This window comes from Pseudomonas sp. KH_046_1 (assembly GCF_057839025.1).
Map to the genome: position 1 here is coordinate 6,016,793 of NZ_CM174481.1, position 113,035 is coordinate 6,129,827.

The 113,035-nt window shown below is 60.4% G+C and carries 102 protein-coding genes, 1 other RNA gene and 1 pseudogene (1 of these 104 only partly in view); 38 read left to right on the forward strand and 66 right to left on the reverse strand.

The window, feature by feature from the left end; all coding sequences use genetic code 11:
* Window positions 1-108: 108 nt before the first annotated feature.
* From AC3IT9_RS27625 to ilvD, 4 genes are all read left to right on the forward strand, one after another.
* The gene (locus AC3IT9_RS27625; RefSeq protein WP_046039197.1) at window positions 109-1,305 is read left to right on the forward strand and encodes a class I SAM-dependent rRNA methyltransferase; all 1,197 of its coding nucleotides are present in this window, start codon (window positions 109-111) and stop codon (window positions 1,303-1,305) included.
* Between the two features lie 235 nt (window positions 1,306-1,540).
* On the forward strand, window positions 1,541-2,737 hold the full coding sequence (locus AC3IT9_RS27630; RefSeq protein ID WP_150755076.1) for an MFS transporter: 1,197 nt from the start codon (window positions 1,541-1,543) through the stop codon (window positions 2,735-2,737).
* A 193-nt stretch (window positions 2,738-2,930) separates the two neighbouring features.
* Window positions 2,931-3,440 (forward strand): REP-associated tyrosine transposase, encoded by a 510-nt coding sequence (locus tag AC3IT9_RS27635; protein ID WP_489271441.1) that lies wholly within the window; start codon window positions 2,931-2,933, stop codon window positions 3,438-3,440.
* A 335-nt stretch (window positions 3,441-3,775) separates the two neighbouring features.
* On the forward strand, window positions 3,776-5,617 hold the full coding sequence (gene ilvD, locus AC3IT9_RS27640; protein WP_489271442.1) for a dihydroxy-acid dehydratase: 1,842 nt from the start codon (window positions 3,776-3,778) through the stop codon (window positions 5,615-5,617).
* Window positions 5,618-5,789: 172 nt separating this feature from the next.
* On the opposite strand, the gene AC3IT9_RS27645 is transcribed toward ilvD, so the two are convergent.
* The gene (locus tag AC3IT9_RS27645) at window positions 5,790-6,845 is read right to left on the reverse strand and encodes an HAD family hydrolase (RefSeq protein WP_489271443.1); all 1,056 of its coding nucleotides are present in this window, start codon (window positions 6,843-6,845) and stop codon (window positions 5,790-5,792) included.
* Between the two features lie 242 nt (window positions 6,846-7,087).
* On the opposite strand from AC3IT9_RS27645, the gene AC3IT9_RS27650 reads away from it, so the two are divergent.
* Window positions 7,088-8,479, forward strand: a complete 1,392-nt coding sequence (locus AC3IT9_RS27650) for an L-cystine transporter (protein WP_489271444.1) — start codon at window positions 7,088-7,090, stop codon at window positions 8,477-8,479.
* 120 nt (window positions 8,480-8,599) lie between these two features.
* Here the strand turns inward: AC3IT9_RS27650 and AC3IT9_RS27655 are convergent, their stop codons facing one another.
* A complete protein-coding gene (locus AC3IT9_RS27655) occupies window positions 8,600-9,112 on the reverse strand; it encodes a dihydrofolate reductase (protein WP_347909613.1) in 513 nt (170 codons plus the stop codon).
* An 85-nt stretch (window positions 9,113-9,197) separates the two neighbouring features.
* Here AC3IT9_RS27655 and AC3IT9_RS27660 point away from each other — a divergent pair, with 85 nt between their 5' ends.
* Together AC3IT9_RS27660 and AC3IT9_RS27665 are read left to right on the forward strand one after the other, a co-directional pair.
* The gene (locus tag AC3IT9_RS27660) at window positions 9,198-10,568 is read left to right on the forward strand and encodes a DUF2868 domain-containing protein (protein WP_489271445.1); all 1,371 of its coding nucleotides are present in this window, start codon (window positions 9,198-9,200) and stop codon (window positions 10,566-10,568) included.
* Window positions 10,561-11,925, forward strand: coding sequence for a GTPase/DUF3482 domain-containing protein (locus AC3IT9_RS27665; RefSeq protein WP_489271446.1), 1,365 nt, complete (start codon window positions 10,561-10,563; stop codon window positions 11,923-11,925). Before AC3IT9_RS27660 ends, AC3IT9_RS27665 begins: the two co-directional genes overlap by 8 nt.
* Window positions 11,926-12,057: 132 nt before the next feature.
* Here the strand turns inward: AC3IT9_RS27665 and AC3IT9_RS27670 are convergent, their stop codons facing one another.
* The 7 genes from AC3IT9_RS27670 to AC3IT9_RS27700 form a co-directional block, all read right to left on the reverse strand.
* A complete protein-coding gene (locus AC3IT9_RS27670) occupies window positions 12,058-12,615 on the reverse strand; it encodes a phosphonate degradation HD-domain oxygenase (protein ID WP_489271447.1) in 558 nt (185 codons plus the stop codon).
* Window positions 12,615-13,748, reverse strand: a complete 1,134-nt coding sequence (locus AC3IT9_RS27675; protein ID WP_489271448.1) for a TIGR03364 family FAD-dependent oxidoreductase — start codon at window positions 13,746-13,748, stop codon at window positions 12,615-12,617. The genes AC3IT9_RS27670 and AC3IT9_RS27675 overlap by 1 nt, the downstream gene beginning before the upstream one ends.
* Window positions 13,749-13,891: 143 nt before the next feature.
* On the reverse strand, window positions 13,892-14,917 hold the full coding sequence (locus AC3IT9_RS27680) for a putative 2-aminoethylphosphonate ABC transporter substrate-binding protein (RefSeq protein WP_489271449.1): 1,026 nt from the start codon (window positions 14,915-14,917) through the stop codon (window positions 13,892-13,894).
* A gap of 37 nt (window positions 14,918-14,954) precedes the next feature.
* Window positions 14,955-16,679: a putative 2-aminoethylphosphonate ABC transporter permease subunit gene (locus tag AC3IT9_RS27685; RefSeq protein WP_489271450.1), complete on the reverse strand. Its 1,725-nt coding sequence runs from the start codon at window positions 16,677-16,679 to the stop codon at window positions 14,955-14,957.
* Window positions 16,679-17,755, reverse strand: coding sequence for a putative 2-aminoethylphosphonate ABC transporter ATP-binding protein (locus AC3IT9_RS27690; protein ID WP_489271451.1), 1,077 nt, complete (start codon window positions 17,753-17,755; stop codon window positions 16,679-16,681). The genes AC3IT9_RS27685 and AC3IT9_RS27690 overlap by 1 nt, the downstream gene beginning before the upstream one ends.
* 228 nt (window positions 17,756-17,983) lie before the next feature.
* A complete protein-coding gene (locus tag AC3IT9_RS27695) occupies window positions 17,984-18,847 on the reverse strand; it encodes a LysR family transcriptional regulator (RefSeq protein WP_489273543.1) in 864 nt (287 codons plus the stop codon).
* A 16-nt stretch (window positions 18,848-18,863) separates the two neighbouring features.
* Entirely contained in the window at window positions 18,864-21,125 is a 2,262-nt protein-coding gene (locus AC3IT9_RS27700; RefSeq protein ID WP_489271452.1) for a heavy metal translocating P-type ATPase, read from the reverse strand.
* A 93-nt stretch (window positions 21,126-21,218) separates the two neighbouring features.
* Here AC3IT9_RS27700 and cadR point away from each other — a divergent pair, with 93 nt between their 5' ends.
* Window positions 21,219-21,668 (forward strand): Cd(II)/Pb(II)-responsive transcriptional regulator, encoded by a 450-nt coding sequence (cadR, locus tag AC3IT9_RS27705; protein WP_150725011.1) that lies wholly within the window; start codon window positions 21,219-21,221, stop codon window positions 21,666-21,668.
* A 134-nt stretch (window positions 21,669-21,802) separates the two neighbouring features.
* On the opposite strand, the gene AC3IT9_RS27710 is transcribed toward cadR, so the two are convergent.
* From AC3IT9_RS27710 to AC3IT9_RS27720, 3 genes are all read right to left on the reverse strand, one after another.
* Entirely contained in the window at window positions 21,803-22,774 is a 972-nt protein-coding gene (locus AC3IT9_RS27710; RefSeq protein WP_007995514.1) for a thymidylate synthase, read from the reverse strand.
* Window positions 22,775-22,823: 49 nt separating this feature from the next.
* The gene (gene lgt / locus AC3IT9_RS27715; protein WP_150755061.1) at window positions 22,824-23,630 is read right to left on the reverse strand and encodes a prolipoprotein diacylglyceryl transferase; all 807 of its coding nucleotides are present in this window, start codon (window positions 23,628-23,630) and stop codon (window positions 22,824-22,826) included.
* A 97-nt stretch (window positions 23,631-23,727) separates the two neighbouring features.
* Window positions 23,728-24,510 (reverse strand): sulfite exporter TauE/SafE family protein, encoded by a 783-nt coding sequence (locus AC3IT9_RS27720; RefSeq protein WP_150759079.1) that lies wholly within the window; start codon window positions 24,508-24,510, stop codon window positions 23,728-23,730.
* A gap of 133 nt (window positions 24,511-24,643) precedes the next feature.
* On the opposite strand from AC3IT9_RS27720, the gene AC3IT9_RS27725 reads away from it, so the two are divergent.
* Window positions 24,644-25,390 (forward strand): NRDE family protein, encoded by a 747-nt coding sequence (locus AC3IT9_RS27725; RefSeq protein WP_489271453.1) that lies wholly within the window; start codon window positions 24,644-24,646, stop codon window positions 25,388-25,390.
* Window positions 25,391-25,504: 114 nt separating this feature from the next.
* Here AC3IT9_RS27725 and ptsP read toward each other — a convergent pair whose 3' ends face one another.
* Window positions 25,505-27,784 (reverse strand): phosphoenolpyruvate--protein phosphotransferase, encoded by a 2,280-nt coding sequence (ptsP, locus tag AC3IT9_RS27730; protein ID WP_150759081.1) that lies wholly within the window; start codon window positions 27,782-27,784, stop codon window positions 25,505-25,507.
* Window positions 27,785-27,806: 22 nt separating this feature from the next.
* On the reverse strand, window positions 27,807-28,286 hold the full coding sequence (locus tag AC3IT9_RS27735; RefSeq protein WP_003229203.1) for an RNA pyrophosphohydrolase: 480 nt from the start codon (window positions 28,284-28,286) through the stop codon (window positions 27,807-27,809).
* 143 nt (window positions 28,287-28,429) lie between these two features.
* On the opposite strand from AC3IT9_RS27735, the gene AC3IT9_RS27740 reads away from it, so the two are divergent.
* On the forward strand, window positions 28,430-29,086 hold the full coding sequence (locus AC3IT9_RS27740) for a histidinol-phosphatase (RefSeq protein WP_150755058.1): 657 nt from the start codon (window positions 28,430-28,432) through the stop codon (window positions 29,084-29,086).
* Between the two features lie 104 nt (window positions 29,087-29,190).
* Here the strand turns inward: AC3IT9_RS27740 and AC3IT9_RS27745 are convergent, their stop codons facing one another.
* Together AC3IT9_RS27745 and ilvA are read right to left on the reverse strand one after the other, a co-directional pair.
* On the reverse strand, window positions 29,191-29,616 hold the full coding sequence (locus AC3IT9_RS27745) for a DUF2269 domain-containing protein (protein WP_489271454.1): 426 nt from the start codon (window positions 29,614-29,616) through the stop codon (window positions 29,191-29,193).
* A 40-nt stretch (window positions 29,617-29,656) separates the two neighbouring features.
* Complete coding sequence (ilvA, locus tag AC3IT9_RS27750; RefSeq protein ID WP_008048261.1) at window positions 29,657-31,171, reverse strand: threonine ammonia-lyase, biosynthetic; 1,515 nt, start codon at window positions 31,169-31,171, stop codon at window positions 29,657-29,659.
* A gap of 267 nt (window positions 31,172-31,438) precedes the next feature.
* Between ilvA and rpiA the strand changes: the two genes are divergently transcribed.
* On the forward strand, window positions 31,439-32,113 hold the full coding sequence (gene rpiA, locus AC3IT9_RS27755) for a ribose-5-phosphate isomerase RpiA (protein ID WP_046039153.1): 675 nt from the start codon (window positions 31,439-31,441) through the stop codon (window positions 32,111-32,113).
* Between the two features lie 146 nt (window positions 32,114-32,259).
* On the opposite strand, the gene AC3IT9_RS27760 is transcribed toward rpiA, so the two are convergent.
* The 4 genes from AC3IT9_RS27760 to AC3IT9_RS27775 form a co-directional block, all read right to left on the reverse strand.
* On the reverse strand, window positions 32,260-33,177 hold the full coding sequence (locus AC3IT9_RS27760) for an SdiA-regulated domain-containing protein (protein ID WP_489271455.1): 918 nt from the start codon (window positions 33,175-33,177) through the stop codon (window positions 32,260-32,262).
* 106 nt (window positions 33,178-33,283) lie between these two features.
* A complete protein-coding gene (locus AC3IT9_RS27765) occupies window positions 33,284-34,210 on the reverse strand; it encodes an SdiA-regulated domain-containing protein (protein WP_489271456.1) in 927 nt (308 codons plus the stop codon).
* Between the two features lie 257 nt (window positions 34,211-34,467).
* Window positions 34,468-35,133, reverse strand: coding sequence for a fumarylacetoacetate hydrolase family protein (locus AC3IT9_RS27770; RefSeq protein ID WP_046039147.1), 666 nt, complete (start codon window positions 35,131-35,133; stop codon window positions 34,468-34,470).
* Window positions 35,134-35,171: 38 nt separating this feature from the next.
* Window positions 35,172-36,566 carry an FAD-binding oxidoreductase gene (locus AC3IT9_RS27775; RefSeq protein WP_489271457.1) on the reverse strand — a complete coding sequence of 465 codons (1,395 nt, stop codon included), beginning with the start codon at window positions 36,564-36,566 and terminating at the stop codon, window positions 35,172-35,174.
* 204 nt (window positions 36,567-36,770) lie between these two features.
* Here AC3IT9_RS27775 and serA point away from each other — a divergent pair, with 204 nt between their 5' ends.
* A complete protein-coding gene (gene serA / locus AC3IT9_RS27780) occupies window positions 36,771-38,000 on the forward strand; it encodes a phosphoglycerate dehydrogenase (protein WP_150725000.1) in 1,230 nt (409 codons plus the stop codon).
* Window positions 38,001-38,062: 62 nt separating this feature from the next.
* Here serA and AC3IT9_RS27785 read toward each other — a convergent pair whose 3' ends face one another.
* The gene (locus AC3IT9_RS27785) at window positions 38,063-38,485 is read right to left on the reverse strand and encodes a DUF4399 domain-containing protein (protein WP_150724999.1); all 423 of its coding nucleotides are present in this window, start codon (window positions 38,483-38,485) and stop codon (window positions 38,063-38,065) included.
* A gap of 135 nt (window positions 38,486-38,620) precedes the next feature.
* Here AC3IT9_RS27785 and AC3IT9_RS27790 point away from each other — a divergent pair, with 135 nt between their 5' ends.
* A complete protein-coding gene (locus AC3IT9_RS27790) occupies window positions 38,621-39,205 on the forward strand; it encodes a transporter substrate-binding domain-containing protein (protein ID WP_150724998.1) in 585 nt (194 codons plus the stop codon).
* A gap of 140 nt (window positions 39,206-39,345) precedes the next feature.
* Here the strand turns inward: AC3IT9_RS27790 and AC3IT9_RS27795 are convergent, their stop codons facing one another.
* Window positions 39,346-39,831 (reverse strand): 2-thiouracil desulfurase family protein, encoded by a 486-nt coding sequence (locus tag AC3IT9_RS27795; protein ID WP_489271458.1) that lies wholly within the window; start codon window positions 39,829-39,831, stop codon window positions 39,346-39,348.
* A gap of 2 nt (window positions 39,832-39,833) precedes the next feature.
* A complete protein-coding gene (locus AC3IT9_RS27800) occupies window positions 39,834-40,466 on the reverse strand; it encodes a 2OG-Fe(II) oxygenase (RefSeq protein WP_489271459.1) in 633 nt (210 codons plus the stop codon).
* 108 nt (window positions 40,467-40,574) lie between these two features.
* Here AC3IT9_RS27800 and AC3IT9_RS27805 point away from each other — a divergent pair, with 108 nt between their 5' ends.
* Window positions 40,575-41,327, forward strand: coding sequence for a DUF2059 domain-containing protein (locus AC3IT9_RS27805; RefSeq protein ID WP_150724995.1), 753 nt, complete (start codon window positions 40,575-40,577; stop codon window positions 41,325-41,327).
* Between the two features lie 143 nt (window positions 41,328-41,470).
* On the opposite strand, the gene bipL is transcribed toward AC3IT9_RS27805, so the two are convergent.
* Window positions 41,471-42,418 (reverse strand): phospholipase BipL, encoded by a 948-nt coding sequence (bipL, locus tag AC3IT9_RS27810; protein WP_489271460.1) that lies wholly within the window; start codon window positions 42,416-42,418, stop codon window positions 41,471-41,473.
* Between the two features lie 96 nt (window positions 42,419-42,514).
* Between bipL and AC3IT9_RS27815 the strand changes: the two genes are divergently transcribed.
* On the forward strand, window positions 42,515-43,096 hold the full coding sequence (locus AC3IT9_RS27815; protein ID WP_489271461.1) for a DUF6436 domain-containing protein: 582 nt from the start codon (window positions 42,515-42,517) through the stop codon (window positions 43,094-43,096).
* A gap of 103 nt (window positions 43,097-43,199) precedes the next feature.
* A complete protein-coding gene (locus tag AC3IT9_RS27820) occupies window positions 43,200-45,599 on the forward strand; it encodes a penicillin acylase family protein (RefSeq protein WP_489271462.1) in 2,400 nt (799 codons plus the stop codon).
* 144 nt (window positions 45,600-45,743) lie between these two features.
* Here the strand turns inward: AC3IT9_RS27820 and AC3IT9_RS27825 are convergent, their stop codons facing one another.
* A complete protein-coding gene (locus AC3IT9_RS27825; protein ID WP_489271463.1) occupies window positions 45,744-46,709 on the reverse strand; it encodes a GlxA family transcriptional regulator in 966 nt (321 codons plus the stop codon).
* A 291-nt stretch (window positions 46,710-47,000) separates the two neighbouring features.
* Between AC3IT9_RS27825 and AC3IT9_RS27830 the strand changes: the two genes are divergently transcribed.
* Window positions 47,001-47,642: an HD domain-containing protein gene (locus AC3IT9_RS27830; protein ID WP_489271464.1), complete on the forward strand. Its 642-nt coding sequence runs from the start codon at window positions 47,001-47,003 to the stop codon at window positions 47,640-47,642.
* Window positions 47,643-47,792: 150 nt separating this feature from the next.
* On the opposite strand, the gene AC3IT9_RS27835 is transcribed toward AC3IT9_RS27830, so the two are convergent.
* The 7 genes from AC3IT9_RS27835 to AC3IT9_RS27865 form a co-directional block, all read right to left on the reverse strand.
* Window positions 47,793-48,683 carry an ABC transporter permease subunit gene (locus AC3IT9_RS27835; RefSeq protein WP_150724988.1) on the reverse strand — a complete coding sequence of 297 codons (891 nt, stop codon included), beginning with the start codon at window positions 48,681-48,683 and terminating at the stop codon, window positions 47,793-47,795.
* Entirely contained in the window at window positions 48,680-49,561 is an 882-nt protein-coding gene (locus tag AC3IT9_RS27840; protein ID WP_191624904.1) for an ABC transporter permease subunit, read from the reverse strand. Before AC3IT9_RS27840 ends, AC3IT9_RS27835 begins: the two co-directional genes overlap by 4 nt.
* 35 nt (window positions 49,562-49,596) lie before the next feature.
* Entirely contained in the window at window positions 49,597-50,739 is a 1,143-nt protein-coding gene (locus AC3IT9_RS27845) for an ABC transporter ATP-binding protein (RefSeq protein WP_150755042.1), read from the reverse strand.
* Between the two features lie 73 nt (window positions 50,740-50,812).
* Window positions 50,813-51,910, reverse strand: coding sequence for a polyamine ABC transporter substrate-binding protein (locus AC3IT9_RS27850; protein WP_150755041.1), 1,098 nt, complete (start codon window positions 51,908-51,910; stop codon window positions 50,813-50,815).
* 188 nt (window positions 51,911-52,098) lie between these two features.
* Window positions 52,099-53,211, reverse strand: coding sequence for a polyamine ABC transporter substrate-binding protein (locus AC3IT9_RS27855; protein WP_008048745.1), 1,113 nt, complete (start codon window positions 53,209-53,211; stop codon window positions 52,099-52,101).
* 188 nt (window positions 53,212-53,399) lie between these two features.
* Entirely contained in the window at window positions 53,400-54,764 is a 1,365-nt protein-coding gene (locus AC3IT9_RS27860; RefSeq protein ID WP_150755040.1) for an aspartate aminotransferase family protein, read from the reverse strand.
* Window positions 54,765-54,823: 59 nt separating this feature from the next.
* A complete protein-coding gene (locus tag AC3IT9_RS27865; protein WP_150755039.1) occupies window positions 54,824-56,182 on the reverse strand; it encodes a glutamine synthetase family protein in 1,359 nt (452 codons plus the stop codon).
* 667 nt (window positions 56,183-56,849) lie between these two features.
* On the opposite strand from AC3IT9_RS27865, the gene AC3IT9_RS27870 reads away from it, so the two are divergent.
* Together AC3IT9_RS27870 and AC3IT9_RS27875 are read left to right on the forward strand one after the other, a co-directional pair.
* The gene (locus AC3IT9_RS27870; protein WP_150716318.1) at window positions 56,850-58,226 is read left to right on the forward strand and encodes a glutamine synthetase family protein; all 1,377 of its coding nucleotides are present in this window, start codon (window positions 56,850-56,852) and stop codon (window positions 58,224-58,226) included.
* Between the two features lie 155 nt (window positions 58,227-58,381).
* Window positions 58,382-59,014, forward strand: coding sequence for a TetR/AcrR family transcriptional regulator (locus AC3IT9_RS27875; RefSeq protein ID WP_489271465.1), 633 nt, complete (start codon window positions 58,382-58,384; stop codon window positions 59,012-59,014).
* Window positions 59,015-59,206: 192 nt separating this feature from the next.
* Here the strand turns inward: AC3IT9_RS27875 and AC3IT9_RS27880 are convergent, their stop codons facing one another.
* The 9 genes from AC3IT9_RS27880 to AC3IT9_RS27920 all read right to left on the reverse strand — a co-directional run bounded on the left by AC3IT9_RS27880 (window position 59,207) and on the right by AC3IT9_RS27920 (window position 68,190).
* The gene (locus AC3IT9_RS27880) at window positions 59,207-59,422 is read right to left on the reverse strand and encodes a TOBE domain-containing protein (RefSeq protein ID WP_007967989.1); all 216 of its coding nucleotides are present in this window, start codon (window positions 59,420-59,422) and stop codon (window positions 59,207-59,209) included.
* Window positions 59,423-59,455: 33 nt separating this feature from the next.
* Window positions 59,456-60,262 carry an aliphatic sulfonates ABC transporter ATP-binding protein gene (gene ssuB / locus AC3IT9_RS27885; RefSeq protein ID WP_489271466.1) on the reverse strand — a complete coding sequence of 269 codons (807 nt, stop codon included), beginning with the start codon at window positions 60,260-60,262 and terminating at the stop codon, window positions 59,456-59,458.
* The gene (gene ssuC / locus AC3IT9_RS27890; protein WP_489271467.1) at window positions 60,259-61,041 is read right to left on the reverse strand and encodes an aliphatic sulfonate ABC transporter permease SsuC; all 783 of its coding nucleotides are present in this window, start codon (window positions 61,039-61,041) and stop codon (window positions 60,259-60,261) included. Before ssuC ends, ssuB begins: the two co-directional genes overlap by 4 nt.
* Before the next feature lie 9 nt (window positions 61,042-61,050).
* A complete protein-coding gene (gene ssuD, locus AC3IT9_RS27895) occupies window positions 61,051-62,199 on the reverse strand; it encodes an FMNH2-dependent alkanesulfonate monooxygenase (RefSeq protein ID WP_057712845.1) in 1,149 nt (382 codons plus the stop codon).
* A gap of 25 nt (window positions 62,200-62,224) precedes the next feature.
* Window positions 62,225-63,205 carry a sulfonate ABC transporter substrate-binding protein gene (locus tag AC3IT9_RS27900; RefSeq protein ID WP_489271468.1) on the reverse strand — a complete coding sequence of 327 codons (981 nt, stop codon included), beginning with the start codon at window positions 63,203-63,205 and terminating at the stop codon, window positions 62,225-62,227.
* Window positions 63,206-63,295: 90 nt separating this feature from the next.
* Window positions 63,296-63,889 (reverse strand): NADPH-dependent FMN reductase, encoded by a 594-nt coding sequence (gene ssuE, locus AC3IT9_RS27905; RefSeq protein WP_150755033.1) that lies wholly within the window; start codon window positions 63,887-63,889, stop codon window positions 63,296-63,298.
* A gap of 283 nt (window positions 63,890-64,172) precedes the next feature.
* Entirely contained in the window at window positions 64,173-64,811 is a 639-nt protein-coding gene (locus AC3IT9_RS27910) for a peroxiredoxin (protein WP_423503720.1), read from the reverse strand.
* A gap of 291 nt (window positions 64,812-65,102) precedes the next feature.
* Window positions 65,103-66,446, reverse strand: a complete 1,344-nt coding sequence (locus AC3IT9_RS27915; RefSeq protein ID WP_489271469.1) for an OprD family porin — start codon at window positions 66,444-66,446, stop codon at window positions 65,103-65,105.
* A 412-nt stretch (window positions 66,447-66,858) separates the two neighbouring features.
* Window positions 66,859-68,190, reverse strand: coding sequence for an OprD family porin (locus AC3IT9_RS27920; protein WP_150724977.1), 1,332 nt, complete (start codon window positions 68,188-68,190; stop codon window positions 66,859-66,861).
* 362 nt (window positions 68,191-68,552) lie between these two features.
* On the opposite strand from AC3IT9_RS27920, the gene tauA reads away from it, so the two are divergent.
* Window positions 68,553-69,542 carry a taurine ABC transporter substrate-binding protein gene (gene tauA, locus AC3IT9_RS27925; protein WP_423503724.1) on the forward strand — a complete coding sequence of 330 codons (990 nt, stop codon included), beginning with the start codon at window positions 68,553-68,555 and terminating at the stop codon, window positions 69,540-69,542.
* A gap of 100 nt (window positions 69,543-69,642) precedes the next feature.
* Here the strand turns inward: tauA and argA are convergent, their stop codons facing one another.
* Together argA and argE are read right to left on the reverse strand one after the other, a co-directional pair.
* Window positions 69,643-70,941, reverse strand: coding sequence for an amino-acid N-acetyltransferase (gene argA, locus AC3IT9_RS27930; protein WP_053163667.1), 1,299 nt, complete (start codon window positions 70,939-70,941; stop codon window positions 69,643-69,645).
* Window positions 70,942-71,211: 270 nt separating this feature from the next.
* Window positions 71,212-72,360, reverse strand: a complete 1,149-nt coding sequence (gene argE / locus AC3IT9_RS27935; RefSeq protein WP_489271470.1) for an acetylornithine deacetylase — start codon at window positions 72,358-72,360, stop codon at window positions 71,212-71,214.
* 157 nt (window positions 72,361-72,517) lie between these two features.
* Between argE and AC3IT9_RS27940 the strand changes: the two genes are divergently transcribed.
* Window positions 72,518-73,885, forward strand: coding sequence for a CYTH domain-containing protein (locus tag AC3IT9_RS27940; protein WP_150724973.1), 1,368 nt, complete (start codon window positions 72,518-72,520; stop codon window positions 73,883-73,885).
* A 123-nt stretch (window positions 73,886-74,008) separates the two neighbouring features.
* Here AC3IT9_RS27940 and AC3IT9_RS27945 read toward each other — a convergent pair whose 3' ends face one another.
* Window positions 74,009-74,473 carry an Lrp/AsnC family transcriptional regulator gene (locus AC3IT9_RS27945; RefSeq protein ID WP_008015415.1) on the reverse strand — a complete coding sequence of 155 codons (465 nt, stop codon included), beginning with the start codon at window positions 74,471-74,473 and terminating at the stop codon, window positions 74,009-74,011.
* A 126-nt stretch (window positions 74,474-74,599) separates the two neighbouring features.
* Here AC3IT9_RS27945 and AC3IT9_RS27950 point away from each other — a divergent pair, with 126 nt between their 5' ends.
* The 5 genes from AC3IT9_RS27950 (at window position 74,600) to AC3IT9_RS27970 (ending at window position 78,662) form a co-directional block, all read left to right on the forward strand.
* Window positions 74,600-74,938, forward strand: coding sequence for a hypothetical protein (locus AC3IT9_RS27950; protein ID WP_489271471.1), 339 nt, complete (start codon window positions 74,600-74,602; stop codon window positions 74,936-74,938).
* A 90-nt stretch (window positions 74,939-75,028) separates the two neighbouring features.
* Window positions 75,029-76,813, forward strand: coding sequence for a type IV pilus assembly ATPase TfpB (gene tfpB / locus AC3IT9_RS27955; RefSeq protein ID WP_489271472.1), 1,785 nt, complete (start codon window positions 75,029-75,031; stop codon window positions 76,811-76,813).
* Between the two features lie 84 nt (window positions 76,814-76,897).
* Complete coding sequence (locus AC3IT9_RS27960; protein ID WP_056726404.1) at window positions 76,898-77,818, forward strand: SPFH domain-containing protein; 921 nt, start codon at window positions 76,898-76,900, stop codon at window positions 77,816-77,818.
* Between the two features lie 8 nt (window positions 77,819-77,826).
* Window positions 77,827-78,276, forward strand: coding sequence for an NfeD family protein (locus AC3IT9_RS27965; protein ID WP_150757499.1), 450 nt, complete (start codon window positions 77,827-77,829; stop codon window positions 78,274-78,276).
* Window positions 78,277-78,344: 68 nt separating this feature from the next.
* Entirely contained in the window at window positions 78,345-78,662 is a 318-nt protein-coding gene (locus AC3IT9_RS27970) for a DUF2388 domain-containing protein (RefSeq protein ID WP_056726402.1), read from the forward strand.
* 194 nt (window positions 78,663-78,856) lie between these two features.
* Here AC3IT9_RS27970 and gcvP read toward each other — a convergent pair whose 3' ends face one another.
* The 11 genes and pseudogenes from gcvP to AC3IT9_RS28025 form a co-directional block, all read right to left on the reverse strand.
* Window positions 78,857-81,730, reverse strand: a complete 2,874-nt coding sequence (gcvP, locus tag AC3IT9_RS27975; RefSeq protein ID WP_150753893.1) for an aminomethyl-transferring glycine dehydrogenase — start codon at window positions 81,728-81,730, stop codon at window positions 78,857-78,859.
* 239 nt (window positions 81,731-81,969) lie between these two features.
* Window positions 81,970-83,391, reverse strand: a complete 1,422-nt coding sequence (gene ltrA, locus AC3IT9_RS27980) for a group II intron reverse transcriptase/maturase (RefSeq protein ID WP_489271473.1) — start codon at window positions 83,389-83,391, stop codon at window positions 81,970-81,972.
* Window positions 83,392-83,865: 474 nt separating this feature from the next.
* Entirely contained in the window at window positions 83,866-84,249 is a 384-nt protein-coding gene (gene gcvH, locus AC3IT9_RS27985; RefSeq protein WP_489271474.1) for a glycine cleavage system protein GcvH, read from the reverse strand.
* 48 nt (window positions 84,250-84,297) lie between these two features.
* Window positions 84,298-85,380, reverse strand: coding sequence for a glycine cleavage system aminomethyltransferase GcvT (gene gcvT / locus AC3IT9_RS27990; protein WP_489271475.1), 1,083 nt, complete (start codon window positions 85,378-85,380; stop codon window positions 84,298-84,300).
* A 156-nt stretch (window positions 85,381-85,536) separates the two neighbouring features.
* Window positions 85,537-87,153: an ABC transporter permease gene (locus AC3IT9_RS27995; protein WP_489271476.1), complete on the reverse strand. Its 1,617-nt coding sequence runs from the start codon at window positions 87,151-87,153 to the stop codon at window positions 85,537-85,539.
* 180 nt (window positions 87,154-87,333) lie between these two features.
* Entirely contained in the window at window positions 87,334-88,338 is a 1,005-nt protein-coding gene (locus AC3IT9_RS28000) for an extracellular solute-binding protein (RefSeq protein WP_150724963.1), read from the reverse strand.
* Window positions 88,339-88,586: 248 nt separating this feature from the next.
* A complete protein-coding gene (locus AC3IT9_RS28005) occupies window positions 88,587-89,804 on the reverse strand; it encodes a 2-octaprenyl-3-methyl-6-methoxy-1,4-benzoquinol hydroxylase (RefSeq protein ID WP_489273544.1) in 1,218 nt (405 codons plus the stop codon).
* A 9-nt stretch (window positions 89,805-89,813) separates the two neighbouring features.
* A pseudogene (locus AC3IT9_RS28010) lies at window positions 89,814-89,925 on the reverse strand (tetrameric acyl-CoA thioesterase); the annotation flags it as partial.
* A 38-nt stretch (window positions 89,926-89,963) separates the two neighbouring features.
* Window positions 89,964-91,151 (reverse strand): 2-octaprenyl-6-methoxyphenyl hydroxylase, encoded by a 1,188-nt coding sequence (gene ubiH / locus AC3IT9_RS28015; RefSeq protein ID WP_489271477.1) that lies wholly within the window; start codon window positions 91,149-91,151, stop codon window positions 89,964-89,966.
* A complete protein-coding gene (pepP, locus tag AC3IT9_RS28020; protein WP_150724960.1) occupies window positions 91,148-92,482 on the reverse strand; it encodes a Xaa-Pro aminopeptidase in 1,335 nt (444 codons plus the stop codon). Before pepP ends, ubiH begins: the two co-directional genes overlap by 4 nt.
* 27 nt (window positions 92,483-92,509) lie before the next feature.
* Window positions 92,510-93,067, reverse strand: a complete 558-nt coding sequence (locus tag AC3IT9_RS28025) for a YecA/YgfB family protein (RefSeq protein WP_150724959.1) — start codon at window positions 93,065-93,067, stop codon at window positions 92,510-92,512.
* A 195-nt stretch (window positions 93,068-93,262) separates the two neighbouring features.
* Here AC3IT9_RS28025 and AC3IT9_RS28030 point away from each other — a divergent pair, with 195 nt between their 5' ends.
* The 4 genes from AC3IT9_RS28030 (at window position 93,263) to AC3IT9_RS28045 (ending at window position 94,687) form a co-directional block, all read left to right on the forward strand.
* Entirely contained in the window at window positions 93,263-93,472 is a 210-nt protein-coding gene (locus tag AC3IT9_RS28030) for a TIGR02449 family protein (RefSeq protein ID WP_007982902.1), read from the forward strand.
* Window positions 93,469-93,786, forward strand: coding sequence for a cell division protein ZapA (locus AC3IT9_RS28035; RefSeq protein WP_007982900.1), 318 nt, complete (start codon window positions 93,469-93,471; stop codon window positions 93,784-93,786). Before AC3IT9_RS28030 ends, AC3IT9_RS28035 begins: the two co-directional genes overlap by 4 nt.
* Before the next feature lie 30 nt (window positions 93,787-93,816).
* Window positions 93,817-93,995: non-coding RNA, 6S RNA (gene ssrS / locus AC3IT9_RS28040), on the forward strand.
* An 86-nt stretch (window positions 93,996-94,081) separates the two neighbouring features.
* Window positions 94,082-94,687 (forward strand): 5-formyltetrahydrofolate cyclo-ligase, encoded by a 606-nt coding sequence (locus AC3IT9_RS28045; protein ID WP_150724958.1) that lies wholly within the window; start codon window positions 94,082-94,084, stop codon window positions 94,685-94,687.
* A 34-nt stretch (window positions 94,688-94,721) separates the two neighbouring features.
* Here AC3IT9_RS28045 and AC3IT9_RS28050 read toward each other — a convergent pair whose 3' ends face one another.
* A complete protein-coding gene (locus tag AC3IT9_RS28050; protein WP_007982896.1) occupies window positions 94,722-94,877 on the reverse strand; it encodes a hypothetical protein in 156 nt (51 codons plus the stop codon).
* A gap of 195 nt (window positions 94,878-95,072) precedes the next feature.
* Here AC3IT9_RS28050 and AC3IT9_RS28055 point away from each other — a divergent pair, with 195 nt between their 5' ends.
* Window positions 95,073-95,525 (forward strand): EVE domain-containing protein, encoded by a 453-nt coding sequence (locus tag AC3IT9_RS28055; protein ID WP_223443903.1) that lies wholly within the window; start codon window positions 95,073-95,075, stop codon window positions 95,523-95,525.
* A gap of 142 nt (window positions 95,526-95,667) precedes the next feature.
* Here the strand turns inward: AC3IT9_RS28055 and AC3IT9_RS28060 are convergent, their stop codons facing one another.
* Window positions 95,668-96,075 carry a flagellar basal body-associated protein FliL gene (locus AC3IT9_RS28060; protein WP_032829534.1) on the reverse strand — a complete coding sequence of 136 codons (408 nt, stop codon included), beginning with the start codon at window positions 96,073-96,075 and terminating at the stop codon, window positions 95,668-95,670.
* A gap of 150 nt (window positions 96,076-96,225) precedes the next feature.
* On the opposite strand from AC3IT9_RS28060, the gene AC3IT9_RS28065 reads away from it, so the two are divergent.
* Window positions 96,226-97,203, forward strand: coding sequence for an NADPH:quinone oxidoreductase family protein (locus tag AC3IT9_RS28065; protein ID WP_489271478.1), 978 nt, complete (start codon window positions 96,226-96,228; stop codon window positions 97,201-97,203).
* Here AC3IT9_RS28065 and AC3IT9_RS28070 read toward each other — a convergent pair.
* The gene (locus AC3IT9_RS28070) at window positions 97,135-97,458 is read right to left on the reverse strand and encodes an energy transducer TonB (RefSeq protein ID WP_489271479.1); all 324 of its coding nucleotides are present in this window, start codon (window positions 97,456-97,458) and stop codon (window positions 97,135-97,137) included. The two genes, AC3IT9_RS28065 and AC3IT9_RS28070, sit on opposite strands and share 69 nt — an antisense overlap.
* 326 nt (window positions 97,459-97,784) lie before the next feature.
* Between AC3IT9_RS28070 and glpT the strand changes: the two genes are divergently transcribed.
* Window positions 97,785-99,134: a glycerol-3-phosphate transporter gene (gene glpT / locus AC3IT9_RS28075; protein ID WP_223443899.1), complete on the forward strand. Its 1,350-nt coding sequence runs from the start codon at window positions 97,785-97,787 to the stop codon at window positions 99,132-99,134.
* Here glpT and AC3IT9_RS28080 read toward each other — a convergent pair.
* From AC3IT9_RS28080 to AC3IT9_RS28105, 6 genes are all read right to left on the reverse strand, one after another.
* Entirely contained in the window at window positions 99,110-99,778 is a 669-nt protein-coding gene (locus tag AC3IT9_RS28080) for a gamma-glutamylcyclotransferase (protein WP_489271480.1), read from the reverse strand. The genes glpT and AC3IT9_RS28080 overlap by 25 nt on opposite strands.
* 310 nt (window positions 99,779-100,088) lie before the next feature.
* Window positions 100,089-101,057 carry a CDP-6-deoxy-delta-3,4-glucoseen reductase gene (locus AC3IT9_RS28085; protein WP_489271481.1) on the reverse strand — a complete coding sequence of 323 codons (969 nt, stop codon included), beginning with the start codon at window positions 101,055-101,057 and terminating at the stop codon, window positions 100,089-100,091.
* Window positions 101,057-102,523 carry a 4-hydroxy-3-polyprenylbenzoate decarboxylase gene (gene ubiD, locus AC3IT9_RS28090; RefSeq protein WP_150753884.1) on the reverse strand — a complete coding sequence of 489 codons (1,467 nt, stop codon included), beginning with the start codon at window positions 102,521-102,523 and terminating at the stop codon, window positions 101,057-101,059. The genes AC3IT9_RS28085 and ubiD overlap by 1 nt, the downstream gene beginning before the upstream one ends.
* Window positions 102,524-102,663: 140 nt before the next feature.
* Window positions 102,664-103,923 carry a transcription termination factor Rho gene (rho, locus tag AC3IT9_RS28095; protein ID WP_046039047.1) on the reverse strand — a complete coding sequence of 420 codons (1,260 nt, stop codon included), beginning with the start codon at window positions 103,921-103,923 and terminating at the stop codon, window positions 102,664-102,666.
* A 247-nt stretch (window positions 103,924-104,170) separates the two neighbouring features.
* Window positions 104,171-104,500 carry a thioredoxin TrxA gene (gene trxA / locus AC3IT9_RS28100; protein WP_003177349.1) on the reverse strand — a complete coding sequence of 110 codons (330 nt, stop codon included), beginning with the start codon at window positions 104,498-104,500 and terminating at the stop codon, window positions 104,171-104,173.
* Between the two features lie 120 nt (window positions 104,501-104,620).
* On the reverse strand, window positions 104,621-105,328 hold the full coding sequence (locus AC3IT9_RS28105; RefSeq protein ID WP_150724950.1) for a FadR/GntR family transcriptional regulator: 708 nt from the start codon (window positions 105,326-105,328) through the stop codon (window positions 104,621-104,623).
* Window positions 105,329-105,584: 256 nt separating this feature from the next.
* Between AC3IT9_RS28105 and AC3IT9_RS28110 the strand changes: the two genes are divergently transcribed.
* From AC3IT9_RS28110 to ppx, 5 genes are all read left to right on the forward strand, one after another.
* Window positions 105,585-106,370 carry a transporter substrate-binding domain-containing protein gene (locus AC3IT9_RS28110; protein WP_489271482.1) on the forward strand — a complete coding sequence of 262 codons (786 nt, stop codon included), beginning with the start codon at window positions 105,585-105,587 and terminating at the stop codon, window positions 106,368-106,370.
* A 22-nt stretch (window positions 106,371-106,392) separates the two neighbouring features.
* Complete coding sequence (locus AC3IT9_RS28115) at window positions 106,393-107,061, forward strand: amino acid ABC transporter permease (protein ID WP_489271483.1); 669 nt, start codon at window positions 106,393-106,395, stop codon at window positions 107,059-107,061.
* Complete coding sequence (locus AC3IT9_RS28120; RefSeq protein ID WP_489271484.1) at window positions 107,058-107,708, forward strand: amino acid ABC transporter permease; 651 nt, start codon at window positions 107,058-107,060, stop codon at window positions 107,706-107,708. The genes AC3IT9_RS28115 and AC3IT9_RS28120 overlap by 4 nt, the downstream gene beginning before the upstream one ends.
* Window positions 107,695-108,432 (forward strand): amino acid ABC transporter ATP-binding protein, encoded by a 738-nt coding sequence (locus AC3IT9_RS28125; protein ID WP_150724947.1) that lies wholly within the window; start codon window positions 107,695-107,697, stop codon window positions 108,430-108,432. Before AC3IT9_RS28120 ends, AC3IT9_RS28125 begins: the two co-directional genes overlap by 14 nt.
* A gap of 256 nt (window positions 108,433-108,688) precedes the next feature.
* The gene (gene ppx / locus AC3IT9_RS28130; protein WP_489271485.1) at window positions 108,689-110,191 is read left to right on the forward strand and encodes an exopolyphosphatase; all 1,503 of its coding nucleotides are present in this window, start codon (window positions 108,689-108,691) and stop codon (window positions 110,189-110,191) included.
* A gap of 172 nt (window positions 110,192-110,363) precedes the next feature.
* Here the strand turns inward: ppx and ppk1 are convergent, their stop codons facing one another.
* Together ppk1 and hemB are read right to left on the reverse strand one after the other, a co-directional pair.
* The gene (ppk1, locus tag AC3IT9_RS28135) at window positions 110,364-112,592 is read right to left on the reverse strand and encodes a polyphosphate kinase 1 (protein WP_150757488.1); all 2,229 of its coding nucleotides are present in this window, start codon (window positions 112,590-112,592) and stop codon (window positions 110,364-110,366) included.
* A gap of 18 nt (window positions 112,593-112,610) precedes the next feature.
* On the reverse strand, window positions 112,611-113,035 hold the 3' end of the coding sequence (gene hemB / locus AC3IT9_RS28140) for a porphobilinogen synthase (RefSeq protein WP_046039035.1). Its footprint extends 589 nt past the window's final position; 425 of the gene's 1,014 nt are visible here — the last part of the coding sequence; its start codon lies beyond the right edge, outside the window; it ends in the stop codon at window positions 112,611-112,613.

Below are 113,035 nucleotides of genomic sequence, written 5' to 3' on the forward strand. Positions count from 1 at the left end.
TGGATCCGACATACCAAATCGCATGACAACCCTCGCCACATGTCCACTTGCAGGCCAATCCGGGGTCTCAACACGCTATACTCCCGCTCTTTTTTCCGGAGCGACGACATGTCCCTGCCTAGCCTGCGCCTCAAAGCCAACGCCGACCGTCGTCTGCGCAACGGTCACTTGTGGGTCTACAGCAACGAAATCGATGTAGCCGCTACGCCTTTGCACGGTTTCAAGGCCGGCGACCAGGCGATCCTCGAAGCCGCCGGCGGCAAGCCGCTGGGCATCGTTGCCATGAGCCCGAACAACCTGATCTGCGCCCGTGTGCTGTCGCGCGACATCAAGTTGCCGCTGGACAAGTCGCTGCTGGTGCATCGCCTGAACGTGGCCCTGTCCCTGCGCGATCGCCTGTTCGACAAGCCGTTCTATCGCCTGGTCTACGGCGACTCCGACCTGCTGCCAGGCCTGGTGGTCGACCGTTTCGGCGACATTCTGGTGGTACAGATCGCTTCGGCGACCATGGAAGCCCATAAAGACGACGTGATTGCAGCACTGACCCAAGTGCTCAAGCCGAGCGGCATCCTGTTCAAGAACGACTCCGCTGCCCGTGACGCCGAAGGCCTCACCCGCTACGTCGAAACCGTGTTCGGCCTGGTGCCGGAGTGGGTTGCCCTCGAAGAGAACGGCGTGAAATTCGAAGCACCGGTCATCCAGGGTCAGAAAACCGGCTGGTTCTACGACCACCGCATGAACCGCGCACGCCTGGCACCCTACGCCAAAGGCAAACGCGTGCTCGACCTGTACAGCTACATCGGCGGCTGGGGCGTGCAGGCTGCCGCGTTCGGCGCCAGTGAAGTGTTCTGCGTCGACGCTTCGGCCTTCGCCCTCGACGGCGTCGAGCGCAACGCCGCACTGAACGGCTTCGCCGAGAAAATGACCTGCATCGAAGGCGACGTGTTCGAAGCCCTCAAAGAACTGAAAGCCAGCGAAGAACGCTTCGACGTGATCGTGGCCGACCCGCCGGCGTTCATCAAACGCAAGAAAGACATGAAGAACGGCGAAGGCGCCTACCGCCGCCTGAACGAGCAAGCCATGCGCCTGCTCACCAAGGACGGCATCCTGGTCAGCGCCTCGTGCTCGATGCACCTGCCGGAAGACGACCTGCAGAACATCTTGCTAACCAGCGCCCGCCATCTGGACCGCAATATCCAGATCTTGGAACGTGGCGGTCAGGGTCCGGATCATCCTGTACACCCGGCTATCGCTGAAACCCGCTACATCAAGAGCATCACCTGCCGGTTGCTGCCTAACAGCTAAAACCCTGCCCTTGTAGGAGCGAGCTTGCTCGCGATGGACGTCAACGATAACGCTGGCAACCTGACGCCCCACGGCGCTCTCAGGCTCATCGCGAGCAAGCTCGCTCCTACAGAGGTTCCCGGCATCAAAACAGGAAGCCTCCTACAGCGCTTTTGATTGAACGCCCTGCGTCCCAGACTAGTATCGGTTTCTGGTTTCAAGCATGAACGCTTGATCACTCCGGAAAACAAAAACAATGTCTGAGTCCTCTTACCCAGCTCTAAGTGGCGACCTGAAACGCCAACGAGTCTCCCGCTTTATCCTGATTACCAATATCTCGCTAATCAGTTTTTTCCCACTGAACATCCTCCTGCCTTCTTTTCCTGCCTTGGCCGCGAAGTTCGACAGTTCAACCGCTGACATCGCCCTTTCCATCAGTCTGTTCACGCTGGTTTTTGCGTTTTCTCAATTAATAACCGGCCCGCTTTCAGATAAGTGGGGGCGCAAGGAAGTTCTTCTTGGTTGCATCGTTGTTTCTACTCTCGGCTCGATAGGCTGCGCGCTGGCGACGGACTTCCCAAGCTTCCTGGCGTTTCGTGCAGTCCAAGCCATCGGGTGTGGTTTTTTTGTGCTGGGTCATGCACTGGTGGAGGATTTGTTCGATGAACAAGATAGGGCCCGGGTGCGCATTTATTACATGACGCTGAGCGGCTCCTTTGTTGCACTGGCACCGCTGTTAGGCTCTTGGCTACAAACCACTTTCGATTGGCAGGGTAGTTTTTATGGTTTTGCGCTCATGGCGCTCGGCATGCTGATCCATGCCCAACTGATACTACCTTCCAAGGCAGCCCTCCCAGAAAAAACACCCGTTTCAGTCATCCGTACGCTGAAATCCATCGCTGGAAATCAAGACTTCATCCGCTATTGGTGGATAGCCGCGTTAGTGTTCGCTTGTTATTTCGCGTTGATCAGCGTGACACCGCTGATTTTCATGGATGAGTTGAAACTGTCCGAGTACCAGTACGCGTGGGTACTTATGGTGTATGGGGTCGCCTACTTCCTGGGTGGAGTCATTGCTACCGCCATGCAGAAACATATCTCCCTCTCTGTGCAAATCAACATCGGCCTTGGATTACTGGGTGCCGCCGGCCTGTTGTTGATGTTAATCATCCGCTATGAGGCGATGACAACCATCACCCTGCTCATACCGATGGTGATCAGTGCTCTGGCGGTCACCCTGGTACGGCCTGCCGCCATTTCCGCAGCCATGTTGCTGTTCTCAAACAGCGCAGGGACGGCAGCATCCGCAGGCAACAGCATCATGTTCATTACCGCCGCCGTCAGCAGCGCCGCCCTCGCACAAACCGGGGACAATTTGCTGATGACCATTGCTGTCAGCTACATCGTGTTCAGTCTTTGGGGTTTGCTGACGAACACCAGGATCGGGCGCTGACTGTAGGAGCGAGCTTGCTCGCGAAGAACCTCAACGATGACGCAGCGCATCTGGTAGCCAGCGTTGTCTATGGATTCATCGCGAGCAAGCTCGCTCCTACAGACATAAGACACATCTGGAACTACTGTCGAACCAGCTATCTCCCCCCTCCTCACCTACCGTTTCTCTTCCAATCACTGAAGAGGACCAAGGAATGTCCAACGCACCCCATGCCCATCACTTACGCACCGGCCGCTATTCGGAAACCGGCCGGATTTATTTGCTCACAGCTGTCACCCACCAGCGACAACCCATCTTCAAGGACTGGCATATGGGTCATATGGTGGTAAGCGAGTTCAGGAAGGCGTCTGAGGACGGCCAAGCCTCCTCTATTGCCTGGGTGGTCATGCCGGATCACTTTCACTGGCTGGTCGAGTTGCATAACGGTGATTTGCCGAAACTGATGCAAGCCACCAAATCTCGAAGCGCCCGCGCTATCAACAAGGCGAGAGGCTGTCACGAGACGCTATGGCAAAAAGGTTATTTTGACCGGGCGTTGCGTCGCGAGGACGATCTGAAAGCGATGGCCCGATATATCGTTGCCAACCCATTGCGAGCAGGGCTAGTCGACCATATCGGCGAATATCCGCTATGGGACGCCATCTGGCTCTTAAACGCAGCCAACTGTAGGAGCGAGCTCGCTCGCGATGGTCGTAAACGATAACGCGTTCATTCTGGATGAACGCGTTGCCCTCTGGTTCATCGCGAGCAAGCTCGCTCCTACAGAAAATCGTTCCATGTGAAGTTCCGCAGGCTTGCCCGCACGTCCAGTGAACGCTCTCTCCACGCTTGCAGCCATTCCCTCCAGCCGCCAGCCGTGTAGAATCGCGAACATTCATCGCCAGTCATCCCCGGCGGGTTTATGAGCTCAAGCTGAAGCGCGCGGCGATCCCGCAAAGTTATCGGCAACTTCCGGACACGCGGCCATTTCTGAGTGTTCCAGACGTCAATAGAAGCTCACTTCCCTTTTGATACCTGATTAGCCGCCCGGAGTGCTTCATGCCTGATTACCGCTCGAAAACATCCACCCACGGCCGCAACATGGCCGGTGCCCGCGCACTGTGGCGCGCCACGGGGATGAAAGATGACGACTTCAAGAAGCCGATCATCGCCATTGCCAACTCCTTCACTCAGTTCGTACCGGGCCACGTGCACCTCAAGGACCTGGGCCAGATGGTCGCCCGCGAGATCGAACGCGCTGGCGGCGTGGCAAAGGAATTCAACACCATCGCTGTCGATGACGGCATCGCCATGGGCCACGACGGCATGCTCTATTCGCTGCCGAGCCGCGAGATCATCGCCGACTCCGTCGAGTACATGGTCAACGCCCACTGCGCCGATGCGATCGTCTGCATTTCCAACTGCGACAAGATCACCCCTGGCATGCTGATGGCGTCCCTGCGCCTGAACATCCCGGTGATCTTCGTCTCCGGCGGTCCGATGGAAGCCGGCAAGACCAAACTCGCCTCCCACGGCCTCGACCTGGTCGACGCCATGGTGATCGCCGCCGACTCCAGCGCTTCTGACGAGAAAGTCGCCGAGTACGAGCGTAGCGCCTGCCCGACCTGCGGTTCGTGCTCCGGCATGTTCACCGCCAACTCGATGAACTGCCTGGTCGAAGCGCTGGGTCTGGCATTGCCGGGCAACGGTTCGACCCTGGCCACCCACAGTGACCGCGAGCAGTTGTTCCTGCAGGCCGGCCGCACCATCGTCGAGCTGTGCAAGCGTTACTACGGCGAGAACGACGAGTCAGTATTGCCGCGCAACATCGCCAACTTCCAGGCGTTCGAAAACGCCATGACCCTGGACATCGCCATGGGCGGTTCCACCAATACCATCCTGCACTTGCTGGCTGCTGCCCAGGAAGCCGAGATCGATTTCGACCTGCGCGACATCGACCGTCTGTCCCGTCACGTGCCGCAACTGTGCAAGGTCGCGCCGAACATCCAGAAGTACCACATGGAAGACGTGCACCGCGCCGGCGGGATCTTCAGCATCCTCGGTTCGCTGGCCCGTGGTGGTTTGCTGCACACCCAGCTGCCGACCGTGCACAGCCGCAGCATGGAAGAAGCCATCGCCAAGTGGGACATCACCCAGACCACCGACGAAGCCGTGCACCACTTCTTCAAGGCCGGTCCGGCAGGCATCCCGACACAAACTGCATTCAGTCAGTCGACCCGTTGGGAAACCCTGGACGACGACCGTGAAAACGGCTGCATCCGCAGTGTCGAGCACGCGTACTCGCAAGAAGGCGGCCTGGCCGTTCTCTACGGCAACATCGCGTTGGACGGTTGCGTGGTGAAAACCGCTGGCGTCGACGAGTCGATCCACGTGTTCGAAGGCAACGCGAAGATCTTCGAAAGCCAGGACAGCGCCGTTCGCGGCATCCTCGCTGACGAAGTGAAAGAAGGCGACATCGTCATCATTCGCTACGAAGGCCCGAAAGGCGGCCCGGGCATGCAGGAAATGCTCTATCCGACTTCGTACCTGAAATCCAAAGGCCTGGGCAAAGCCTGCGCCCTGCTCACCGACGGTCGTTTCTCCGGCGGCACCTCGGGCCTGTCCATCGGCCACGCTTCGCCTGAAGCCGCTGCCGGTGGCGCGATTGGTCTGGTGCAGGACGGCGACAAAGTGCTGATCGACATTCCGAACCGCTCGATCAACCTGTTGGTCAGCGATGAAGAACTGGCTGCACGCCGGGTCGAGCAGGACAAGAAAGGCTGGAAACCGGTGGAAGTGCGTCCACGTAAAGTGACCACCGCACTGAAAGCCTACGCCCTGCTGGCCACCAGTGCCGACAAGGGTGCGGTGCGTAACAAGGCGATGCTTGACGGGCTGTAAGCGTTAACCGTCGATATAAAAATGCCCCGCCAAGTGCGGGGCATTTTTATTATCAACTCGGTCAACTGTGGGAGCGGGCTTGCTCGCGAAGGCGTTGTGTCAGTCAATATCTATGCCTACTGACAGGCCGCTTTCGCGAGCAAGCCCGCTCCCACATTGGATCGGTGTCGTTTTACTGAATTTCTTCAGGCTTGACGATCACCCAGTTCTTGTCAGCCGTCACCGTCAACCCTTCCTTGGCCTGGGCCGCCGCGTTCTTGGCCATCATGCCGTTGATCTGGGTCATGTACTTGTCCTTGCGGTTGACCCACAGGTGAATGCCGCCCTTGGCCACGTCAACACTGTGGAACAGCATGTAACCGTCGCTGCTCGGGGTATCGCCGCCAACCAGCACCGGTTTTTTCCACTCGTCGATGTAGGTCAGGATCGCTGCCTGCTTGCCGGCCATCCAGGTTGCCGGGGTCCACAGGTACGGGGTCAGTTCGAGGCCGAGGTTGGCCTTCTCGTCATATTTGCCGGCGGTGACCTGCTTGCGCGCGGTGGTCAGTTCGCCAGTCTTCGGGTCCTTGAGCAGCAGCGACACGCCGATCACGTTCTGCGGCTTGACGTTGTAGCCGTACTTCGGATCGGCCGCGACCATGCGCACCAGTTCTTCGGAGGCGGCGGTCATCACATAGACCTCGATGCCGTTCTCCATCAACTTGTTGTACAGCTCTTGCTGGCCGGTGAAGATCTTCGGCGGGTTGACGTCAAGCTTCTTGACCACATCGCCTTCGTAATAGGTGGCCGGCACCGGCTTGCCGGACGCCATCATCTCGTCGACATAACCCTTGAGTTCCTTGAGCGTAAAGCCGGAGAACACCTGGGCGACCCATGGGTAGCAAACCATGTCGTCGAGTTCACAGAGACGGTAGTAGTAGCTGAACAGGCTTTCCTTGTGGTCGGCGGTGTCCTTGAACGGCATCAATTTCAGGGAGGGATCGAGCTTGTCGCGGGTGATCAGGCCCTTGTTCTCCATGAACGGCAGCAACGACTCTTCGAGGTCGTAGCGGTAACTGGTGTTGTCCATGTCGAACACAGCGTAGTTACCTTTGTTGGCGTTGGCGGCGATCATCGCGTCCAGCGCCTTGGCCTGATCGGCGGGCCAGTGTTTCAGATCCGTTGCAAGCACCTGGCCGGCGAGGCCCAGGCAAAGTGCTGCTGCCAGTAATTTCGGTGCGAACTTCATTGGCGTTTCTCCCTGAATGTGAAAGAGATCGACGCTAACAAATAAGTGTGACAGTCCTCGCCTGTCAGCGACCGCCTGCGTCCCTTTCGCGCCAGTTGCATTTCTGACAGCGACATCCGCTTATTCCAAAAACGACGGACACCATGCGTTTTCGATATTAATTCATTAGTTTTCAAGCTGTTAGGCTTGCCGGTTCGCAGCTGCCCCGGAAGGCAGTTGGCAAAAGTCTAATGGGAGTTCCAATGAATCTGCCGCTGATTCTCAATCTTCTGGTGTTCCTCGCACTGCTCCTGGGCCTGGCGCAAACCCGCCACACCACTTGGAGCCTGGCGAAAAAAGTCCTGCTCGCACTGGTGCTGGGCGTGGCGTTCGGCGTGGCCTTGCACACCGTTTACGGTGCCGGCAACCCGGTACTCAAAGCCTCGATCGGCTGGTTCGATCTGGTGGGCAACGGATATGTGCAACTGCTGCAAATGATCGTGATCCCGCTGGTGTTCGCCTCGATCCTCAGCGCCGTGGCCCGCCTGCACAACGCCTCGTCGCTGGGCAAGATCAGCTTCCTGACCATCGGCACGCTGCTGTTCACCACGGCCATCGCGGCGCTGATCGGCATCGGCCTGACCAACCTGTTCGGCCTGACCGCTGAAGGCCTGGTGGCCGGCACCCAGGAAATGGCGCGCCTGCAAACCATCCAGACCGACTATGCAGGCAAGGTCGCCGACCTGAATGTGCCGCAGCTGTTGCTGTCGTTCATTCCGCAAAACCCGTTCGCCGATCTGGCGCGGGCCAAGCCGACGTCGATCATCAGCGTGGTGATTTTCGCGGCGTTCCTGGGAGTCGCGGCCCTGCAATTGCTCAAGGATGATGCTGACAAAGGTCAGAAAGTGATCAACGACATCGACACCCTGCAAGCCTGGGTGATGCGCCTGGTGCGCCTGGTGATGAAGCTGACCCCGTACGGCGTGCTGGCGCTGATGACCAAAGTGGTCGCCGGGTCGAACCTGCAAGACATCATCAAGCTCGGCAGTTTCGTGGTGGTGTCCTACATCGGCCTGGGCCTGATGTTCGTGGTTCACGGTGTGCTGGTATCGGCGGCCGGGATCAATCCACTGCGCTTCTTCCGCAAGATCTGGCCGGTGTTGACGTTTGCTTTCACCAGCCGCTCCAGCGCAGCGACGATTCCGTTGAGCATCGAGGCGCAGACCAGTCGCCTGGGCATCCCGCAGTCGATCGCCAGTTTCGCTGCGTCGTTTGGCGCAACCATTGGCCAGAACGGTTGTGCCGGTCTGTACCCGGCGATGCTGGCGGTGATGGTTGCGCCGACTGTGGGCATCAATCCGCTGGACCCATTGTGGATCGCGACGCTGGTGGCGATTGTCACGCTGAGTTCGGCCGGTGTGGCCGGTGTCGGTGGCGGCGCGACGTTCGCCGCGTTGATCGTGTTGCCGGCGATGGGCTTGCCGGTTTCGCTGGTGGCGTTGCTGATTTCGGTCGAGCCGCTGATTGATATGGGGCGTACAGCGTTGAACGTCAGTGGGTCGATGACGGCTGGGGCGATTACCAGCCAGGTGATGCAGCAGACTGATAAGGCGCTGCTGGATGCGGATGAGCATTCGCAGTTGGCTCACGCATAAGTCTTTCAGCGACTTAGCGGGCCTCTTCGCGGGCAAGCCCGCTCCCACAGGAATTGCGGTGTAGCACATAGAGTGTGAACACAACAGAACCTTGTGGGAGCTGGCTTGCCCGCGATGCTTTTAAGCTTTTTCCCAGACTTCGAAGTTGTACGCCGGTTTGTCCCCTTCAGCCGGGTTCGGCACATTCGACACCAGTTTCCACTGGCTCAAATCAAACTCCGGAAACCACGCATCCCCTTCCGGGCTCAGCGCCACGCGGGTCAGGTACAACCGATCGGCTTGGGCCAGCCCTTGCGCATACAACTGCGCACCACCAATCAGCATCAGCTCATCGACGCCCTGTTCCTTCGCCCATGCTTCAGCGCGAACGACGGCGGCTTCCAGCGACGGATAAACCTCCGCGCCTTCCAGCACCAGATCCGCCTGACGGCTGACCACGATGTTCAAGCGGCCCGGCAGCGGGCGACCGAGGGAATCCCAGGTCTTGCGACCCATGATGATCGGCTTGCCGAGGGTGGTGGCCTTGAAATATTTGAAGTCCCCCGGCAAGTGCCAGGGCATGCTGTTGTCGACGCCGATCACACGGTTTTCACCGAGGGCTGCGATCAGGCTGAGGGGGAGTGATTTAGTCATGCCGGCGAGGATACCAGAGCCTCGCTTTCGCCGATAAGCGCCACAGCGGTTATGCTCACAGCTCAATTAAGCGACGGGATGCCGCGTGACTGAACTGAATAACCTCTGGCTGACAGAAACCATCCGCCTGCGTGAAGAGTACGCCGGCCCTCTGGAAGACCTTGAAGCCAACCGACTGGCCCGCAGCGCCGGGGGCGATTTGCCGTCGCGCATTCAACGCCGGGCCCTGTGGCTGGCCGAACGCGATGGACTGGCCGATGCTCTCAAACACTGGCTGCAAGGCGCGCGATTGGCGCTGATCGTCATGGCGGTGCTGGCGGTGATCAGCGGCGCCGGCCTGGCCTTTGCTGCAATGGGTGACGGCCTGCACCCAGTAAATGTGTTCTGGGCCTTGGGCAGTCTGCTCGGACTCAATCTGATCCTGCTGCTGAGTTGGACCCTGGGCCTGGTGTTTGCCGGCGAACACGGCGCCAGCCTCGGGCGACTGTGGTTGTGGCTAAGTGAAAAACTCGCCCGGGACGCCAAAGCCGCGCAACTGGCTCCGGCCCTGCTGCTGTTGCTGCAACGGCAGAAACTCAATCGCTGGGCAATCGGCGTGCTGGTCAACAGCCTGTGGTTGCTGGCGATGCTCAGCGCCTTGGTCATTCTGCTGACGCTGATGGCGACCCGACGCTATGGCTTCGTCTGGGAAACCACCATCCTCAGTGCCGACACCTTTATCGCCGTAACCCAGGCCCTCGGCGCACTGCCGGCCCTGCTCGGTTTCAGTGTGCCGACCGAGGAGATGATCCGCGCCAGTGGCGACACCGCACTGAACATCGAAAGTGCCCGTCAGGCCTGGGCCGCCTGGTTGGTAGGTGTGTTGCTGGTTTACGGCGTGGTGCCGCGCCTGCTGCTCGCGCTTTTTTGCCTGTGGCGATGGAGGACGGGGCAAACGGCGCTGCGTCTGGATTTGAACCTGCCCGGTTACGCACAACTGCGCGAACGCTTGATGCCCACCAGCGAGCGCCTCGGCATCAGCGATGCGGCGCCTGAGCAACTGCATCGTGTGGAAAGCGGTGTCACCGAACAACAAAGTGATGGCGCGCTGTTGGTCGCCATCGAGCTGGATGACGATCGCCCATGGCCACCGCAATTGCCGAAAAACGTCAGCAACGCGGGCATCCTCGACAGCCGTGAATCGCGGCACAAACTCCTCGAGCAACTCAGCCGTTTCCCTCCGGCGCGATTGGCGATTGCTTGCGATCCACGACGCTCGCCGGATCGCGGCAGCCTGGCCTTGATTGCCGAACTGGCCCGCAGCGCCAGCGCCACCCGCGTGTGGTTGTTGCAGGCGCCCCCCGGTGAAGCGCTGGACGCCGAACGCCTGGGCGACTGGCACGTGGCGCTGCAACAGCTTGAGCTACCTTTTGCCGATTGTGCGCCGATGAACTGGCTGGAGACGGGTCATGACTAACCCTCTGAAACTCGCCGTCGTCGGCCACACCAACGTCGGCAAAACCTCGCTGTTGCGTACCCTTACCCGTGACGTGGGTTTCGGTGAGGTGTCCCACCGTCCGAGCACCACACGGCATGTCGAAGGCGCGCGGTTGTCGGTGGACGGCGAGCCCTTGCTCGATCTCTACGACACCCCCGGCCTGGAAGACGCCATCGCCCTGCTCGACTACCTCGAACGCCTGGAGCGGCCTGGCGAACGCCTCGACGGCCCGGCGCGGCTGGCGCGTTTCCTGGATGGCAGCGAAGCCCGACAGCGTTTCGAACAGGAGGCCAAGGTGCTGCGCCAGTTGCTGGCGTCGGACGCCGGGCTCTACGTGATCGACGCCCGGGAGCCGGTGCTGGCCAAGTATCGCGACGAGCTGGAAGTGCTGGCCAGTTGCGGCAAACCCTTGCTGCCGGTGCTGAACTTCGTCAGCAGCGCCAACCACCGCGAACCGGCATGGCGGGAAGCGCTGGCGCGGCTGGGCCTGCATGCCTTGGTGCGTTTCGACAGTGTCGCGCCGCCGGAGCATGGCGAGCGTCGACTCTATGAAAGTCTCGCCCTGCTGCTGGAATCTGCCCGGCCGCAACTGGAACGCCTGATCGCCGATCAGCAAGCCCAACGTCTGGCTCGCCAACAAAGCGCAGAGCGATTGATTGCCGAATTGTTGATCGATTGCGCGGCTTGTCGGCGCAGCGTGGTCAGTGAAGCCGAGCAGGAACAACAGGCGATCAACGAACTGCGCAAAGCCGTACGCCAGCGTGAGCAGCGTTGCGTCGAGGCCCTGCTCAAGCTCTACGCCTTCCGCCCACAGGATGCCGCTGCCAGTGATTTGCCGCTGCTCGACGGCCGTTGGGGCGATGATCTGTTCAACCCGGAGACCCTGAAACAACTGGGCGTGCGCGTCGGTGGCGGTATCGCTGCCGGCGCGGCTGCCGGCGCCGGGGTCGATTTGCTGGTGGGTGGCATCACCCTGGGCGCAGCGGCATTGGCCGGAGCGATTGCCGGCGGCGCCCTGCAAACCGCACGTAGTTATGGCAGCCGCCTGCTCGGCAAGATCAAGGGCCAGCGCGAACTGACGGTGGATGACAACGTGCTGCGGCTGTTGGCGCTGCGCCAGCGGCAATTGCTGCAAGCGCTCAATGCCCGTGGGCACGCAGCGATGGACAGCATTCAAGTGGCCACGCCACAGGATAAGACCTGGCGCGAAGGCAAACTGCCCGAAGCGCTGAACAAGGCGCGGGCGCATCCGCAGTGGTCGTCGCTGAATCCGCATCCGAAGTTGAATCAGGGGGAGCGGCAGGAGCAGATCGAGGTATTGGCGCAGCAGCTCTAGTGGCCTGACCGGCCTCTTCGCGAGCAGGCTCGCTCCCACAGTTGTTTCGCAGTGGACACAGAATCTGTGGTCGACACAGCTCCTTTGTGGGAGCGAGCCTGCTCGCGATGGCCGCGCCTCGGTTCAAAGGCTTTATGCAGCCAACAGGCGCACCGCCTTGTCCTTCAAAACCGCCAGATCAATCACCGGCACATGCATCTCTTTCGCCATTTCATCCCACTGACGCATGCGCAAACTCACGGCACACAGCGGGTCCTGCTCGAACGCCCCAGCCTCTTCAGCGGTCATCACCCCGCCCTGATACTCCAGGGTTCGGCGACTGGCTTCACTCAAGCGCTCGTAGTACCCCGGCTCTTTCAGCGTCAGATAACGCTTGGCCTGCACGTGGTATTCGACCAGGCGCGCCATGCGTTCGCTGAATCCGGCGCGGCGCAGATAATCCGCGCCGAGGCGTTCATGGCTGACCACACCGAAGCCGCCCATGTTCTCCGCGCGCTCAGTGCAGATATGCCCGATATCATGAAAGAACGCCGCCAGCACCACTTCATCGTCGAAGCCTTCGGCCATGGCCAATTGCGCCGCCTGGGACATGTGCTCGATCTGCGACACCGGTTCGCCGATGTAATCGCTGTCGCCAAAACGCTCGTACAAACCGAACACCTCGGCAATCACTTGCTCATTGCGCTCCATCAGATTTCCTCCAACACAGCTGCGATGTTTCGCTCAGCCATAGCCGGTCCGACGCTCATGCCGACACCAGTGTGCATCAACGCCACGCTCAGGCCTTTTGCCGGGCGCAGGAACGAGAACGGTCCCGGCCCCCGTGAACCATAGACCCCCTGCCAGCGTTCGACCACTTGCACTTTGCAGCCCAGGGTCTGCTCGGCCAGCTCGAGCATCCAGTCGTCGACCTGCTCGGTATTGAAGGGTGACGGATCGCTGCCGTAATGGTGCGAATCACCAATGATCAATTCGCCATGGGGTGTCGGGCTGATCAGCAGATGGATGCCGTTTTCGTGCAGGTGCGGCGCGGACTGCAGAATTTCTGCCTGTACCGCCGCTGCCTCCGGCAAGTCGGCGAAGGCGCCGTAGTGCACGCAACTCAAACCGGTGAGCAACGCGTGTTGCAGGTTGAGGTTGATTTGCGGGCGGGCGCGGAGCATTTGCAGGTGGCAGATTTGCGGCTCGAGTTCGGCGATCTGCTCGGCCAGCAAGGTCTGATAATCGTGGCCGGAACAGACGATGATCTGCTCGGCACTGAAGCTGCCGGCAGTGCTGTGCAGGCGGCCCGGCTCGATATCGCGCACCAGGGTAGAGAAGTGAAACTGGACGCCCAGGTCGCGACGCAGAAAGTCGATCAGCGCCGGAATCGCTTCGCGGGAATACAACTGCTGGTCGTCCATGCCATGCAACGCAGCGCGGTGATGGCGGAACTGACCGCCGTACAAATCGCGTAACGCAGCGCCGCGCAACAAGTCGACACGGTAACCGTGCTCCACCGCGCGGCCATCGCAAAAGGCTTCCAGCAGTTGTTCTTCCGCTTCGGTGCGGGCGAACAGGTACGAGCCATTGCGCTTGAGTTGCAGGCCGGCGAGCTGCGCCCAGTCGCCCCAGATTCCGCGACTGGCGCGGGCCAGTTCCAGCATCGGGCCGGGTGGCTGGCCGCTGACCAGTGCCTGGCCGAAGTTGCGCACCGAAGCGCCGAGGGGCGTTTCGCTGCGCTCGAAAACCGTGACCTTCAGACCGCGTTTGGCGGCGGCATACGCGTGAGACAAGCCCAGGATGCCGGCGCCGACGATCAGCATGTCGTTGTGTTGTGTCATCTAGAAGTGTCCTGAATTCGAGGCCGCCTTCGCGGGCAAGCCCGCTCCCACAGTGATTGGTGGTCGACACAGATTTTGTGACCGCCACAGGACCTGTGGGAGCGAGCTTGCTCGCGATGAGGCCCTTACAGCCGATGAAGACCTTACTTGGCCGCCACTTTCTCGGACTTGCCGTCATAGCGCTTGCGCCATTCGGTCAGGATCTCGTCGCGGTTTTTCGAAGCCCAGGCAAAGTCGTTCTTGATCAGGCGCTGCTCGTAGTCAGCCGGCAGTTCGGTCTGCGGCTTGGCGATGCCTGGCTGGGCGAGCACGGCGAAGTTTTCTTTGTAGAGCTCCATCGCCTCGGGGCTGGCGGAGAAGTCAGCCAGTTTCTTCGCCGCTTCTTCGTGGGCAGTACCCTTGATCACGGCAGTCGCTTCGATCTCCCAACCCAAACCTTCCTTCGGCAGGATGATGTCCAGCGGTGCACCCTGGCGTTTGAGCTGAACGGCCGGGTACTCAAAGGAAATACCGATCGGGAACTCACCGGCGGCAGCCAGTTTGCAAGGCTTGGAGCCGGAGTGAACGTACTGGCCGATGTTCTGGTGCAGGCCGTCCATGTAGGCCCAACCCTGCTTCTCGCCGAAGGTTTGCAGCCAGGCGCTGACATCGAGGAAACCGGTGCCGGACGAGGCCGGGTTCGGCATGACGATCTTGCCCTTGTACTCAGGCTTGGTCAGGTCTTGCCAGCTCACTGGCTTGGTCAGTCCCTGCTTTTCGGCTTCGACGGTGTTGAAGCAAATGGTCGCGGCCCAGACGTCCATGCCGACCCAGGCTGGTGGGTTGGCCGCGTCGCGGTAGTTGGTGCCGATCTTGCCCAGGTCTTTCGGTGCGTAGCTTTGCAGCATGCCTTGCTGATCGAGAATCGCCAGGCTCGAAGCGGCCAGGCCCCATACGGCGTCAGCCTGCGGACGGGCTTTTTCGGCCAGCAGTTTGGCGGTGATGATGCCGGTGGAATCACGCACCCATTTGATTTCGACGTCCGGGTTGGCCTTTTCGAAAGCTTCTTTGTAGGTCTTCAGTTGTTCGGCTTCGAGGGCGGTGTACACCGTCAACTCGGTTTTCGCCGCAAAGGCGTTCAGGCTGAAAGCGGTAAGGACAGCAGCGGCCAGGGCCATAGGCTTGAACATGATCTTTTCCTGTTTTGAGTTGAGGGGTTGTGCAGATTCAATGACCGGGCGCGGTCTGCCGCCAGGCCTGGGACCGGCGCAGCAAACCGCGCGAGGCCCAGGCCAGCAGCAGGGACACGCTCGCCGAGGTAATCAGGATCAGGGTCGACATCGCTGCCGCACCGCCGACGTTGCCGGCGTCATCCATGTTCAGCACCGCCACCGCCGCGAGGATGGTGTCGGGGCTGTAGAGGAAGATCGCCGCCGAAACGGTGGTCATGGCCGAGACGAACAGGTAGCGCACGATGTCCAGCAGCGCCGGCAGGCAGATCGGCACGGTGACACGCAGGTAATGGCGGTACAGCGGCGCCTTGAGCGACAGCGCGGCGGCTTCGAACTCGGCGTCGAGTTGGCGCAGCGCGGTGGTGGCGGTCATTTGTGCGGTGGTCAAATAGTGAGCAATGGTGCAGACGATCAGCAGGGTCATGGTGCCGTAGAGCACGTGCAGCGGGTTGCCGGTGAGGTTGAAGAAGAAGACGTAACCCAAACCCAGCACCAGGCCCGGCACCGCCATCGGGACGAAACTGAGCATGCGCAAGGTCAGGTTCAGGCCGCGCTGGCCCTTGGTTTTTTCCATCAGATAGGCGCCGGTGAAAATCAGCAGGCTGCCAATCAACGCCGTGCCCAAGGCCATCTTCAAGCTGTTGCCGTAGGCCAGCCAGCCACCTCCGGCGGTTTCGTTGAACTGGTAATGGTTGAGCGACAGCGACAGGTTGTACGGCCAGAACTTCACCAGGGACGAGAACACCGCCATGCCGAACACCAGCAGCAACGCGGCGCAGATCAGCAGGACGATGGCCAGGTAGCAGCTGTCGCGCAGCTTCGACGGCGCGGGTTTGAACACCTGGGCGCGACCGCTCATGGAGTCACCGTGGCGCCGACGCAACCAGGCATCGACCCCGAAACTGAACAGCGCCGGCAGCAACAGCACCATGCCGATCAACGCGCCACGACCGAACTGTTGCTGGCCGACCACCGCCTTGTAGGCTTCCAACGCCAACACTTGATAGTCGCCACCGACCACCACCGGCACACCAAAGTCAGTGATGGTCAGGGTGAACACCAGACAGAACGCGGCGAACACGGCCTGACGGGTCGCCGGCCAGGTGATGCTGCGGAAGGCTTTGGCCGGGCTGGCGCCCATGCTGGAGGCGGCATCGAACAGTCGCGCATCCGCCAGAGACAGGGCCGACAGAAGAATCATCAAGGCGTGCGGGAAGGTGTAGATGACTTCGCCAAGCACAATGCCCCAGAAGCCGTAGATGTTGTCCGAGAGCAGGCCACGCAGCATGCCCTGGTTGCCGAACAGGTAAACCAGCGCGATGCCCGGCAGCATCGACGGCGCCATCAATGGCAGCAGCGAGATGCCTCGCCAGATACCTTTGGCCGGAATCAAGGTGCGTTGCAGCGCGTAGGCAAACAGGTAGGCCAGCGGTACGACAATCGCCGCGACGCTGAGGGAAACCTTCAGGCTGTTACCGAGCAACCAGTGGAAGTTCTCGCTGGTCACCAGCTCTTTCGCTGCAACCCAGCCACCGCCCTGCCCGGCCTCGGCGCTAAAACCGCGCCAGAATATCGCCAGCAACGGCATCAATACGGCAACGCCCAGCAACACCAGCATGAGGACCTTGCCGCCGACCACGAACAACCGGTCACCGACCTCGGCGCGGGTGGTTTGTCGAACCTGCTTGTGCGGCAGCGGCAGCGCGATGTTCGCGCTCATCAGGCAAACACCTGCAGGCTGCGCGGCGGCAAGGCGACCATGATCTGCTGGGCGCCAAGTCGCGGCATGGCTTCCGGCGCCAGTTCGGCCAGCAGCGCATGGCCCGGCAATTGATCGAGTTCAAAGCTCATGCGGCAGCGGTTGCCGAGGAAGGTGATTTCGCGAACCTTGGCCGGGAACAGGTTTTCCTCGTGCACCAGCGGGTTGATGTTGATCGCTTCCGGGCGGCAGAACAAACGGCCCGACGCGGTCTTGGCGCCGCCATCGGCCAGTCGCATGCTCATTCCGCCGACTTGGGCGTGGCTGTCGCTGCTGCGCTGGAACGGCAACCAGTTACCCTGGCCGACGAACTCCGCCACGAAGGGCGTGGCCGGGCGGTTGTAGATTTCCTGCGGCGTGGCGTACTGCTCGACCTTGCCGTTGTTCATCACGGCGATGCGGTCGGCCATCAGCATGGCCTCGTCCTGATTGTGGGTCACCATCAAGGTGGTGATGCCGAGGTTGCGTTGCAGTTGGCGCAATTCGGTGCACAGATGCTCGCGCACCCGGGCATCGAGGGCCGACATCGGTTCGTCCAACAGCAACAGCGAAGGTGCCGGGGCCAAGGCGCGAGCGAGTGCAACCCGCTGCTGCTGGCCGCCGGACAATTGACCGGGATACTTTTTCTCGCTGCCGCTCAGGCCGACCAGTTCCAGCATCTGGCCGACACGACGGCGCACCTCGTCGCGACCGCTGCCGGCGAGGCCGTAGGCAATGTTCGCTTCGACGGTGAGATTGGGAAACAACGCGTAGGACTGGAACAGAATGCCGTAGTCCCGCGCCTGGGGCGCCAGGTGGGAAACGTCGCGATCGCCCAGGTACAACTCGCCGCTGTCCTGTTTCTCCAGACCTGCGATGCAGCGCAGCAAGGTGGTTTTGCCACAGCCCGACGGCCCCAGCAGACACACCAGCTCACCGGCCGCTACGTCGAGGGAAACGTTGTCCAGCGCGGTGAAGGCGCCGAAGTGCTTCTGTACACCGCGCACCTTCATCGGTGCGCCGGGGTTGGTCAGGGCGGTTGCGATCGAGTTGTTCATGGACGGACCTCATCTAGCAGATGGGGCCATCCTAGAGTTGTAATGAGTCCGTCATGTGGCAGTAAGGCAAAAACTGCCGATAGTGGTATTCGGGATTTTTGGTTAAGCCTTCAAGCCCTGTTTTGTTTGATCTGGCGCCTTCGCGAGCAAGCCCGCTCCCACAGTTGATCGCGGTCCCCTGTGGGAGCGGGCTTGCTCGCGAAGAGGCCAGGACAGGCACTACAAATCTCAGGCCGGAGCCATTTCCTGCGCCAACCCCAGAAACGCCGCCGGTAGCCGAGCGCCTTTGCGCTCCTTGAGGCAGTACAGGTACTCGGGAATCTGCGGCGCATTCTCGATCGTAAGCACCCGCAGCTGCGGATCATGGGGCACTTCCTGCCGGGCAATAATGCTGATGCCGATGTTGCGCAGCACCGCTTCGCGGATCGATTCACGGCTGCCGATCTCCAGCAGCGGGCCGAAGCACACGCCGGCGCTGGCCAGCAACTCTTCGGTCAAACGACGGGTGGTCGAGCCCGGTTCGCGCATCAGCAGGGTGTGCCCGGCCAGCGCGCTGAGCGGAACGTGATCGTGAACCGCCAGTGGATGATTGCGATGCACCGCCAGTACCAGCGGATCACTGCCGAGCACCCGGCGAACCAGTCGCGCGTCATCGAGCAACTGCGACGACGCCGCGACATCGACCCGGTAATCCTCCAGCGCTTCGAGCACTTGCTGGGAGTTGCCGATTTCCACCGAAACCTCAACCTGCGGCAGGCGCTCACGGAACGTTTTCACCAGATCGAGGATGTAATACGGCGCCGTAGCGGCAATACGCAATGTGCCCTGGACCTGGCCGCAGTTACGCAGGAAAAACTCGATGTCGGCTTCCTGTTGCATCAACACCTTGACCATCGGCAGCAGCCGCGCGCCCTCCTCGCTGACGCTGAGACGCCGGCCGCCGCGGTAGAACAGCTCGACCGAGTACTGACTTTCGAGGTTGCGGATCTGCGTCGTCACCGTCGGCTGGCTCAGGCCGAGCTTTTTGGCAGCCTGGGTAATGCTGCCCAGGCGGGCCACCATGTAAAACGCCTTCAGCTCGGCACTCAGCACAACCATCCCTCATCCTTTACTTGCGCAGCAGGCGCAAACCGTTGAACACCACCAGCAGACTCACTCCCATATCGGCGAACACCGCCATCCACATGGTAGCGACCCCGGCGAAGGTTACCCCAAGAAAGATCGCCTTGATCACCAAAGCCAGGGCGATGTTCTGTTTGAGGATGCTCGATGTCTGCCGAGACAGGCGGATGAATGCCGGGATTTTGCGCAGATCGTCGTCCATCAGGGCAACATCGGCGGTTTCGATAGCGGTATCGGTGCCTGCGGCGGCCATGGCGAAGCCGATCTCGGAACGCGCCAGCGCCGGAGCGTCGTTGATGCCATCGCCGACCATGCCAACCCGATGCCCCTGGGCATAAAGAGCCTCGATGGCCTGCAATTTGTCGCCTGGCAACAGGTCCCCCTTGGCCTCGTCGATGCCGACTTGCGCGGCAATGGCCTGCGCGGTGTGGACGTTATCGCCGGTGAGCATCAGGGTTTTGATACCCAGGTCATGCAGCTGCAGGATGGCTTCACGGCTGGACACTTTTACCGTATCGGCGACGGCGAACAGCGCCAACGGGCCGGATGAATCAAGCAGCAGCACCACCGACTTGCCCTGCTTTTCCAGGGCAAACAGCTTTTCTTCCAGCGCTGGCGAACACAGGCCCAGATCCTCTACCAGTCGATGGTTGCCCAAATGGTAGAGCTGGCCGTTGATCTCGCCGCGCACACCACGACCGCCCAGCGCTTCGAAGTTATCCACAATCAACGTCGCGGTTTGGTTATCCACAGCCGCTTTGGCGATGGCCAGGGAAACCGGGTGATCCGAGCGCCCGGCCAGCGCGGCGGCAATGGCGGGCGCCGATGCGTCGGCGGTCGGGTCCAGCGACAGGTAATCGGTCTGCACCGGTTTGCCGTGGGTGATGGTGCCGGTCTTGTCCAGGGCCAGATAGTCGAGCTTGTAACCGCCCTCCAGATAAACGCCGCCCTTGACCAGAATGCCTTTGCGCGCCGCCGCCGCGAGGCCGCTGACGATGGTCACCGGCGTGGAAATCACCAACGCACACGGGCAGGCCACCACCAGCAGCACCAGCGCCCGGTAGATCCAGTCGAACCACAACGCACCCATGAACATTGGCGGGATCACCGCCACGGCCAAGGCCAGGATGAACACTGCCGGGGTGTAGATTTTCGAGAAGCTGTCGACGAAACGCTGGGTCGGCGCCCGCGCGCCTTGGGCCTGCTCGACGGCGTGGATGATGCGCGCCAGGGTCGAGTTGTCCGCCGCGGCGGTCACCGCGTACTCCAGGGAACCGGCCTGATTGATGGTCCCGGCGAAGACTTTGTCGCCGACGGTCTTTTCCACCGGCAGGCTTTCACCGGTGATTGGCGCTTGGTCGATGGTTGAGCGACCGGATAGCACTTCACCGTCCAGGCCAATACGCTCGCCGGGGCGCACCCGTACCCGCGCGCCGAGCCCAATGGTTTTGACATCCTGCTCAAGCCAGATCCCATCAGCCTGCAACACCGTGGCCGTGTCCGGGGTCATCTGCATCAGGCCGCCGATGGCATTGCGCGCACGATCAAGTGACTTGGCTTCGATCAACTCGGCCACGGTAAACAGGAACATCACCATCGCCGCTTCCGGCCACTGGCCGATCAGCACCGCGCCGGTCACGGCAATGCTCATCAGCGCGTTGATGTTCAGGTTGCGGTTTTTAAGGGCGATCCAGCCTTTTTTGTAAGTGCCGAGGCCACCACTGAGGATCGAGACCAGCGCGATAACCGCCACCACCCAGTTCGGCGCGAAACCGGTGAAGTGGATAACCTCTGCCAGCAATGCACCAACACCGGACAGCGCCAAGGGCCACCACGGTTTTTTCCGGGGCGCCGGCGTCGGGGTTTCAGCCCCCTGATCCATCGGCTCGGCCTGCATGCCCAAGGACTTGATAGCCTCGACGATCGGCTCGATACCGGGCAAATCGTGGGTCACGCCGAGCACCCGATTAATCAGATTGAACTCCAGCTGCTGCACCCCGGTCAGTTTACTTAGCTTGTTCTGAATAAGTGTCTGCTCGGTCGGGCAGTCCATTGCCTCGATACGGAAACTACTCAGCCTAGCGCCAATCGTCGGCGATTCGCTCAGTTTTACCAGCGCAGGCGCTGCCGCTTTAGATGAGCAGCAGGTGTCGCCGTGACCGCCATGGCCATGTTTTTGCACGGGTTTGAGCTTGTGGCTGTGCTCGTGCTCAGCCCCGGGTTTGCGGGAGTGCAGGGAATCGCTCATTGGTTGCGTCCATAAGAGTGCCTGTTGCCAAGTAAAGACCCTGTAGCCACTATAGGGTCAAGCACCCATTTTGGAGTTTTGGAGATTGGCGTCATGAAAATTGGAGAGTTGGCAAAACTCACGGACTGCGCCGTGGAAACGATCCGCTACTACGAGCGCGAGAACCTGCTGCCGGAACCGGCCCGCAGCGACGGCAATTATCGCGTCTATACCCAGGCCCACGCCGAGCGCCTGACCTTCATCCGCAACTGTCGCACCCTCGACATGACGCTTGAAGAAATCCGCAGCCTGCTGGCGTTTCGCGACAGTCCGCAGGACCAGTGCGAAAGCGTGAATGCGCTGATCGACGAGCACATCCACCATGTAAAGGCGCGGATCGACGGCTTGCTGGCCTTGCAGACACAACTGCTCGACCTGCGCCAACGCTGCGACGAGGGGCCGGGGGTCGATCAATGCGGGATTTTGCAGCGGCTGGAAGTGAGCGGCGGGGTGGTGGCGACGGAGGTTGAGCATTCCCATGTCGGCCGTAGTCACGGCCACTAAGAACACCACCTACCCCTGTAGGAGCGAGCTTGCTCGCGATGGACGTGAACGATGACGCGTATTGTCTGAAAAAACGCGTCGTCCTTGAGTTCATCGCGAGCAGGCTCGCTCCTACAGGGGGGCAGCGTTAGGCTTCAGACCGCCATCGGCGCGGTCATCGGCGCGTGGTGCTCGTAGCCTTCCAGCGAGAAATCGCCCGGCTCCACCAGCTCCAGCCATTCCGGCTGGTAAACACCCGTCTTGGCAAACTCCGGCACACGGTCGGAAATCACCAGTTTCGGCATCGGGAACGGCTCGCGCTTGAGCTGTTCGTTGAGCATGTCCAGGTGGTTTTCGTAGACGTGGGCATCACCGATGAAATAGGTGAACCAGCGCGGCGTGTAACCGGTCAGGCGACCGATCAGGCTCAGCAGCGCAGCACCTTCGGTGAGGTTGAACGGCGTGCCCAGGCCCAGGTCGTTGGAGCGGATGTAGAGGGTCAAGGAAATCTCCTTGGTCTCGACATTCGGATGGAACTGGTACAGCAAGTGGCACGGCGGCAGGGCCATTTCATCGAGCTGAGCGCAGTTCCAGCCGTGGAACAGGATGCGGCGGCTGCCCGGGTCCTTGATGATAGTGTCGACGCACTGGCGAACCTGGTCGATGGCCTTGTACAGCACCACGTAGGCCTGGCCGTCCTCCTCGCCTTCGGCAATCTGGCGATAGCCTTGCTTCAGGGTCTGCTCGATGGCAGCCGGGTTGCTGACCGGGATCTGCTTGTACGCCGGCCATTTGCGCCATTGCACACCGTAGATTTCGCCGAGGTCGTCTTCGCCCTGTCGGAACGGGTTGGCCAGCCACTGGGCGTTTTCGTTGGCGTTCTGGTCCCAGACCTTGCAGCCCAATGCGCGGAATTCGGCAGCGTTGTTCACGCCACGCAGGAATCCGCACATTTCGCCGATGGCCGATTTGAACGCCATCTTGCGCGTGGTGATCGCCGGGAAACCTTCCTGCAGGTCATAACGCAGCATCGCGCCGGGAAAGCTGATGGTGTTCACGCCAGTACGGTTGGCCTGTTTGGTGCCGTTCTTGATGACGTGGGCGACCAGTTCGAGATATTGCTTCATGAATTACCTGTGTCCTTGAACCCGCAACCATCGCTGCGGGGTTCGAATTTTATACGGCTGCCGCTGGAGTCGCCGGGGCGCGGTGATACGCCAGCCAGATCAGGAACAGCCCGCCGACGATCATCGGCACGCACAGCACCTGGCCCATGGTCAGCCAGTTCCAGGCCAGATAGCCCAGCTGGGCGTCCGGTACACGGACGAACTCGACGATGAAACGGAAGATGCCATAGAACAGCGCGAACATCCCCGATACCGCCATGGTCGGCCGCGGCTTGCGCGAGAACAGCCAGAGGATCAGGAACAGTGCCACGCCTTCGAGGGCGAACTGGTACAGCTGCGACGGGTGACGCGCCAGTTGCGCCGGATCGGTCGGAAATACCATCGCCCACGGCACATCGGTTGCCTTGCCCCACAACTCGGCGTTGATGAAGTTGCCGATACGCCCGGCGCCCAGGCCGATCGGCACCATCGGCGCAACGAAATCCATCAGCTGGAAGAACGACTTGTTGTTCTTCTTGCCGAACCACAACGCCGCCAGCATCACACCGATGAAACCGCCGTGGAACGACATGCCGCCCTTCCACACTTCGAAAATCAGCAGCGGGTTGGCCAGGTAGGCGCTCAGATCGTAGAACAGCACATAACCCAGACGTCCACCGAGGATCACGCCCATCGACATCCAGAACACCATGTCGGAGAGTTTCTCCTTGGTCCAGGTCGGGTCGAAGCGGCTCAAGCGGCGAGACGCCAGCAGCCAGGCGCCGCCGATGCCGATCAGGTACATCAGACCGTACCAGTGGATTTTCAGCGGACCGATGGCCAGGGCCACCGGGTCGATCTGCGGGTAAGGCAGCATTGCGACTCCTCGTTAGAGTTCAAATCTTAAAAATTCCCGGGCGACGCTGCCACCTCAGGATTAAGCCAGGATTGCGCTGTGCGTCAGAGCAGATGCTTCAGACTAGAAAGTTCAGACCAACGCAGAACAGCAAAGCGGCAAACAGCCGTTTCAGCAACTTTGGCGACAGGTTGTGGGCCAGTCGCGCACCGAAGCGAGCGAAGACCATGCTGGTCAAGGCAATGCCCAGCAACGCCGGCAAATAAATGAAACCGAGACTATGGGCCGGGAGCAATGGATCGTGCCAGCCCAGAATCATGAAACTTAATGCACTGGCCAGGGCAATCGGCAGACCGCAGGCCGATGAAGTGGCCACGGCTTGCTGCATCGGCACACTGCGCCAGGTCAGGAATGGCACTGTCAACGAACCGCCGCCAATGCCGAAAATCGCCGAAGCCCAGCCAATCACGCTGCCTGCCACGGTCAGACCGAGTTTGCCCGGCACGGTTCGACTGGCCTTGGGTTTGACCTCCAGCGCCAGCTGAGCGGCGATCACCAGGGCGAATACACCAATGAGCTTCTGCAGGTTGGGGCCGGAAATCGCTTCGGCCGTCAGCGCGCCGAACCCGGCACCGATCAGAATGCCGACGGTCATCCACATGAAGATCGGCCAACGCACGGCGCCCCGGCGGTGATGCTCGCGTACCGCGTTGACCGAGGTAAAGATGATCGTCGCCAGGGAGGTACCCACTGCCAGGTGCGTGAGGATCGACGGATCGAACCCTTGGGCCTTGAAGCTGAACACCAGCACCGGGACGATGATGATCCCGCCGCCCACGCCAAACAGCCCGGCGAGTACACCTGCACAAGCGCCGAGCGCCAGATAGAGCAGAAATTCCATGGTTGTCCCGCCCGCATCCCAAAACCGGAGCGGCATGGTAACGGATGCATGGCCTCAAGCTCCACTGCGCAAGGCGATGGATCGATGAGCGATGTCTGCGTAGAGTGAGCAAAAAACACACAAGGACAGCCTGATGTGCCTGATTGTTTTTGCCTGGCGACCGGGTCATGCCCTGCCACTGGTCGTGGCGGCCAATCGCGATGAATTCTACGCCCGCCCCAGCCTGCCGCTGGCGCCATGGCCCGAAGCGCCGCACGTGCATGCGGGACGCGACCTCGAGGCCGGTGGCACCTGGCTCGGTGTCGGTGCCAACGGACGCTTTGCGGCATTGACCAACATCCGCGACCCCCATCGACCGCCGGGGCGCAAGTCTCGTGGGGAGCTGGTGGCGCGATTCCTCGAGGGCGACTGCTCGATTGATGACTATTTGGCCGACGTTGTCAGACGTTCGCCTGAATATGGCGGTTTCAATCTACTGGTTGGCAACAGGAACGAGCTCTGGCACTTCAATGCCCGGGAGACGGAAGCCGTGATGCTGCAACCGGGAGTCTACGGCGTGTCGAACGCCGGGCTGGATACGCCGTGGCCGAAGCTGCTCAAGGCCAAGGCTGCATTGAGCGAGGTGCTGGATGATCCGCAGCCTCAGGCGCTTTTGGCATTATTGAGCGATGCGCAGACCGCGCCGTTTGCCGAGTTGCCGGATACCGGTGTCGGGCTGGCTACGGAAACGCTGCTGTCGAGCGTGTTCATTGCCAGCCAGAGTTATGGAACGCGGGCGAGTACGGCGTTGATTGTGCAGGCGGATGGGGCGCTGCATTTGGTCGAAAGGAGTTTCGGGCCGTATGGCGGGCATCTTGGGGAAGTGGAGATCAGGCTTTAGTTTTGTGTTGCCAGCACAGGCCTCATCGCGAGCAGGCTCGCTCCCACAGGGGATTTGCGTCGTTCACAGATCCAATGTAGGAGCGAGCCTGCTCGCGAATGGGGCGCCGCAGATCTAGTGGGGCTTGATCGCTGCCGGATTGATCATCCGCGCCAACCCGAGGTTCTTCAGCGCCAGCTGCAACGAGCTGTGAATCACTTGCGGGTTGTCGATGGTCATCAGCTCAGCCAGCAATTCCTTGGCCTTGCTCAGGTTGATCTGGCGCAGCATCCACTTCACTTTCGGCAAGTTGGTTGCGTTCATCGACAGGCTGTCGAAACCCATCGCCATCAACAGCACGGCCGCCGCCGGATCACCGGCCATTTCACCGCAGATACTCACCGGCTTGCCTTCGGCGTGGGCATCACGCACCACGTTCTGCAGCGCCTGAAGCACCGCCGGGTGCAGGTAATCGTAGAGATCGGCCACCCGCGGGTTGTTGCGGTCCACAGCCAACAGGTACTGGGTCAGGTCGTTGGAGCCGACCGACAGGAAGTCCACTTGCCGCGCCAGTTCCTTGGTCTGGTACACCGCCGCCGGAATCTCGATCATCACGCCAATCGGTGGCATCGGTACATCGCAGCCCTCGTCACGCACTTCGCCCCAGGCACGGTGGATCAGGTGCAGGGCTTCCTCCAGCTCGTGGGTGCCGGAAATCATCGGCAACAGAATGCGCAGGTTGTTCAAGCCTTCACTGGCCTTGAGCATGGCGCGGGTCTGCACCAGGAAAATTTCCGGGTGGTCAAGGGTGACGCGAATACCGCGCCAGCCGAGGAACGGGTTGTCTTCCTTGATCGGGAAGTACGACAGCGATTTGTCGCCGCCGATGTCCAGGGTTCGCATGGTCACCGGTTGCGGGTGGAACGCGGCCAACTGCTCGCGGTAGATCGCCAGTTGTTCCTTTTCGCTCGGGAAGCGCTGGTTGATCATGAACGGCACTTCGGTGCGGTACAGGCCCACGCCTTCGGCACCACGCTTCTGCGCACGCGCCACGTCCGCCAGCAGGCCGGTGTTGACCCACAACGGCATGCGGTAGCCATCGACCGTCACGCACGGCAGATCGCGCAGCGCATCCAGCCCCAGGGCCAGTTGTTTCTCTTCCTCGACCACTTCGGCGAACTGCTTGCGCAGCACTTCACTCGGGTTGGTGTAGACCTCGCCGTGGTAACCGTCGACGATCATCTGGATGCCGTCGACCTTGGAGTACGGCAGGTCGACCAGGCCCATCACCGTCGGGATGCCCATGGCGCGGGCGAGGATGGCGACGTGGGAGTTACCGGAACCGAGTACCGACACCAGGCCAGCCAGCTTGCCCTCCGGCACCTCGCCGAGCATCGCCGGCGTCAGCTCTTCGCTGACCAGAATAGTGTTGTCGGGGTAGACCAGGGTTTGCTGACGCTCTTCCTGCAAGTACGCCAGCAGACGCCGACCGAGGTCCTTGACGTCCGAGGCCCGCTCACGCAGGTAGGCGTCATCCATCAATTCGAAACGGTTAACGTGATCGGTGACCACCTGGCGCAACGCGCCTTGGGCCCACTGGCCGGTCTTGATCACGGTGGTGACTTCGCTGCCCAGCGCGGCATCGTCGAGCATCATCAGGTAGACGTCGAACAAGGCCCGCTCTTCCGGGCGCAACTGTGTGGCGAGCTTGGCGGACAAGGTGCGCATGTCGGCGCGTACGCCTTCGATGGCGGTCTTGAACAGCCCGAGTTCGGCGTCGATATCAGCGATGGCCTTGTCCGGCACCACGTCCAGATCGGCCGGCGGCAGCATGACCACCGCCGTACCGACTGCCGCACCCGGCGACCCCGGAACGCCGACGAACTTGGCTTCCTGGATGCCTTTGCCCTGACGACCGAGGCCACGGATCGAGCCGGTGGCTTCGGCGTGGGCGATAACGCCGGCGAGCTGCGCGCTCATGGTCACGAGGAAGGCTTCTTCCCCTTCATCGAACTGGCGACGCTCTTTTTGCTGGATGACCAACACGCCGACGACGCGGCGGTGGTGAATGATCGGCGCACCGAGGAACGAGGCGTAGCGCTCTTCACCGGTTTCGGCGAAGTAGCGGTAGCGCGGGTGGTCCGCGGCGTTTTCGAGGTTCAGGGGTTCTTCACGCGTGCCGACCAGACCCACCAGACCTTCGTTGGGGGCCATGCTGACCTTGCCGATCGAGCGCTTGTTCAAGCCCTCGGTGGCCATCAGCACGAACCGGTTGGTCTCCGGGTCAAGCAGGTAGACCGAGCAGACCTGGCTGCCCATGGCCTCTTTGACGCGCAACACAATAATCCCCAACGCCGCCTTGAGATCCTTGGCGGAGTTAACTTCCTGGACGATCTTGCGCAGCGTATTGAGCATGGCTCGGGGTCGAACTCCGTCGTCAGTCGCGCGCTAAAAGGCGCGGGGCAAGCTCTTTGAGAGCGCGTCGGTACACCTCGCGCTTGAATGTCACCACCTGGCCCAACGGATACCAATAGCTGACCCAGCGCCAACCATCGAATTCCGGTTTACCGGTCAAATCCATCCGCACCCGCTGCTCGTTGGAGATCAGGCGCAGGAGAAACCATTTCTGTTTCTGGCCGATGCACAGCGGTTGGCTGTGGGTACGTACCAGACGTTGCGGCAAACGATAGCGCAACCAGCCCCGGGTGCAGGCGAGAATTTCAACATCTTCGCGCTCAAGGCCCACTTCTTCGTTCAGCTCGCGGTACAAGGCGTCTTCCGGCGTCTCTTCGGGGTTGATTCCCCCCTGCGGAAACTGCCAGGCATCTTGATTGATTCGGCGAGCCCATAGCACCTGGCCGGCGTCATTCGTCAGAATGATCCCGACATTGGGGCGAAAACCATCGGGGTCGATCACGGCAACAACCTCGCAAACGCATGTCGCCGCATTGTTCCACAAAGGTTGTGAAGGCGGCAACGAAGGTTCCTACCTTATGTGCACTCTTGTGAAAAGACCGTATTCTTGTCGCCTTTTTACTGACTTTTCAGCGGGTAACTGCAATGCGCCTGGCTTTATTCGATTTGGACAACACCCTTCTGGGCGGTGACAGCGATCACGCCTGGGGCGATTACCTGTGCGAGCGCGGCTTTCTCGACGCCGTCGCCTACAAGGCACGCAACGATGAGTTCTATCAGGATTACCTGGCCGGCAAACTGGATAACGCTGCTTACCTGAACTTCTGCCTGGAAGTCCTCGGCCGCACCGAAATGGCCACGCTGGATCAGTGGCACAGTGATTACATGCGCGACTGCATCGAACCGATCATGCTACCCAAGGCTATAGAACTTTTGGCCAAGCACCGTGCGGCCGGCGACAAACTGGTCATCATCACCGCGACCAACCGTTTCGTCACCGGGCCGATTGCCGAGCGTCTGGGCGTCGAAACCCTGATCGCCACCGAATGCGAAATGCTCGACGGCCGCTACACCGGGCGCAGCACCGACGTGCCGTGCTTCCGTGAAGGCAAGGTGACGCGCTTGAATCGCTGGCTGGAGGAAACCGGGTTTACGCTGGAAGACAGCTATTTCTATAGCGACTCGATGAATGATTTTCCGTTGCTGGAGCAGGTGACCCATCCGGTGGCGGTCGATCCTGATCCGAATCTGCGGGCCGAGGCCAAGAAGCGGGGTTGGCCGGTAATCAGTCTGCGCGACTGATTACGCCTTCGCGAGCAGGCTCGCTCCCACAGGGGATTTGCGTCGTTCACAGATCCAATGTGGGAGCGAGCCTGCTCGCGATGAGGGCAACTCGGTTTCAAGCCTTAAACAGGCTTGGCCCCCATCAACCCGGCAATGGCCACAAGACAGACAAAACTGAACAACGCCAAGGCAAAGGTGAATTTCCCCACGCCACCCGGCGTCTTGCGCAGCTTGTTCAGCCGCACCAGCAGCCAGAACCACGCCAGTGCCGCCACCGTGTAAAGCACGCTGGAGGCCAGCAACCAGGTCTGCCCCAGCGGCCAGCCCATCAGGTGCACCATCCACCAGCCGGTAAACGGCATGCTCAGCAGCGCCAGACCCATCAGCAGCCAGATAAACACTCTTGGCCGCTGCAAGGTGCGACTACCCGCCGTCGCATCACCTTTGCGCCGCGCAAGCAAAACCCAGACTCCCAGCCCCAGCGCACAGGCCAGCAGTACAACAGTTGCCACCATGTGCGCCGCTTTCAGGGCAGTTAACGTTTCCATTGTCAGATTTCCTTATTGCCTTGCCCGTCAGCGTAGCCGCTCAGCCAAGAAACAGCTGATAGGCCGGGTTGTCGCTTTCGTCCCAGTATGGGTAACCGATTTCTTCCAGCGCCGCCGGCACCAGGTGGCGCTCGTCGTGAGGCACTTGCAGGCCCGCGACGACACGGCCATCGGCCGCGCCATGGTTGCGGTAGTGGAACATCGAGATGTTCCAGCGCCCGCCGAGCTTATTGAGGAAGTTGAACAGCGCCCCCGGACGTTCCGGGAATTCGAAACGCAGGATCACTTCGTCGACCACATGCGCCGCACGCCCGCCCACCATGTGGCGGATGTGCAGCTTGGCCAGCTCGTTGTCCGTCAGGTCCAGCACCGGGAAACCCTGCTCGCTCAGGCTGGCGATCAGCGCGCTGCGCGGGTCGTTTTCCGGGTGGGTCTGCACGCCGACAAAGATGTGCGCTTCGCTGCCGGTGTTGTAGCGGTAGTTGAATTCGGTGATCTGGCGCTTGCCGATAGCCTCGCAGAACGCCTTGAAGCTACCTGGCTTCTCGGGAATGGTCACGGCGATGATCGCTTCTCGACCTTCGCCCAGCTCCGCACGCTCGGCGACATGGCGCAGGCGGTCGAAGTTGACGTTGGCTCCGGAGTCGATGGCGACGAAGGTCTGGCCGCTGACGCCGCGCTGCTCGACATACTTCTTGATCCCGGCCACGCCCAAGGCGCCGGCAGGTTCGGTGATCGAGCGGGTATCGTCGTAGATATCCTTGATCGCCGCGCAGATTTCATCGGTGCTGACGGTGATCACTTCATCGACATGGTCTTTGCAGATGTCAAAGGTGTGCTGACCGATCTGGGCCACCGCAACGCCGTCGGCGAAAAGGCCCACGGTCGGCAACACCACGCGCTCGCCGGCCGCCATGGCGGCTTGCAGGCAATTGGAGTCATCCGGCTCGACGCCGATGACCTTGATGTCCGGGCGCAGGTATTTCACGTACGCCGCAATGCCGGCGATCAGACCGCCGCCGCCCACCGGGACGAAAATCGCATCCAGCGGCTGCGGGTGCTGGCGCAGAATCTCCATCGCCACGGTGCCCTGCCCGGCAATGGTGTGGGGATCGTCATACGGGTGAATGTAGACGTAGCCTTTTTCGTCGACCAGTTTCAGCGAGTAGGCCAGGGCTTCCGGGAACGAGTCGCCGTGCAGCACCACTTTGCCGCCACGGGAGCGCACGCCTTCGACCTTGATCTCCGGGGTGGTCTTGGGCATGACGATGGTCGCTTTCACGCCCAACACCTTCGCCGCCAGGGCCAGGCCCTGGGCATGGTTGCCCGCCGACGCGGTGACCACGCCGCGAGCGCGCTCTTCATCGCTCAACTGGGTCAACTTGTTGTAGGCGCCGCGAATCTTGAACGAGAACACCGGCTGCAAGTCTTCGCGCTTGAGCCAAATGCTGTTGCCCAGCCGCTCGGAGAGCTGGCGGGCAGTCTGCAGCGGGGTTTCTACGGCAACGTCATAAACGCGCGAGGTGAGGATCTTTTTGACGTACTGTTCAAGCATCGGAAAGCATCACTGAGCGGGTTGGGCAGGACCAAGGAGTCTAACCCGCATTTTGGCCGCACGACCACCTGTTGTAGGAGCGAGCTTGCTCGCGAAAAACGCAATGGCACCGCTGCACATCTATTTTCACGCGTTATCGTTCACGACCATCGCGAGCAAGCTCGCTCCTACAAGGAACGCTCGACCTGCCAATCGGGCAATGACCTTCCCCGCCCCGAAGCCTATAATGCCGGCCTTTCGTCCCCTCCTCGGCACCCCGGAGCCCGCATGAACCAGGATCAACTCAAACAGGCAGTGGCTCAGGCCGCCGTCGACTTCATCCTTCCGAAACTCGACGACAAGAGCATCGTCGGGGTCGGCACCGGCTCCACCGCCAACTGCTTCATCGACGCCTTGGCCAAGCACAAGGGCGCATTCGATGGCGCCGTCGCCAGTTCCGAAGCCACCGCCGCGCGCCTCAAAGGCCACGGGATTCCGGTGTACGAACTGAACACCGTCAGCGACCTGGAGTTCTATGTCGACGGCGCCGATGAAAGCGACGAGCACCTGAACCTGATCAAGGGCGGCGGCGCAGCCCTGACCCGCGAGAAGATTGTCGCGGCCGTGGCCAAGACCTTCATCTGCATCGCCGACGCCAGCAAGCTGGTACCGGTCCTCGGTACTTTCCCGTTGCCGGTGGAAGTGATCCCGATGGCCCGCAGCCACGTGGCCCGCGAGCTGGTGAAGCTCGGCGGCGACCCGGTTTACCGCGAAGGCGTGCTGACCGACAACGGCAACATCATCCTCGACGTGTTCAACATGCAGATCACCAATCCGGTGGAACTGGAAACGCAGATCAATGCGATCGTCGGCGTGGTCACCAACGGTTTGTTCGCGGCACGTCCGGCGGATCTGTTGTTGCTGGGTACGAGCGAAGGTGTGAAAACCCTGCGCGCCGAGTAACCAAGACCGCCCACATTTTTGTGGGCAGATGAAAAAACCTGTGGGAGCGAGCTTGCTCGCGATGAGGCCGTGTCAGTCGACTGAGATGTTGAATGACAGACCGCTATCGCGAGCAAGCTCGCTCCCACAGTGTTTTGTGGTGTTGGTTAGAGTTGCGTGGGCTTCTTGAACACGTAGAACAGGTTCGGCTCACTGACGAGGTACAGCGTACCGTCGTCGTCCACGGCGATCCCCTCCGCTTGCGGCACGGTTTTTTGCAGGCCATGGTGCCCCTTGCTCAATGACATTGTGCTCAGCGGACGCCCGTCCACATCCAGCTCCAGAATCAATCGCGACTCATCCGACAGCGCCAGCAAATGCCCGCTGCGCTCGTCGTATTGCAGGCTCGACAGATCCCGCACGAACATCCCGGCATCACGCTTGGGGTCGTTGATCACATGCACCGAGTAGGATTCTTCAGGATTGAAGCGCGGAAAACCGTGCACCTCGTAGATCAGCATCGGGTTGCGCTCCTTGGCGACGAACAGGCGCTTGCCCACAGAATCGTAAGCCAGCCCCTCGAAGCCCTTGTTGCCGCCCATGTGTACGCCAATGGTCATCTGCTCGGCGTCGGCCGCATCGACGAAAGTGGTGTCCTGCTCCAGACGAATCTTGATCAGCCGCTGCTGGCTTTCGTCAGTGACCACGTAGATGTCCTCACTGATGAACTCCACCGCCTCCGGATCACCGAAGCCAACCAGCGCCACACGACGCAGGATCCTGCCGTCGAGGGACAACTCGATCAGCTCGCTCCGCTTGTTGGTGACGGTGAACAGGCTTTTACGCACCGGGTCGTAGGTCAGCGCTGAAACGTCGTCGGCCAGGCCATCGATCACCTGCGCCTCGGCCACCACCTGATACTGGTCCAGGCTCATGGACAAGGAACTCACCGGCTGCCACAGCGTATGCAGATTGAACCAGGTGCGCTCGAACAGGCGCATGTACTGGGCGATCGCTATCAACGCGATCAGCAAGATCACCGACAGGATCAGAATCAGGAATTTGGGACGGGCAAATCGACGCATTCGGGCAGGCTCGGGTCAAAACAGGCGGATGAAATATCACGCCCGTCTGAACTGAAGCTTAATGGCCGCTGGCCTTTTACGTACAGGCAATCAGCGCAGGCGCTGGTTACTTCTGTTTTTCGAAGCGATAAAACAGGTTCGGCTCACTCACCATGTACAGCGTGCCCGCTTCATCCATGGTCACGCCTTCGGCACGGGGAATGGTATTTTTCAGGCCGTTGAAGCCACGCAGCAGGGTGATGAAACTGACCTGCTCACCCTTCTTGTCCAGTTCCAGCAACAGGTGCGAGTCGGCGGACAGCACCAGCATGTGGCCGGTCCGCGGGTCGACAGCCAGGGCAGACAGGTTGCGCATGTCCAGCGCATGGCTGGCCAGCTTCAACTTGTCGCCGGCCAGGACCTTGCCGTCACCTTTCCAGGCAAACAATGCTGGCGGGCGCTCTTCGCCCAGCAGCAGTTGCTGATTGCTCGGGTCCCAGGTGACACCCTCGAACGCCTTGTTCTGGTCTTTGGAAGGCCCGAGGTCGTATTTCGGGAAGTCGGCCATATTCAATTCGCGGGTATCGGCATCGACCTTGACGATAGCGATCAGATGCTCGCGCTCATCGACAATGGCCAGCCGGCCGTCACCCAGCACGGTGATGCCCTCAGGGTTGCTCCAGCCGACCAACGGCATTTTGCGCAGCACATCGCCCTGCAAGTTCAATTCGACCAGGAACGGGTTCTTGCCCATGACCGAAAACAGAGTCTTGGTCTGAGGGTCGTAGGCCACGTCCGATGCTTCGTCCCTCTCCATGCCCGGCAACGGCTTGGCATCGATCACCGCCCGGTAGTCCGGAAGCCAGATGCTCGCCTCGCGCTCGGCCGGGCTCTTGAATTGCTCTTTCACCCAGAGCACGCCCCGGGAATCCCAGTGCATGGCAAATGCGACGCCGTAGGCAACAACGGCCACCAACAGCAGCCAGGTGCGCCAACGCAGTGCGAAGCGCGAGCGGCGGACAGGTTCAAGCGTGGAAAGCGGAGGAGTGGCCATCGGGGAATGCGTTCCAGAAATTCAGGCTAGGGGTAATAGCACAGTTTGGGGCCGGCTCAGAGGCCAATAGTCCTGAAATTATCCAGAGAAGATGTGAAAAAAACGGGAAATGACAGGGTGAGCCTTTTACAGGCCACGGAAAAACCAATGTGGGAGCGAGCTTGCTCGCGATCGGGGCGTATCAGTCAACAGAGATGTTGAATGACAGACCGCTATCGCGAGCAAGCTCGCTCCCACAGGGTTTGGCGGTGTCTGGACTAGCGAACGCTGCTGGTGAAGCTGCTGGCGCCCGGCAATTCCAGAACGATCTCGTCACCGACATTCAGCGGGCCGACGCCCACTGGTGTGCCGGTGAGGATCACGTCCCCGGCCTGCAACGAGAAGCAGCCGGCCATGTGCTGGATCATCGGCACGATCGGGTTGAGCATTGCGCTGCTGTTGCCGTCCTGGCGCACTTCACCGTTGATGGTCAGGCGGATGCCGATGTCGGTCAGGTCGGCAAACGAGCTGCCAGACACGAACGGAGCCAGCACTGCCGCGCCGTCGAAGGACTTGGCGATTTCCCAGGGCAGGCCCTTGGATTTCAGCTCGGCCTGCTTGTCGCGCAGGGTCAGGTCCAGGGCTGGAGCGAAACCGGAGATGGCGTCGAGCACTTCTTCACGGCTCGGCTTGGTCGACAACGGCTTGCCGATCAACACCGCGATTTCCGCTTCGTAATGCACCGAACCGCGCTCGGTCGGAATGCTGAAACCGCCTTCCAGCGGCACCACGCAACTGCCCGGTTTGATGAACAGCAGTGGCTCGGTCGGCACCGGGTTGTCCAGTTCCTTGGCGTGTTCGGCGTAGTTACGGCCGATGCACACCACTTTCCCCAGCGGGAAGTGAATGCGCGTACCGTCGACATACTGGTGCTGATAGCTCATTACCGACTCCTGCTTCGTTGGCTCTTAAAGTTCGAAAATCAAACAGCGAAAATCTTGCCCGGGTTCATGATGCCGTTCGGGTCGAACACCGCCTTGACGGCTTTCATGTACTCGATCTCGACCGGTGAACGGCTGTAGGTCAGGTAGTCACGCTTGGTCATGCCCACGCCGTGCTCGGCGGAGATCGAACCGTTGTACTTCTCGACGGTTTCGAACACCCACTTGTTGACGGTGGCGCACTTGGCGAAGAACTCATCCTTGCTCAGGTCATCCGGCTTGAGGATGTTCAAGTGCAGGTTGCCGTCGCCGATGTGGCCAAACCAGACAATTTCGAAGTCCGGGTAGTGTTCGCCGACGATCGCGTCGATTTCCTTCAGGAATGCCGGGACTTTCGATACGGTGACCGAAATGTCGTTCTTGTACGGCGTCCAGTGGGAAATGGTTTCGGAGATGTATTCGCGCAGTTTCCACAGGTTCTGCAGCTGGGTTTCGCTCTGGCTCATCACGCCGTCCAGCACCCAGCCCTGCTCGACGCAGTGCTCGAAGGTTTCCAGGGCATGGTTGGCCACTTCTTCGGTGGTCGCTTCGAACTCCAGCAGCGCGTAGAACGGGCAATCGGTTTCGAACGGCGCCGGTACATCGCCACGGGCCATGACTTTGGCCAGGGCTTTGTCGGAGAAGAATTCGAAGGCGGTCAGGTCAAGCTTGCTCTGGAAGGCGTGCAGCACCGGCATGATCGAGTCGAAATCGGCGGTGCCGAGGACCATCGCGGTGAGGTTTTTCGGCGCGCGGTCCAGGCGCATGGTCGCTTCGACCACGAACCCCAGGGTGCCTTCGGCGCCGATGAACAGCTGACGCATGTCGTAGCCGGTGGCGTTCTTGATCAGGTCGCGGTTCAGTTCCAGCACGTCGCCCTTGCCGGTGACTACTTTCATGCCGGCCACCCAGTTACGGGTCATGCCGTAGCGAATCACCTTGATCCCGCCGGCATTGGTGCCGATATTGCCGCCAATCTGGCTCGAGCCGGACGATGCGAAGTCCACAGGGTAGTACAAGCCTTTTTCTTCAGCGACGTTCTGCAATTGCTTGGTGACCACGCCCGGCTGACAGACAGCGGTGCGGTCGGTCAGGTTCACGTCGAGGACCTGGTTCATGTAGTCGAAGGACACGACCACTTCGCCATTGGCTGCCACGGCAGCAGCAGACAAACCGGTACGACCGCCGGACGGCACCAGCGCCACCTTGTGCTTGTTGGCCCACAGGACAATGGCCTGGACCTGCTCGGTGGTCTTGGGGAACACGATGGCGGTCGGGGCCGGGGCGAAATGCTTGGTCCAATCCTTCCCGTAAGCATTCAGGGAGTCGGCATCGGTCAGCACCTTGCCAGGCTCAACCAGGGTCTTCAGCTCATCAATCAGGGCAGGATTGGTCATCGACAGAACTCTCGAACAATTCATGGTCATCCTGAGAACGCTTCACGTCGCAGGAATGAGTGTTTAGCGGGGTGCATATGCTAGCATAACGACCCCGCAGGATAGTGCCCAAGGGCTGTACTGCGGTGACGGTTTAGTTGCCGTTCGGGTCAGCATCTGTTGACCATTTCCTGCCATTTTTCTCCGGGATACAGGTTTACGCAGATGAGCAAGACTTCTCTCGATAAGAGCAAGATCAAGTTCCTTCTTCTCGAAGGCGTCCACCAATCGGCTGTCGACGTCCTCAAGGCGGCGGGCTACACCAGCATCGAGTACCTCACTGGTTCTCTGCCGGAAGCCCAGCTCAAGGAAAAGATCGCTGATGCTCACTTCATCGGCATTCGCTCCCGCACTCAACTGACCGAAGAGATCTTCGATCACGCGAAGAAGCTCGTGGCTGTAGGGTGTTTCTGCATCGGCACCAACCAGGTCGACCTGGACGCCGCCCGCGAACGCGGCATTGCGGTGTTCAACGCGCCGTACTCCAACACCCGTTCCGTAGCGGAGCTGGTGCTGGCCGAAGCGATCCTGCTGCTGCGCGGCATCCCCGAGAAGAACGCTTCCTGCCACCGTGGCGGCTGGATCAAGAGCGCGGCCAACTCCTTCGAGATCCGCGGCAAGAAGCTGGGCATCGTCGGCTACGGCTCGATCGGTACTCAACTGTCGGTCCTGGCGGAAGGCCTGGGGATGCAGGTGTACTTCTACGACACCATCACCAAGCTGCCACTGGGTAACGCCACTCAGGTAGGCAACCTGCACGAGCTGCTGGCGATGTCCGACATCGTTTCGCTGCACGTACCGGAAACCGCCGCCACCCAGTGGATGATGGGCGAGAAGGAAATCCGCGCCATCAAGAAAGGCGGCATCCTGATCAACGCCGCCCGCGGCACCGTGGTCGAACTGGACCACCTGGCGGACGCGATCAAGGACAAACACCTGATCGGCGCGGCCATCGACGTATTCCCGGTGGAGCCACGCTCCAACGAAGAAGAGTTCGAAAGCCCGCTGCGTGGCCTGGACAACGTGATCCTGACCCCGCACATCGGTGGTTCCACCGCTGAAGCCCAGGCCAACATCGGTCTGGAAGTGGCGGAAAAACTGGTCAAGTACAGCGACAACGGTACTTCGGTATCGTCCGTGAACTTCCCGGAAGTGGCCCTGCCGGCTCACCCTGGCAAGCACCGCCTGCTGCACATCCACGAGAACATCCCGGGCGTGCTCAGCGAGATCAACAAGGTCTTCGCCGAAAACGGCATCAACATCTCCGGTCAGTTCCTGCAGACCAACGAGAAAGTCGGCTACGTGGTAATCGACGTCGACGCCGAGTACTCGGACCTGGCGCAAGAGAAGCTGCAACACGTCAACGGCACCATCCGTAGCCGTGTGTTGTTCTGATCACGATCTGAGCAACAAACAAAGGGAGCCTTCGGGCTCCCTTTTTCATTCACGCACCAACCTTACTTGACGTTGACGGTGATCTTCTCGGAAACGATCGGCGGATCGAACGGCATGTGGTTGCTATCGCCCAGTTCCAGCTGCAAGGTGTGTTCGCCCGGCGTGAGCGTTACTTCAGCCTGGGTCTGCGCGTTGCCGAAATGCTGGTGGTTGGCATCTTTGGGAATCGGCGCACCGGCGGCTGGCAGTTCGTCGACGTCGATCAGCAAGTGGTGATGACCGGTGTTCTTGGTGGTATTGCCCGCCGGTGCCAAGGCAACGTTCTCGACCGCGAACTTGACCACGACTGTCTGTGGAACCGTCGCGCCATCCTTGGGAGACACGATGGACACTTCGGCGCCTTTCGGAGCCGGCGTTGCACTGGCCAGCACCGAAACACCCATCAACAGGCCAGCCAAAGCAGCACGTGACATAAAGGTTTTCATTCTCTTCTCCAGTTTTTCCGTAAAATTCGCGTGACCATGACAACTTCATGGCCATTCGTTGTCGAAGGCACTCGACAACCATAGCAAAGCGAGCCTGAATCAGAGGGTCGCGATAATAAATTCAAAGGAGTGACCATGCGCTTTCTGCCTGGCCTGATCTGCCTGCTACCCCTTCTGAGCCCTTTGGCTCACGCCGAACTGATTGATGACATCAACGACCGGGGCGAATTGCGCATTGCCGTTGAAGCCAACACCCCCCCATTCAACTTCAAGGATGACGACAAACTCACCGGTTTCGAAGTCGAGCTGGGCCAACTGCTGGCAAGTGAACTCGATGTCCGGGCCGACTTTGTCGTCACCGACGGCAGCGATCTGCTGACCGGTGTCGAAAGCGGCAAATACGACATCGCCATCAACCACATAGCAGCGACCCCGGATCTCCAGGATCGTTTCGACTTCAGCGAACCCTACATTCAAACCCATGCGCAATTGATCGCGCAGAAAGAAGAACCGCGTTCCATTCTGCTGGTGCAGTCGCTGACAGAAGAGAAGCCCAAAACCAACCCGGTCGTGAGCCTGGCGATTCCGTTTCAGAAGGGTAATCCGGCGTTCCATGCCAGCCTGGAGAACGCGTTGCAGCGGATCAAGGATGATGGGCGACTGCAAGCGCTGGAGCAGAAGTGGTTGGGGGTGGAAGCGGGTGTGGTACCCAAACCTTGAAGTTGTTGCAGGTCTGGAGTGAAAGCTGATCCTGTAGGAGCGAGCCTGCTCGCGATGGCGGCCTGACATTCAAACATCCATGTTTGCTGGACTGGCCTCATCGCGAGCAGGCTCGCTCCTACAGTGTCTTGTGTCGCTCGTTAATCGAGTGTTGCCAATGCCCGCGCCGCTTGCGGCAACTCCAACTCACTGAACACCTGCACCCCATGGCGCTTGAGTAGCGCCGCCGTCACGCCCTCGCCACTGACCTTCACGCCGCTGAACGTCCCGTCATAGGTCTGCAGATTGCCGCAGGACGGGCTGTTGGCCTTGAGGACGGCGATGCGGATGCCATGCTTTTGTACCAGCTCCAGCGCCTGATACGCCCCCGACAGAAACTGCGCACTGACGTCCTCGCCCTCGGTGGTGATCACCATCGCCTGGCCATCGAGGACTTGCGCGCCCTGCCCGCCAGGGATTTCCGCCGCCGCCCGAGGCGTTGGCAAGCCGCCGGCGACCTCCGGGCACAAGGGAACGACCCGACCGTCATCAAGCCACTGCTGAAGTTGATCGAACGGCCCGCTGGCCCCGCCGTCGTAACGAACCCGGTGGCCCAACAGGCAGCGGCTGACGAGAATTTTCTGCATGATCAGAACGGCTCGTTGCCACGACGACGGAACCAGCCGGTCAGCGACAGGCGATCGCGGGTCGCGGGCAGGACTTCGTGGGGAACCTCTCCGGAGAGAAACACCACCAGGCAGCCGCCGATAGGTTGCACGTCGTGGACGCGATCATTGTCGAGGTACATGCGCAACTGGCCGCCGTGCTCGGGAAGCCAGACGTCATTGAGGTAAACCACCGCTGAAACCATGCGCCGGTCGTCATCGCGAAAGCGGTCGACGTGCTTCAGGTAGAACGCCCCGGGCGGGTACATCGCAAAATGGCTTTCGAAATCCTCCAGGCCGAGAAACAGACCGCGATTGATCGCCTCGCGCAGGCTGTCCATCAAACTCAGGTAGCTGTCGCAAGCCTCGGCCTGGCCGGGGTCGATCCACTGGATATGGTCGCCACGAATCCCTTCGCGGATCTCCGATGACGGCCCACGGCCTACGGCGGCCGGAGCCAGCTCACCTTCGGCAGCACGTTTGCGACACTCGCCCGCCAGCGCTCGGGTCAGATCCAGAGGCAGGAAAATATTCTGCTGCGACCAGCCGTGCTCAGCCAGGTCATCGACGATTCGTAACAGCAGCGGGTGATCAGAGGATATTTGCATGCCGCGCATAGTATTCCTGTGTCCGAAAATCCGACAGAGCCGCGCAGCGGGTTGATACGAATTCTCGACAAGCAGGGATGCCGCACGGAGAATAGTCGCCTGCTGACTGGAGTCCCTATGCGCCGTTTGCTTTTATCACTGCTGATGTTCTGCGTTTTGCCCGCCTGGGCAGACGGCCACGACCAGTTGTACAAGGTCGCCGGCTGGCCGGAACAACGCGCGCATTTCAACGACGCCCTCTCGGCCGCTCAGCAACGCTACCAGGGCAGCCTGCCTCCGGCGGTGTTTCAGACACTGGTCAATAACAGCAATCAGCGTTTTTCTGCCCGAGCCGTGGACCAGCGCGCCGAAGCGCAATTGCGCAAGAACCTCGCCGACCCCAAACCCGCGCTGACGTTTTTCCAGTCGCCCCTGGGCAAGAAAATCGTTGCCGCCGAGCTGCTGGCGACCCGACGCGACCAACTGGCGAAAAACGCCAAGGGCCTGCCGAAGATGCAGGCCAGCGACAGCCGCATGCTGATCATCGGCCACTTGGCACAAGCCCTGCCCGCACGCGAGGCCGGCGCGGAAGTCAGCCTGGCGATTGCTGGCGTCGCCGCCGATAGCTTGAGTTCGATGATCCCGGGGTTGCTCGGTGCCGGTCAGGCCCAGGGCATGCTCAACGGCCAGCGCCAGCGCCTGATGGACCAGATCGGCAGCGACCTGAACAACACACTGCTGTATGTCTATCGCGACCTGTCGGACAACGAGCTGGAAGAATTCGCGACCTTTGCCGAATCTTCGGAAGGCCAGGCTTATTATCAAGCGGCGTTGGCGGCAATTCGGGCGGGGTTGGCGGTGGGGCAGAGCAACTCGAACCTGACCCAGTGATCTTCGGCACCTGAGAGATCGCTATCGTCGGAACGCCGCCCGGAGCAAGCTCGCTCCCACAGTGTTTTGAGTCACCCCACAATTTTGTGATCACCGCAAATCCTGTGGGAGCGGGCTTGCCCGCGAAGGGGCCGGAACAGTCGCTAAGAATTCCGGCCTTTTATCCGCCTGGTCAAAAACCCGAAATACTCCTCTCGCATCACCAACGTCTCATTCGCCAGATGATGCCGTGCCTCGGGAAGCATCAGCACCTGCGGCCGATCAAATTTGCCCCGCAACACTTCCAGGTTGTGCTCCCAATCCACCGTCATATCGGCCTGCCCCTGCACGATCAGCGGCCGGCGGGCACTCACGGGAGCGGCCTCGATGCGTTTGATCCAGCGCGCCAATGCACCCACCCAGGCTGTCGGCAGGCGCAGCGGCTGCAGCGGATCGGCCTGCAGGAACGGCAGAAAGTCCGGGTCGTTGGAGTTCTCGCTGAAGCGCCGGGCGATGGCTTTGACGAAAGGCTTGAGCAGGTAGTAACTCAGTTGCGACCAACCCCACGCCCGCGGCCGCACCAGCGGCGACAGCAGAATCACCTGACCCTGCGCCGGGCTGTCCGCCCCCGCATTCAACACATGATCGATCACGATCGCCCCGCCTGTACTCTGCCCGCACAGGTGCCACGGCTGCGGCAAGTCGAGAGATTGCGCCTCACTGAACAAGCCTTGCAACGCGTCCTGATACTCGGCGAAATCCTTGATGCTCGCCCGTTCGCCGCTGGATAGCCCATGCCCCGGCAAGTCACAGGCGATCACCGCAAAGCCCTGATCCAGCGCCCACTCGATCACATGCCGGTAAAGCCCGGTGTGGTCGTAGAAACCATGGATGACAAACAGCGTCGCCTTGGCTCGCTCAGGCCACCAGAACTGGCTGACCAGCTCATAACCATCGACCTCGAATCGCCCAAGGCCACTGCGCACCTGACGCGGGGCAAAATCCAGCCCGTAGAATCGCTGGTAAGCCTGCGCCTGCGCCGACAACGGCTGCCCGGCCGCCAGTGGCAGCAGGCTTGCGCGTAGAAGATCGGGGTCGAAAGTGGCCGGCATGAACGATTCCAAAGCGTGAAACGGACTTTATAGGCCTGCGATATTCATCTGTCGCGGCAAGCATGGCAAGCTAGCCGCCCTTCGAGGATTGAACCGATGCGCTCGCCCTTTCGCGCCACCCTGTTTGCCAGCCTGCTCGCCGTGGTGTGTGCCGGCATGCTGTGGGCAGCCTACGACTGGTTTCAGGGACGCTACCTGCGCGCATTCAGCGAACACACGGCCGTGTTCTCCGGCGATCCGCTACGCCTTCCCGAATCCATCGCCGGCCCTGGCGCCATCCGCCTGGTGCATTTCTGGGACCCGGCCTGCCCGTGCAATGTCGGCAATCAACAACACCTGACCGAACTGGTCGAACGCTACGCTCCCCATGGCGTGGAATTCTATTCCGTGCAAAAACCCGGTAGCCACGGCCAATTGCCGGGCACCTTGAGCAGCCTGAAAACCATCGACATCCTGCCCGGTTCCGAACAGATCCCCGCCAGCCCGGCCGTGGCGATCTGGGATCGCAGCGGCAAACTGGCGTACTTCGGCCCCTACAGCGAAGGCCTGACCTGCAACTCCAGCAACAGCTTTATCGAGCCGATCCTGCAAGCGCTGGATGAAGGCCGTGCGGTGAGTGCCACGCACACACTGGCCGTGGGGTGTTACTGCCCGTGGCCTGTCGATCCAGCGAAGTAGGCAAAGACCCGCCAATACGAATCCCTCCTACGGGCGATGCGCCAAATCGGCACGCCGTGTTACACAGTGGCGCCAGGAATCACAATAACAACAAGGAGTCTCCATGAAACGCAGCCTGACCGCTCTCGTGCTGTTGATCGTCGTGCTGGCCGCCGGGGCAGGCGGGTACCTCTACAGCAAGCAGCCGTCACGCCAGGGCATGGTAGAACTGCAACACCTGCAAGGCTCCGTCACCGTGCGCTACGACGAGCGCGGCGTCCCGCACATCCGCGCCGACAACGAAACCGACCTGTACCGCGCCCTCGGCTATGTGCATGCCCAGGACCGCCTGTTCCAGATGGAAGTCCTGCGTCGCCTGGCCCGTGGCGAACTGGCCGAAGTACTGGGGCCAAAACTGCTCGACACCGACAAACTGATGCGCAGCCTGCGCATTCGCGAACGCGCCGAAACCTACCTGGCGAACCTCGACAAGCAGTCGCCCTCCTTCATTGCCATGCAAGCCTATCTAGACGGCATCAACCAGTATCAGGACAGCCACGCCAAACCCGTGGAGTTCGACGTGCTGGGCATTCCAAAACGCCCGTTCACGGCCCAGGACACCATCAGCATCGCCGGCTACATGGCCTACAGTTTTGCTGCGGCATTTCGTACCGAACCCTTGCTGACATTCGTGCGCGATCAACTGGGGCCTGAATACCTGAACATCTTCGATCTCGACTGGCAGCCAAAAGGCGTGCTCAACGGGACCGGCACCCCCTTGGCCAGCGTCGACTGGAAAGACCTCAACGCCCTCGCCCGCCTGAGCGAACAAGCCCTGGCTGACAACGGCCTGCCACAGTTCGAGGGCAGCAACGCCTGGGTCGTCGCGGGCAGCCGGACCCAAAGCGGCAAGCCACTGCTGGCGGGTGATCCGCATATCCGTTTTTCCGCGCCGTCGGTGTGGTACGAAGCGCAGCTCTCGGCGCCCGGCTTTGAACTCTACGGCCACTATCAGGCCCTGATGCCGTTTGCGTCGCTGGGCATGAACCGCGACTTCGGCTGGAGCATCACCATGTTCCAGAACGACGACCTCGACCTGATCGCCGAGAAGGTCAACCCGGACAACCCCAATCAGGTCTGGTATCGCGGCAAGTGGGTGGACATGACGACCAGCGAACAGCAGATCGCGGTCAAGGGCCTGGCGCCAGTCACCCTGATATTGCGTCAATCGCCCCACGGCCCGATCGTCAACGATGCCTTGGGCAGCGGCACCGGCAAAACGCCGATTGCCATGTGGTGGGCATTTCTCGAAAGCCAGAACCCGATCCTGGAGGGTTTCTACCAGCTCAATCGCGCCGACACCCTGGCCAAGGCCCGCGGTGCCGCGGCAAAAATCCAGGCCCCGGGCCTGAACGTTGTCTGGGCCAATGCCAAGGGAGACATCGGCTGGTGGGCGGCGGCGCAATTGCCTAAACGCCCGGCGGGTGTACGCCCGTGGTTCATCCTCGACGGCAGCACCGCCGAGGCGGACAAGGATGGCTTCTACCCGTTCACGGCCAACCCCCAGGAAGAAAACCCGGCCCGGGGCTACATCGTCTCGGCCAACTTCCAGCCGGTGTCGCCGACCGGCATGGAGATTCCCGGCTACTACAACCTTGCCGATCGCGGCCAGCAACTCAATCGCCAGCTCAGCGAAAAGGCCGTCAAATGGGACCTGGAAAACAGCCAGAAACTGCAACTGGGCACCACCACTGCCTACGGCCCGCGCCTGTTGGCACCGCTGTTGCCGGTGTTACGCGAAGTGGTGAGCGATCCCGCCGAACTCAAGCTGGTGGAGCAACTGGCCCAGTGGAAAGGCGATTACCCGCTCGACTCGACCAGCGCCACGCTGTTCAACCAGTTCCTGTTCAACCTGGCTGACGCGACGATGCGCGATGAGCTGGGTAACGACTTCTTCGAAACGCTGCTCTCGACCCGGGTGATCGACGCCGCGCTACCCCGCCTGGCCGCCAGCACTGATTCACCGTGGTGGGACAACCGCAGCACCCTCGGCAAGGAAACCCGTGCCGACACGGTGAAGGCCGCCTGGCTAGCCAGCCTCGCGCACCTCAAGAGCACCCTCGGCGCAGACGCCTCGCAATGGCAGTGGGGCAGCGCACACACATTGACCCATGGCCATCCGCTGGGGCAGCAAAAGCCGCTGGACCGGGTCTTCAATGTCGGCCCCTTCGCCGCACCCGGCACCCATGAAGTACCGAACAACCTCTCGGCGAAAATTGGCCCGGCACCCTGGCCCGTCACCTACGGCCCCTCGACCCGACGCCTGATCGACTTCGCCGACCCGGCCCACAGCCTGACCGTCAACCCGGTTGGCCAGAGCGGCGTACTGTTCGACAGTCACTACGATGATCAGGCCGAGGCCTACATCGAGGGGATGTACTTCCAGGCGCATATCAATGATGAAGAAGTCACGGCCAATACCCGCAGCACCTTGAAGCTGTTGCCGGCGCGGGCGGCGCCTTAGATTTTTGCTGGCTGGACCGGCCTCATCGCGAGCAAGCTCGCTCCCACAGGTTTTCTGCTGTTCACAAAATTCGTGTTCAACAAAGATCCCTGTGGGAGCGAGCTTGCTCGCGATGGGGCCCTAAAAGGCACCCACAAATTCAGCTCAAACCATAGCCGCAAAATTCAGCCTGAACTGCTGAGGCGTCACCCCCAATCTACGATTGAACACACTGCGCATATGCTGGGCATCGCGAAAGCCGCACTGATAGGCCACGGTCTTGAGCGGCGCGCGGGTGCTTTCCAGCAGCGTCCTCGCCGCATCGACCCGCGCGCGCTCGACAAACTCGGCCGGGGTGATTTTCGCTTCCCTGGCAAACACCCGGGAGAAGTTGCGCGCGCTCATGTTGGCGGCATTGGCCAGGTCGGCGATGGTCAGGTCGCCCGTCAAATTGGCCAACACGTAATGCTGCACCATCGCCACCGGCGAATCCGCTTCGGCGTGGGGCGTGAGGAATGGGCTGAATTGCGATTGCCCGCCCGAACGCTGGGTGAACACCACCAGCCGCTTGGCGACATTCAGCGCCACTTCCGGCCCGTGATCCCGGCCCAGTAGATACAACGACAGATCGATCCCCGCGGTAACCCCTGCCGAGGTGAACAGCTCGCCGTCCTCAACATACAGTCGATCCGCGTCCACCCAGGACGAGGGGCACAGCGCCGCCAGATCCGATGCGTCCTGCCAATGCGTGGTGACCGTGCGCCCCTCCAGCAATCCGGCCCGGGCGAGCATGAACGCGCCGTTGCAGATAGAGCCAAAGCGCGTGGCCCGCGCACAGGCACCGCGCAACCAGCCGTCGAATGCCCTTCCGAAATCCATGAACGGCAACTGCGGCCCGCCGGCCACCAGCAACAGGTCATATGGCTCCAGCGCTTCGCTGAAATGCCGATGGGCATTGAGCGCCAAACCGTTGGAGCACGCCATCACACCGCGCTCGACGCCGATCACCTCAAGACGATAGCAATCCTCCGGGGCAAGGAAGCGATTGGCCTCGGAAAACACATCCATGGGACCGGTGACATCCAGCGACTGAACGCCGGCGAACACCACGATTGCAACGGTTTTACTCATGGTTCAAAACGTCTCTGATGGCATTGAATGGCAACGCACACTTGTAGGAGCGAGCTTGCTCGCGATGGACGTCAACGATGACGGGAGCTGCCTGGATGTACGCGGCGCCCTCACGTGCATCGCGAGCAGGCTCGCTCCTACAGGGTCTGCATGCACCCTAGCCAATCCACACCCAACAAGCGAGGTTGGCGCGATATGCACGTTCATTGGCCGGGATCGCAGCCATGGATCGATTGTCCGGTTTCGGGGGCCGGAACAGACTGAAACCCTCATCACGACGAGGAAAACTCCATGAGCACCACCATCGCCGGCATCAAGATCCCCGACAGCGCGCTGGCCAAGGCCACCACCGAATACATCCGCGACATCGAGTCCGACCTGCTCTACCACCACTCGCGCCGGGTCTTCCTGTTCGGCGCGCTGAGCGGTGATCGCAAGCAACTGGCCTACAACCCCGAGCTGTTATACGTCGGCGCGATGTTCCATGACCTGGGCCTGGTGCAAGGTCATCGCAGCGACAACGAACGCTTCGAAGTCGATGGCGCCAACGCGGCAGCCGCGTTCCTCAAGCCTTACGGACTGAGCGATGACGACATCGAACAGGTCTGGCTATCGATTGCCCTGCACACCACGCCGGGCGTGCCTCAGCACTTGCGACCCACCGTGGCACTGGTCACGGCTGGCGTCGAGATGGACGTGCTGGGCGTGGACTACGCGGCATTTTCCAGCGTGCAGCGCGAAGCGGTGGTGCATGCGCATCCACGGGGCGAGGGCTTCAAGGAGTGCATCATTTGCGCGTTTGCCGACGGCTTGCGCCATCGTCCGCAGACCACGTTCGGTAATGTGAAGACCGATGTGCTGGTGGATCAGGAGCCGGGGTTCAAGCCGATGAACTTCGTCGAGGTCATTCGCAAATCCCCTTGGATTTCCTGACTGCCAAAGAACCTGTGGGAGCGGGCTTGCTCGCGAATACGGTGTGTCAGGCGACCATGATGTCGACTGATACTCCCCCTTCGCGAGCAAGCCCGCTCCCACACTGGTTTTGAGTTGACCACATACTTCGTGATCAACCCTGCAAAGCAATTAAGCCGCTTCCGGCGCCTGTGCGCGACGCACGTCCGGTTGCTTCCACGAGTCGGCTGCCGCTTCTTCGATCGCCTGCTGGATCGCACGCTTGCGGCTTTCTTCGGCGCGACGGCTGAAGAACCAGACCATGAAGGTCACGATCGACACCGCCAACAGGATCAGGCTGGCCACGGCGTTGATCTCGGGTTTCACGCCCAGACGCACCGCCGAGAACACTTCCATCGGCAAGGTCGTTGAACCCGGGCCCGACACGAAGCTCGCCAGCACCAGGTCATCGAGGGACAACGCGAAGGACATCATGCCGCCCGCCGCCAGCGACGGCGCGATCATCGGGATGGTGATCAGGAAGAACACCTTCCACGGCCGTGCACCGAGGTCCATGGCCGCCTCTTCGATGGACAGGTCCAGCTCGCGCAAGCGCGCCGAGACCACCACCGCCACATAGGCCGCACAGAACGTGGTGTGGGCGATCCAGATGGTGACGATGCCGCGCTCCTGCGGCCAGCCGATCATCTGCGCCATGGCCACGAACAGCAGCAACAGCGACAGACCGGTGATCACCTCCGGCATGACCAGCGGTGCGGTGACCAGGCCACCGAACAGGGTGCGGCCCTTGAAACGCGTAATGCGCGTCAGGACGAACGCCGCCAGTGTCCCCAGTGCCACCGCCGCCACCGCCGTGTAGCAGGCGATTTCCAGCGAGCGCACCACCGAGCCCATCAACTGGCTGTTGTCGAGCAGGCCGACGTACCACTTGATCGACCAGCCGCCCCACACCGTTACCAGTTTGGAGGCGTTGAACGAGTAGATGACCAGAATCAGCATCGGCAGATAGATGAACAACAGACCCACGACCAGCATCAGGCTGGAGAAACGGAAGCGCTTCATTCTTTACCCTCCATTTCCTTGGCCTGACTGCGGTTGAACAGGATGATCGGCACAATCAGGATCGCCAGCATCACCACCGCCAGGGCAGACGCCACCGGCCAGTCACGGTTGTTGAAGAACTCTTGCCAGAGCACTTTACCGATCATCAGGGTTTCCGGACCGCCGAGCAGTTCCGGGATCACGAACTCGCCCACCACCGGGATGAACACCAGCATGCAGCCGGCGATGATGCCGTTTTTCGACAGCGGCACGGTGATTTTCCAGAAGCTGTTGAAGGTGCTCGAACCCAGGTCCGACGCAGCTTCCAGCAGGCTCTGGTCGTGCTTCACCAGGTTGGCGTACAGCGGCAGGATCATGAACGGCAGGTAGGAATAAACCACGCCGATGTAGACCGCCAGGTTGGTGTTGAGGATCTGCAGTGGTTCGTCGATCAAGCCCATGCTCATCAGGAAACCGTTGAGCAGGCCGTTGTTGCTGAGGATGCCCATCCACGCGTAAACGCGGATCAGGATCGCGGTCCAGGTCGGCATCATGATCAGCAGCACCAGCACCGTCTGCACTTCCTTGCGGGCAACGGAGATGCCGTAGGCCATCGGGTAGCCGATCAGCAGGCAGAGGATGGTGCTGAAAAGCGCCATCTTCAACGAGCCGAGGTAAGCGGCGATGTACAGCTCGTCACCGGCCAGCATCGCGTAGTTGCCCAGGTTAAGCAGCAACTGCAGCTTCTGCTCGGCGTAGCTGTAGATTTCGGTGTAGGGCGGAATGGCCACGTCCGCTTCGGCGAAGCTGATCTTCAGTACGATGAAGAACGGCAGCATGAAGAACAGGAACAACCAGATGAAGGGAACCCCGATGACCATCTGACGGCCACCGGGAATTATTCGATTGAGTCGACGCTTGAATTTGCGCATGTTCATGAGCGGAGCACCACGCCGCTGTCGTCTTCCCAGTACACGTAGACCTGATCACCCCAGGTCGGACGCGCGCCGCGACGCTCGGCGTTGGCCACGAACGACTGCACCAGCTTGCCGCTTGGCAGTTCGACGTAGAACACCGAGTGTCCGCCCAGGTAGGCGATGTCGTGCACCTTGCCGCTGGACCAGTTGTACTGGCAGGTCGGCATGTCGGCGGTGACCAGTAGTTTTTCCGGACGGATCGCGTAGGTGACCGACTTGTCCTGCACCGAGGTGCTGATGCCGTGGCCGACGTAGATCTGACGATCCAGGTCTTTGCAGGTAATGATCGCGTGGCCTTCGGCGTCGTCGATCACTTCGCCTTCGAAGATGTTCACGTTACCGATGAATTCGCAGACCAGACGGCTGGTCGGGGTTTCGTAGATGTCGATCGGGCTGCCGATCTGGGCGATCCAGCCCAGGTGCATGATCGCGATGCGCTCGGCCATGGTCATGGCCTCTTCCTGGTCGTGGGTCACCATGACGCAGGTCACGCCGACGCGCTCGATGATCTCCACCAGCTCCAGCTGCATTTGCGAACGCAGCTTCTTGTCCAGCGCGCCCATCGGTTCGTCGAGCAGCAACAGCTTCGGACGCTTGGCCAGGGAACGGGCCAGGGCCACGCGCTGACGCTGGCCGCCGGACAATTGATGCGGCTTGCGCTTGGCGTACTGGCTCATCTGCACCAGCTTGAGCATGTCGGCCACGCGGGCATCGACTTCAGCGGCCGGCAGCTTGTCCTGCTTGAGACCGAAGGCGATGTTTTGCGCCACGGTCATGTGCGGGAACAGGGCGTAGGACTGGAACATCATGTTGATCGGCCGTTCGTAGGGCGGCATGTCAGTGATGTCTACGCCATCGAGGAAAATGCGCCCCTCCGTGGGCCGTTCGAAACCTGCGAGCATGCGCAGCAAAGTGGATTTGCCCGATCCCGAACCACCGAGCAGGGCGAAGATCTCGCCTTTCTTGATTTCCAGGGACACATCGTCCACGGCAATCGTCTCGTCGAACTTCTTCGTGACCCGGTCGATTTTGACCAGCACCTGTTTAGGTTGCTGGTCGCCCTCGAGGGCTTTCTTATAGGCGCCGGAGGCAACTGCCATTTACGAAACTCCCAGAAAAAAAGAGTGCAGTTCGCTCAAGGTGAGCCAACCTTGGATAGTTTGAGCCTTGAAGCTATTTACCCGACTTGACCTTGGTCCAGCTGCGGGTCATCAAACGTTGAATGTTCGGCGGCAACTCGACCGACACGTAGGTCTTGTCGAGCACCGCTTGCGGTGGATAAACCGCTTCGTCGGTGCGAATGGACTGTTCCATCAGTTTGTCCGACCCGGGGTTAGGGTTGGCATAGCCGACGTAATCGCTGACCTGGGCAATCACCTCAGGCTTCAGTAAATAATTGATGAAAGCGTTGGCCTGCTTGACGTTGGCCGAGTCCTTCGGAATCGCCAGCATGTCGAACCAGAGTGCACCGCCCTCTTTCGGAATCGAGTAGGCGATGTTCACGCCTTTCTTGGCTTCTTCGGCGCGGTTCTTGGCCTGGAAGATGTCGCCGGAGAAACCGATCGCCACGCAGATGTCGCCGTTGGCCAGATCCGCGATGTACTTGGAGGAGTGGAAGTAGGTCACGTAAGGCCGCACTGCGAGCAACTTGGCGGTGGCCTTTTCGTAGTCCTTGGGATCGGTGCTGTTGGCGTTCAGGCCCATGTAGTTGAGCACTGTCGGCATCATCTCATCGGCGGAATCGAGGAACGCGACGCCACAGCTTTGCAGCTTCTTGATGTTCTCCGGCTCGAACAGCACGCCCCACGAATCAATCGTATCGACACCCAGCACAGCCTTGACCTTGTCGACGTTGTAACCGATGCCGTTGGTGCCCCACAGGTACGGCACGGCGTACAGGTTGCCCGGATCGTTCTGCTCCAGACGCTTGAGCAGCACCGGGTCGAGGTTCGAATAGTTCGGCAGCTGCGACTTGTCGAGCTTCTGGAATGCCCCGGCCTTGATCTGTTTGCCGAGGAAGTGGTTCGACGGCACGACCACGTCGTAGCCGGTACGTCCGGCCAGCAATTTACCTTCCAGGGTTTCGTTGGAATCGAAGACGTCATAAACCGGCTTGATACCGGTCTCTTTCTGGAAATCGGCCAGGGTGTTCTCGCCGATGTAGTCCGACCAGTTATAAATATGCACAGTACCGGCGGCCTGGACACTGACAGCCAGCGTCAATCCGGCGCCCACCAGCATGGCATTGCGCAACAAAGAAAAAATAGGCAAGTGGAGGTCCTCTGAAATTAGTTGGGCCCAAGTTGCCCCGCGCTACATGACAACCGTGGTTGCCCGGCAACAAAACCGGCGCGCAACTTACCCTCGAAAAACCGTTCCAGCAAAACTTTCTGTCATTTAATTCAACCTGTTGCCGCCACCGCGCGGGTGGTGGCAACAGGTTGTTGCATCAAACCGGCTTATTTACCGGATTTGATCTTGGTCCAGCTGCGGGTCATGATCCGCTGGGTCGCGGCCGGCAAGTCGGCAATCGCGTAAAGCTTGGCCAGCACGTCCGCCGGTGGGTAAACGCCCGGGTCGCTGGTGATGTCTTTATCGACCAACGCAGTTGCAGCCGCGTTACCGTTCGGGAAACGCACGGCGTTGGTGATTTCAGCCATGATTTCCGGCTTCTGCAGGAAGGTCATGAACTTGTAGGCGCCTTCGACGTTTTCGGCATCTTTAGGGATGGCGACCATGTCGTAGAAGCTGCCGGCACCTTCTTTGGGAATGTTGTAGCTGACTTTCACCTTGTCACCGGCTTCTTCCGCGCGGGACTTGGCCTGGTAAATGTCACCCGAGTAACCCACGGCCACGCAGATGTTGCCGTTGGCCAGGTCGGAGATGTACTTGGACGAGTGGAAGTAACCTACCGAAGGACGGATTTTCAGGAACAGCGCTTCGGCTTCGGCCAGTTGTTTCTTGTCCTGGCTGTCGGTTGGATAGCCCAGGTAGTGCAACGCCACCGGAATCATCTCGGTTGGCGAATCGAGGAAACTGATACCGCACGACTTCAACTTCGCGGCGTTTTCAGGTTTGAACAGCAGGTCCCAGGAGTTGGTCGGCGCATCGGCACCCAGCGCAGCCTTGACCTTCTCGGGGTTGAAGCCGATACCGATCGAACCCCACATGTACGGGAAGGCGTGCTCGTTGCCCGGGTCGCTCACGGAAACTGCCTTGAGCAGGTCGGTGTTCAGGTTCTTCCAGTTAGGCAGCTTGGACTTGTCCAGCTTCTGGTAGACGCCAGCCTTGATCTGCTTGGCCAGGAAGTTGTTCGACGGTACAACGATGTCGTAACCGGACTTGCCTGCCAGCAACTTGGCTTCCAGAGTTTCGTTGCTGTCGAAGACGTCATAGACAACCTTGATGCCCGACTCGTCTTCAAACTTCTTGACGGTGTCCGGTGCGATGTAGTCGGACCAGTTGTACACGTGCAGTACTTTGTCATCGGCCTGAACCGCGCCGGCCATCAAACCCATCACGGACATGGCAAGCAGAGTCTTGCCAGCGAGCTTTTTACCTAGTGCCTTCATGCGTAATGCTCCAAATTTTTCTTTTTTGAACCACTTGTTCAGCGGCCGAACCTGGGCAACTGGAACCGCGGCTAGTCTGGCAAGATCCACATCGGTCTTTCAAGGAAACGGCCACGCTTTCTGACAGTTCTGAGCGAAAGTTCCTACTTCATATGCAGAACTTTGGACTTCCGCTCAGAGCCTAGCACTTAGCCCTGCAATGCACTCAGGGTCAGGTCAAGACACTTGCGAGCCTTGGTCACCAACTCATCGATTTCCGCCGGTGTAATCACCAGTGGCGGAGCGATGATCATGGTGTCGCCGACGGCGCGCATGATCAGGCCGTTATCGAAGCAGAACTGACGGCAGATCATGCCGACGCCCTTGCCTTCGTAACGCTTGCGCGTGGCCTTGTCCTGGACCAGTTCGATGGCCCCCAACAGACCCACCCCACGAACTTCACCCACCAGCGGGTGATCGTTCAGTTCCCGCAGACGCTTTTGCAAATACGGTGCCGTTTCTGCATGAACGCGCTCGATAATCTTCTCGTCGCGCATGATGCGGATGTTTTCCAGCGCTACCGCAGCAGCTACCGGGTGACCGGAGTAAGTGAAGCCGTGGTTGAAGTCGCCGCCCTCGTTGAGCACGTCCACCACTTCATCACGCACGATCAGGCCGCCCATCGGGATGTAGCCCGAGGTCAGGCCCTTGGCGATGGTCATCATGTCTGGCTTGAGGTCGTAGAAATCGGCACCGAACCACTCACCGGTACGACCGAAACCGCAAATCACTTCGTCAGCCACGAACAGGATGTCGTACTTGGCGAGGATTTCCTTGATGCGCGGCCAGTAGGTCTCTGGCGGAATGATCACGCCACCGGCGCCCTGGATCGGCTCGGCAATAAAGGCACCGACGTTGTCGACGCCGACTTCCAGAATCTTTTCTTCCAGCTGGTTGGCCGCCCAGATACCGAACTCTTCCGGGGTCATGTCGCCGCCTTCGGCGAACCAGTACGGCTGGGCAATGTGAACGATGCCCGGGATCGGCAAGTCGCCCTGTTCGTGCATGTACGTCATGCCACCCAGGCTCGCGCCGGCCACGGTGGAACCGTGATAGCCGTTCTTGCGGCTGATGATGACTTTCTTTTTCGGCTGGCCCTTGATCGCCCAGTAGTGACGAACCATACGCAGCATGGTGTCGTTGCCTTCGGAGCCGGAACCGGTGAAGAACACATGGTTCATGCCTTCTGGCGCGATGTCGGCGATAGCCTTGGCCAGCTCCAGTACCGGCGGGTGCGCGGTCTGGAAGAACAGGTTGTAGTAAGGCAGTTCGCGCATCTGTTTGCTGGCGGCATCGGCCAGTTCATCGCGACCATAACCAATCGCTACACACCACAGGCCGGCCATGCCGTCGAGGATCTTGTTGCCTTCGCTGTCCCAGAGGTAAACACCCTTGGCGTTGGTGATGATCCGCGGGCCTTTCTCTTTCAGCTGCTTGAAGTCGCTGAACGGAGCCAGGTGGTGGTCATTGCTCAGGATTTGCCATTCACGGGTTTGCGGATTGTTGCTGGTCATACGAATCTCCTAAAAAAATCAGGTGAAAGCGCCACCAGACAGCGGTGGCGCCCGGCGTATCAGACGGCAAAGAGCAGGAATTCCCTTTCCCACGAACTGATCACGCGCTTGAAGTTTTCATGCTCGGCTCGCTTGACCGCAACGTAGCCAGTGATGAAATTTTTGCCCAGGTACCGCTCTATGGTCGCGCTGTGTTCCATACGCTCCAGCGCGTCTTCGATGGTCAGCGGCAGGCGCAGGTTGCGGCGTTCATAGCCACGCCCCACCACCGGCGCACTCGGGTTCAGGCCTTCGACCATGCCGATGTAACCGCAGAGCAGGCTCGCAGCAATTGCCAGGTAGGGGTTGGCATCGGCGCCCGGCAGGCGGTTTTCCACCCGACGGTTTTGCGGCCCCGCATCCGGCACCCGCAGGCCCACGGTGCGGTTCTCTTCGCCCCACTCCACGTTCACCGGCGCCGAGGTATCCGGCAGGAAGCGGCGGAACGAGTTGACGTTGGGTGCGAACAGCGGCAACAGCTCGGGAATGAGTTTCTGCAAGCCACCGATGTGGTGCAGGAACAACTGGCTCATGGTCCCGTCTTCATTAGAGAAGATGTTCTTGCCGGTCTCGATGTCGATGATGCTCTGGTGCAAGTGCATGGCGCTGCCCGGCTCGCCGGTCATCGGCTTGGCCATGAAGGTCGCGGCCACGTCGTGCTTGAGCGCGGCTTCGCGCATGGTGCGCTTGAACACCAGGATCTGGTCGGCCAGGGACAGGGCATCGCCGTGACGGAAGTTGATTTCCATCTGCGCCGTGCCGTCCTCGTGGATCAGCGTATCGAGGTCCAGGTCCTGCAGTTCGCACCAGTCGTAGACGTCTTCGAACAGCGGATCGAATTCGTTCGCCGCTTCAATGGAGAACGACTGGCGACCGGTTTCCGGGCGACCGGAGCGGCCGATCGGCGGCTGCAACGGGTAGTCAGGGTCGTCACTGCGCTTGGTCAGGTAAAACTCCATTTCTGGCGCCACGATCGGCTGCCAGCCTTTGTCGGTATAGAGTTTCAGGACTTTCTTGAGCACGTTGCGTGGCGACAGCTCGATCGGGTTGCCTTGCTTGTCGTAGGTATCGTGGATGACGATGGCGGTCGGCTCGATGGCCCACGGCACCAGGTACACCGCGCTCTGGTCGGGACGGCAGATCATGTCGATGTCGGCCGGGTCGAGCAGTTCGTAATAGATGTCGTCTTCGACGTAATCGCCGGTCACGGTCTGCAACAGCACGCTTTCTGGCAGGCGCATGCCTTTTTCGGCGATGAATTTGTTGGTCGGCGAAATCTTGCCCCGGGTAATCCCGGTCAAGTCGGCGATCATGCATTCGACTTCTGTGATCTTGTGGTTTTTCAACCAATCGGTGAGCTGGTCGAGGTTGTTACTCATAAATGCCTCTAGGCTTGAGTTGTCTGGCCTTTTTAAGGTCAGGCGTTGTTTGACGCATCGGCGTCGCGTTGTAGAGCGTTTGCGCGGCAAATTATCGTGCTTGCCGACACGGCTGCGGAGGCCGGGCGTGCAGAATCGCGAGCGGTGCCCTGAACGATGGTCAGGCCGCTATTGTGAATCGGTTCTATATTGAATGGAGTAACCGTAATGGGGGTGCCATCGCAACCGTCCAGAATATCGGACGGGGACGGTCGAACCGTCACGGATGGGAGGATCACCAGAACCGCTGAGGCCACGGAACGGACGGACGTGTCATCACTGATGTGATAAACATGCCGACCGACCTGTCTTGAGCAGTCGGTGACGCCGATTATCGGCAGGCGAGACATGAAGCACCCCGGTATTATTGCTGTTATGGGTTTGATTCGAGCTTAGCCTTGTTCATTTTTTTACACAACACCCCCGTAAAAAATACAACACGGCCCGCTCAAGCCTGCGGGCGCCATAGAGGCCAAAGGCATAAAAACGCCCCAAAGTGCCTCAAAAAAGCCACACGGGCGCTTTTTTAGGGCAAAAAAGGCCTCGCTTGACTTCGGCATGCCGTTCGGGTTGACTGGAATCTGAAAAGATCAATGATTGATATTTTTAACAACAAAGGTGTTGCATCATGTCGGTACCCCCGCGTGCCGTTCAGCTTAACGAAGCGAACGCGTTCCTTAAGGAACATCCTGAGGTTCTGTACGTTGACCTTCTGATTGCGGATATGAATGGTGTGGTGCGCGGCAAGCGCATTGAACGCACCAGCCTCCACAAGGTTTACGAGAAAGGCATCAACCTGCCGGCCTCTTTATTTGCTCTGGATATCAATGGCTCGACGGTGGAAAGCACCGGCCTGGGCCTGGACATCGGTGATGCTGACCGAATCTGCTATCCAATCCCCGATACCCTATGCAACGAGCCATGGCAGAAGCGCCCGACCGCGCAACTGCTGATGACCATGCACGAACTCGAAGGCGAGCCATTCTTCGCCGACCCGCGTGAAGTGCTGGCCAATGTGGTACGCAAGTTCGACGAAATGGGCCTGACTATCTGCGCCGCGTTCGAACTGGAGTTCTACCTGATCGACCAGGAGAACGTGAACGGTCGTCCGCAACCACCTCGCTCGCCGGTTTCCGGCAAACGTCCGCACTCGACTCAGGTCTACCTGATCGACGACCTCGACGAATACGTCGACTGCCTCCAGGACATTCTGGAAGGTGCCAAGGAGCAAGGCATTCCGGCCGACGCCATCGTCAAGGAAAGTGCCCCGGCGCAGTTCGAAGTGAACCTGCACCACGTGGCTGACCCGATCAAGGCCTGCGACTACGCGGTCCTGCTCAAGCGCCTGATCAAGAACATCGCCTACGACCATGAAATGGACACCACCTTCATGGCCAAGCCTTACCCAGGCCAGGCGGGTAATGGTCTGCACGTCCACATCTCGATTCTCGACAAAGACGGCAAGAATATTTTTGCCAGTGAGGATCCCGAGCAGAACGCCGCACTGCGTCACGCGATCGGCGGTGTGCTCGAGACCCTACCGGCGCAGATGGCTTTCCTCTGCCCGAACGTCAACTCGTATCGCCGTTTCGGCGCACAGTTCTACGTGCCGAACTCGCCGTGCTGGGGCCTGGATAACCGCACTGTGGCGATTCGCGTACCGACCGGTTCCTCCGACGCCGTGCGCATCGAGCATCGTGTAGCCGGCGCCGATGCCAACCCGTATCTACTGATGGCTTCGGTCCTGGCAGGCGTGCACCACGGCCTGGTCAACAAGATCGAGCCTGGCGACCCGGTTGAAGGCAACAGCTACGAGCAGAACGAGCAGAGTCTGCCGAACAACCTGCGTGATGCCCTGCGCGAACTGGACGACAGCGAAGTCATGGCCAAGTACATCGATCCGAAATACATCGATATCTTCGTGGCCTGTAAAGAGAGCGAACTGGAGGAGTTCGAACACTCCATCTCCGACCTCGAGTACAACTGGTACCTGCATACCGTGTAAGCGGTTGCAGTAGTGAAGAAACGCCGCCGGCCTCACAGCCTGCGGCGTTTTTTTATGGCCGCCTGCGGCGGATCGCGAGCAGGCTCGCGAAGGCGGCCGAGAAGACAACACACAACCCGGCTCGTACAATGCCCGCTGCCCCGCAGGAGACTCCAATGACACGCGTAGCCACCCCCCGCAAACCCCGCGCACGCAGCCAGGCCCGAATCGATTCGATACTCGATGCGGCCCGCACGCTGCTGGCTGCCGAGGGCGTGGCCAGCCTGTCGATCTACAGCGTCGCCGAGCGCGCAGAGATTCCGCCCTCCTCGGTCTACCACTTCTTCGCCAGCGTGCCGGCGTTGCTCGAAGCCTTGACCGCCGACGTCCATGCGGCCTTCCGCGCCTGCCTGCAAGCCCCCATCGATCACCTCGCCTTGAATGGCTGGCGCGACCTTTCGCGACTGGTGGAACAACGCATGCTCGACATCTACGCCGAGGACGCCGCCGCCCGCCAACTCATTCTGGCCCAGCACGGCCTGACCGAAGTCACCCAGGCCGACCGCCAGCACGACATCGAACTCGGCGACCTGATGCACAAGCTGTTCGACCATCACTTCGAGCTGCCGACATTGCCGAGTGATGTCGATGTGTTCGCCCTGGCCATGGAACTGGGCGACCGGGTGTATGCGCGCTCGGTGCAGCAACACGGGCAGATTACGCCGCGCATGGCCGAGGAAGGGATGCGGGTGTTTGATGCTTATGTGGGGTTGTATTTGCCACCGTATCTGCCCAAGCGGAAGCTCTAGCGCGCTCACTGGCCTCATCGCGGGCAAGCCCGCTCCCACAAGGATCTTCAGTGAAATCAGATTCCGTGAACGACAAATAACCCTGTGGGAGCGAGCTTGCTCGCGATGGCCGCACCGCTCAGTTCAAGACAAGCACACACAAAAAACCCCGAAGGGCTCAAACCCTTCGGGGTTGTTGTTTGCGCATGCGCCTTACAACTTGGCGATCGATACCTCGGTGGATTTCACAAACGCGATCACTTCACTGCCGACCGCCAGTTCCAGCTCTTTCACCGAGCGTGTGGTGATCACCGAAGTGACGATGCCGGAAGCGGTTTGCACGTCGATTTCCGAGAGCACGTCGCCGAGGACGATTTCCTTGATGGAGCCTTTGAACTGGTTGCGAACGTTGATGGCCTTGATCGTCATGATGTTGATTCCTGTCGTTGGGTAATACTTGAGTTATTGAGCCCAGCGCAATTGCGTAGGCAAGGGTGAAACAGGTTCCGGTTCCGGCGGTTGGCCGGGCAGCGCCAGCACGCGATTGAGCACTTCGGTTTCCAGCGCCGCCAGCCGATGGGAACCGCGTACCCGGGGGCGCGGCAGTTCCACGTGCAGGTCGAGGCCGACTTCGCCGTCTTCGATCAGGATCACCCGATCGGCAATCGCCACGGCCTCACTGACGTCATGGGTCACCAGCAACACCGTGAAGCCGTGCTGTTGCCAGAGCCGTTCGATCAGCTGCTGCATTTCAATTCGGGTCAGGGCATCCAGCGCGCCCAAGGGTTCGTCGAGCAACAGCAGGCGCGGTTGGTGAATCAACGCACGCGCCAAAGCCACGCGTTGCTTCTGTCCACCGGACAGCGCCGCTGGCCACTCGTTGGCACGATCCGCCAGACCCACCGCTTCCAGAGCTTCAAGTGCTTGCGGCCGCCAGCTGCCCCTGAGGCCCAGACCGACGTTGTCGATGATCTTTTTCCACGGCAGCAAACGCGCTTCCTGGAACATCAGCCGCGTGTCTTCCCGCGCGTCACTCAATGACGCGGCACCGGCGAGCAACTCACCGCCAGTTGGCTGATCGAGACCGGCGAGCAAGCGCAGCAAGGTACTTTTGCCACAGCCACTGCGACCGACCACGGCAACAAACTGGCCCGCCGGAATGTGCAGGTCGATCTCGCGCAGCACCTGCCGCGAGCCAAAGGTTTTTTGCAGCTTGCGCACCGCCAGCGGAATGCCGCGCAGCAGGCGTGGAGGTTGTTCCGCGATCATGCCGCACCTCCCTTGGCAACCTGATACGCCGGGTGCCAGCGCAGCCACACTCGCTCAAGCCCACGGGCCGCGAGGTCGGCCAGTTTGCCGAGCACCGCGTACAACAGAATCGCCAGCACCACCACGTCGGTCTGCAAGAACTCCCGGGCATTCATTGCCAGATAGCCGATGCCGGAACTCGCGGAAATGGTTTCCGCCACGATCAACGTCAGCCACATGAAGCCCAGGGCGAAGCGCACGCCGACCAGAATCGAAGGCAGTGCCCCCGGCAGAATCACCTGCCAGAACAGGCTGAAACCGCTCAGGCCATAGCTGCGCGCCATCTCCACCAGCGCCGGGTCGACGTTGCGGATGCCGTGATAGGTGTTGAGGTAAATCGGGAACAACGTGCCCAGCGCCACCAGGAAAATCTTCGCTGACTCGTCGATGCCGAACCACAGGATCACCAGTGGAATCAGCGCCAGGTGCGGCACGTTACGGACCATCTGCACCGAACTGTCGAGCAGGCGTTCGCCCCACTTCGACAGGCCGGTGATGAAGCCAAGCGTCAAGCCGATGCCACCACCGATGGTGAAGCCCAGCGCTGCACGCCAGCCACTGATTGCCAGGTGCGCCCAGATTTCGCCACTGCGTACCAGGCTCACGCCGGCCTCGATCACGGCGATGGGTGCCGGCAGGATCCGTGTCGACAGCCAACCCGCCGACACACTCAACTGCCACACCGCCAGCAACAACACCGGCAACGCCCAGGGCGCAAGGCTGTGGATGATTTTCTTCATGACCGCGCCTCAGCTCTGGGATGCGGCTTTGGGCAGAATGTCGTTGGCGACCATCTCACCGAACGGGCTGACATAACCGGCACTTTTCGGCAACTCGGGACGCTCGACATCGAGGTGCGGGAACAGCAACTCGGCCACCCGGTACGACTCTTCCAGGTGTGGATAACCGGAGAAGATGAAGGTATCGATGCCCAGGTCCGCGTACTCCTTCACGCGGGCGGCCACGGTCGGACCATCGCCCACCAGCGCCGTACCGGCACCGCCGCGCACCAGACCGACGCCGGCCCACAGGTTAGGGCTGACCTCCAGATTGTCGCGGTTGCCGCCATGCAATGCGGCCATGCGTTGCTGACCGACCGAATCGAAACGCGCCAGGGAAGCCTGGGCACGAGCGATAGTCTCATTGTCGAGATGGGAGATCAGCCGATCCGCGGCTTTCCATGCTTCATCGTTGGTTTCGCGCACGATCACATGCAGGCGAATGCCGAAGCGCACGGTGCGCCCGAGCTTCGCGGCCTTGGCTCGGACCTGCTCGATTTTTTCCGCGACCGCGGCCGGTGGCTCGCCCCAGGTCAGGACCATTTCCACCTGTTCGGCGGCCAGATCCTGTGCGGCTTCCGAGGAACCACCGAAGTACAGCGGCGGACGCGGTTGCTGGATCGGTGGATAGAGCAATTTCGCCCCCTTCACGCTGATGTGCTGACCGTCGTAATCGACGGTTTCACCTTCCAGCACCCGGCGCCAGATGCGGGTGAATTCCACCGAGGCCTGATAGCGTTCTTCGTGGCTGAGGAACAGACCATCGCCCGCCAACTCTTCCGGATCACCGCCCGTCACCAGGTTGAACAATGCACGCCCACCGGACAGTCGATCCAGGGTCGCGGCCTGACGCGCCGCCACCGTCGGGGAAATGATCCCGGGGCGCAGGGCGACAAGGAACTTCAAGCGCTGGGTCACCGGAATCAGCGATGCCGCCACCAGCCACGAGTCTTCGCAAGAGCGACCGGTGGGGATCAGCACCCCGCCAAAACCCAGGCGATCCGCTGCCTGTGCGACTTGCTGCAGGTAGCCGTGATCGACGGCGCGTGCGCCTTCGGCGGTACCAAGGTAATGGCCGTCGCCGTGGGTAGGCAGGAACCAGAAAATATTGAGGCTCATGGAGTGGTCTCCTTGGGGAGTCGATTTATTGGGCTTTGGTTACTGAGCTTTGGGCAACGGCAGCCGGCGGCGTCCAGATCACGTCTTTGATGCTCAACTGCTTGGGAATCAGCTTGAGCTGGTAGAAGCTGTCGGCGATTTTCTGCTGTGCGGCGACCACTGCCGGGGTGAGGAACAGCGCGCCATAGCCCTGGCGTTTCACCGAAGTCAGGGTGATGTCTGCTGGCAGGCCGAGCAGCGGTGAAACCTGTTGGGTCACCTCTTGCGGGTTAGCCCTGGACCACTCGCCCACCGCGCGCACTTCTTCCACCAGGGTCTTGATCACCTCGGGATTTTTCTGCGCATAAGGCTTGGTTGCCAGGTAGAACTGATGGTTGTCGACGATGCCCTGGCCATCGCGCAGGGTGCGCGCTTGCAGCTGTTGTTCGGCGGCGGCCTGGTACGGATCCCAGATCACCCAGGCGTCGACGCTGCCACGCTCGAACGCGGCGCGGGCATCGGCTGGCGGCAGGAATACGGTCTGGATGTCGGTGTATTTGAGGCCGGCGTCTTCCAGCGCACGCACCAGCAGGTAGTGCACGTTGGAGCCCTTGTTGAGCACGACTTTCTTGTCCTTGAGCTCTGCTACCGATTTGATCGCCGAGTCCTTCGGCACCAGGATCGCTTCGCTGTGCGGCGCTGGCGGTTCATAGGCGACGTAGAGCAAATCGGCACCCGCTGCCTGGGCAAACACCGGAGGCGTTTCGCCGGTGACGCCGAAGTCGATGGAGCCGACGTTCAGGCCTTCAAGCAGTTGCGGGCCACCGGGGAATTCAGTCCACTGCACGTCCACGCCTTGGGCGGCGAGGCGTTTTTCCAGAGTGCCTTTGGCTTTGAGCAGCACCAGGGTGCCGTATTTCTGATAGCCGATTCTTAACGTCTCGGCCTGAGCTTGAGTAATGGCGCCGAAGGTGACAGCCGCAGCAAACAGAGCGACCAGACCACGACGCAAAATGACAGGGCGCATGGCGCTCTCCTTTTTGCAGTTGGGTTTTGGCTGCACCTGCTTGCCCGTTGACGGGCGAGTAAGGCCAGTACTTCAATTTTTCGGTGAGGCTCAAATGCTCCAGCGAGCACTCAACAAGCGATCATTCAACAGGTTCGGGTCGAGCGGCTTGGGCCGTCGCGCCATGGCGCTGAAAAACAGCTCCAGCGATTCATTCAGTCGTTGTTCCAGCTCCGGCGCCAATTGCGCCAGGGCGCTGCCTTCGCCGTAGGCGATCTGGCTGTCGACGGCGAAAATCCCTTGCAGCATTTCCTGGGCCTTCAATGCCGACAGCACCGGCTTGAGCGCGTAATCCACCGCCAGCATGTGAGCGATGCTGCCGCCCGTGGCCATTGGCAAAACCACCTTGTGGCTCAAGGCGCGTTCGGGCAGCAGATCCAGCACGACTTTCAGTGCTCCGGAAAACGATGCCTTGTATACCGGTGTGGCGATCAGCAGGCCATCGGCGTTTTCAATCTGTTGCAACAGGTCGACCACCTTGGGGCTGTCGAAGCGTGCGTGCAGCAAGTCCTCGGCCGGGAAGTCCCGCACCTGATAACTCACCACTTCCACGCCCTGCCCTTGCAACCAACGCTGGGAGCGATCCAGCAGCACCCCGGAACGAGAGCGCTGACTGGGACTGCCACCGAGTGAGACAACCAACATTCAGACGATTCCTTGCACGGTGTTGGCGATTCGCGGCTTGCGATCTCGCTTCGATGGAGTGACCTTAACAGTTGATTTATATATCCATAAATCATATTTATTCATTTGGTTATGCACTAAAGAAATATGCAATCCGATTTCTTCCAGGCAAAAAAGCAGGCCGTCGAAACGGCCTGAAAATCCCCTGCTTTGTGGATTAACTATGACGTCTGTAGTGCCTGGACTATCGCCTTCGCGAGCCTGCTCGCGAAGGCTTTTCAGTCACACCACAAAAAAGACTGGCTCACCGGTTCGGCTGCGGCGTCAGGCGCAGGTAAGGCTTGACCGCCCGATAGCCCTTGGGAAAGCGCTGCTTGATTTCATCCTCATCCTTGAGCGACGGCACGATCACCACCTCATCACCGTCCTGCCAGTTGGCCGGTGTGGCCACCTTGTAGTTATCGGTGAGTTGCAGCGAGTCGATCACCCGCAGGATTTCATTGAAGTTGCGGCCGGTGCTCGCCGGGTAGGTAATCGTCAGCCGGACCTTTTTCTTCGGGTCGATCACGAACAGACTGCGCACGGTCAGGGTGTCGTTGGCGTTGGGATGGATCAGGTCGTAGAGGTCCGAGACCTTGCGGTCGGCGTCATCCAGGATCGGAAAGTTGACCACGGTGTCCTGGGTTTCGTTGATGTCCTCGATCCACCTATGGTGCGACTCCACCGGGTCTACCGACAAAGCGATGGCCTTGACGCCGCGCACTGCGAACTCATCCTTGAGCCTGGCGGTGAAGCCCAATTCCGTGGTGCACACCGGTGTGAAATCCGCGGGATGGGAAAACAGCACGCCCCAGCTATCGCCCAGCCACTGATGGAAACGGATGGTGCCGGCGCTGGAGTTCTGTTCGAAATCGGGGGCGATATCGCCAAGTCTGAGACCCATGGTGCTGCTCCTTCTGAGTGCTTGATGGGTTCAACTGTGCCTGTGTTTTTTATCTATTAAAAAGAATAAATATCGATTTATTTAGATCATAAAGAAATATTAAATATCTGTTCACTGGACGTGCTCGTACAACCAGCCGAACATCGCCCCCAAGGTTCGAGAAGGCCTTGAGTTGCTGCAAAGAGGGAAGTTCAAGGCGGGATTACGGGGGTGAACCCGTCTTGAAAGTGTAAAAGCCCCGCCCGGTGCAATACCGGGCGGGGCTTTTTTGTCTCGGTTACGCGAGCGCTATTACAGCAGCGGGATCGAGTAGCTGACGATCAGGCGGTTTTCGTCCTGCGAACGCGTGTTCGGCAGGTCGGTGCGCCAGGTCGCGTTTTTCCACGCCAGGCCCAGGTTTTTCAGCGGACCTTCCTGAACGACGTAAGCCAGGCTCAAATCGCGCTCCCACTCGGAAGCACCATTGGCCGCCTCGCCACCCTTAGCGTTAACGGTATCGATATTGTCGCCGTGCAGGTACACCAGACCCGCCGTCAGGCCAGGTACGCCAACCTTGGCGAAGTCATAGGAGTAGCGTGCTAGCCAGGTACGCTCGCCGGCACGGCCGAACTTCTGGATTTGCGAGTCGGTGATGGTGTAGTTCGACGAACCGTCGCCCTGGTTCAGCCAAGGGAAGTCACTGCTGCCGTTGCTGACCTGATAACCACCACCAAAGGTGTGACCGGCAACGGTGTACAGGAATAGGCCGCTGTACAGGTTGTTGTCGACCTTGCCTTTGCCATTGGCTGCACCACTGTAGTTGCCAGTGGTGAAGTACAGAGGGTCGTGACCGTTGGCACCGTCGTCGGAGCTGTTGAAGTAACGCAAGTCAGACTTCAACACGCCAGGGCCGATGGCCCAGTTGTGCACCAGACCCAGGAAGTGTTGCTTGTAGAACTCTTCCAGGTTGCCGTAGTAGTACTGGGCCGTCAGGTCCTTGGTGAGCTTGTAGTCACCGCCGGCATAAATGAATTTGTTGCTGTCGCGGCCTGTAGCGGATCGGCTGTTGGCGCCGGAGATAGACAACTGCTCGTTGTTGCTCGAGTTACGACCTTTTACCTGCTCGATCTGACCGCCGATCAAGGTCAGGTCCTTGATGTCGCTCGAGGCGAGCTGGCCGCCCTGCCAGGTTTGCGGCAACAGACGACCGTCATTGGTCACGATCACCGGCAACTTTGGCTGCAAGGTACCCAGCTTCAGCTCGGTCTGGGAGATCTTGGCTTTGGCAGTCAAACCCAGGCTGGAGAAGTCATCAACCGCTTCGCCGTTGGACTTGCTCGGGAACACGGTGCCGCCGTACGAGTTGTTGCTCGCGCCGTTGGTGCCGCCACCGGAATCCAGTTTGACGCCCAACAGGCCGATCGCATCGATACCGAAGCCGACGGTGCCTTGGGTGTAACCGGAGATGAAACGCAGATCGAAGCCTTGGCCCCATTCTTCGTTTTTGTTCGGACCAGTGCCGTCACGGTAATCAGTGTTGATGTAGAAGTTACGCAGCCCCAGTGTTGCCTTGCTGTCTTCGACAAAACCCGCGGCGCTTGCCTGCTGGGTCAAAACCCCGACGGCCACAGCGATGGCCAAGGTGGACTTGTTCATGTTTCGCTCCTCTCGTTTCTAATTCTGATGTTCCTGGTCCCGAATCGATTGCCCGGGATCCTGAATGCATAAATTCGCGGCAAACCGTCTGAGCCGGTCGTTTGGCGGGCCGCAGGATACATGGCCTTAAAGCCAAAAAGAATTTATTGATGCTTTTTAATATCGTCTCGGAATATGACTTCCCACGACAGATCCGAGGTATCGGCGGCTAGGCCAATTCCTGAACCTGATCGTTGGTCGAGGGACGAAACTGCCAAATCCGAGCTCTAGGATGAGTGTCGGACAGACGCACTTTAAGCGGGATATTTAAAAACTAAAAAGAATAATAAATAATCACTAAAGATCTTTATGGAATATTAAAAAACAGACAAAAAAAACCTCGCCAGCAGGCGAGGCTTTTTTACAAGGCTTGTTACAGGAAGCTGTAGGTGTAGTTGAAGATCAGACGAGTCTGGTCAACATCAGGGTTGTTGGAGACTTCACTGCCACGGTAGACGCCATTACGCAGTGTTACGCCGAAACCTTTGAGAGCACCCTGCTGGATGGTGTAGTCGATCCGCATATCGCGCTCCCACTCGGACCCATCAGGGCCGCTGCCGTTGGTAGCCTTGATGTTGTCGCCATGCAGGTAGGCGATCGAAGTTTTCAGGCCCGGCACGCCCAGTCCGGCGAAGTCATAGGAGTACTGACCGAAGGTGGTGTTTTCACCGGCACGAACAAAGCCGTTGATCATGGCGTCGGTGAACAGGTAGAAGCTGGCGCCGCCGTTCCCTTCCGGACGGCCATTGCTATCAACCACGTTGCCCTGGTTCAGGAAAACGAAACCGCCATCATCGTTGACGCGCTGATGGCCGACCAGGAAGGCGTTGCCACCCAGGGTGTAGGTGAACATGGCGCTCCAGGTCTTGTTATCGACCTCGCCCGGGGTCTTGGCGAAACCGTTGTTGTTGTTGAAACGGAAACCCGGATCACCGTTCTTGCCGTCGGAGCTGCTGTCGAAGTAGCGAATATCAGTCTTGAAGGACTGCTTGGCGTCGATCGGAAACACGTGGATCAAGCCAAGGAAGTCCTGCTTGTAGTAGTCCTTCAGATTCGAGTGGTAGTACTGCAGGGTCAGGTCCTTGGTGACCTTCCAGTCAGCACCACCGTAGTAGAACTTGTTGCTGTCCTCTGTACCGCCAGCCACGGCCAAGCCGGTGGAGTTCGAAGAGGCGCGACCTGCCGAGTGCTCCAACTGACCTGCGTTGAAGGTCACGTTGTCGATTTCTTTCGAGGTGATGGTGCCACCGTCAAAGGTCTGTGGCAGCAGACGACTGTCGTTCGCGACCAGAATCGGCAAGTTGGGTGCCAGAGCGCCACCCAGGTGGGCCTCGGTCTTCGAGAAGCGCGCCTTGACGTTGGCCGCCGCACGGCTCCATTCGTGTACGGCCGAACCATCGGTGTCGCTTGGGAAAAAGGTGTTGGCATCCGGATGGTGCCCCTTGCCGCCATCCAGGTGGATACCCAGCAGTGCCTGGGCGTCGATACCGAAGCCGACAGTACCTTGGGTGAAACCGGACAGATAATCGAATTTCAGGCCTTCCGCGGACTCTTTCTGATCCGCACCGCCTTCACGGTTATCGTTGTTGTAATACATGGTCCGGGAACTGATGGACGCCTTGCTGTCCTCCAGGAAACCTGCGGCGCCTGCCTGCTGCGCCAAAACCCCAACGGCCACGGCCAAAGCCAAGGTGGACTTGTTCATTGTGTAGCTCCTCTCGATTCTAATTCTTGTATTCCTGGTCTCGAGTCGTCGCCCGAAATCCTAAGATGCGCGATTAGCGCCAGACCGTGACCCACAAGTCAATCGTAACCATGTGTGTCTACGACCATAGTCTAACCCCCGATTTTTTGGTCCCTGCCGGGTCATGAATTCGTCATGAACCTGAAAAGAATTACCCGCTTCTTTTCTAATACCGTTTAGGAATTTAGCGCTCAATTTCCAGATCCCCCAGAACAGAGGGTTCGGCTCATAAGCTAATTCCTAAACGGTATTTATTTTTGCTTTTTTAGATCGATTAGTTTCTGACGCAATTCGGAAACAAATCCTTACCGAAAGGCAGCCCCATGACGACCAAACGCGCACTATCCGGAGCAATTGTTACAGTTTGTATATCTCTCGCATTTTCTTTCACCGCCCAGGCGGCGAACCTCACCGTCGGCTATCAAACCGGAATCGACCCCAGCAAAGTCCCCCAGGCCGATGGCCTTTATGAAAAAACCATCGGCCAGCCCATCGACTGGCGGCGCTTCAACAGCGGCCCGGAAGTGGTCACGGCGATTGCCTCCGGCGATGTGCAAATCGGCAATCTCGGCTCCAGTCCGCTGGCCGCTGCCGCCTCGCGCAACCTGCCGATTGTCGCGTTCATCGTCTCGGCCCAGATCAATGCCGCCGAAGCGCTGGTGGTGCGCAATGGCAGCGGCATCGAAAAACCGCAAGATCTGATCGGAAAGACCATCGCTACACCTTTCGTTTCAACCTCCCACTACAGCCTGCTTGGTGCGCTGAAGCACTGGGGCCTGGACAGTTCGAAAGTCAAAGTGGTGAACCTGCAGCCGGCGGAAATCGCGGCAGCCTGGAAGCGTGGTGATATTGATGGCGCGTTTGTCTGGTCGCCCGCCCTGGGGGAAATCCGCAAGACTGGCAAGACCCTGACCGACGCTGCGCAGGTGGGCCAATGGGGTGCGCCGACCTTTGAGGTATGGGTAGCGCGTAAGGATTACGCCGAAAAACATCCGGAGGTCGTGGCGAAATTCGCCAGGGTCACCCTGGACTCATTCGCTGACTACGCCGCCCATAAAGACCAATGGACCGTTGATTCGGTGCCTGTCCAGAAAATCGCCAAACTGACTGGTGCCAACGCCGTCGATGTACCGGAGCTATTGGCCGGTTCCGCCTTCCCGGATGCCAAGGCGCAACAGAGCACCGCGCTGCTGGATGGCGGCACGGCCAAGGCCATTGGTGAGACGGCGAAATTCTTGAAGGAGCAAGGGAAGGTGGAGACGGTGTTGCCGGATTATTCGCCGTATGTCAGCGCGAAGTTTGTCACTGAGTAATTGCTGAAGGCTGCTGTGCGCCCATCGCGAGCAGGCTCGCTCCCACAGGGATACTCGGTCAACTGTGGGAGCGAGCTCGCTCGCGATGAAAGCGACGCGGTCAGAGGGCTTTTTCGAAGATCTTCGAATTACGCTGATAGTTGTACAGCGACGCCCGCGCCGACGGCAGACGGTCAACGCTGCTTGGCACAAAACCACGCTCGCGGAACCAGTGAGCGGTGCGGGTGGTAAGGACGAATAAAGTCTTCAAACCCTGAGCCCGGGCGCGGGTCTCGATGCGCTCCAGCAATTCATCACCGCGACCGCCATGGCGATATTCCGGATTCACCGCCAGGCACGCCAGCTCACCGGTATCCGAATCGGCAATCTGATACAGCGCCGCGCAGGCGATGATCATGCCTTCGCGCTCAACCACACTGAACTGCTCAATCTCACGCTCCAGCACTTCGCGGGAACGGCGCACCAGGATGCCCTGCTCTTCCAGCGGGCTGATCAAATCCAGCAAACCACCGACGTCTTCAATGGCCGCTTCGCGCACCACTTCGAACTGCTCCTGCGCCACCAGCGTACCGCCACCGTCACGGGTGAACAGTTCGGTCAGCAGTGCACCGTTCTCGGCATAACTGACGATATGACTACGGGCCACACCGCCACGACAAGCTTCGGCAGCGGCATCCAACAGTTCCGCCTGATAGTTACTGCCCAGGCGCTGCAAATGCGCCGGCACCTGTTGCGGACGCAATTCGCGCACCAGCCGCCCGTTTTCGTCGATCAACCCCAGTTCGGCTCCAAACAGCAGCAGCTTGTCCGCCCCCAGCTCGATGGCCGCCCGCGTAGCGACGTCTTCACAGGCCAGATTGAAAATCTCCCCGGTCGGCGAGTAGCCCAACGGCGACAGCAACACAATGGAGCGCTCGTCCAGCAGACGGTTGATGCCCTTGCGGTCGACCCGACGCACTTCGCCGGTGTGGTGATAGTCGACGCCTTCAAGCACGCCGATCGGCCGGGCCGTCACCAGGTTACCGCTGGCTACCCGCAGGCGCGAGCCCTGCATCGGCGACGAAGCCATGTCCATCGACAGGCGAGCCTCAATGGCAATGCGCAACTGGCCAACCGCGTCGATCACGCACTCCAGGGTCGCGGCATCGGTGATGCGCATGCCGTGGTGGTAGTGCGGGGTCAGGCCACGGGCCGCGAGGCGCGCTTCGATTTGCGGGCGGGAACCGTGAACCAGCACTAGACGCACACCCAGGCTGTGCAACAGCACCAGGTCGTGGACGATATTGCCGAAATTCGGGTGTTCAACGCCGTCGCCGGGCAGCATGACGACAAAGGTGCAATCGCGGTGGGCGTTGATGTAAGGCGAAGCGTGACGAAGCCAATTGACGTATTCGGGCATGAACCTGGGCCTGTAATAAATAGCAGCCGAAAAAAGGGCGAAACTGAAAACGCACAGCGGGCTGATGGTTATCGTCGGAACAGGCTTGGCGACACGCGCGCTCTCCTCATGAATACGGGTTTGGGTACCGGCAATTTATACAGCTTGTCAGGCAAATCACAGACCCTGTGTAGGAGCTAGCTTGCTCGCGATGAACGCAAGGACGACGCGTCCATTCAGAAAGATCGCGTAATCGTTGACGCCCTTCGCGAGCAAGCTCGCTCCTACAGGTCAGCGGACTGTCAGGCAGTAATGTTCGATCAGTTGCCTTAATAGATGCACCGTAGGCTGCAAACGTGACATTTCGAGGTATTCCCCCGGCTGGTGGGCACAGGCGATATCACCCGGGCCAAGCACCAGCGTTTCACAGCCAAGGCGCTGAAGATAAGGTGCTTCGGTGCCGAACGCCACTGCTTCGGCGCTGTGACCGGTAAGCTTTTCGGCAAGGCGCACCAACTCGGCGTCCTCGGCCTGTTCGAAGGGCGGCACTTCGGGGAACAACGGCGCGTAGGTGATCTTCACCTGATGCCGCTCGGCAACCGGGTTGAGCTTCTGCAGGATCTCTGCACGCAAGACCTTGGGGTCCATGCCGGGCAACGGGCGCAGATCAAACTCCAGCGAACACTGGCCGCAGATGCGGTTGGGGTTGTCGCCGCCATGGATGCAGCCGAAATTCATCGTTGGTGTCGGCACGCCGAACTGTGGATTGCGGAATTCGCGCTGCCACAACAGGCGCAGGCCACGCAGTTCACCGATCGCATCGTGCATGGCTTCCAAGGCGCTGTGGCCCAGGCGCGGGTCCGAGGAATGCCCGCTCTGCCCGAGGATGTCGATGCGCTCCATCATGATGCCTTTGTGCATGCGGATCGGCTTGAGCCCGGTCGGCTCGCCGATCACCGCCGCCCGCCCCAGCGGTCGCCCCGCCTCGGCCAGCGCGCGGGCACCGGACATCGAACTTTCTTCATCGCAGGTGGCAAGAATCAGCAACGGCTGTTTGAACGGCTGATCGAGCAGCGGTTTGACCGCCTCGATGGCCAGGGCGAAAAAACCCTTCATATCGCAACTGCCCAGGCCGACCCAACGACCGTCGACTTCAGTCAGCTTCAGCGGGTCGGTTTGCCACAGCGCGCCGTCGAACGGCACGGTGTCGCTGTGCCCGGCCAGCACCAGGCCGCCAGGGCCGGAGCCGAAACTGGCCAGCAGGTTGAACTTGCCGGGGCTGACCTGTTGGATCTCGCAGGTAAAGCCCAGCTCACCGAGCCACGTCGCCAGCAGATCGATGACCGGGCGGTTGGATTGATCGAGACTGGGCTGTGTGCAACTGACCGACGGTGCGGCGATCAACGCTGCGAATTGTTCTTTCATCGACGGCAATGGCATCGCTGACTCCCGGCACCCGAATTGAGGTCCATCATAGAACCAACCGATGACAGGAATAAACCGTCTCGGCGCGTACTAACCTTGAGTCCTGTACACTGCACGACCTTGGCAGCCACACATTCCCCCGGCTGCGCTCCCGATCCTGGATTTTCCGGCCATGCAGAAAGAAACCGAAATCAAACTCCGCGTCAGCCGCGAAACCCTCGCCGCCCTGCGCGAGCACCCGTTACTGAAAAAACGCAACAAAAGTGGCTGGGAACGCCGTGAGTTGATGAATCAGTACTTCGACACGCCCGAGCGCGACCTGGCCCAGGCCAAAGTCGCCCTGCGCCTGCGCAAGGATGGCGACGAAGTGATTCAGACCCTCAAGACCCGTGGCCAGAGCGTCGCCGGCTTGTCCGAGCGTAATGAATTCAACTGGCCCCTGCCCAAGGCCAAGCTCGACCTGAAGAAACTCGACGGCGAATGCTGGCCCGAGGAACTGGCCGAGCTCGACAAGAAGACCCTGAAGCCGATCTTCACCACCGACTTCGTCCGCGAACGCGCGGAAATCGCCTGGGGTCGCGGCAAGACCAAAGTGGTCATCGAAGCCGCGCTGGACCTGGGTCATGTCGTGGTCGGCAAGCAGAAAGAAGAAATCTGCGAGCTGGAACTGGAACTGCGCGAAGGCGAGCCGGCAGCCCTGCTGGAACTGGCCGCCGAGCTGGCCGAGAAACTGGCCCTGATGCCCTGCGACATCAGCAAGGCCGAGCGCGGTTATCGCTTGTACGACGCCCACAGCTATTCGTTGAGCCTGCCGGCGCCGCAGATCACCGCCGAAACGCCGCTGGACGACGCGTTCGCCGCGCTGAGCTGGCATTTACTGGGCAGCAGCCAGCGTCTGGCCGAGCAGTATCGCTTCAACGGTCACTGGCGCCTGTTGCAGGACTGGGTCGAATGCCTCGCGGAAATGCGCGCGCTGATCAGCAGCCTGGGCCAGGCCGCACCACGTCAGTCGACCCACGATCTGCGTATCGCCCTCGATGCCTTGCTGGAAGACTGGCGCCCGCTGGTCCAGGCCGGCCTCGAAGATGAAGATGTGCGCAAAGCCGCGCCCGAGCAGTTCCTCGAAGAACTCGAAGACCCGCGCTGGGGCCTGTTCTCCCTGACCACCTCGCGCTGGCTGCTGGCCCGCACCTGGGCCGCCGACCGCAACACCCGTGGCAATCGCCAGGGCGCTGCGCAACTGGGCAGCTGGTTGCCGCGCCTGCTGGGCGAAGAAGCCACTTCGTTGCAACTGCAACGTTACCAGCAACAACCGGAAGACCTGGCCGAGCAACTGCCGCGCATCGAACGCATCCAGGTCTGGCTGCACCATGCGCGTAACGTGCTGGAGATCCCGGAAATGGATCGCCTCTACGGCGAGCTGAACAAGCTGGCGCAACTGGCCAACGAATCGATCACCGATGAAGTTCTGGATGCGCGCAAGCAGCAGGCAATCGCGGTTTATCAGAACCGTGCCTGGAAAATGTTGCTGCGTCTGTAATAGTGCCATCGCGAGCAAGCTCGCTCCCACAGGATCTGTGTCAGATCACGCATCGTGTTCCAACACAAAACACTGTGGGAGCGAGCTTGCTCGCGATGAGGCCAGCACATTCACCGCAAAATCTCAGACCGGCAAACTGGTAGTCGACTTGATCTCCGACAACGCCACGATCGAATTCACCTCCTGAATCCCCGGCACCATCGACAGCTTTTCGAAGAAAAAGCGCTCGTAGGCCTCGATGTCCGCCGTGACAATCCGCAGCAAGAAATCCACCGCCCCCATCAGCACGTAACACTCCAGCACCTCCGGAAAGCCGCGAATCGCCTCGGTGAATTCGGTGAAGTTCGAACGCCCGTGGGCATTGAGTTTCACCTCCGCGAAAATCTGCGTGTTCAGGCCGATTTTCTTGCGGTCGAGCAAGGTCACCTGGCCGCGAATGATGCCCTCCTCTTTCATCCGCTGAATCCGCCGCCAGCACGGCGATTGCGAGAGCCCCACCTGCTCGGCGATCTGCGCGCTGGAAAGCGAAGCATCCTCTTGCAGCAAGGCGAGGATCTTACGGTCGTAGCTGTCCAGTTCGCTTTGCATAAAAAAACCCTTAACCGAACAACAAGTGAATTGATTGATTCTTCATTTCCGTAATACAGCCAATCATAGAGAAGAAATACCCGGCACAGGATGTAAACATTTCTCCAATGATTTTGGAGCCAGACCATGCCGTATCTCGAAGCCGTGAACACCCCACCCGCCCGCGCCGATGTCTGGAATGTCGGCAACACCCATTGCCGGGTTCGCTATCAAATGCTGGCCGAGGCAGAACCGGACCTGCTGTGTCGCGCCCTCAATCTGTTCGCCCTGCAATTGCTCACACCGGTGCAGGTCAACGCGCAGCGCCAGGACGACTGGTTGACCATCGAGATCGTCATCGACGGTTTGAGCTGGCACCGCGCGCAAGTGATTGCGGAAAAACTTCGTAACCTGATCAGCGTCTGCTCTGTGGAGCTGCAAGAAGCCGATGCCCCATGGGCCGAAGCGGCTCAAGCGGCGGGCTGAAAAACTCCGAAACGGCTTCGTCGGGTAGTGGCCCAGCGGTCAGCCGGGCCACGACTATCCTTTGCGCACTGTCGTTCAAAAGGAGCCCGCATGTCCGTACATCTCGCCTTTCAGGACCGCTGGCTGGATCTCAATGACCTGCTGCGCGAACTGGTCGCCCAAGGCTTTATCAGTCAGGATTCGGCCGAACACGCGCTCAATGCCCGCCGCCGCAACGCCTCCCTTGGCCAGATGCATCCGCTGGAGTTCATTGCCAGCCAACAGCTGGACGATCTCAGCCGTCCCGGCAAACCGCTGGACCTCGAGAGCCTGACCCTGTGGCTGTCCCGGCAGGCCGGTCAGCCTTACCTGCGCATCGACCCGTTGAAAATCAATGTCGCGGCCGTGACCCCGCTGATGTCCTATGCCTTCGCCCAGCGCCACAAGATCCTCGCGGTAGCGATCGATCGCGAGGCAGTAACCGTGGCCAGCGCCCAGCCTTATGTCAGCGGCTGGGAGGCTGACCTGACCCACGTGCTCAAATTGCCGATCAAGCGTGTGGTAGCCAACCCAGTGGACATCCAGCGCTTCAGCGTCGAATTCTTCCGCCTGGCCAAGTCGGTCACCGGGGCGAACAGCGCCGACCCGCAAGTCAGTACCCTCGGCAATTTCGAACAGCTGCTCAACCTCGGCGCCAGCGACCAGGAGCCGGACGCCAATGACGCACACATCGTCAATATCGTCGACTGGCTGTTCCAGTACGCGTTCCAGCAGCGCGCCAGCGATATCCACATCGAGCCCCGGCGCGAACAAGGCACGGTGCGCTTTCGCATCGACGGCGTGCTGCACAACGTCTATCAATTCCCGCCCCAGGTCACCATGGCCATCGTCAGTCGCCTGAAAACCCTGGGGCGCATGAACGTCGCGGAGAAACGCAAACCCCAGGACGGCCGGGTCAAAACCAAGACCCCGGACGGCGGTGAAGTCGAACTGCGCTTGTCGACACTGCCCACGGCCTTCGGCGAAAAAATGGTCATGCGGATCTTCGATCCGGAAGTATTGCTCAAGGACTTCGACCAGCTTGGTTTCTCCGCCGACGACCTGCGTCGCTGGCAAGACATGACCCGCCAGCCCCACGGCATCATCCTCGTCACCGGGCCGACGGGTTCGGGCAAGACCACCACCCTCTACACCACCCTGAAAAAACTGGCGACACCGGAGGTCAACCTCTGCACCATCGAAGACCCGATTGAGATGGTCGAGCCGGCGTTCAACCAGATGCAGGTCCAGCACAACATCGACCTGACCTTCGCCGCCGGGGTGCGCGCGCTGATGCGGCAAGACCCGGACATCATCATGATCGGCGAGATCCGCGACCTCGAAACCGCGGAGATGGCGATCCAGGCTGCGCTCACCGGGCACCTGGTGCTGTCGACCCTGCACACCAACGACGCGCCCAGCGCCATCAGCCGCCTGCTGGAACTCGGCGTGCCGCACTACCTGATCAAGGCCACGCTGCTCGGCGTCATGGCCCAGCGACTGGTGCGGACCCTGTGCCCGCACTGCAAGGCGCCGCTGACGCTGGGCGAAGACGACTGGCAAACCCTGACCCGTCCCTGGCAAGCACCGTTACCAACCAATGCCCAGCGTGCCATCGGTTGCGTGGAATGCCGCGACACCGGTTATCGCGGTCGCGCCGGGGTCTACGAAATCATGCAACTGAGCGACAGCATCAAAGCGCTGATCAGTCCCGACACCGATCTGTTGGCCGTACGGCGCCAGGCATTCAAGGAAGGCATGCGCAGCCTGCGGCTGTCAGGAGCGCAAAAGGTCGCCGCCGGGCTGACGACCATCGAGGAGGTTCTGCGAGTGACGCCCCAGAGCGAGCAGAACTGAGCCCGGCTGTACTTATCCGGCATCGGCACAGCTACACTCCAGCGATTGCAACTCCACAGATCCACACATCAACAAGGAATCGTTATGCAGATCGGTAGTGTGCTTTTGCTTTTTGTCGGCCTGGTGGTCGCCATTCTGTTCATGGGTTTCAAGGTCGTACCCCAAGGCTTTGAATGGACCGTCGAGCGTTTCGGTCGCTACACCAACACGCTCAAACCGGGGCTGAACGTCATCATTCCGGTCATGGACCGCATCGGGCGCAAGATGAATGTGATGGAAAGCGTGCTGGATATTCCGCCGCAGGAAGTCATCACCGCCGACAACGCCACCGTGCAAATCGACGCCGTGTGCTTCTTCCAGGTGGTCAACACGGCCCAGGCGGCCTATGAGGTCAATAACCTCGAACACGCCATCCGCAACCTGCTGCAAACCAACATCCGCACCGTGCTCGGCTCGATGGAACTCGACGCCATGCTCAGCCAGCGTGACGGCATCAACGAAAAACTGCTGCGCACCGTCGACGAAGCGACCGCGCCGTGGGGCATCAAGATCACCCGGATCGAGATCAAGGACATCAGCCCACCCGCCGACCTGATGGCGGCGATGTCGGGGCAGATGAAAGCCGAGCGGATCAAGCGTGCGCAAATTCTGGAGGCCGAAGGCCTGCGCGCCGCAGCGATCCTGACCGCCGAAGGCAAGAAGCAGGCGCAGATCCTCGAAGCCGAAGGCAGTCGCCAGGCTGCCTTCCTGGAGTCCGAAGCCCGCGAGCGGCAAGCCGCGGCAGAAGCACAGGCGACCAAAGTGGTGTCCGAAGCCATCGCCAGCGGCAACGTGCAGGCGGTCAACTACTTCGTAGCGCAGAAGTACATCGATGCGCTGGGCAAGTTGGCCTCAGCCAACAACAGCAAGGTGATCCTGATGCCGCTGGAGGCCAGTTCGATGATCGGCGCGGTGGGCGGCATTGGCGAAATCGTCAAGGCCACTTTCGATAACAAGAAAGCCTGAGGCGCGCCATGTGGGCATTTTTGCAGCACCTCTCGTTCTGGGACTGGTTGGCGCTGGGCACAGTGCTGTTGATTCTCGAAGTGTTCGGCGCTGGCGGTTACCTGCTGTGGATCGGCATGGCCGCGGCAGCCGTGGGCGTCTTGATCTTCCTGCTGCCGGACCTGTCCTGGGAATGGCAGTTTCTATTGTTCAGCCTGCTATCGATCACCACCGCGTTGTACTGGTGGCGGCGTCAGCGCACGGCGGCGCGTCCGAGCGATCAGCCGCACCTGAATCTGCGCGGCCAGGAACTGATCGGCAAGACCTTCGTGGTGCATGAAGCGATTGTCGACGGTCGCGGCAAGATCAAGGTGGCCGACGGCGTGTGGATGGCCCGCGGGCCGGACTCCGCCATTGGCAGCCGCGTGCGGGTGGTCGGCCAGCAAGGCGCGATCCTGCTGGTCGAAGCGGAGGAATAGGCAACCACGGAACTCGATTGGGGGTTGGCAATCCAACCGCGTAGTCAACCCAGTGGAGTCACCCTGTCATGCGTTTCAAACTTGCTGTCGCTACCGTCGCGCTGTTGTCCCTGCCTGTCGGTTCGGCGATGGCCGATACTTTTTGGCGTAACGTTCTTACGTCCGGTGCAACCACCGGTTCGAGCTATCTGACATCCAAGGATAACAAGCTGGTCGTCGCGGCCCAGGACGATGCCAGCAGCTTCGTCGCCAGTGATGGCAGTATCCGCGGTCCGTACCTGGAAGCGGCCATGCAGAAAGTCCGCGCCGACAACCCTGGCCTGCAAGCCACGGACATGGAGCTGGCGAACGCGATCCTGGCGAAGAATGCCGTGGCTTCTGAATAAGCGTTGCGAATGAAAAATGCCGCTCACATGAGCGGCATTTTTTTGCCTTGCGAACACAAATCCCATGTTCACCGAGCCTCCCTGTAGGAGCGAGCCTGCTCGCGATTGCGGTGGATCAGTGAAATCTTCAGTGACTGTCACACCGCAATCGCTAGCAGGCTCGCTCCCACAGGAGTCATGAGTTGCCTGGGGTGTCAGCGATAGTCATCCACCGGCACACACGCACAAAACAGGTTCCGATCCCCATACACGTTGTCCACCCGGTTCACCACCGGCCAGTACTTGTGAGCCTTGGTGTGCGCGTCCGGCGTGACCGCTTGCACGATGCTGTACGGCCGCTCCCACACGCCGGTGATGTCGGCCAACGTATGCGGCGCACCTTTCAACGGGTTTTCTTCAGCCGGCCAGTTACCGTTCTGCACCTCGTTGATTTCCGCGCGGATGCTCAACATCGCTCCGATAAAGCGGTCCAGTTCCGCCTTCGACTCACTTTCGGTCGGTTCGACCATCAGCGTCCCCGGCACCGGAAACGACATGGTCGGGGCATGGAAGCCGTAGTCCATCAGGCGCTTGGCCACGTCCTCCTCGGTAATGCCGGTCAACGCCTTGAGCGGTCGCAGGTCGAGGATGCATTCGTGGGCCACCCGCTCGTTGCGCCCGGTGTAGAGCACCGGGAAGGCACCGGACAAATGCCGCGCCAGGTAATTTGCGGCCAGGATCGCCACTTCGCTCGCGTCCGCCAGCTGCGGCCCCATCATCGCGATGTACATCCAGCTGATCGGCAAAATGCTTGCGCTGCCCCAAGGCGCTGCGCTGACGGCACCATTTTGCGGGTGCGGCCCGTCGATCGGCACCACCGGATGGTTGGCCACGAACGGCGCCAGGTGCGCCCGAACACCAATCGGCCCCATGCCCGGCCCACCGCCGCCATGGGGAATGCAGAAGGTCTTGTGCAGGTTCATGTGCGAGACATCGGCACCAATGTCGGCCGGCCGCGCCAATCCGACCTGGGCGTTGAGGTTGGCGCCATCCATGTACACCTGACCGCCATGCTGGTGGATCACTTCACAGATTTCGCTGATGCCTTCCTCATACACCCCATGGGTCGAAGGATAGGTCGCCATCAGGCAGGCGAGTTTGTCTGCGGCCTGCGCGGCTTTTTCCTTGAGGTCATCCAGGTCGACGTTGCCCGCCTCGTCACACTCGACGATCACCACGCGCATCCCGGCCATTTGCGCCGACGCGGGATTGGTGCCATGAGCCGACGAAGGAATCAGGCAGATATCGCGGCCGCCCTGATGACAGCTCTCATGGTATTTGCGGATTGCCAGCAGCCCGGCGTATTCACCCTGGGCACCGGAGTTGGGCTGCATGCAGATCGCGTCGAAACCGGTGATCGCACACAACCAGCGCTCCAGTTCTTCGATCATCAGCCCATAACCGGCAGCCTGTTCCTTGGGCACGAACGGGTGCAGATTGGCGAACTGCGGCCAGGTAATCGGGATCATCTCGCTGGTGGCGTTGAGCTTCATGGTGCAGGAGCCCAGCGGGATCATCGATTGATTGAGCGCCAGATCCTTGTTTTCCAGTTGTTTGAGGTAGCGCAGCATCTCGGTTTCGCTGTGATGGGCGCTGAACACGGGATGGCGCAGATAAGGCGAAGTTCGCGCCAACCTTTCGGGAATTCCGCCAGGCAGGACCTCTGCATCCAGGTCATCGATGCTGAGCCCGTGATCGGCCCCCAGGAACACGTCGAACAGCTTCGCCACGGTGCCTTCGTCACAGGTCTCGTCGAGGCTCAAGCCCAGTTGGCCGCGCCCGAGAATGCGCAGGTTGATCTGCGCGGCCCGGGCACTTTCGATGATGGCGGTCTGGGCTCCGCCGACTTCCAGGGTCAGGGTGTCGAAGAAGTGCCGGTTGACCCGGGTGATACCGTTACGCTCAAGCCCGGCGGCCAGGATGCAGGTCAGCCTATGTACCCGCTGGGCAATCCGCTTCAGCCCTTCGGGGCCGTGATAGACCGCATAGAAACTGGCGATATTGGCCAGCAGCACCTGGGCCGTGCAGATGTTGGAGTTGGCCTTCTCCCGGCGGATGTGTTGCTCGCGGGTTTGCAGGGCCATGCGCAGGGCGATGTTGCCCCGCGCATCTTTCGAAACACCGATGATCCGCCCGGGAATTGCCCGTTTGTATTCATCGCGGCTGGCAAAAAATGCCGCGTGCGGCCCGCCGTAGCCCATGGGCACGCCAAATCGCTGGGACGAGCCGAACACCACATCGGCACCCAGTTCACCCGGCGGGGTCAGCAACAACAGGCTCAACAAATCCGTGGCGACACAGGCCAGGGCCTGTTGCGCGTGCAGGTGATCGATCAACGGCCGCAGGTCGTGGATTTCACCGTGGGTGTCGGGGTACTGCAGCAGCGCGCCGAACACCTGGTGCTGCTTCAAGTTATCCACAGCGTCGACGATCAACTCGAAACCGAAACCTTCAGCGCGGGTCTGCACCACGGAAATGGTTTGCGGGTGGCAGTTTTCGTCGACAAAGAACAGGTTGCTTTTGGACTTGGCGACCCGCTTGGCCAGGGCCATGGCTTCCGCCGCGGCGGTGGCTTCATCGAGCAGCGAGGCATTGGCCAGCTCCAGGCCGGTCAGGTCGATGGTCAGTTGCTGGAAGTTCAGCAGCGCTTCGAGCCGCCCTTGGGCGATCTCTGGCTGATAGGGGGTGTACGCGGTGTACCAGCCGGGATTTTCCAGCACATTACGCACAATGACCGCCGGTGTAAGGGTGCCGTGGTAGCCCATGCCGATCAGGCTGGTCCAGACCTGGTTCTGCTCGGCATAACCGCGCAGTTTGGCCAGCGCGGCCTCTTCATCGAGTGCCGGGGGCAGGTCCAGCGCGCGGTTGAGGCGGATGCCCGGCGGCACCGTTTGCTCGATCAATTCGACCCGACTGCCCAGGCCGAGGCTGTCGAGCATCGCCTGTTGCTCGGCGGCATCGGGCCCGAGGTGGCGGCGCAGAAAGGCATTGGGGTCGCGTAACTGGCTCAGGGACGGCAATTGGGACATGACGGGCTCTCTCTTGACTGGCGCTCAGCGTCGATGCAACACGGTCAAACCAGCATAGCAGCCACTCTGTAGGAGCGAGCTTGCTCCGGGCGGCGATCCGACGATGACCCCGAGCGCGCCGTGGGGTCATCGCGAGCAAGCTCGCTCCTACAAGGGAAATTCGCCAGAATCGAGTAGGAGGCGGCTTCACAGCCGCCGTCCTCTCACACCACCGTACGTACGGGTCCGTATACGGCGGTTCAGGTTATGCGGTTAAGCCGTTTTATCGTATCCAGTATTGGGACCAGCCCCAGGCTGTCCCACAGCTTCTTCGGCAGCGCGTGATTCATATGTGACGCTCCCGAATTCCACCATGGCCCGCGCCCGTTGAACGCTGATTTGCAGGCGCGTGCTTCGCTGATCCCCAGACGTATCAGGTTGCGCGCCCTCGTTGGGCGCTGCTTCCATTGACGCCAAATGACACAGCGAAGTTTACGGCGCATCCAGCCATCCAACGCCTCAAGGGGGCGGTTGCTCTGGCTGAGCTTGAAGTAACCCGCCCAACCACGTAGCACCGGGTTAATCCGTTCAATGACGCTTGCCATCTTGTGGCCCCGCGCTCCGCGCAGCAGTTCTCTGAGCCGATCGCGCAAGCGATTCAGGCTCATCGTAGCTACTTTCAGCCTCGGCTGTTTATGCAGGCTCATCCCGTAACCCAAGTAATCACACGCCCACGGCCGTGCTACTCGGCTCTTTTCTTGATTCAACGTCAGTTTCAGGCGTTGATTCAGGAAGCGCTCAACCCTGACCAGCACTCGCTCGCCAGCACGACGACTGCGCACATAAATGTTGGCGTCGTCGGCATAGCGTACAAAACGATGGCCCCGCCGTTCCAGTTCGCGGTCGAGTTCATTGAGCAGGATGTTCGACAACAACGGTGAGAGCGGGCCGCCTTGCGGCGTCCCTTCCTGCCGTCGGCTGGCGATCCCGCCCGACATCATTCCCGCCTCGAGATAACGACGGATCAGCATAAGCACACGTTTATCTTCGATTTGACGCTCGATGTAGGCCATCAATACATCGTGGTTGACCCGATCAAAGAACTTCTCCAGATCGAGTTCCACGCACCAGCGGTGGCCCGCCGCCACATGGGCGCGGGCGGTTTCGATGGCTTGATGAGCGCTTCTGCCCGGACGAAAGCCGTAGCTGTAGTCCGAAAACAGCGGATCGAAGATTGGCGTGAGCTGTTGCAGCAGCGCCTGCTGGATCAGGCGATCCACGACGCTGGGGATACCCAGCTGTCTTGTACCGCCTTTGGGTTTGGGGATATCGACGGCGCGTACACCTTGCGGGTGGTATTCGCCGGCCAACAGCCGAGTCTTGAGGATCGGCCAATACTGTTTCACGTAGCCCGCCAGCTGGTCGACCGTCATGCCATCGGCACCCGGTGCGCCCTTGTTGCTGACCACGCGTTGATACGCACGCTTGAGGTTGGCGGGTGCAAGCACCCGCACCATCAGCGTGTCCGGCTCCGCGTTCGTCCACGCCACAGACGCCGTCGATGTTTGCGCCCTGTCAGCCTTCATCCTCGGATACCGTCCAGGACCTGGGGTAACAGTTTTCTCTTGGAGAATATTCTGCGTTTCAACATTCGACGAGACTCTGACGCCTACTGGCGGCATAACCTGTTCGGCCCTTGGTGACGCGGTAATCCGCCACTTACTACGGCCTCAGCTGACTTCTGTGGGCTCATCCCGTCGCCTCTCGACGCTCGGTAGCACAGTGGCAAACCCACAGATCTCCCAGGGTAATTCGCGCGACCTTCCTGCTTATGCCTGTCGGATCTACGTCACAGCGTTCCGTGCAAGTATTGGGCTTTGAAGATATTGGCCTTCTTACCCCGCTGCGCCGCCTCTATCCGCTTCCTGTTCGTCAGGCCAGCATTTTGCCTCGGGCTTCCTTCAGATTCGCAGTCGCCCGCGACACCCTTGCCTCTGGCTAACACTTCCCCTTGCCGGGTGTGTAGAGGACTTACACCTCCAAGTCACCAGCGAGGCCACCACAGCCAAGCTGGTTGCGCTTCGCGCAACGCGCCATGCCTGGCGCACCAACAAAAAGCCCCGACGGGTCGGGGCTTTGGGGGTGACGCTTGAAGCTTATTCGCCGATGGCGGCCTTGTAACCGGCGGCATCGAGCAGCTTGTCCAGATCAGCGGTGTCGCTTGGCTTGAGCTTGAAGATCCAGGCACCGTACGGGTCGGAGTTGAGCAACTCAGGTTCGCCACTCAGCGCTTCGTTGACCGCGATCACTTCACCGGCAATCGGCGAATAGATGTCGGAAGCGGCTTTAACCGATTCAACGACACCCGACTGATCACCGGCAGCAAACACGTTGCCGACTTCAGTCAGCTCGACAAACACCACGTCACCCAGCGCTTCCTGCGCGTGATCGCTGATGCCCACGGTGACGGTGCCATCGGCTTCCAGACGTGCCCATTCGTGACTTTCGGCAAAACGCAGGTCGGCAGGGATATCGCTCATGTTCTGTGTCCTCAGGAAATGGTCGGCGGTCATGCCCGCCAGAAAAGGTTAGATCAAGGTTTTGCCGTGGCGTACGAAGGTCGGTTTGACCACCCGGACCGGGTACCACTTGCCACGGATTTCCACTTCAGCGCGGTCGGCTGTTGCCATCGGCACGCGCGCCAGTGCAATCGACTTGCTTAGCGTAGGAGAGAAACTACCACTGGTGATCTCCCCTTCGCCAACATCGGCGATGCGGACCACCTGATGAGCGCGCAAAACACCGCGCTCCTCAAGGACCAGACCGACCAGTTTGTGCTGCACGCCAGCGGCCTGCTCGGCTTCCAGCGCCTTGCGCCCGATGAACTGCCGGGTGGCGGGTTCCCAGGCAATGCTCCAGGCCATATTGGAGGCCAAGGGGGAAATATCCTGCTGGATGTCCTGACCGTAAAGGTTCATGCCGGCTTCGACCCGCAAGGTATCCCGCGCGCCGAGGCCGATGGGAGAAATCCCGGCACCGACCAGATCGTTGAAAAAGCCTGGCGCCTGATCGGCCGGCAGAATGATTTCCAGGCCGTCTTCACCGGTATACCCGGTGCGCGCGATGAACCAGTCACCATCGGACAGGCCTTCGAAGGGCTTGAGGAGCTGGATCAGGTTGCCACGGGACTGGCTGACCAGCTCGGCAATTTTTTGCCGGGCGTGGGGGCCCTGGATGGCCAGCATCGCCAACTCGGAACGCTCGCGAAGTTGCACGTCGAAACCGTTGAGATGGGCTTGCATCCACGCCATGTCCTGATCGCGGGTGGAGGCGTTGACCACCAGGCGATAACCCTCATCGAGACGGTAGACGATCATGTCGTCGACGATCCCGCCCTGCTCGTTGAGCATGGTGCTGTACAACGCACGGCCGGGGCTGTGCAGGCGTTCGACATCATTGGCCAGCAAATGCTGGAGCCAGGCTTTGGCCTGGGCGCCGCCGACATCGATTACGGTCATGTGGGATACATCGAAGACACCGCAATCGCGGCGCACCTGATGGTGCTCCTCGACCTGCGATCCATAATGCAGAGGCATGTCCCAACCGCCAAAATCGACCATCTTCGCGCCGAGTGCGAGATGAAGGTCATACAGAGGCGTACGCTGTCCCATGGGTTTCTCCTTCCGGGCGTGGCGAAGGCGCGGGCAGGTGCTGCACGGACTGAATGCCTTGTAACAAAGGGCCTTCAGCCGATTTCAGCTACCTGGTCTGTCAGACGGACCGCACCGAATGCCGCGCATTGTAGCCGCAAGGTGTAGGACTGACACCTAGCTGTTTCGATGTGCTGAACGCCGGATCAATCCGATGACCGGTAACAGTCCGACCAGCACCAGGGTCAACGCCGGCAAAGACGCCCGTGCCCATTCGCCTTCGCTGGTCATTTCGAAGATTCGCACCGCCAGCGTGTCCCAGCCAAACGGGCGCATCAGCAAGGTCGCGGGCATTTCCTTGAGCACGTCGACGAACACCAGCAGCGCGGCGCTCAACGTGCCGGGTAGCAATAATGGCAGATACACTTTGAAAAACAGTCGTGGCCCACTGACGCCAAGGCTACGTGCCGCTTCGGGCAAAGATGGCCGTATACGCGCCAGACTGCTTTCCAGTGGCCCGAAGGCCACCGCAATGAAGCGCACCAGATAGGCCAGCAGCAACGCCGACAGGCTGCCCAGCAGCAGCGGCTTGCCCGCGCCACCGAGCCAGCTCGAGAGCGGGATCACCAGTTCGCGATCCAGGTAACTGAACGCCAGCATGATCGACACCGCCAGCACCGAACCGGGCAAGGCATAACCCAGATTGGCCAGACTGACCCCGGAACGAATGACCCGGGTGGGCGCCAATCGTCGGGCAAACGCCAGTAACAAGGCGACGCTGACGGTGATCAACGCCGCCATCGCACCCAGATACAAGGTATGGACGATCAACCCGGTGTAACGCTCGTCGAGATCGAAGCGCCCGCGCAGCCAGAACCACACCACCAATTGCAGCATCGGGATAACGAAAGCGCAGGCGAACACCAGACCGCACCACGTCGTGGCCGCCAGTGCCTTGACGCCTCGCAGGTGATACAGCGCCTTGACCCGTGGTCGCTCGTTGCTCGCCCGGTTGGCCCCACGGACACGCCGTTCGCCGTAGAGCACGAGCATCACCACCAGCAGCAACAGGCTGGCCAGTTGCGCGGCGGACGACAGGCTGAAAAAACCGTACCAGGTCTTGTAGATGGCGGTGGTGAAGGTATCGAAGTTGAACACCGACACTGCGCCGAAGTCTGCCAGGGTTTCCATCAGCGCCAGTGCCACGCCCGCGCCAATGGCTGGTCGCGCCATGGGCAACGCCACCCGCCAGAACGCATGCCAGGGCGATTGGCCAAGGACTCGCGCGGCTTCCATCAGGCCTTTGCCTTGGGCGAGGAAGGCGGTGCGGGCCAGCAGATAGACATAGGGATAGAAAACCAGCACCAGCACCACAATCACGCCGCCCGTGGAACGCACGCGCGGCAGGCGCAGACCACTGCCAAACCATTCGCGCAGCAGGGTTTGCACGGGGCCGGCAAAATCCAGCAGGCCGACGAAGACGAAGGCCAGCACATAGGCCGGGATCGCGAAGGGCAGCATCAGCGCCCAGTCCAGCCAACGCCGGCCGGGGAATTCGCAAAGGCTGGTGAGCCAGGCCAGGCTGACACCCAGGACTGTCACGCCGACACCGACGCCTAGCACCAGGGTCAGGGTATTGCCCAGCAAACGCGGCATCTGTGTGTCCCAGAGATGGGACCAGATCTGTTGATCGATGGTTTGCCAGGAAAGCAGCAGGACGCTCAGGGGCAACAGGACCAGCGCAGCGATGGCGAAGACGACTGGATACCAGCGGCGTTGGGCGGGATGGGCCAAGGAAGTTCTCTAGAAAATACAGTTTGTGGCGAGGGAGCTTGCTCCCGCTGGGCTGCGTAGCAGCCCCAAAACGCGGAAAACCCGCACGGATTTTGTGAGTGCTGCGCACTCAAGCGGGAGCAAGCTCCCTCGCCACAGGGATAGCGCTCGGCCTTACTTTACCAGCAACAGCCTATGAACTCAGTTCCAGCCAGCCTTGTCCATCAAGCGAATCGCTTCGGCCTGACGCTTGCCGGCGATTTCCACAGGCAAGGTATCAGCGATGAACTTGCCCCATGCGGCGACTTCAGCCGATGGCTGCACGGCCGGGTTCGCCGGGAACTCCTGGTTCACGTCGGCAAAGATTTTCTGTGCTTCAGGGGTGGTCATCCACTCCACCAGGGCCTTGGCCGCTTCCGGGTGTGGCGCGTGTTGTGTCAGGCCGATACCCGACAGGTTGATGTGTACACCACGGTCAGCCTGGTTCGGCCAGAACAGTTTCACCGGCAGGTCTGGCTTCTGCTTGTGCAGGCGGCCGTAGTAGTAGGTATTGACGATACCGACGTCGCATTGGCCGGCGTTGATCGCTTCCAGCACGGCGGTGTCATCGGAGAACACGTCAGTGGAGAGGTTCTTGACCCAGCCCTTGAGGATTTCCTCGGTCTTCCCGGCGCCGTGCACTTCGATCATGGTCGCGGTCAGGGACTGGTTGTAGACCTTCTTCGCCGTGCGCAGGCACAGGCGGCCTTCCCATTGCTTGTCGGCCAGCGCTTCGTAGGTGGTCAGTTCACCCGGCTTCACCCGATCAGTGGAGTAGGCAATGGTCCGCGCCCGCAGGCTCAGGCCGGTCCAGGCATGGGAGGCGGCCCGGTATTGCAGCGGAATGTTGGTGTCGATGGTTTTCGAGGTGAACGGCTGGAGGATGCCCATCTGCTCGGCTTGCCAGAGGTTGCCAGCATCGACGGTGAGCAGCAGGTCAGCCGGCGTATTCGCGCCCTCGGCCTTGAGCCGCTGCATCAGTGGCGCTTCCTTGTCGGTGATGAACTTCACCTTCACGCCGGTCTTGGCGGTGTAGGCATCGAAGACTGGCTTGATCAGCTCGTCGATTCGCGAGGAGTAGACCACCACCTCATCAGCGGCCTGGGCGGCGGTGCTGCCGATCAGGGTCAAGGCCAGTGCAGTCAGTAGACGCTTCGGTGCCAACATGGGAGCGGTCTCTCGATTGAAAAATGAGGACAAATGATAAGGACTCACATTTAGCTTCTCAATCGAAGCTGACCGTGGAGGAGTTACCAGATGTTGCTTGATCTGGAATATGAGGTGACTGAGCTGCCGCCATCGCGAGCAAGCTCGCTCCCACAGGGTTCTCCAGCGTTCACACAAATTGCATTAACACCTGAATACCTGTGGGAGCGAGCTTGCTCGCGATGGGGCCATAAGCCCCGGCGAACATCTCAGGGCCTGGCAAGCGCCGGCAAATCCCCAGTCAACCCCAGCGCGTCACGCACGAACAGCGCCTTGGCTTCCGGCATTTTCTCGACCATTTTCAACCCGGTATTACGTAACCAGCGCACCGGCAACGGATCGGCCTGGAACAAGCGCTCAAAGCCTTCCATCGCCGCCATCAGCGCCAGGTTGTGGGGCATGCGTCGACGCTCGTAACGGCTGAGGACTTTCACATCCGCCAGGCGTTCGCCACGTGTTGCCGCTTGCAGCAACACTTCGGCCAGCACGGCGGCATCGAGGAATCCGAGATTCACTCCCTGCCCGGCCAACGGGTGAATGGTGTGGGCCGCGTCGCCGATCAATGCCAGGCCTTCAGCCACATAACGCTTGGCATGCCGCTGGCGCAGAGGCACACACAGGCGCGGGTCGGCGCTAAGCACCTCGCCGAGCCGACCTTCAAAGGCCCGCTCCAGCTCCTTGCAGAAACCTTGCTCATCCATCGCCATCAGGCGTTCGGCTTCGCCGGGTGTGGTCGACCAGACGATCGAACACCAATCCTGTTGGCCGTCGCGCTCAAGGGGCAGGAACGCCAACGGACCGTTATCGGTGAAGCGCTGCCAGGCCGTCATCTGATGCGGCTTGGCGCAACGCACGCTGGTGACGATGGCATGGTGCAGATAATCCCATTCGCGGGTCGCCACACCGGCCAGGCGTCGCACCGCCGAGTTGGCGCCATCCGCCGCGATCACCAGTGGTGCACGCAAGGTGCGGCCGTCGGCCAGGGTCAGCAGCCAGTCATCGCCGGAGCGGCGCATCTGTTCCAGGCGAGCATTGGCCAGCAACCCCAGGTCGCAATCGTGCAGGCGCTCGAGTAAGGCATCCTGGATCACGCGGTTCTCGACGATATGCCCCAGTACCTCGGCATGCACGCTGGCCGCCGAGAAGTGGATTTGCCCGGTGCCGCTGCCATCCCAGACCTGCATGTCGGTGTAGGGGCTGCTGCGCCGCCCGGCGATGCCGCCCCACACACCCAGGCGCTCGAGAATCCGTTGGCTGGCAGCCGACAAGGCGCTCACCCGCGGTTCAAACGCAGCCTGAGCGTTGAACGGTTTGACGCTCATGGGGCTGCCGTCCAGCAGCAGGACTTCCAGCCCGCTGTTCTGCAACGCCAGCGCCAGGGCGCTGCCGACCATTCCGGCCCCGACAATCAGCAGATCTGCGCGCATTTCCATGCTTTAAGCCTGTCTCTCTTGCGGCTTGAGCCGCACGTAAAGGGTTTTCCCGACCCGCGCCACCAGGTGGCAGGGGCCGTCATGAATGTCGAACCTGCAATTGCGGCAGGTATTTTTATCGATCATGCCTTGCCGAATCCGCGGATCAGCCAGTCACGCATCTGGACGGGTACCCAGCCCCATCGCCTGCCGGGCAAACCAGCGTTTGGCCGGTGGCAGAAGGTCCAGGCCGAGCAAGCCGATGTTGCGCCCCAGGGACACCAGCGGCTGGGTGCTGCCGAACAGGCGCGTGACCTGATCGGAGAAACCCACGGTGAGGTCCTGATCGAGACGCTGGCGTTCGCGATAGGCCTGCAACGTGGCGAAGTCGCCCAAAGGTTTTTCACTGGCGAGCAAGGCATCGGCCAGGGCCTGGGTATCGCGCAGGGACAGGTTGAACCCTTGGCCGGCAATCGGATGCAGGCTGTGCGCTGCATTGCCGAGAATCGCCAGATGCGGGCGCACCTGTTCTTCGGCCTCGACCAGTGTCAGCGGATAAAGATGCCGCGCACCGACCTGTTTCAATGTGCCGAGGCGATAACCAAACACACCCTGCAACTCGCTGAGGAAGCTGCGTTCATCAAGGGCCGCCAGGCGTTGCGCGTCCATGCCCAGGCGGGTCCAGACCAATGCGCAGCGATTATCCGGAAGCGGCAGCAACGCCATCGGGCCTTCGTCGGTGAAACGCTCGAAGGCCATACCGTTGTGGGCTTCGCTCGGGGTGATGTTGGCGATCAGCGCGCTCTGGTTGTACGGACGCTTGCGGATGCCGATCCCCAGTTGCTCGCGCAGGCCGGAGCGGCCGCCATCGGCGAGCACCGCGAGGTCGCATTCCAGGGTGGTTTCATCGTTCAGGGTCAGGCGATAGCCATCGGTCAGCGGCTCCATGCGGGTGACTTCCGCCGGGCAGCGCCAACTGATCACGTCCTTGTCCAGGCCTTGCCACAGGCATTGGCCGAGCCAGGCGTTTTCAACGACATAACCCAGCGCTGGCACCCCCTCTTCCATCGCCGACAAACGGGCGGTGGAGAATCGGCCACGGTCGGAAACATGAATCTGCTTGATCGGCTCGGCGCGGCGCGAGACTTCCTGCCAGACGCCCAGCCGTTGATAGATTTGCCGCGAACCGAAGGACAACGCAGAGGAACGGGCATCGTAACTCGGTTGATAGCTGTCGCCAGGGGCGAACGGCTCGATCAACACGATCTTCCAGCCCCGAGCCTTGGCCCCGGCCTGAAGCGCCAGCGCCAGGCTTGCACCGACCAGCCCGCCACCGATGATTGTGAGGTTGACTCGACTCATGCTGCCTGTGTCCGCGCGGCGGCCATCAGGGCCTCGATCTCGGCGACGGTTTTCGGCACGCCGTTCGTCAATATTTCACAGCCGGTTTTGGTGACCACTACGTCGTCCTCGATGCGCACGCCAATGCCGCGCCATTTCTTCGCAACATTCTGGTTGTCCGGGGCGATATAGATCCCCGGCTCCACGGTCAGCGCCATGCCGACTTCCAGCACGCGCCACTCGCCGCCGACCTTGTATTCGCCGACGTCATGCACATCCATACCCAGCCAATGGCCGGCGCGGTGCATGTAAAACGCCTTGTAGGCTTCGCTGGCGATCAGTTCGTCAACGTCGCCCCGCAGCAGACCCAGCTTGACCAGCCCGGCCGTGATGACCCGGACCGTGGCCTCGTGCGCCTGGTTCCAGTGCTTGTTCGGGGCGATTTCGGCAAAGGCGGCTTCCTGGGAGGCCAGCACCAATTCGTAAATCGCTTTCTGTTCTGCTGAATACTTGCCGCTGACCGGAAAGGTCCGGGTGATGTCGCTGGCGTAGCAGTCGATCTCGCAACCGGCGTCGATCAGCACCAGATCCCCGTCCTTGAGCAGCGCGTCATTCTGCTGGTAATGCAGGATGCAGCTGTTGCGCCCCGCCGCGACGATCGACCCGTAGGCCGGCATCTTCGCCCCGCCCTTGCGGAATTCGTAATCGAGCTCGGCTTCCAGGCTAAATTCGTGCAATCCGGCGCGACAGGCCTGCATTGCCCGTACGTGCGCCTGTGCGGAAATCCGCGCCGCCTCGCGCATCACTTTCACTTCCGCCGCCGATTTATACAGGCGCATGTCGTGCAGCAGATGATCCAGGGCAACGAACTCGTTCGGCGGCTGGGCACCGAGGTTGGCCTTGGAGCGGATCACATTGATCCACTCCATCAGGTGGCGGTCGAATTCGGGGTTGCTGCCCATGGCCGAATACACCCGGTCACGACCTTCGATCAGGCCCGGCAAGATGTCGTCGATATCAGTGATCGGAAAGGCGTCGTCGGCGCCGAAGTCGCGAATCGCGCCTTCCTGCCCGGCACGCAGGCCATCCCACAGCTCGCGCTCGGCGTTGCGTTCACGGCAGAACAGGATGTATTCGCCATGCACACGCCCCGGCATCAGCACCAGTACGGCCTGCGGCTCGGGAAACCCGCTGAGGTACTGGAAGTCGCTGTCCTGGCGGTAGACGTGCTCGACGTCGCGGTTACGAATGGCCACCGCGGCGGCGGGCAGGATGGCGATGCTGTTGGGTTCCATCTGCGCCATCAGGGCCTTGCGGCGACGGCTGTATTCCGATTTCGGGATATGGATCATGGGCAGATGGTTTTCCCTGTCTTACGATTAGTGCAAAGACGGTTTGGCGGCGGCCGGCACGTCTTTCTTGGTCTCGGAGAACAGCAGCAGCGGTGCGACGCGCAGGTACTCCATGACTTCCATGTAGTCGCTTTCGCCGTCTTCGGACTCTTCCAGCGCGTCTTGCACTTGGGAAATGGCCGCCAGATCCTGCAGCACTTCGGTGGCCTCGGTGCTCAGGGTGCTGCTATCACGGCAGTTCAGGCCGAAGCCGCTGAGGAAACCCTGGCACCACTCGCCCAGTGCGGCGGCACGCTCGGTGAGCGGGGCGTCGTCGGTCGGCAACAGCAGAACGACGGTCACGTCATCGCCGGTGAGCTCGCCTTTTACCATCGCTTGCAGGCCGATCAGGGCGTTGCGAACGTTGTCTTGCGGCTCGCTTTCGAGCAATTCGGCGGCGTCGATCAGCCAACCTTCGGCGTCGAAACCGGCGCCGGCGCAGCTGCGGCCGAGCAACAGGCCGTGCAGTTCAGCAGGCGAGACGTTGTGACCGCTGGAAGTCAGCAGGGTGGCGAAGCCTTGGTACGGGGAATTCTGAATGGTCATGGGCAGCTAGGCGCCAGACGGCGCTATGTCTAGAATGAAGGCCTTGTATCCTACATCGACTACCCCTGTAGGAGCGAGCATGCTCGCGATGGTCGCCAACGATAACGCTGGGTACCTGATACCCCGCGGCGCTCTCAGGTTCATCGCGAGCGAGCTCGCTCCTACAAGTCCGACCCCCATCAGACAGTGAAGACAATGGAAGACACCGACCTGCAAGCGCTGATGGCCAGACTCGAGCTGCTGATTACCCGAGTCGAGCAACTTAAGAGTCAAAATGGACTCTTACTAGCTCAGGAAAAGACCTGGCGCGAGGAACGCGCGCACCTCATTGAAAAAAACGAAATCGCCCGGCGTAAGGTCGAATCGATGATTTCGCGCCTCAAGGCCCTGGAGCAAGACTCATGAGTTCAAGCAATAGCGTCACCGTGCAGATCCTCGACAAAGAGTATTCGATCATCTGCCCTCAGGAAGAGCGCAGTAACCTCGTCAGCGCCGCCCGTTATCTGGACGGCAAGATGCGCGAGATCCGCAGCAGCGGCAAAGTCATCGGCGCCGACCGAATCGCCGTGATGGCCGCGCTGAACATCACCCACGACCTGCTGCACAAGGAAGAACGCCCGGATATCCAGGCCAGCGGATCGACCCGCGAACAGGTGCGTGACCTGCTCGATCGCGTCGATCTGGCGCTCGCCACCGATCCGGACGTCACCAAAGGCTGATTCGCGTCGCCGCTTGCGGTATAATCCCCTCACTCCCTGGGGTGCTTGCCAGTTGGCGATGTCCCTGAGCCGATTTGCTATACCCTGGAGGTTGCACGTTGGGCTGGTGTGCATGTCCGCTAGACGGAAAGCCTTAAAGCCTACTGCATCTTCCACCTTGAACTTTCGGGTTCAAGGGCTAAGTCGACAGCGGCACATTCGGGGAGCCTGATTCCAGTCCAATGCCGGTTTTGATACCGGCGTTGGCGTTTTTACGGGTACGCTTCACGTATCCGCATTGTTGAAGCCCGAATACATGACCGAACCTGCGCTGCTCCCCCGCCCGCAACTTCGACGCATGCTGCGCAAGGCCCGCCGCGCACTGACACCCAGTCAGCAGCGCCAGGCCGCTCGCGGGCTGTACAAGCAATTGGCCCAGCAACCGCTGTTCCGTCGCGCCAGACACATCTCGCTCTACCTGCCCACCGACGGTGAAATCGATCCGCACCTGTTGCTGCGCGCCGCGCAACGCCGGGGCAAGGCCACCTATCTACCGGTGCTGAGCGCCTGGCCGCGAACCAAAATGGTGTTCCAGCGCATCCGTCCCGGGGAAAAACTCAAACCCAACCGCTTCCGCATTCTTGAACCAAGGCACAACCTCGCCCGGCAACGTAAAGTCTGGGCGCTGGATCTGGTGCTTTTACCGTTGGTGGGATTTGACGATGTCGGTGGACGCCTGGGCATGGGTGGCGGCTTCTATGATCGAAGCCTGGCCTACCTGGCGCGCCGCAATGACTGGCGCAAGCCGACATTGTTGGGGCTGGCCCATGAGTGTCAGAAGGTGGCGCGATTGGCTCAGGCGAGTTGGGATGTGCCGCTGCAAGGAACGGTGACGGACAAGGCCTGGTATTACGCAGGTTAGGCGCCACTTCGATCAGTGGCGCGAGGCAACAGGATCAGCGCTTGAAGGCTGTCGACTGTTGCTGCAATTGGGCGAGTTCGACCGGCGCATCGGTCTTGTTGGCCCACAGGCTTTGGGCATAGCCGGTGGTCACGACGCCAAGTCCAAACAAAATGACCAAAATCCATAGTAAATCCGGTTTGCGTTTCATCGATTGCCCCCCAAAGGCACATCAACACGATGACAGCAGCGGTTTCCGTTTGTAGGCCGTGCAGCAGCGTCAAGCTTTAAAGGCCGGCATTTTGCGACAACGCGAACCGCTGCGCAAATGCTGACGCCAACCGACTGTCGGTTTGTCATAAAATCGCCGACAAGCTGCCCAATCACCACGCAAGGAGCAAAAGACATGGCCTATTGGCTGATGAAATCCGAGCCCGACGAACTCTCGATCAAGGGGCTGGAAAAGCTCGGCAAAACGCGCTGGGACGGGGTTCGCAACTATCAGGCACGCAATTTCCTGCGGGCCATGGCAGTGGGTGATGAGTTCTTTTTCTATCATTCCAGCTGCCCTGAGCCGGGCATCGCCGGAATCGGCAAGATTGTCGAAGCCGCGTATCCGGACCCGACGGCGCTGGAGCCGCAGAGCCATTATTTTGACCCGAAGGCCACCCCGGACAAAAACGCCTGGAGTGCGATCGATGTCGCGCATGTCGAAACGTTTGCCCGAGTGCTGAAACTGGATTACCTGAAGCAGCAGACGGCGCTGGCCGAGTTGCCGCTGGTGCAGAAAGGCTCGCGGTTGTCGGTGATGCCGGTGACGGCGGAGCAGTGGGCGGCGGTGATTGCTTTGAAACCTTGAGTCATTTGTTGCCTGTACCGGCCTCTTCGCGGGCAAGCCCGCTCCCACAATGGATTTGTGTTGGAACACGATCACGCAAACACCAAAAAAACCTGTGGGAGCGGGCTTGCCCGCGAAGAGGCCGGCCCGGACAGCAGAGTTCTTACTGAATGATCAGGTTATTGAACAACAAATCCTCAACCACCGGCTTACCGGTTTCATCGTTCATCACCTGCTGGGTCTGCTTCAACGCTTCCTGACGCAGCTTTTCCTTGGCCTCGACGTTGTTCATCGTCTCGGTGGTCTGCTGGGCGAACAGCGCGACCAATTGATTGCGGATCAACGGCTCATTGGCCTTCACCGCTTTGGCGGCCTCGTCACCGGTCACCCGCAACGCCACATCGGCCTTGTAGACCTTGAGTTTCGGCGTGCCGTCCAGCCCGTAGTTACCCACGAATGGCGGGCTCAGGGTGATGTAACTGACCTTCGGAGCTGCATCTTCTTTGGCTTCTTCGGCCACCGCTGCCACAGGCAGAGACAGGGCCAGCATCAACATGATCCACGCTTTCAAAATTCGCTCCTTATCCGGTTTGCGGCCTGGCATAACGACCCGCCGCGCAAGCACAAGCTTATGGCTGACTATCAGGGTCGGGCATGCTCGTTGACCCATCGACCCACACACCTACACTTATCGGCCATCACTCCCAAAGGAATAGCCCTGATGAAAGCCGTGCTGTGCAAAGCCTTCGGCCCTGCCGAATCGCTGGTGCTGGAAGACGTCGCCAGTCCTGTCGCGAAGAAGAATGAAATCCTGCTGGACGTGCACGCCGCCGGGGTGAATTTCCCCGACACGTTGATCATCGAGGGCAAATACCAGTTCAAGCCGCCCTTCCCGTTTTCGCCGGGTGGTGAAGCGGCCGGCGTGGTCAGCGCCGTGGGTGAAAAAGTCAGCCACTTGAAAGTCGGTGACCGGGTCATGGCCCTGACCGGCTGGGGCAGCTTTGCCGAGCAGGTTGCCGTGCCGGGCTACAACGTGTTGCCAATCCCGCCGTCCATGGACTTCAACACTGCCGCCGCCTTCAGCATGACTTACGGCACCTCGATGCACGCCCTCAAGCAGCGCAGTAACCTGCAACCGGGCGAAACCCTGCTGGTGCTTGGTGCCTCCGGCGGTGTCGGCCTGGCGGCGGTGGAAATCGGCAAAGCCATGGGCGCCCGGGTGATCGCGGCGGCCAGCAGCGCAGAGAAACTCGCCGTGGCCAAGGCTGCCGGCGCCGATGAGCTGATCAACTACAGCGAAACCAGCCTGAAGGACGAAATCAAGCGCCTGACCGACGGCCAGGGCGCCGACGTGATCTACGACCCGGTCGGCGGCGACCTGTTCGACCAAGCAATCCGCGCCATCGCCTGGAACGGCCGCCTGCTGGTGGTCGGCTTCGCCAGCGGGCGCATTCCCGAATTGCCAGTCAACCTGGCCTTGCTTAAAGGTGCGGCAGTGCTCGGCGTGTTCTGGGGCTCGTTCGCCCAACGCCAGCCGCAAGACAACGCAGCGAACTTCCAGCAGTTGTTTGGCTGGTTTGCCGAAGGCAAGTTGAAACCGCTGGTGTCGCAGGTTTATCCGCTGAGCAATTCAGCCCAAGCCATCAATGATCTTGGCCAGCGTAAAGCGGTCGGGAAAGTGGTGGTGCAGGTTCGCTGAATCTCTATCTGCAATAAAAGCGCGGCCACGCTGCCGCGCTTTCTTGTCATAACAGCGCCCTTCCAAAATACCGGCCTTGCTGACTGAACCATCCACCTGCACAGTCAGACTGACACGCACCATGCCGGTGACACCCGCCCGATGCAGCGCCACCGGATAAACCGGCTTCGGATTATTCTCGGGTATCAGGAACACCTCCCCGGCCCTGACATCCATGGACGCCACCAACAAAAGCACGCATACCCACCACCGCATGTCCCTCTCCCTTCGCCTGCAACGCCAGACCTGGCAACGGCACAAAGGTTAAAGCGCAGAGTCATTCGGCATAACGCCATGACTTCTGCTTTAAACGAAGGACCTTTCCTAAAGACCTGCCCTATTTCAGGCACATCAAGCGCCTGCTAACCAAACAGGTAACGCTTCCTACAACGCCCCTCACTTACATCTGAGCGACATGTTCATAAAGGAACACGCGACTTCCAACATTTCCGCTGTTTTGCTGATGAGAACCGGTGCTATTTTCGGTAACGAAACTGTAACATTCGTATCCGCAGTCAAAACAAGAAATCTGGAGCTCTTGAATGTTTGCTTTCTTTCGTCCTGCCGCACATCAGGCTCCATTGCCTGAAGAAAAAATAGACAGCACCTACCGACGCCTGCGCTGGCAGATTTTCGCCGGCATCTTCATTGGTTATGCCGGTTACTACCTGCTGCGTAAGAACTTCTCCCTGGCTATGCCGTACCTGATCGACGAGGGCTACTCCCGTGGTCAACTGGGCCTGGCGATGTCCGCCATCGCGATTGCCTACGGTCTGTCGAAGTTTCTGATGGGGCTGGTGTCCGACCGTTCCAACCCGCGCTTCTTCCTGCCGTTCGGCCTGCTGGTGTCGGCCGGGGTGATGTTCGTTTTCGGTTTCGCGCCCTGGGCGACGTCCAGCGTGACCATGATGTTCATTCTGCTGTTCATCAACGGCTGGGCCCAGGGCATGGGTTGGCCGCCGAGTGGCCGGACCATGGTGCACTGGTGGTCGCAGAAGGAACGTGGCGGCGTGGTGTCCGTGTGGAACGTGGCGCACAACGTCGGCGGCGGCCTGATCGGCCCGTTGTTCCTGCTCGGCATGGGTCTGTTCAATGACTGGCACGCCGCGTTCTACGTGCCGGCGGCCGTGGCGCTGGCAGTAGCGGTGTTTGCCTTTGTGACCATGCGCGACACCCCGCAATCGGTTGGCCTGCCGCCGATCGAGCAGTACAAGAACGACTACCCGGAAGGCTACGACGCCAGCCACGAAGAGGAATTCAGCGCCAAGGAAATCTTCGTCAAATACGTACTGCGCAACAAAATGCTCTGGTACATCGCCCTGGCCAACGTCTTTGTCTATCTGCTGCGCTACGGCGTGCTGGACTGGGCGCCGACCTACCTCAAGGAAGCCAAGGGCTTCACTGTGGATAAAACCTCGTGGGCGTACTTCTTCTACGAGTGGGCAGGTATTCCGGGCACGCTGCTGTGCGGCTGGATGTCGGACAAGATCTTCCGTGGCAACCGTGGCCTGACCGGCATGGTGTTCATGGCGCTGGTGACGGTCGCGACGCTGGTTTACTGGCTCAACCCGGCCGGCAATCCGATGGTCGACATGATTGCACTGCTTTCCATTGGCTTCCTGATCTACGGCCCGGTGATGCTGATCGGCCTGCAGGCGTTGGAACTGGCACCGAAGAAAGCGGCCGGTACGGCGGCGGGCTTTACCGGTCTGTTCGGTTACTTGGGCGGCTCGGTCGCGGCCAGTGCAGCGATGGGCTACACCGTGGACCATTTCGGTTGGGACGGCGGCTTCGTGCTGCTGGTCGGCGCCTGCCTGCTGGCGATGGCCTTCCTGGCCCCGACCCTACGGCACAAACAAATCGCCAGTCAGGGCCGCGAAGCACTCGCTTGATCGGCCTTTGATTTACAGCGCTTGAGCCGCGCCTCCAGATTCCGGTCTGGCATGGCGTGGCTGCGCAGGGCGTGCGCGGTCTGCTCGACATAATCGCGAGTGGTGCCGTAGCGCCCGCAGGCGTTCTCGAACACATGGCTCAGCACATGGTCCGGCAAGTTGCCGGCATAGCTGGGCAGATGTCGCTCCAGCACAAAGCCCAATGCCTGAACCTGGCTGCCATCTTCGAGACGGCAGTTGAGCCAGTGCGGGCGGTAGGAAGGGAAAGGCATCTCGCGCTGCCAAAGTGCGTAGAGCGAGGCTTCGAGTTGCTCTTCGGGCAAGCGATAGGCGAAACCGCTGCAAGAACCGCCGCGATCCAGGCCAAACACCAGGCCGGGCATTTCCGGCGTGCCGCGATGTTCGTGGGACCACAGGTACAACCCGCGATGGTATCCATGCACCCGGCCGCGAATCCGCTCAACCGCCGTGCATTCAGGGCGCCAGATCAGCGAACCATACGCAAACAACCACACCGGACCGCCCTTGTGGCGCGCCATGGTCGATTGCATCGAGCTGAGCAATTGTTCGTGCGTGAGCTGCGGCCCCAGATCGAGCCGCGGAGGGTAAGCCAGATTCAAAAAAGCAGATTCAATGGCGCTCATGGCGAATAGCGTTCAGCTCCCCGCGGGTGAAGAATTACTTAATAGAACGCACAGCTGTAACAATAAGGCACATAAGTTTTAAGGCAATTTGAATGCCATGGCACAGTTCTTAAGTTGATGCCTGCATGAGATATAACCTACCGAAATTTATAGATGTTTATAAATACCGATAGGCTATGTAGGGGTTTATAACTTGTAGGAGCGAGCCTGCTCGCGATGGTCGTTAACGATTACGCGGGGAGTCAGGCTGTCCGCGGCGCTCTTGAGTCCATCGCGAGCAGGCTCGCTCCTACAGTGTGGAGGGGCAACATCAGGATCTGGGGGCATACGCAAAAACGTCGGCACGCATCTGGTGAGCGTCCATCCCCGCTTCCACCAGCGCATCCAGCGTGCCGTAGACCATGGCTGGAGAGCCACTGGCGTACACATGCAGCGGCTTGAGGTCAGGGAAGTCTTCACAGACCGCTTCATGCAACATGCCGCACCGCCCTTCCCAACCGCATTGATCGCTGACGACCTTGTGAAGGAACAGGTTGGGCAGCTTCAGCCATTCGTCCCAGTGCTCGATTTGATAAAAATCTTCAGGACGACGCACGCCCCAATACAGATGCACCGGGTGCTTGAAACCCGAGGCCCGGCAATGCTCGATCAGACTGTGGATCTGGCCCATGCCGGTACCAGCGGCGATCAGCACGAGAGAACCGTCCGGCAACTCCTCCAGGTGGGTATCGCCAAACGGCAATTCGACCCGCACAATGCTGTTGCGCTGGAGCTGTTCGATCAGGCTCAGCGCACTGGTTTCGCGCGCCAGTACGTGGATTTCCAGGTCGCGCCCCGCATGCGGTGCCGAGGCGAGGGAGAAGGCGGATTTCTCGCCGTTCTCACGCTCGATCATCAGGTACTGGCCGGCGTGGTAACGCGGCGGCTTGCCGGCCGGAGCCCGCAGACGCACGCGCCAGGTGTCGCCGCCCACCTCCTTGCACTCAATGACCTGACACGACACGCTGCGCACCGGCAGTTCTCCCAGCGCGAGCACGCCATCCCACAGGACGATGCAGTCTTCCAGCGGCTCCGCTATGCAAGTGTAGAATTCGCCATGGTCGCGCACATTGCCGGCCTGCTCGACCCGGCCTTCCACCAGCAGCGCCGCGCACACGTGGCAATTGCCGTTGCGACAGCTTTGCGGGCATTCGTAGCCCAGACGTCGTGCGCCATCGAGAATCCGCTCGCCGGGCAATATCTCAAGCACTGCTCCGGAGGGCTGCAAGGTTACACGCATCAATCTATTCCTAACTGATTCCAGATGGCATCGATCCGCTGGGTCACGGCATCGTCCTTGACGATGACCCGGCCCCATTCGCGGGTAGTTTCGCCCGGCCATTTATGCGTGGCATCGAGGCCCATTTTCGACCCCAGGCCGGAAACCGGCGAGGCGAAGTCGAGGTAGTCGATCGGCGTGTTGTCGATCATCACCGTGTCGCGCTTGGGGTCCATGCGCGTAGTGATGGCCCAGATCACGTCGTTCCAGTCCCGGGCGTTGATATCGTCGTCGGTGACGATAACGAACTTGGTGTACATGAACTGTCGTAAAAACGACCAGACACCCAGCATTACCCGCTTGGCGTGGCCCGGATACGACTTTTTCATGGTCACGATGGCCATCCGGTACGAGCAGCCTTCGGGCGGCAGGTAGAAATCGGTGATCTCCGGGAACTGCTTCTGCAGGATCGGCACGAACACTTCGTTCAATGCCACGCCGAGGATCGCCGGCTCATCCGGTGGACGGCCGGTGTAGGTGCTGTGGTAGATCGGCTTGATCCGGTGGGTGATGCGCTCGACGGTGAACACCGGGAAGCTGTCGACTTCGTTGTAGTAACCGGTGTGGTCGCCGTACGGGCCTTCATCGGCCATCTCGCCCGGATGGATCACGCCTTCGAGAATGATTTCGGCGGTAGCCGGCACTTGCAGGTCGTTGCCCCGGCACTTCACCAACTCGGTGCGGTTACCGCGCAAGAGGCCTGCGAAGGCGTATTCGGAAAGGCTGTCGGGCACCGGGGTCACGGCACCGAGGATGGTCGCCGGGTCAGCGCCCAGGGCCACGGAAACCGGGAACGGCTGGCCCGGGTGCTTTTCGCACCACTCGCGGTAATCCAGCGCGCCGCCACGGTGGCTCAGCCAGCGCATGATGACCTTGTTGCGACCGATCACCTGCTGACGATAGATGCCGAGGTTCTGGCGATCCTTGTTCGGGCCTTTGGTGACGGTCAGGCCCCAGGTGATCAGCGGGCCAACATCGCCCGGCCAGCAGGTCTGCACCGGCAGCATGGCCAGGTCGACGTCGTCGCCTTCGATGACCACTTCCTGGCACACCGCGTCCTTGACGACTTTCGGCGCCATCGAAATGATCTTGCGGAAGATCGGCAGCTTGGACCAGGCATCCTTCAAGCCTTTCGGCGGCTCGGGTTCCTTGAGGAACGCCAGCAGCTTGCCGATCTCGCGCAGCTCGCTGACCGCCTCGGCGCCCATGCCCAACGCCACGCGCTCGGGGGTGCCGAACAGGTTGCCGAGCACGGGAATGTCGTAACCCGTAGGCTTTTCGAATAGCAGGGCCGGACCTTTGGCGCGCAACGTGCGGTCGCAGACCTCGGTCATTTCCAGTACTGGGGACACCGGAATCTGGATGCGCTTGAGTTCGCCGCGCTGTTCCAGCCCGCTGATAAAGTCGCGCAAGTCGCGATACTGCATGCGTGAGCCTCGTGTTGGCCGTGGCGTTCGGGGCAGGCAGTTTAGCGCCGAACCCTGCGGTTCAGAACCACGAACTGCCGCTTGATCAAAAATCAGATAGCAAAAAGCCGGGTTTCCCCGGCTTTTTTTGCCTGTTCGACTTACTTGCGTTTCATCGACAGGAAGAACTCATCGTTGGTCTTGGTCGTTTTCAACTTGTCGACCAGGAACTCGATGGCAGCCACTTCATCCATCGGGTGCAGCAGCTTGCGCAGAATCCACATGCGCTGCAGCTCGTCGTCGGCAGTCAGCAACTCTTCGCGGCGGGTGCCGGAACGGTTGATGTTGATGGCCGGGAAGACGCGCTTTTCAGCGATACGGCGATCAAGCGGCAGCTCCATGTTGCCGGTGCCTTTGAATTCCTCGTAGATCACTTCGTCCATCTTCGAGCCGGTTTCAACCAGCGCGGTGGCGATGATGGTCAGCGAGCCGCCTTCTTCGATGTTCCGCGCGGCGCCGAAGAAACGCTTCGGTTTCTCCAGGGCGTGGGCATCGACACCACCGGTCAGTACCTTGCCGGAGCTCGGGATCACGGTGTTGTAGGCGCGAGCCAGACGGGTGATGGAGTCGAGCAGGATCACCACGTCTTTCTTGTGCTCGACCAGGCGCTTGGCCTTCTCGATCACCATTTCGGCAACCTGCACGTGGCGGGTTGGCGGCTCGTCGAACGTCGAGGCAACCACTTCGCCGCGCACGGTGCGCTGCATTTCGGTCACTTCTTCCGGACGTTCATCGATCAGCAGCACGATCAGGTGAACTTCAGGGTTGTTACGCGCGATGTTCGCGGCAATGTTCTGCAGCATGATCGTCTTGCCCGCTTTCGGCGGTGCAACGATCAGACCGCGCTGGCCTTTACCGATCGGGGCGCACAGGTCGATGACACGACCGGTCAAGTCTTCGGTGGAACCGTTACCGGCTTCCATCTTCATGCGCACGGTCGGGAACAGCGGGGTCAGGTTCTCGAAGAGAATCTTGTTCTTCGCGTTTTCCGGACGGTCGTAGTTGATCGTGTCGACCTTGAGCAGCGCGAAATAACGCTCGCCTTCCTTTGGAGGGCGGATCTTGCCAACGATGGTGTCACCGGTGCGCAAGTTGAAACGACGGATCTGGCTCGGCGAGACGTAGATATCGTCTGGACCGGCGAGATAGGAAGCGTCAGCGGAGCGCAGGAAGCCGAAGCCGTCCTGGAGAATCTCCAGCACGCCATCACCGGAGATTTCCTCACCGCTTTTCGCGTGCTTCTTGAGCAGGGAGAAAATCACGTCCTGCTTGCGCGAACGGGCCATATTTTCTATGCCCATCTGTTCGGCCAATTCGAGCAGTTCGGTAATCGGCTTTTGCTTGAGTTCAGTCAGATTCATATAGGAATGACGTAATCATTTATGGAGGGGGGAAATTAAGCTTTTGGCTTAATGAGGCCGCGCCGCAGAGAAGGCGACAGGATCGCGTACTTATTCGAAAAGGAGTGCGTCGGCGACGGCTAGCAGGGGGCAATGGAGAAACCAGTGCGGGGCCGAATGTACCACCTGAGTTTAGGAGCGTCTAGCCCTGAATACGCAAAAAGCCCCGCTATTTGCGGGGCTTATTCAGGATACTTTGCAGCGACGCTTAGATGTTGGCGTCGAGGAAGGCAGCCAGTTGCGACTTCGACAGTGCGCCGACCTTGGTCGCTTCAACGTTGCCGTTCTTGAACAGCATCAGGGTCGGGATACCGCGCACGCCGTGCTTGGCCGGGGTTTCCTGGTTCTCGTCGATGTTCAGCTTGGCAATGGTCAGCTTGCCTTTGTAAGTCTCGGCAATTTCGTCCAGAACCGGAGCGATCATTTTGCAAGGGCCGCACCATTCAGCCCAGTAGTCGACCAGTACAGCGCCTTCGGCCTTGAGTACGTCGGCCTCGAAGCTAGCGTCGCTAACGTGTTTGATAAGATCGCTGCTCATGGAATTCTCCAGGTTGTAAGCAAAAAAACGTGGCCCATCATAGCTGCCCTTCCCTCGTTCAGGAAGGTGCAGATGATTGAGTCTCGCTATGGTGATTCATGAGTTTGGGTATAGCTCAGGTCATGAAGTGACGGGAGCGATGAACGCGATTCCGGTGCGCAATGCGGCATTGCGTACGTGCTCTTGCATGGCCTTTTGCGCGGCGCCAGAAGCTCGGCGAGCCAGCGCACGAAGGATTTTGCGGTGTTCCTGCCAGGTTTCCATGGCCCGCTCGACCCGGATGAACGGTAGCTTCTGGCTCTCCAGGAAGATGTCGGCGCTGGCGGTCAGGATGCTCAGCATCGCCTGATTGCCGCTGGCCAGCAGGATGCGGCGGTGGAATTCGAAATCCAGGCGGGCTGCGGCTTCGAAGTCACCGGATTTCAGCTCATTACGCATGGCGGCGACATTGTCTTCCAGCGCATCGAGTTCGTCGGTGCTCAAGGTTACGGCCGCCAACCCCGCCGCAAACCCCTCCAGCGCATAGCGCAACTGAAAGATGTCCAGCGGCGAAGCCTGCGCCGCGAACGGCCAGCCCGGCGCTGCATCGCCTCGCGGCAACTCCACCGGCGATTGCACGAACACGCCTTTGCCCGGCTGGATGCTGATGACGCCCAGCGCACTCAGCGATGACAACGCCTCGCGCAACGACGCCCGACTGACCCCCAATTGCACCGCCAGGTCCCGTTGCGAAGGCAAGGCATCCCCAGGCCCGAAGCCCTGTTCGGTAATCAGTTTGCGGATGGCTTGCAGCGCCACTTCAGGTACGGCGCGGGAGATCGAGTTCATGGTTTTCCAGACGAACCAGGCCAATGTGCGCACAGTTGTAAAGCTATTCGCGACGCCCGGCAAGTCGTGCCCCATGGGGGTTCGGTGATTTTCACGGCTGCGCCATCGGGGTGCGAAACGCAACCTGACTGTTCAGACCAGTAAGACCGTGCGACGCCAGCAAAACCGCGCTCTGGCGCCCCCAAAACCCTATGTTGGCATGGCCCATGCTCTGTCGATCCGCAGAAATCACTTCTTGCCGATCCGGAGATTTGCCATGACCCAGCGTTACAGCGCCCTCCTCGCCGCCCTGTTTGCCAACCTGATGCTGAGCCAGGCACCCGCCCACGCCGACGGCCTGGAGGATGTGTTCAAGCGCGGCGTCCTCAAGGTCGCCGTGCCTCAGGACTTCCCGCCCTTCGGCTCGGTCGGCCCGGACATGAAGCCCCGCGGCCTCGATATCGACACCGCGAAACTGCTGGCCGACCAGCTCAAGGTCAAACTCGAACTGACCCCGGTCAACAGCACCAACCGCATCCCCTTCCTCACCACCGGCAAGGTCGACCTGGTGATCTCCAGCCTCGGCAAGAACCCGGAGCGCGAAAAAGTCATCGACTTCTCCCGCGCCTACGCGCCGTTCTACCTCGCCGTGTTCGGTCCGCCAGACGCCGACATCAAAGGCCTGGACGATCTCAAGGGCAAGACCATCAGCGTCACCCGCGGCGCCATCGAAGACATCGAGCTGACCAAGGTCGCCCCCGAAGGCGTGACCATCAAGCGTTTCGAAGACAACAACTCGACCATTGCCGCGTACCTGGCCGGGCAAGTCGACCTGATCGCCAGCGGCAACGTGGTGATGGTCGCGATCAGCGAGAAGAGCCCGAAACGCGTGCCGGCGCTGAAAGTGAAGCTCAAGGATTCGCCGGTCTACGTCGGCGTCAACAAGAACGAGCCGACGCTGCTGGACAAGGTCAACCAGATCCTCGTGACCGCCAAGAGCGACGGCGCGCTGGAAAAGAACGCCCTGACCTGGCTGAAAGAACCGTTGCCGGCCGATCTCTGATTCGGCGCGCTGGAGACGTTTTATGGCTTATCAATTCGATTTCCTGCCGGTGGTGAACAACACCGATCTGTTGCTTCGCGGTGCGTTGTTCACCCTTGAGCTGACCGCCATCGGCGCTGTGCTCGGTGTGGGACTGGGCATCGTCGGGGCGCTGGTGCGGGCGTGGAACATCCGGCCTTTCGCGGGGATTTTCGCGGCCTACGTCGAGTTGATCCGCAACACGCCATTCCTGGTGCAGTTGTTTTTCATCTTCTTCGGCTTGCCGTCCCTGGGCGTGCAGATTTCCGAATGGCAGGCGGCGGTGCTGGCGATGGTCATCAACCTCGGCGCCTATTCCACCGAGATCATTCGCGCCGGCATCCAGGCGATCCCCCGGGGTCAGCTGGAGGCTGCGGCGGCACTGGCGATGACGCGCTTCGAAGCGTTCCGTCATGTGGTGCTGCTGCCGGCATTGGGCAAAGTCTGGCCGGCCCTGAGCAGCCAGATCATCATCGTCATGCTCGGTTCGGCAGTCTGCTCGCAGATCGCCACCGAAGAGCTGAGCTTCGCTGCCAACTTCATTCAATCGCGCAACTTCCGCGCCTTTGAAACCTACGCCCTGACCACACTGCTGTACCTGTGCATGGCGCTGCTGATCCGCCAGTTGCTGAACTGGATAGGCCACCGGTTCATTGCAAGGAGCAGCCGATGAGCGAATTCACCTTCTGGGACATCGTGCGCAACCTGCTCATGGGTCTGCAATGGACGCTGGCGCTGTCGCTGGTGGCGTTCATTGGCGGCGGGCTGATCGGCTTGCTGATCATGGTCATGCGCATCTCGAAAAAATCCCTGCCGCGCAGTTTCGCCCGAACCTACATCGAACTGTTCCAGGGCACACCGCTGTTGATGCAGCTGTTCCTGGTGTTTTTCGGCGTGGCGTTGGCCGGGATAGAGATTTCGCCGTGGATGGCGGCGGCGATTGCACTGACGTTGTTTACCAGCGCCTATCTGGCGGAGATCTGGCGCGGTTGCGTCGATTCGATTCCCAACGGTCAGTGGGAAGCCTCATCGAGCCTGGCGCTGAGCCCACTGGAGCAACTGCGCTACGTGATCCTACCCCAGGCCCTGCGCATTGCCGTGGCGCCGACGGTGGGGTTTTCGGTGCAAGTGGTCAAAGGCACCGCCGTCACCTCGATCATCGGTTTCACCGAACTGACCAAGACCGGCGGCATGCTCGCCAACGCCACCTTCGAACCCTTCATGGTCTACGGCCTCGTCGCCCTCGGCTACTTCCTGCTCTGCTACCCCTTGTCGCTCAGTGCGCGTTACCTGGAAAGGAGACTGCATGCCTCTGCTTAGAATTTCCGCCCTGCATAAATACTACGGCGATCACCATGTGCTCAAAGGCATCGACCTGAGCATCGAGGAGGGCCAGGTGGTGGCGATCATCGGTCGCAGCGGCTCGGGCAAGTCCACTTTGCTGCGCACCCTCAACGGCCTGGAGTCGATCAACGACGGCGTGATCGAAGTCGACGGCGAGTACCTCGACGCCGCCCGCGCCGATCTGCGCAGCCTGCGGCAGAAAGTCGGCATGGTGTTCCAGCAGTTCAATCTGTTCCCGCACCTGACCGTCGGCGAGAACGTCATGCTCGCGCCGCAAGTGGTGCAGAAAGTACCGAAAGCCAGGGCCACCGAACTGGCGCGGCAGATGCTGGAAAGAGTCGGGCTGGGGGAAAAGTTCGATGCCTTCCCTGATCGGCTGTCCGGCGGACAGCAACAGCGGGTAGCGATTGCCCGGGCACTGGCGATGTCGCCGAAGGTTTTGCTGTGCGACGAAATCACCTCGGCGCTGGACCCGGAACTGGTCAACGAAGTGCTGAGCGTGGTCCGGCAACTGGCCAGGGAGGGCATGACGCTGATCATGGTCACCCACGAAATGCGCTTCGCCCGGGAGGTTGGGGATAAGTTGGTGTTCATGCACCAGGGCAAGGTGCATGAGGTGGGGGATCCGAAAGCACTGTTCGCCAACCCGCAGACGGCGGAGCTGGCGAATTTCATCGGGACTGTTGAGGCGGCGGGCTGAAGATCTTCGGTGCTATTGACGCCGCCTTCGCGAGCAAGTCGGACCGCCGCACCGCCGCTCCCACAGGGTTCTCTGTTGGAATACGATTGCGTATTCGCTGCAAAAACCTGTGGGAGCGGGCTTGCCCGCGAAGAGGCCAGTGGCCGCACCACTAGAACCCCGTGGTAAAAGATCGCAGCCTTCGACAGCTCCTACGCGTTGGCGCCAGCCTTTGATCGTGGCACGATGTCGAGGTTATCGACCGAGACCCCTGACCATGCCGCAATCCCAAGCCAAGAATCTGTCCCTGATCGCCGCAATCGACCTGGGCTCCAACAGCTTTCACATGGTCGTGGCCAAGTCCCAGAACGACGAGATCCGAATTCTCGAGCGTCTCGGGGAGAAGGTTCAGCTGGCCGCTGGCATCGACGAAGAACGCCATCTCAACGAAGAATCGATGCAGCGCGGGCTCGACTGCCTCAAGCGCTTCGCCCAACTGATCAGCGGTATGCCCACCGGCGCCGTTCGTATCGTCGGCACCAACGCCTTGCGTGAAGCCCGCAACCGTGCCGAATTCATCCGTCGCGCCGAAGAAATTCTCGGCCACCCGGTGGAAGTCATTTCCGGCCGTGAAGAAGCGCGCCTGATCTACCTTGGCGTGTCCCACACCCTCGCCGATACCCCGGGCAAGCGCCTGGTGGCCGACATCGGCGGCGGCAGTACCGAATTCATCATTGGCCAGCGCTTCGAACCGCTGCTGCGCGAAAGCCTGCAGATGGGTTGCGTCAGCTACACCCAGCGCTATTTCAAGGACGGCAAGATCACCCCGGCCCGTTACGCCCAGGCGTACACCGCGGCACGGTTGGAGATCATGAGCATCGAACACGCCCTGCACCGCCTGACCTGGGATGAAGCCATCGGCTCCTCGGGCACCATCCGCGCCATCGGCCTGGCGCTGAAGGCTGGCGGCCATGGTACCGGCGAGGTCAATGCCGAAGGCCTGGCCTGGCTCAAGCGCAAACTGATCAAGATGGGCGACGTCGAAAAAATCGATTTCGAAGGTATCAAGCCGGATCGCCGGACGATCTTCCCGGCGGGCCTGGCGATCCTCGAAGCGATCTTCGACGCCCTCGAACTGCAACGCATGGATCACTGCGAAGGCGCCCTGCGCGAAGGCGTGCTCTATGACCTGCTGGGCCGCCATCATCACGAAGACGTGCGCGAGCGCACCCTCACTTCGCTGATGGAGCGCTACCACGTCGACCAGGAACAGGCGATACGGGTCGAGCGCAAGGCGCTGCATGCGTTCGACCAGGTGGCGCAGGATTGGGATCTGGAAGACGGCGTCTGGCGCGAACTGCTCGGCTGGGCGGCCAAGGTCCATGAAGTGGGCCTGGACATCGCTCACTACCAGTACCACAAGCACGGTGCCTACCTGATCGAGCATTCGGACCTCGCCGGGTTCTCCCGCGAAGACCAGTTGATGCTCGCGCTGCTGGTACGCGGTCACCGCCGCAACATTCCCAAGGACAGGTTCGCCGATTTCGGCGACGACGGCATCAAGCTGATTCGCCTGTGCGCGCTGCTGCGCTTTGCGATCCTGTTCCACCACATCCGTGGCACCCAGCAAATGCCCCAGGTGGAATTGAACGCCAATGGCAACCACCTGGAAGTGGTGTTCCCGGAAAACTGGCTGGACGAAAACCAGCTGACCCAGGCCGACTTCGAAATTGAAGCGCAATGGCTGACCCGGGTCGACATCGTGTTGACCGCTCGCTAGAGCCCCTGTAGGAGCGAGCTTGCTCGCGAAAAACCTGAGGGCAACGCGTTTATCCAGGCAGTACACATAATCGTTCACGTCCATCGCGAGCAAGCTCGCTCCTACAGTGGGCAGTGCAGAATGAAAAAGGGCGATCCACATGGATCGCCCTTTTTTCACCCGCTGACTCCCGTTACCGAACAGCCAGGATCGGACTACCCAAACGCTCCAGCAATGTCGCCTGGGCGCTGCGCGGGTTCTGGTTGCCGGTCGGTGTGTTACGGATGTAACGACCGTCCGACTGCAGGCTCCAGCTGTGGGTGTTATCGGTCAGATACAACTCCAGTTCTTTCTTGACCCGCATGATCAGCTTCTTGCCTTCCACCGGGAAGCAAGTCTCGACGCGCTTGTCGAGGTTGCGTTCCATCCAGTCGGCACTGGACAGGTACATCTGCTCGTCGCCACCGTTGAGGAAGTAGAAGACCCGGGTGTGTTCCAGGAAGCGGCCAATGATCGAACGCACGTGGATGTTGTGGGAAACCCCGGCAATGCCCGGCCGCAGGCAGCACATGCCACGCACCACCAGATCGATACGCACACCTGACTGGCTGGCCTTGTACAGCGCGCGGATGATCTTCGGATCGGTCAGCGAGTTGAACTTGGCGATGATGTGCGCCGGTTTGCCGTCGAGGGCGAACTGGGTCTCCCGGGCAATCATGTCGAGCATGCCCTTTTTCAGAGTGAACGGCGCGTGCAGCAGCTTCTTCATGCGCAGCGTCTTGCCCATGCCGATCAACTGGCTGAACAGTTTGCCGACGTCTTCGCACAAGGCGTCGTCGGAGGTCAGCAGGCTGTAGTCGGTATACAGGCGGGCGTTGCCGGCGTGGTAGTTACCGGTACCGAGGTGCGCGTAACGCACGATCTCTCCGGCCTCGCGACGCAGGATCAGCATCATCTTGGCGTGGGTCTTGAAGCCGACCACACCGTAGATCACCACCGCACCGGCCGCTTGCAGACGGCTGGCCAGTTGCAGGTTGGACTCCTCGTCGAAGCGCGCGCGCAATTCGATCACCGCCGTGACTTCCTTGCCGTTACGCGCCGCATCCACCAGCGCATCGACGATTTCCGAGTTGGCGCCGGAACGGTACAGGGTCTGGCGCACCGCCAACACGTGGGGGTCCTTGGCGGCCTGGCGCAGCAGGTCGACCACCGGGGTGAACGACTCGAACGGGTGCAGCAGCAGGATGTCCTGCTTGCTGATCACGCTGAAAATGTTCTCGCTGTTCTGCAGCAGTTTCGGAATCTGCGGGGTGAACGGCAGGTATTGCAGCTCGCGCTGACTGTCCAGGCCGGTGATGCTGAACAGCCGCGTCAGGTTCACCGGACCGTTGACCTGATACAACTCCGTCTCGCTCAGGTTGAATTGCTTGAGCAGGTAGTCGGACAGGTGTTTCGGGCAGGTGTCGGCCACTTCCAGACGCACCGCATCACCATAGCGACGGGAGAACAGTTCGCCGCGCAAGGCGCGGGCCAGGTCTTCGACGTCTTCGGAGTCCAGTGCCAGGTCGGCGTTCCGGGTCAGGCGGAACTGGTAGCAGCCCTTGACCTTCATGCCCTGGAACAGGTCATCGGCGTGAGCGTGAATCATCGACGACAGGAATACATAGTTGTCGCCAGCGCCACCGACTTCTTCCGGCACCTTGATGATCCGCGGCAACAGGCGTGGCGCCGGGATGATCGCCAGACCGGAATCGCGGCCAAAGGCGTCGATGCCTTCGAGCTCGACGATGAAGTTCAGGCTCTTGTTCACCAGCAACGGAAACGGGTGCGTCGGGTCGAGGCCGATCGGGGTGATGATCGGTGCGATCTCGTCACGGAAATAGCGGCGGACCCAGGTCTTGAGCTTGGTCGTCCAGTTACGGCGACGGATGAAGCGGACCTGATGTTTTTCCAGCTCCGGCAACAGAATGTCGTTGAGGATCGCGTACTGGCGATCGACGTGACCGTGGACCAATTCGCTGATGCGCGCCAGCGCCTGATGCGGTTGCAGACCATCGGCACCGGCCTGTTCACGGGCGAAGGTGATCTGCTTCTTGAGGCCGGCGACACGAATCTCGAAGAACTCGTCCAGGTTGCTGGAGAAGATCAACAGAAACTTCAGCCGCTCCAGCAATGGGTAGGACTCGTCCAGCGCCTGCTCCAGCACGCGGATGTTGAACTGCAGTTGCGAGAGCTCGCGGTGGATGTACAGGCTGCTGTCATCCAGGCCGGGAATGGCCAGCGCCGGCGCTGGCGCTGTCACGGCGGTTTCGACGACCGCCGCGGGCGGAGCTGGCTCCAGCTCCGGCGGGGTCTCGTCGACTTGCTCCACCACAGGTTGAGCGTCTTTTACGGCAACTTCAGTGAGTACTTCGGTATTCATCGAATGTTCCTGGGAGGGCTATTTTTGCTCTCGTAACAATTGAGCGGCACGAACGGCAAAGTACGTCAGGATGCCATCAGCCCCTGCACGTTTGAAAGCGGTCAGGGACTCGAGGATAACCCCTTCGCTCAACCAGCCATTCTGGATCGCCGCCATGTGCATGGCGTATTCGCCGCTGACTTGATAAACAAACGTCGGCACTTTGAATTCTTCTTTTACCCGGCACAGGATGTCCAGGTACGGCATGCCCGGCTTGACCATGACCATGTCTGCACCTTCTGACAAGTCCGCCGCCACTTCGTGCAGGGCTTCGTTGCTGTTGGCCGGATCCATCTGATAGGAGGCCTTGTTGGCCTTGCCCAGGTTCAATGCCGAACCGACCGCATCGCGGAACGGGCCGTAATAGGCGCTGGCGTACTTCGCCGAGTAGGCCATGATCCGCA

What these genes read in the sequence shown, in the direction of transcription:
- AC3IT9_RS27625 (WP_046039197.1), top strand. Translation starts at nt 109, where the DNA reads ATGTCCCTGCCTAGCCTGCGCCTCAAAGCCAACGCCGACCGTCGTCTG.
- AC3IT9_RS27630 (WP_150755076.1), top strand. Translation starts at nt 1,541, where the DNA reads ATGTCTGAGTCCTCTTACCCAGCTCTAAGTGGCGACCTGAAACGCCAA.
- AC3IT9_RS27635 (WP_489271441.1), top strand. Translation starts at nt 2,931, where the DNA reads ATGTCCAACGCACCCCATGCCCATCACTTACGCACCGGCCGCTATTCG.
- ilvD (WP_489271442.1), top strand. Translation starts at nt 3,776, where the DNA reads ATGCCTGATTACCGCTCGAAAACATCCACCCACGGCCGCAACATGGCC.
- AC3IT9_RS27645 (WP_489271443.1), bottom strand. Translation starts at nt 6,845, where the DNA reads ATGAAGTTCGCACCGAAATTACTGGCAGCAGCACTTTGCCTGGGCCTC.
- AC3IT9_RS27650 (WP_489271444.1), top strand. Translation starts at nt 7,088, where the DNA reads ATGAATCTGCCGCTGATTCTCAATCTTCTGGTGTTCCTCGCACTGCTC.
- AC3IT9_RS27655 (WP_347909613.1), bottom strand. Translation starts at nt 9,112, where the DNA reads ATGACTAAATCACTCCCCCTCAGCCTGATCGCAGCCCTCGGTGAAAAC.
- AC3IT9_RS27665 (WP_489271446.1), top strand. Translation starts at nt 10,561, where the DNA reads ATGACTAACCCTCTGAAACTCGCCGTCGTCGGCCACACCAACGTCGGC.
- AC3IT9_RS27670 (WP_489271447.1), bottom strand. Translation starts at nt 12,615, where the DNA reads ATGGAGCGCAATGAGCAAGTGATTGCCGAGGTGTTCGGTTTGTACGAG.
- AC3IT9_RS27675 (WP_489271448.1), bottom strand. Translation starts at nt 13,748, where the DNA reads ATGACACAACACAACGACATGCTGATCGTCGGCGCCGGCATCCTGGGC.
- AC3IT9_RS27680 (WP_489271449.1), bottom strand. Translation starts at nt 14,917, where the DNA reads ATGTTCAAGCCTATGGCCCTGGCCGCTGCTGTCCTTACCGCTTTCAGC.
- AC3IT9_RS27685 (WP_489271450.1), bottom strand. Translation starts at nt 16,679, where the DNA reads ATGAGCGCGAACATCGCGCTGCCGCTGCCGCACAAGCAGGTTCGACAA.
- AC3IT9_RS27690 (WP_489271451.1), bottom strand. Translation starts at nt 17,755, where the DNA reads ATGAACAACTCGATCGCAACCGCCCTGACCAACCCCGGCGCACCGATG.
- AC3IT9_RS27700 (WP_489271452.1), bottom strand. Translation starts at nt 21,125, where the DNA reads ATGAGCGATTCCCTGCACTCCCGCAAACCCGGGGCTGAGCACGAGCAC.
- cadR (WP_150725011.1), top strand. Translation starts at nt 21,219, where the DNA reads ATGAAAATTGGAGAGTTGGCAAAACTCACGGACTGCGCCGTGGAAACG.
- AC3IT9_RS27710 (WP_007995514.1), bottom strand. Translation starts at nt 22,774, where the DNA reads ATGAAGCAATATCTCGAACTGGTCGCCCACGTCATCAAGAACGGCACC.
- lgt (WP_150755061.1), bottom strand. Translation starts at nt 23,630, where the DNA reads ATGCTGCCTTACCCGCAGATCGACCCGGTGGCCCTGGCCATCGGTCCG.
- AC3IT9_RS27720 (WP_150759079.1), bottom strand. Translation starts at nt 24,510, where the DNA reads ATGGAATTTCTGCTCTATCTGGCGCTCGGCGCTTGTGCAGGTGTACTC.
- AC3IT9_RS27725 (WP_489271453.1), top strand. Translation starts at nt 24,644, where the DNA reads ATGTGCCTGATTGTTTTTGCCTGGCGACCGGGTCATGCCCTGCCACTG.
- ptsP (WP_150759081.1), bottom strand. Translation starts at nt 27,784, where the DNA reads ATGCTCAATACGCTGCGCAAGATCGTCCAGGAAGTTAACTCCGCCAAG.
- AC3IT9_RS27740 (WP_150755058.1), top strand. Translation starts at nt 28,430, where the DNA reads ATGCGCCTGGCTTTATTCGATTTGGACAACACCCTTCTGGGCGGTGAC.
- AC3IT9_RS27745 (WP_489271454.1), bottom strand. Translation starts at nt 29,616, where the DNA reads ATGGAAACGTTAACTGCCCTGAAAGCGGCGCACATGGTGGCAACTGTT.
- ilvA (WP_008048261.1), bottom strand. Translation starts at nt 31,171, where the DNA reads ATGCTTGAACAGTACGTCAAAAAGATCCTCACCTCGCGCGTTTATGAC.
- rpiA (WP_046039153.1), top strand. Translation starts at nt 31,439, where the DNA reads ATGAACCAGGATCAACTCAAACAGGCAGTGGCTCAGGCCGCCGTCGAC.
- AC3IT9_RS27760 (WP_489271455.1), bottom strand. Translation starts at nt 33,177, where the DNA reads ATGCGTCGATTTGCCCGTCCCAAATTCCTGATTCTGATCCTGTCGGTG.
- AC3IT9_RS27765 (WP_489271456.1), bottom strand. Translation starts at nt 34,210, where the DNA reads ATGGCCACTCCTCCGCTTTCCACGCTTGAACCTGTCCGCCGCTCGCGC.
- AC3IT9_RS27770 (WP_046039147.1), bottom strand. Translation starts at nt 35,133, where the DNA reads ATGAGCTATCAGCACCAGTATGTCGACGGTACGCGCATTCACTTCCCG.
- AC3IT9_RS27775 (WP_489271457.1), bottom strand. Translation starts at nt 36,566, where the DNA reads ATGACCAATCCTGCCCTGATTGATGAGCTGAAGACCCTGGTTGAGCCT.
- serA (WP_150725000.1), top strand. Translation starts at nt 36,771, where the DNA reads ATGAGCAAGACTTCTCTCGATAAGAGCAAGATCAAGTTCCTTCTTCTC.
- AC3IT9_RS27785 (WP_150724999.1), bottom strand. Translation starts at nt 38,485, where the DNA reads ATGAAAACCTTTATGTCACGTGCTGCTTTGGCTGGCCTGTTGATGGGT.
- AC3IT9_RS27790 (WP_150724998.1), top strand. Translation starts at nt 38,621, where the DNA reads ATGCGCTTTCTGCCTGGCCTGATCTGCCTGCTACCCCTTCTGAGCCCT.
- AC3IT9_RS27795 (WP_489271458.1), bottom strand. Translation starts at nt 39,831, where the DNA reads ATGCAGAAAATTCTCGTCAGCCGCTGCCTGTTGGGCCACCGGGTTCGT.
- AC3IT9_RS27800 (WP_489271459.1), bottom strand. Translation starts at nt 40,466, where the DNA reads ATGCGCGGCATGCAAATATCCTCTGATCACCCGCTGCTGTTACGAATC.
- AC3IT9_RS27805 (WP_150724995.1), top strand. Translation starts at nt 40,575, where the DNA reads ATGCGCCGTTTGCTTTTATCACTGCTGATGTTCTGCGTTTTGCCCGCC.
- bipL (WP_489271460.1), bottom strand. Translation starts at nt 42,418, where the DNA reads ATGCCGGCCACTTTCGACCCCGATCTTCTACGCGCAAGCCTGCTGCCA.
- AC3IT9_RS27815 (WP_489271461.1), top strand. Translation starts at nt 42,515, where the DNA reads ATGCGCTCGCCCTTTCGCGCCACCCTGTTTGCCAGCCTGCTCGCCGTG.
- AC3IT9_RS27820 (WP_489271462.1), top strand. Translation starts at nt 43,200, where the DNA reads ATGAAACGCAGCCTGACCGCTCTCGTGCTGTTGATCGTCGTGCTGGCC.
- AC3IT9_RS27825 (WP_489271463.1), bottom strand. Translation starts at nt 46,709, where the DNA reads ATGAGTAAAACCGTTGCAATCGTGGTGTTCGCCGGCGTTCAGTCGCTG.
- AC3IT9_RS27830 (WP_489271464.1), top strand. Translation starts at nt 47,001, where the DNA reads ATGAGCACCACCATCGCCGGCATCAAGATCCCCGACAGCGCGCTGGCC.
- AC3IT9_RS27835 (WP_150724988.1), bottom strand. Translation starts at nt 48,683, where the DNA reads ATGAAGCGCTTCCGTTTCTCCAGCCTGATGCTGGTCGTGGGTCTGTTG.
- AC3IT9_RS27845 (WP_150755042.1), bottom strand. Translation starts at nt 50,739, where the DNA reads ATGGCAGTTGCCTCCGGCGCCTATAAGAAAGCCCTCGAGGGCGACCAG.
- AC3IT9_RS27855 (WP_008048745.1), bottom strand. Translation starts at nt 53,211, where the DNA reads ATGAAGGCACTAGGTAAAAAGCTCGCTGGCAAGACTCTGCTTGCCATG.
- AC3IT9_RS27860 (WP_150755040.1), bottom strand. Translation starts at nt 54,764, where the DNA reads ATGACCAGCAACAATCCGCAAACCCGTGAATGGCAAATCCTGAGCAAT.
- AC3IT9_RS27865 (WP_150755039.1), bottom strand. Translation starts at nt 56,182, where the DNA reads ATGAGTAACAACCTCGACCAGCTCACCGATTGGTTGAAAAACCACAAG.
- AC3IT9_RS27870 (WP_150716318.1), top strand. Translation starts at nt 56,850, where the DNA reads ATGTCGGTACCCCCGCGTGCCGTTCAGCTTAACGAAGCGAACGCGTTC.
- AC3IT9_RS27875 (WP_489271465.1), top strand. Translation starts at nt 58,382, where the DNA reads ATGACACGCGTAGCCACCCCCCGCAAACCCCGCGCACGCAGCCAGGCC.
- AC3IT9_RS27880 (WP_007967989.1), bottom strand. Translation starts at nt 59,422, where the DNA reads ATGACGATCAAGGCCATCAACGTTCGCAACCAGTTCAAAGGCTCCATC.
- ssuB (WP_489271466.1), bottom strand. Translation starts at nt 60,262, where the DNA reads ATGATCGCGGAACAACCTCCACGCCTGCTGCGCGGCATTCCGCTGGCG.
- ssuC (WP_489271467.1), bottom strand. Translation starts at nt 61,041, where the DNA reads ATGAAGAAAATCATCCACAGCCTTGCGCCCTGGGCGTTGCCGGTGTTG.
- ssuD (WP_057712845.1), bottom strand. Translation starts at nt 62,199, where the DNA reads ATGAGCCTCAATATTTTCTGGTTCCTGCCTACCCACGGCGACGGCCAT.
- AC3IT9_RS27900 (WP_489271468.1), bottom strand. Translation starts at nt 63,205, where the DNA reads ATGCGCCCTGTCATTTTGCGTCGTGGTCTGGTCGCTCTGTTTGCTGCG.
- ssuE (WP_150755033.1), bottom strand. Translation starts at nt 63,889, where the DNA reads ATGTTGGTTGTCTCACTCGGTGGCAGTCCCAGTCAGCGCTCTCGTTCC.
- AC3IT9_RS27910 (WP_423503720.1), bottom strand. Translation starts at nt 64,811, where the DNA reads ATGGGTCTCAGACTTGGCGATATCGCCCCCGATTTCGAACAGAACTCC.
- AC3IT9_RS27915 (WP_489271469.1), bottom strand. Translation starts at nt 66,446, where the DNA reads ATGAACAAGTCCACCTTGGCCATCGCTGTGGCCGTCGGGGTTTTGACC.
- AC3IT9_RS27920 (WP_150724977.1), bottom strand. Translation starts at nt 68,190, where the DNA reads ATGAACAAGTCCACCTTGGCTTTGGCCGTGGCCGTTGGGGTTTTGGCG.
- tauA (WP_423503724.1), top strand. Translation starts at nt 68,553, where the DNA reads ATGACGACCAAACGCGCACTATCCGGAGCAATTGTTACAGTTTGTATA.
- argA (WP_053163667.1), bottom strand. Translation starts at nt 70,941, where the DNA reads ATGCCCGAATACGTCAATTGGCTTCGTCACGCTTCGCCTTACATCAAC.
- argE (WP_489271470.1), bottom strand. Translation starts at nt 72,360, where the DNA reads ATGCCATTGCCGTCGATGAAAGAACAATTCGCAGCGTTGATCGCCGCA.
- AC3IT9_RS27940 (WP_150724973.1), top strand. Translation starts at nt 72,518, where the DNA reads ATGCAGAAAGAAACCGAAATCAAACTCCGCGTCAGCCGCGAAACCCTC.
- AC3IT9_RS27945 (WP_008015415.1), bottom strand. Translation starts at nt 74,473, where the DNA reads ATGCAAAGCGAACTGGACAGCTACGACCGTAAGATCCTCGCCTTGCTG.
- AC3IT9_RS27950 (WP_489271471.1), top strand. Translation starts at nt 74,600, where the DNA reads ATGCCGTATCTCGAAGCCGTGAACACCCCACCCGCCCGCGCCGATGTC.
- tfpB (WP_489271472.1), top strand. Translation starts at nt 75,029, where the DNA reads ATGTCCGTACATCTCGCCTTTCAGGACCGCTGGCTGGATCTCAATGAC.
- AC3IT9_RS27960 (WP_056726404.1), top strand. Translation starts at nt 76,898, where the DNA reads ATGCAGATCGGTAGTGTGCTTTTGCTTTTTGTCGGCCTGGTGGTCGCC.
- AC3IT9_RS27965 (WP_150757499.1), top strand. Translation starts at nt 77,827, where the DNA reads ATGTGGGCATTTTTGCAGCACCTCTCGTTCTGGGACTGGTTGGCGCTG.
- AC3IT9_RS27970 (WP_056726402.1), top strand. Translation starts at nt 78,345, where the DNA reads ATGCGTTTCAAACTTGCTGTCGCTACCGTCGCGCTGTTGTCCCTGCCT.
- gcvP (WP_150753893.1), bottom strand. Translation starts at nt 81,730, where the DNA reads ATGTCCCAATTGCCGTCCCTGAGCCAGTTACGCGACCCCAATGCCTTT.
- ltrA (WP_489271473.1), bottom strand. Translation starts at nt 83,391, where the DNA reads ATGCCGCCAGTAGGCGTCAGAGTCTCGTCGAATGTTGAAACGCAGAAT.
- gcvH (WP_489271474.1), bottom strand. Translation starts at nt 84,249, where the DNA reads ATGAGCGATATCCCTGCCGACCTGCGTTTTGCCGAAAGTCACGAATGG.
- gcvT (WP_489271475.1), bottom strand. Translation starts at nt 85,380, where the DNA reads ATGGGACAGCGTACGCCTCTGTATGACCTTCATCTCGCACTCGGCGCG.
- AC3IT9_RS28000 (WP_150724963.1), bottom strand. Translation starts at nt 88,338, where the DNA reads ATGTTGGCACCGAAGCGTCTACTGACTGCACTGGCCTTGACCCTGATC.
- AC3IT9_RS28005 (WP_489273544.1), bottom strand. Translation starts at nt 89,804, where the DNA reads ATGCGCGCAGATCTGCTGATTGTCGGGGCCGGAATGGTCGGCAGCGCC.
- ubiH (WP_489271477.1), bottom strand. Translation starts at nt 91,151, where the DNA reads ATGAGTCGAGTCAACCTCACAATCATCGGTGGCGGGCTGGTCGGTGCA.
- pepP (WP_150724960.1), bottom strand. Translation starts at nt 92,482, where the DNA reads ATGATCCATATCCCGAAATCGGAATACAGCCGTCGCCGCAAGGCCCTG.
- AC3IT9_RS28025 (WP_150724959.1), bottom strand. Translation starts at nt 93,067, where the DNA reads ATGACCATTCAGAATTCCCCGTACCAAGGCTTCGCCACCCTGCTGACT.
- AC3IT9_RS28030 (WP_007982902.1), top strand. Translation starts at nt 93,263, where the DNA reads ATGGAAGACACCGACCTGCAAGCGCTGATGGCCAGACTCGAGCTGCTG.
- AC3IT9_RS28035 (WP_007982900.1), top strand. Translation starts at nt 93,469, where the DNA reads ATGAGTTCAAGCAATAGCGTCACCGTGCAGATCCTCGACAAAGAGTAT.
- AC3IT9_RS28045 (WP_150724958.1), top strand. Translation starts at nt 94,082, where the DNA reads ATGACCGAACCTGCGCTGCTCCCCCGCCCGCAACTTCGACGCATGCTG.
- AC3IT9_RS28050 (WP_007982896.1), bottom strand. Translation starts at nt 94,877, where the DNA reads ATGAAACGCAAACCGGATTTACTATGGATTTTGGTCATTTTGTTTGGA.
- AC3IT9_RS28055 (WP_223443903.1), top strand. Translation starts at nt 95,073, where the DNA reads ATGGCCTATTGGCTGATGAAATCCGAGCCCGACGAACTCTCGATCAAG.
- AC3IT9_RS28065 (WP_489271478.1), top strand. Translation starts at nt 96,226, where the DNA reads ATGAAAGCCGTGCTGTGCAAAGCCTTCGGCCCTGCCGAATCGCTGGTG.
- AC3IT9_RS28070 (WP_489271479.1), bottom strand. Translation starts at nt 97,458, where the DNA reads ATGCGGTGGTGGGTATGCGTGCTTTTGTTGGTGGCGTCCATGGATGTC.
- glpT (WP_223443899.1), top strand. Translation starts at nt 97,785, where the DNA reads ATGTTTGCTTTCTTTCGTCCTGCCGCACATCAGGCTCCATTGCCTGAA.
- AC3IT9_RS28080 (WP_489271480.1), bottom strand. Translation starts at nt 99,778, where the DNA reads ATGAGCGCCATTGAATCTGCTTTTTTGAATCTGGCTTACCCTCCGCGG.
- AC3IT9_RS28085 (WP_489271481.1), bottom strand. Translation starts at nt 101,057, where the DNA reads ATGCGTGTAACCTTGCAGCCCTCCGGAGCAGTGCTTGAGATATTGCCC.
- ubiD (WP_150753884.1), bottom strand. Translation starts at nt 102,523, where the DNA reads ATGCAGTATCGCGACTTGCGCGACTTTATCAGCGGGCTGGAACAGCGC.
- rho (WP_046039047.1), bottom strand. Translation starts at nt 103,923, where the DNA reads ATGAATCTGACTGAACTCAAGCAAAAGCCGATTACCGAACTGCTCGAA.
- trxA (WP_003177349.1), bottom strand. Translation starts at nt 104,500, where the DNA reads ATGAGCAGCGATCTTATCAAACACGTTAGCGACGCTAGCTTCGAGGCC.
- AC3IT9_RS28105 (WP_150724950.1), bottom strand. Translation starts at nt 105,328, where the DNA reads ATGAACTCGATCTCCCGCGCCGTACCTGAAGTGGCGCTGCAAGCCATC.
- AC3IT9_RS28110 (WP_489271482.1), top strand. Translation starts at nt 105,585, where the DNA reads ATGACCCAGCGTTACAGCGCCCTCCTCGCCGCCCTGTTTGCCAACCTG.
- AC3IT9_RS28115 (WP_489271483.1), top strand. Translation starts at nt 106,393, where the DNA reads ATGGCTTATCAATTCGATTTCCTGCCGGTGGTGAACAACACCGATCTG.
- AC3IT9_RS28120 (WP_489271484.1), top strand. Translation starts at nt 107,058, where the DNA reads ATGAGCGAATTCACCTTCTGGGACATCGTGCGCAACCTGCTCATGGGT.
- AC3IT9_RS28125 (WP_150724947.1), top strand. Translation starts at nt 107,695, where the DNA reads ATGCCTCTGCTTAGAATTTCCGCCCTGCATAAATACTACGGCGATCAC.
- ppx (WP_489271485.1), top strand. Translation starts at nt 108,689, where the DNA reads ATGCCGCAATCCCAAGCCAAGAATCTGTCCCTGATCGCCGCAATCGAC.
- ppk1 (WP_150757488.1), bottom strand. Translation starts at nt 112,592, where the DNA reads ATGAATACCGAAGTACTCACTGAAGTTGCCGTAAAAGACGCTCAACCT.